Below are 82,445 nucleotides of genomic sequence, written 5' to 3'. Positions count from 1 at the left end.
GTGGTGCCCGGAGGCGGAATCGAACCACCGACACGAGGATTTTCAATCCTCTGCTCTACCGACTGAGCTATCCGGGCAACGGAGCGCTATTAAACGGATTTTCCCGCGTTGCGTCAACCACTTTTTTTAAATAATTTCAAAAAAGTGGTTGTTCGAACGCTTTTTATTCAACTATCACTACAAAGTTTGCTTCGAGTTAAATTCCTTTTTGAAATTTGTAACTTTTTCTAGGTAGCGACGCGCTTCTGCGTTCGGGTGTTTCTTGGTTAACGCCCAATAAACTTGGTTGGGTTGCAATGAATTAAGATCTTGCATTGCGCGTTTGCGATCACTGCGATGAAATGTGTTTAAAACTCCTCCAGTACCGCCATTGTAAGCTGAAATCATGCTGTACTCGAGAGAGGTAGGGTGGCGGACTTCTCTTAAATAACGATTTTTTAAGATATAGAAATACGCAGTACCAGTATCTATGTTGTTTTCTGGATTAAACAAATATTCAGGGCTTGGTTGGCCTGAGCGCTTTTTCACGAGTTTGAACACATCTCGTCCCGCGGTTTTAGGTACAACTTGCATTAGGCCATATGCATTTGCCCAACTTACCGCGTATGGGTTGAAACTGCTCTCGGTTTTAATAATGGCGTATATCAAGTCTTCTGGAATGTCGTATTTCTTGGAAGCTCGACGCACGATATCGGCGTATTGGTAGCTGCGTGTTGAAAAGTGGTCTTCAACCATGGGAATTTCGACATAATACGCTTTCTTGAAATCTACATTTTTGGTTTTTATTTTATTTGCGATTAGGTATTCCGCAAATCGGTTTGCCCGCCAAGACCATTGAATTGGCTTATTGTCTTGGTCGACAACTTGTTTATACAGGAATGGTTGCCCCTCTAACGTGATACCTTTAGAGGAGAATAAGTCGACATGAGCGGGATCGTCTGGTGTTAATAAGGTGGTGACAATCGCGTCTTTTAGGTGTTTTTGGGGCTCGGTCGGTGATACGGTCTCTATCGTGATCACGCCTTTGCGAAAGTCGACCTCGGCGCGGCTAAGGTAGTTATCGATGTACTTAACGTAATTACTCTTGCCAGCGTACTTGATTTCTTTTTTACCCCAGCGCTTTTGAATATTGCCTGAAAAGCTATTGATTAAGGCATCTAGCGCCGCAGTATCTTTTTCAAATTGTCCTGGTAGCTCAGCTAAGTTATTGGCAAAACGGTTTGTTGGCTCGTAGTTGACGTCATAAATCTTTTCGACGAATTCACGGCTACAGCCTGCCATTAAAAGTGCGGCAGCAATAAAGACAATTTTTTTCATAAGTATCAGAGTTATTGAAGGTAATAGAAAAATGACACCACAAATGGTTGTGATGCCATTGTTTAACTCAAGCGACTTTATTCGCTCGGCGGTGTGTAACCTTCGATATGAACGTCTTTTCCTTCAAAGAGGAAATTTACCATTTCTGTTTCGATCAGTTTGCGGTGTTCTGGATCCATCATGTTGAGTTTCTTCTCGTTGATCAACATGGTTTGTTTGTGTTGCCACTGAGCCCACGCTTCTTTCGAGATGTTGTCGAAAATGCGTTTACCTAGTTCACCAGGGTAAAGTTGAAAGTCTAGACCTTCGCCTTCTTTCTTTAGTCGAGCACAAAATACAGTGCGGCTCATAATGACTCCTTGTATTCAATTAACGAAGTTCGTGGGGTAGCGTTTCCAGCAATAGTTTTACTGGCGCGGCTAAACCGACTTCTTCAGGTTTAGATAAGTTATACCAAAGACCTTTGTTGCCTTCCATTATCACGTCCGGTTGCTTTGATAAATCAATCAAAATTGGCGTGATATCTAGGTGGTAATGGCTGAATGTATGACGAAAGGTAATCAGTGTTTGCTTCTGTTTGATATTGCTGGCTTGAATGCCCCGTTGATCCAGTAGCAATTCAATGTCGCTTTCTGCATCCACATGTTCGGTTTGTGGGAAGCAGAATAAGCCACCCCAAATGCCTGTTTGTGGTCTTTGCTCCAACCACACCTCATGACCATTTTCGGTGTTGTGGTGAAGCATCACGAAACGAGTTTGCTTGATTGGCTTATCTTTCTTCGGTTTTTTGCCCGGGTAGTCGAGCACATTACCTTGTTGCTTTGCCACACACAGATCAGCAACAGGGCAGAGGCTACATTTGGGTTTGCTGCGTGTGCAGACCATTGCGCCCATGTCCATCATTGCCTGGTTATACTTATCTACATCCGTTTGTGGGGTGTGCGTTTCGGCAATTTCCCACAGCTGGTTTTCAACCTTTTTTTGTCCTGGCCATCCTGCAACTGCGAAACAGCGGGATAGGGTGCGCTTCACGTTACCATCAAGAATCGCGTGTGGTTGTTTATACACAGACGATAAAATGGCGGCAGCGGTAGAGCGACCAATCCCCGGTAGGGCGTTCATTTTCTCTATATCAAGAGGAAACTCACCATTGTATGTAGAGGCGACCTCTTGTGCTGCTTTGTGAAGGTTACGGGCTCGGGCGTAATACCCTAAGCCAGTCCAAAGGTGTAGGACTTCATCTTGCTCAGCATTGGCAAGATCGATCACGGTTGGAAAGCGCTCCAAGAAACGTTGGTAATACGGAATAACCGTAGTGACCTGAGTTTGCTGAAGCATAATTTCAGACAACCAGACACTGTATGCGGTCTTATTTTGTTGCCACGGAAGATCTTTTCTTCCATATGCGTCATACCATTCTAGGATGGCACTGGCGAAAGGTGTCACGACTTGCTCTGTATTCTATTATTGGTTAGGTGCAAAATTGCACCACATAATGGGCAAGAAGTACAACGGATAAACAGTAGGGATATAAAGAGGTGTGTCGTTGCTTTTGGGTTGCCATAGACCAAGAGCTCAACAAATACTTGCACCTAAGTAAATTCTTTGGATAATCCCCGCTTTGATTAATCAATGTGCAGGCAAAATCAATGAGTGAAGTAACCACTAACGAATACAACGAAGACGGAAAGCTGATCCGCAAAATCCGCAGCTTTGTACGCCGTGAAGGGCGTTTGACTAAAGGTCAAGAGAGCGCGATGAATGAATGCTGGCCTACGATGGGTATTGACTTCAAAGCTGAACTTCTCGATTGGAAAGAGGTGTTTGGCAACGATAACCCAGTAGTGCTTGAGATCGGTTTTGGTATGGGTGCTTCATTGGTTGAAATGGCAAAGAACGCGCCAGAGAAAAACTTCATCGGTATCGAAGTTCATAGCCCAGGCGTTGGTGCTTGTCTTGCCGATGCTCGCGAGGCGGGAATTACTAACCTGCGTGTAATGTGTCACGATGCGGTAGAAGTATTCGAACACATGATCCCAAATGGCAGCTTATCGACACTGCAATTGTTCTTCCCAGACCCTTGGCATAAGAAGCGTCACCACAAGCGTCGTATTGTTCAATTAGGTTTTGCGGAAATGGTGCGTGAGAAGCTTATCCCTAATGAAGGTATCTTCCACATGGCGACCGACTGGGAAAACTACGCAGAGCACATGATTGAAGTGATGAACCAAGCGCCAGGTTTCGAAAACATTGCTAAAGATGGTGATTTCGTTCCTCGTCCAGACGATCGCCCGCTAACGAAGTTTGAAGCTCGTGGTCACCGTCTTGGTCACGGTGTTTGGGATATCAAATATAAGCGTATTGCGTAACCAGAGGAGTTCATGGGATGTACCATTACGCGATATTAGCGAATCCGGGTCATAACCGAATTTACTTTGATAGCGCAATGACCATTGCCTGTTCTGAACTAAAAGCAATTTTAGCTTCACAAGGCGTGGATGTGACAGAAATTGGTAGTAAAAACGTTGGCTTACCTGCTGCGTTGGTGTTTTCTTGTCAGGAAGCGCTAACCGATGAGCAGGCGCGAAGAATCGCAGCCTCTTCGATTTACTATGCGCTATTTGAAGTGCGCGAAGATGGTTTACTTCGACCAGTTCAAGCGCCCGTATTTAACACTTTCCCGGAAAGTATGAGCCAGATTTTGCGCTACACCGGGAAAACAAACGAGCAGTTTACCCGTTTGATGGTGAATATCGGCATTAGTGCGTCCAATACGGGAAGTGAACAACTGACCTTAATGGATCCAATGTGTGGTAAAGGTACAACCTTATTTGAAGGCTTGATCCACGGTTTGAACGTGGTAGGGGTTGAGATCAACGCCAAGTGGGTGCAAGAGATCCAGACCTTTATTGTTAAGTTCATGAAGAATGGCCGCTTTAAGCACAAAGTGAGCAAAGAAAAGCGCACTGCGGGTGGCAAGAAAGTGGCGGATGGTTTCGTGGTTGAAGCTGCAGCAAATAAAGAAGATTACAACCAAGGCCATCTTCAGTTTATGAAGCTGTATTCGGCTGATACTCGTATCGCTGATCAAGTCGTGAAAAAGAACTCAGTTGATGTGATGGTGTCTGACTTGCCTTATGGCGTGCAGCACGGCAGCAAAAATGCCAAGGACAGCAAACTGAACCGCAGCCCACTAGAGCTTTTAAAAGAGGCTCTGCCTGCATGGAAAGTGGTATTGAAAAAACAAGGTTCAGTGGTGTTGTCTTTCAATGAATTTACATTGAAATGGAAAGATGTCGCGGCATTATTTGAAGAGCAAGGTTGGAAGGTACTTTCAGAAGAGCCTTACATCGGTTATCTTCACCGTGTTGATCAATCTATCAACCGCAATATTATTGTGGCAGTAAAACCATAATCGACTTGAGTCGAACGAACCCTATGGAAAAGCCAACGACACGTTGGCTTTTTTTACCTCTGAGCTCAACGAGCTCTCTTGTAAATAGAAGGTAGAGAATGAAACCGACAGTGGAAATTTTGACAGATATTTTGGCGGAAGTACGCCCTTTAATCGGCCAAGGTAAAGTGGCTGATTACATTCCTGCTCTGGCAAAAGTACCCAGCAACAAGTTAGGTATTGCGGTATACACCAACGAAGGTGAGGTTATTAAGGCGGGTGATGCCGATGAACCTTTCTCTATCCAATCTATTTCAAAAGCATTGAGCTTGACGTTAGCGATGTGCTTGTACAAGCAAGAAGAAATTTGGTCTCGAGTGGGAAAAGAGCCTTCGGGGCAGGCATTTAATTCGCTAATCCAGCTAGAAATGGAGCAAGGTATTCCTCGTAATCCATTTATAAATGCTGGAGCGATAGTAGTGGCAGATTTGTTACAAACTCGCTTATCTGCACCTCGTCAGCGCCTGTTGGAATTTGTGCGTCAGCTTTCTGGTGATACCCATATTGTGTATGACAAAGTCGTTGCGGCATCCGAAATGATGCATGGTGATCGTAATGCGGCGATTGCATATCTCATGCGTTCGTTTGGCAACTTCGAAAATGAAGTGATTCCAGTACTACAAAACTACTTCCACGCTTGTGCGCTGAAGATGAGTTGCGTCGATTTGGCTAAAACGTTTAGCTATTTAGCAAACAAGGGCACATCGGTACAAACGGGTAAGCCTGTAGTTTCTCCTGTGCAAACCAAACAACTTAATGCACTGTTAGCAACGTGTGGCTTGTATGATGGCGCGGGCGAGTTTGCTTATCGCGTTGGAATGCCTGGTAAGTCTGGTGTTGGTGGTGGCATTATCGCGGTAGTACCTGGTGAAATGACCATTTCAGTATGGTCTCCAGAGCTTGATCCTTCAGGTAACTCGCTTGCTGGTACTAAGGCGCTTGAGCTGCTCTCAGAGCGAATTGGCCGTTCAATTTTCTAATATTGGAAATGTGTCAACCTTATTTAGGGTGGTACTGTTTCTAAATAAAAAGCCTCTCAATTGAGAGGCTTTTTTTGTTTTGGGGTTGCGTTACTCTTCGCTTTCTTCGGCCATAAAGGCTTCGAGCAAATCATTAAGGAAGAGCTTCCCTTTTTCAGTAATTTGCCAGTGGGTAGGCGTTTCACTCAGGTAGCCCATTTCTATCGCCCAGTTGATGGTTTCTTGAATCGTACTAATCGGTAAGCCCGTGGTGTCCACGTAATCTTGCTTCGGACAGGCTTCAATTAAGCGGAATCGGTTCATAAAGAACTCGAATGGACGATCTTCATCCGCGACGACATGTTCCGTATGCAGATAAGGTTTGACCATATTTTGATAAGCCGCTAAATAGCCTCGCGGGTGTTTTACCTTTGTCGTTCGAATAATACGTCCGTCGGTAAAACTGAGTTTGCCATGAGAGCCACAACCGATACCAAGGTAATCACCAAAGCGCCAGTAGTTGAGGTTGTGCTGACACTGATAGCCCGGCTTGCTGTAACCGGAGATTTCATATTGCACATAACCCGCGGCTGCAAGTTTTTGGTGTCCGAGCTCGAAAATATCCCACAAGTCATCATCGTCAGGTAGCGTTGGTGGCTTGTAGTAGAACATGGTGTTTGGTTCGATGGTCAGCTGATACCAAGACAAGTGCGGCGGTGCCAACTCAATCGCTTTGTCCAAATCTGCCAAGGCTTGTTCGATGCTTTGATCAGGTAAGCCGTGCATGAGATCGAGGTTAAAACTGTTCAAACCGATTTGGTGCGCCAGCTTAGCAGCATTGACGGCTTCGTCTTGGCCGTGAATGCGCCCCAAACGCTCAAGCTTTTGTTGCTCAAAGCTTTGCACGCCGATAGAGATACGCGTTACACCAGCTTTGCGGTAGCCAACAAAACGCTCTGCTTCGATGGTGCCTGGATTCGCTTCCATGGTGATTTCGATTTCAGGCTTGAACGGAATACGCGCTTCAATGCCCTTAAGTAGACGCTCGATGCCTTCTGCCGAAATCAAACTCGGCGTACCACCACCAATGAAGATTGAATGCAGTGGACGTGGCGCTTCGTTAAGTCGATATTTCTCAATGTCGGTATCCAAATCTTCTAAAAGGGCACTGATGTACTCTTCTTCTGGAATCTCGGTTTTGAGCGCGTGAGAGTTAAAGTCGCAATACGGGCACTTTTGCACACACCAAGGGATGTGTACATACAAGCTGAGTGCTGGGGGCGTTAACATGGTCTAATTCGCTCGTGATTACTGAGACACTTGCTCAGACAGTTGAGCAAACAACGACTTGAGCGCTTTACCGCGGTGAGACAGTTGTTTCTTACGTGCAGGTTCAAGTTCGGCTGACGCACAGTTGTCTTCAGGAACAAAGAAGATAGGGTCGTAGCCAAAGCCATTTTCACCGTGTGCTTCAGTTAGAATTCGGCCTTCCCATTTACCGTGACAGACGATAGGCGTTGGGTCGTTCTCGTGACGCATGAGGACTAATACGCAGTGGAAACGTGCTGTACGCTCTGCTTCTGGTACGCCTTCCATTGCCGCTAGCAATTTTTCTAGATTCTCTTGATCAGATGCGCTCTCGCCTGCGTAACGTGCAGAGTAAATGCCCGGAGCGCCTTTTAAGAAATCGACTTCTAATCCAGAGTCGTCTGCAATGGCAGGAAGCCCTGTTTCTTGTGCGGCATGGCGAGCTTTAATGATTGCGTTTTCAATGAAAGTTGTACCCGTTTCAGCTACTTCCGATACATTGAATTCACTTTGCGCTAATACTTCAAAGCCGAAGTCAGACAATAAATCTGCCATTTCACGAACTTTGCCTTGGTTACCAGTTGCTAGCACAATTTTTTTCATGGGAATCTCTTTTAATAGTGATAGAGGAGAACAAATCGTTCTCCTCTAGATATTCTTTAACTAATAAGTGGTTTTTAGCCTGCTTAGATCCAAAAGCTTTTGGAACATCACAACCCAATTACTCTTCAACATAAAACTTCTGGGTGAATTTAAGCTTACCTGAGCCTTTGTTTCCAGCTTTTACGTCAATATCGAAAGTAAAAGTTTCTTCGTGGGTAATTGGTAGTTCGGCTAAATAGTATATCGCATTGCCTTCTTTGACTTCACGAAAGGTCAAGGTCTGAGTTTGGCCGATAAGGTTCTTCGCGCGTCCAGCAATTTTTGCTTCTAATGCTGGTTTACCCAATGAAGCTCTATCTAACACGCTAATATTAACCACAGCGAGGTATCCATTACGTTTGATATCGTAGCTACGTGCGACTTTGGGTGTTAGGAATGTTGAGTTAAACGCGACATAGTGTACTTCGATATCTTTCATATTTTTAAACTGATCGGCGAAGCTTGGTAACGACAACAGGCTAATCAGTAATGCGGTAATCCATTTGCTCATTGTTACTTCCTCAAAGCACTTGTTATAAAACAACCATAGCTGCAATTTTACCTTGGTCAGGGGGTAAAAAATGCGTACTCAGTCGTTGGTATTAGTAAGTGTGGTACAAAATCGTAAATAAAAAGCCATCATATGATGGCTTTAATTTCTGTCGGTATCTGGGTAGGCGATTCTATCCGAATTTGTTTGTGCCGTCCTAATTCACCTTTTTCTATGTGAACCAAACCCTTAGCGATTTTAAACTGCTTGGCTAAGAACTTAGTTAGGTGTGCATTAGCTTTGCCATCGACAGGTGGAGCAGTAATGGCGATTTTTAACTCTTCACCATGCAAGCCAACGATTTTATCGCGGCTAGCTTTAGGTTGAATATAGAGCTTCAGGATGATGTCCTCACCATCTTGCCAAACTGCAGCTGACATTATAGCTGGAACCAAATTGGACCAATGATATCGCCCATTAAGAAGTTCGCGAACTGCAAGCCGATAAATAACACCAGTACGCTTAAATCAAGACCACCAATAGCCGGAAGAATACGACGGATTGGAGCGCACATTGGCTCGGTCAGTTGATGGAATACGTACTCGATAGGGCTGCGGCCTTGGCTTACCCAGCTCAAAATTGCACGGATCAATAGTACCCAGAACAATAGGCCACCTGCGGCTTTGATTAATGATAGTAAGCCCAAGAATAAGAAGTCAGCGCTGAAAGAGACGGAACCGTTCGAAGCTATTAGGATAAGCACGACAAATTTAAGCACACACAACACGTAGGCAAACAACACGGTTGCTAGGTCAATATTCCCCACGGAAGGGATAACGCGGCGCAATGGACCAATGACCGGCTGAGTCGCTTTTACTATAAATTGCGAGAATGGGTTGTAGAAGTCTGCGCGTGCAGCTTGCAACCAAATTCGCAAAATTACGACCATGATGTACAGGTCAAATAGGGTTGAGATGAGAAAACTCATTGAATTCATAAGGTACCCTTAACAAGTGATGGATGATACTAAACGGAGTTCATCCAAATAATTAAAACAGTTTTTCCATTTCTTCCGCGCGAGCCACAGCAGCTTGCATGGCTTTAGCGACAATATCTGAAAGTTGATGTTCGTTGAATGTACGTAGTGCTTCTGCCGTTGTCCCACCTTTCGATGTCACGTTCTCACGCAGGGTCGATAGCTCAGCTTCTGGGTTGCTAACCACCATACTGGCCGCGCCCAGTGCAGCTTGCTGAACCAATAGTCGAGCGGTCTCTTTATCAAAGCCTTGCTCAATCGCTTCTGCTTGCATCGCTTCCATAAACAGGAAGAAGTATGCTGGAGCACTGCCCGCTGCGGCAATCACATTATTGATGCCAGACTCTTGCTCAACCCAGCATACTTTACCGACCGATTCCATTAACTCTGCGGCAAAAGCTTTGTCGTGCTCGGTTACATGAGTTGGTGCGAATAAACCACTCATACCCAACCCAAGTTGTGATGGCGTATTTGGCATAACACGAACCAAGTTCAATTTGGTGGCTAGCATATCATCCAATCGTGAACAGTTGATGCCTGCGGCAATAGAAATCACCAGTTTATTAGTGAAATCGATCGATTGCAGTGGTTTACAGACATCCGCCATCATTTGCGGTTTTACAGACAATACCACCACATCCGCCTCGGTCGCAGCTTGGATGTTATCGCTGGTGGTTCGGATGCCAAAATCTTGTTCTAGCAGAAGGCGGCGAGCCTCTGAAGGAGCCGTCGCGGTAATGTTTTGCGCTGGGTATCCGTTAGCAACCAAGCCGGAAACAATGGCTCTCACCATGTTGCCAGCACCAATGAAGGCGATTTTTTTATGTTCCATTTGTCTGATTTCCATCATGATATTTAGAATTTGTTGTGCGCTCAGGTGTATAATGGCGCCGCTGTTACTTACTGCTCCTATTGGCGAGTAAGATGATTGCGCATTTACGCTCTAACGATTGGCGACATAACTTATGTCGCGAGTGAGCGTTTTGTTGATTTAGCTGTAGTCTCGTGCGCCGAAAATAGCGGTTCCAATACGAACCATTGTACTACCAGCTTCGATTGCTGCGGTCATATCACCACTCATTCCCATTGATAATGTATCGATTTCTGGGAACTGTGCTTCGAGTGTTTGCTTCAACGTAGCCAACTTCTGAAATTCATGGAGTTGTGATTCGTAGTCAGACACGTTGGCAGGAATCGACATCAACCCTCTTAAAGTGAGGTTGGGTAGGCGAGAAATCAACTCCGCCAGCTCGAATACTTCCGCTTCAGTGACACCAGACTTAGATGCCTCACCACTGGTGTTAACCTGAATCAGAACTTGTAGCGGTTTAAGTTCGCTTGGACGCTGATCATTCAGGCGTTGAGCAATCTTGGTTCGATCGATGGTGTGAACCCAATCGAAATGTTCGGCAACAAGTCGCGATTTATTCGACTGAATCGGGCCAATGAAGTGCCATTCGATTCGATTATCTGGATAATGCTCGGCAAAGTGCTGAACTTTACTGACGCCCTCTTGGACGTAGTTTTCACCAAAGGCGGTTTGTCCCGCTCGGTAGGCTTCGAGAATTGCCTCGACAGGTTTAGTTTTGCTTACCGCTAGAAGTTGCACTGACTCTGGCGTTCGACCACATTTTTGCTCGTCATATCGAATTTGAGAGGTGATATGTTCAATATTTTGTTGAATACTACTCATAGCTGTACTTTAGACTTAAGGATTTTAAATGGATATCACTGAGTTACTGGATTTTAGTGTAAAACATAATGCCTCGGATCTACATCTTTCTGCAGGTGTCCCACCAATGGTTCGTATTGATGGGGATGTGAGAAAACTAGGTATTCCAGCGTTTACACACCAAGAAGTGCATCGTTTGGTTTTCGAAATCATGAACGATGCCCAACGCAGTGAGTTCGAAGAAAAACTCGAAGTCGATTTCTCTTTTGAGTTGCATAACGTTGGCCGTTTCCGTGTCAACGCCTTCAACCAATCTCGCGGTTGTGCGGCAGTATTCCGTACCATTCCAAGTAGCATTCCAACTCTGGAAGAGCTAGAAGCGCCAGAGATCTTCAAAAAAATTGCGAACGCTGAAAAAGGCTTAGTTCTGGTCACTGGCCCAACAGGTTCAGGTAAATCGACGACCTTAGCAGCCATTGTTGACTACATTAACCGTAATCACAACAAGCACGTACTCACAATTGAAGATCCGATTGAATTTGTTCACAACAACAATAAATGTTTGATCAACCAGCGTGAAGTTCACCGTGACACCCATAGTTTCCAAAATGCTTTGCGTAGTGCATTGCGCGAAGACCCGGATGTGATTCTAGTCGGTGAGATGCGTGATAAAGAAACCATCAGCCTTGCCTTAACGGCGGCAGAAACGGGTCACTTAGTTTTCGGGACGTTGCATACCAGCTCGGCGGCAAAAACTATTGACCGTATTATCGATGTTTTTCCTGGTAGTGATAAAGATATGGTCCGCTCGATGCTATCTGAGTCTCTTCGTTCGGTTATCGCGCAAAAGCTTCTGAAGCGTAATGGTGGTGGCCGTATTGCATGCCATGAAATTATGATGGCAACGCCTGCGATTCGTAATTTGATCCGCGAAGACAAAGTCGCGCAGATGTATTCGATCATTCAAACAGGTGCGGCTCACGGCATGCAAACCATGGAGCAAAATGCTCGTCAGTTAATGGCGCAAGGCATGGTTGCTCGTGAAGAGGTCGATAGTAAGATCGGATTAGAAGTGCAGCAATTCTCGTAACGTTCATACAGATAATGGTGAATACGGAAGATGGATCTAGATAAATTTCTCGAAGGCATGTTGGCGCTGAAAGCGTCGGATCTTTACATCACGGTTGGAGCGCCAATTCTATTTCGTGTGGATGGCGAATTGCGTCCGCAAGGGGAAAAACTTACCGAGAGCGATGTGGCTGCATTACTCGACAGCGCTATGGAACCAGATCGGCGTCAGGAATTTCGTAAAAGTCGCGAGTCAAATTTTGCCATTGTGAGAGATTGTGGCCGCTTCCGTGTGAGTGCCTTTTTTCAACGCGAGTTACCAGGCGCAGTGATTCGTCGTATTGAAACCAATATTCCTACTTTTGAGCAGTTAAAGTTACCGTTAGTGTTGCAAGATTTGGCAATAGCTAAGCGTGGTTTGGTGCTGGTGGTCGGTGCTACTGGATCGGGTAAATCGACCACCATGGCGGCGATGACAGGCTATCGAAACAGCAATAAAACCGGGCATATTTTGACGGTCGAAGATCCGATCGAATTCGTGCATGAACACAAGCGCTGTATCGTGACTCAACGCGAAGTTGGGTTAGATACGGAAAGCTATGAAGTTGCGCTTAAAAACTCGCTGCGCCAAGCACCAGATATGATTTTGATTGGTGAGATCCGTAGCCATGAAACAATGGAATACGCGATGACCTTCGCCGAAACGGGTCACCTGTGTATGGCAACGTTGCACGCCAACAATGCAAACCAAGCTTTAGAGCGCATTCTTCACTTGGTACCGAAAGATCAAAAAGAACAATTCTTGTTCGATTTGTCGATGAACCTAAAAGGCGTGGTTGGTCAGCAGTTGATCCGAGATAAAAATGGGCAGGGACGTCATGGTGTATTTGAGATCTTGCTAAATAGCCCACGTGTGTCGGATTTGATTCGTCGCGGAGATTTACATGAGTTGAAGTCAACCATGGCTCGCTCAAATGAGTTTGGTATGCTGACGTTCGATCAATCTCTCTATAAGTTAGTGATGCAAGGTAAGATCAGCGAAGAGGATGCACTACATAGTGCCGACTCGGCAAATGATCTGCGCTTGATGTTGAAAACGCAGCGTGGTGAAGCATTCTCTACGGGCAGTTTGGCGAACGTTAAGATCGATATGGATTAATCCAATCCAGAAACAAAAAAGGTTGGCAGGAGCCAACCTTTTTTCATTGTGCTTGAAGTGTTTACTCACCCCAAAGGGCTTCAAACCAGCTTTCTAGAATCACCACTGCTGACTGGCAGTCAACATTACCTTTCGATAGGGCTTTGTAGCCGCCCATGCTGAACAACTCCGCACGAGCTTCTGCAGTAGATAAACGCTCATCATGCAGTTCAACAGGCAATCCGTATCGGCCTTGCAGACGCTTCGCAAATTTTCGTGCACGAGGGGTTATGGTCTCAAGGTCTTTACCATGCAGATCGGTCGGTAAACCGACCACTAGCAAATCTGGTTGCCACTCTTTGATTTGCTTTTCGATATCGTCCCAGTTTGGAATACCGTCATTGGCTTTAAAGGCTTTTAATGGGGAAGCTGTACCAGTAATTTCTTGGCCAATAGCGCTACCAATGCTTTTGGTTCCAAAGTCAAAAGCCATAATTGTGCGTGACATAAGGTGTCTCTATCTAATGTAACTGTATATTTGGACTAAGCATGTCCAGAGTCTGCTGAAAGGTGACTTGGGTCGATGCCCAGCTTTTCGACCGCTTTCTTCCAACGCTCGTTGATTGGTGTATTAAAGATAATTTCAGGCGTCGCTTCAATGGTGAGCCAAGAGTTTTCGACCAGCTCACTTTCTAATTGGCCTGCACTCCAACCGGAGTAGCCAAGTGCCACTAGGTAATCACTTGGTTCTGCTTCTGTTCCTAACACCGAAAGAATATCTCGCGAAGTGGTTACCGCGAGGTCGTCGGTCATTTGGACGCTGGACTCGTAGTAATCTTTGGGTTTATGCAAAATAAAACCACGATCTTCCGAGATTGGGCCGCCATTGTAGACTGGTCTATCTAGACTGGCTTCAAATAGGCGCGGGTGTACTGGCTGAACTTCCACCTGCTTGAGCATGTTGCCGACGGTGATATCAACAGGAGCATTGATCATCAGCCCCATAGCGCCGTCTTCGTTGTGCTCACAAACGTAGATCACGCTGTTTTGAAAGTACGGATCTTTCATCCCAGGCATGGCAACCAAAAAGTGATTTGTGAGATTCATACTCATACTGACCCTTAACTCTCGTAAATGCCCTTAAGCAAACATCATACAATTTACCATCTAGGTATGTGCATGAGTTTGCTTAAGTTAATGTACTACGCTCTCTATTAACTGTAATACAGTTTGAGTTATTCGCCTTTTACTCGACGTTCAATCGCATCCATCAGCTTGCCTGTGATTGAGATATCAAAAGCTGCTTCAATTTCGCGAATACAGGTTGGACTGGTGACGTTGATCTCTGTTAGCTTGTCGCCAATTACGTCAAGGCCAACAAAGATAAGGCCTTTTTCTTTCAGTGTCGGAGCAACGGTTTGCGCAATTTTGAGGTCGGTTTCGCTTAGCGGACGAGCTTCACCAGTACCACCAGCGGCTAGGTTGCCGCGCGTTTCGCCTTTAGCAGGAATGCGTGCTAGACAGTAAGGCATAGGTTCGCCATCTACCACTAGGATACGTTTGTCACCGTTGCTGATGTCTGGCACGAAGGTTTGTGCCATTGCGTAGTTTTGACCGTGGTTAGTCAATGTCTCGATGATCACAGAGACGTTTGGATCGTTTTCTTTTACACGGAAGATGGACGCGCCACCCATACCATCAAGCGGTTTCAGGATGACATCACCATGTTTTTCACGAAATTCTTTAATTTTCTCTGCTTTTCGCGTCACGATCGTTGTAGGTGTCAGCTCTGGGAACCATGCTGTAAACAGCTTTTCGTTACAATCACGTAAGCTTTGAGGCTTGTTAACGATCAGTGCACCTTGTTCTTCTGCACGCTCAAGGATGTAAGTCGCGTAGATGTATTCAGTATCAAACGGAGGGTCTTTACGCATTAGCACCGCGTCTAGCTCAGACAGTTCGATAGTTTGCTCTGATTTGAACTCGTACCAACCATTTGGATCTTCTTTTAGTTCCACCACTTTAGTATCTGCAATGGCAACGCCTTGATCGAGATGTAGATCATTCATTTCCATGTAGTGGATTTCATAGCCGCGTCGTTGCGCTTCAAGCATCATGGCAAAGCTAGAGTCTTTTTTGATGTTAATGGACGAGATTGGGTCCATTACGATACCGAGTTTGATCATTATTTTTCTCCGTTTAACCAAGATCGCCGAAACGAACTTGTAAGGCTGTAATTGCTGTCAGAGCCGCTGTTTCGGTACGCAGAACGCGAGGGCCGAGTAGCGTTTCTTCAAATTGGTATTCTCGAGTCATCTCGATTTCTTCAGACGATAAACCGCCTTCAGGACCGATCAGTAGGCGCACTTTTTCAACCGGGGTTGGCAAAGTGTTGATTGAGTATTTAGCACGAGGGTGAAGGTTAAGCTTTAAACCATCGTACTCTTCTTTACACCACTCTTCCAAGCTCATAATTGGACGAATTTCGGGCACGACATTACGCCCACATTGCTCACAGGCACTGATGGCGATTTTCTGCCATTGCGCGAGTTTTTTCTCAAAACGCTTTTGGTCAAGCTTGACGCCACAACGTTCAGAAATCAGAGGAGTGATGGTATTGACGCCAAGTTCAACAGACTTTTGGATGGTGAACTCCATCTTATCGCCACGTGAAATGACTTGACCAAGGTGCAGATCTAAAGGGGATTCAATACTGTTTTCTACGCGCTCGGTGATGTTAACCAAAACTGATTTCTTGCTGACTTCACTGATAACCGCTGGGAACTCTGCGCCACTGCCGTCAAAAAGGAGAACGTCTTGGCCTTCTTTCATGCGCAAAACACGACCGATATGGCCTGCTGCGTCGTCACTTAAAGCAAGTGAGCCAAGTTGATGAATGGTTTCTGGATGATAAATTCGAGGGGTACGCATGAGATTTCCAGCAAGAGAATAAACTTAAACCCTAACATGGATGCTTTGCACCGAAAAAACAAGGGGCAAGAAGCGTTTCAATATCAGTAATTGAAACGCTTCGAGGTCGGAGGTTACAGTGCGCGGCAGGCTTCTTGAACAAATGGGTTGTGATTGCCCTGTACTTTTGCAATGCGCTCGTCACGCTCACATTCCCATTTATCGACAGGATAGGTTTTGTTCCAAGCACTCATTAATTGCGTTTGCTGCTTCGACAGTTTGAAACCGTACTCTTTGCTCATGTATAGATAGGTACGAGCAATTGAGCCACGCGCACGGTCTGGTGGCATGACTTTACGCTGCTTAAAGTTCACTTGCATCTCACAGCGACCATAACTCACGCCATCCATACCGTTCCATTGACTGAAGTTGTAGTTCGAACGGTCACCGTTTACTTCACCAATAGCAGGAGTTAGGTTGTGCAAGTCTGCTTCCATCAAACGAAAAGTTTTGTCTTTTTTCTTACAGTTTTTACGTCCGCCATCTTGCCAGCATTGACGCTGGTGGCCAAATTGCCACGCAGGAACAATGTGCTCCCATTCGATTCGTGCAGCCCGTTTTTCTTGTTTACGGACTTGGTAACCGCAAGAGGCTAAATCGGGTAAGCCTTTCTTGCCTTGCCATTGAATGTTACAGCCACAGTAGAAGCTTGTTGGGTGGTCTTGATAAATTTTGACCGCCTCACGTTTGGCTGCAGAGAATGAGCTCGGTGGCGCGGCAATCGCAGTGCTAGAAAGCGCGATAAGCAACAGAGAGAGTAAGTATTTCATGATAAAAGTCTTTATAAAGTATGACTTTATTCATGATAACACGCATAAAATAGCTTTAGTGATGAGTAAGTTAACAATAAGTGGCGAAGGGAAGGTTTTGATCAACTCGATCTTTATTTTGGGAACGCAAGTAACACTATGAGGTAAGGGCTACGATAATTGAATGCCGGTGAAGTTAAGTGGTTGGCGGCATTTTTGACAAGAGTATGTCGCCTCTTTGCGCAGCACTTTATTATGACGGCGAATCGATAGAGGGTAGGTCATACAACCACAACGATACTCAAAGGTTTTACCTTGAACGGATTTTACTTCAAAGCTGTGAGTGGTTTTGGCTGGTACGTTAAATACGGCTTCCATGACGCCTTTCCATTCTTTACCGTGAGGCCTAACTCGCCCGTAAACCTGATAAGTAATCAGGTGTGCTACTTCATGAGGAATGACTTCATCTAAGAATGCTTGGGTGTTTTCGCGAAATAAAACAGGGTTTAGGCGTACTTGATTTAATTGAAGGTAGGCTTTTCCTGCCGCTTTCCCACGGACGTCGAAGGTGATTGTTGGAATCGGGAAAGAACGTTTGAAAGCTTGTTCCGCCATCGCGATACATCCCGCCATCACTTGCTTGGCTTTATAGCTGAGTTCTATATCCACAATTCACCTCGATAAATCAAATAAAAAAGCCCCCGCATTTGCGAGGGCCAGATCATAGCATCAGTTAATTATGGTGTGTGTTTTTTCTTGATGGTGGCATGGTAAGCGTGCCATGTACCGTAGCCTAGAATTGGCATGGTAAACAACATTCCGATCCCGTAGGTCGCAAAGCCGATAAGAATACCGCCACAGATGATCGCTGCCCAAACAATCATTGCTGGAATGTTGGATTTCACGGCATTAAAGCTGGTAAATACAGCGGTCATCATGTCTACGCGACGCTCCATCATGAGCGGAATAGAAAAGGCTGAAATACTAAACACCACACAAGCCAAAACAAAGCCAACTAAAGAGCCGATGACAAGGAAGGGTAGAAACTCCCTTAAAGGTGCCCCTTGAACAGAAGGGTAGAGCGCATGAAGTAGAGCGGCAATGCGCATCCAAAATATCATACACACTGCGAGTAACACGGCGAACGCCCATTGAGATGTTGAGTTACGACCGATCGCTTTCATTGAATGGAACAAGCTTGCTTTGTGTCCGCGCTCTCTCTCCCAACTGGCATCATACAAGCCGAGCGCGAGAAACGGACCGATTAACATGTAAACAATCAAACTGGGCATGACGACCAAGTGTGTGCCTTGCCACTGTACGAGCAAAACAATGCCTATCGCAGCTGCCATAAAACAGATGCCATAGAAAGCACTAATAAGTGGCATTCGCACGAAATCATGCAGACCTAATGCGAGCCAATGAAAAGGTGCAGAAAGATTGACCGTATTGCACGGTATGGTTCTGGCGTATTCGTTGTCTGGCACTTCCTTTCGCTTGTTGTGGAAGTCCGATGGATTAACAGTTCGAGGCATAACTCCTCCTTGATTTATTCCCACATTATCCGCTTATACCAACTGACAGCGGTTTTTGTTCAGTCAAACTTGAAGCGACTTTTTCAAGTTTACATCTGAGCATTGGCTTAGTTTGGTATCGGCCATAAAGATGCTTAACTCATGTCTTTACTTAAGTGTTGCTTCCACAGTCGCCAGCATCCGACGTCTCTATTTAAATTGGAATTAACAATATTTTAACTATTGGCGGAGATGGGATAATTTACAAATAATTGCTTAAAATTTATTCGGTATAAAAATGAGGGAGAAACAGGACTGCTTTGTGGGGCAGGGCGGTATGAGCCGAAATGACTAGATAAAAGTTGCTGAAAATAAAAAGCCCCCACCATAGGCGAGGGCTTGATTGATTCTTGCTTGGCTTGATTATTTGATGCCAGCGAAATCGCGTAGAAGTGCAGCTTTGTCTGTCGCTTCCCACGGGAATTCTTCACGACCGAAGTGACCGTAAGCCGCTGTCTTCTTGTAGATAGGTTGAAGAAGGTTAAGCATTTCTTGTAGACCGTATGGACGTAGGTCGAAGAATTGACGAACCGCTTCAATGATGATGTCGTGAGATACTTTCTCAGTACCGAACGTTTCCACCATGATAGACGTTGGATCAGCAACACCGATTGCGTAAGAAAGTTGGATCTCACAACGGTCAGCCATGCCTGCCGCTACGATGTTTTTCGCTACGTAGCGTGCTGCGTATGCTGCACTACGGTCAACTTTTGATGGATCTTTACCAGAAAACGCACCGCCACCGTGACGAGCTGCGCCGCCGTAGGTATCTACGATGATCTTACGACCAGTTAGGCCACAGTCACCCATAGGCCCACCGATTACGAAGCGACCGGTTGGGTTAATGAAGAAGTTTGTTTCTTTGTTGATCCACTCAGAAGGTAGCACTGGCTTAATGATCTCTTCCATTACCGCTTCACGCAGGTCTGAAGTTGAGATTGAGTCACAGTGTTGAGTTGAAAGAACAACCGCGTCGATACCAACGATGTTACCTTGATCGTATTGGAATGTTACCTGAGATTTTGCATCAGGACGCAACCAAGGTAGTGTGCCGTTTTTACGAACTTCTGCTTGCTTTTGAACAAGACGGTGAGAGTAAGTAATTGGCGCTGGCATTAGTACTTCAGTTTCGTTACAAGCGTAACCAAACATGATGCCTTGGTCGCCTGCACCTTGTTCTTTAGGGTCAGCTTTATCAACACCTTGGTTGATATCTGGCGACTGTTTACCGATTGTGTTTAGTACCGCACAAGAATCTGCGTCAAAGCCCATATCTGAATGTACGTAGCCGATTTCACGAACGGTTTCACGAGTTAACTCTTCGATGTCTACCCATGCTGAAGTCGTGATTTCACCACCCACCATTACCATACCGGTTTTAACGTAAGTCTCACATGCAACACGAGCCTTTGGATCTTGCTCTAGAATCGCGTCAAGAACCGCATCAGAAATCTGGTCTGCAATTTTATCTGGATGACCTTCTGATACTGACTCAGAAGTAAACAGGTGCTTAGCCATGTTAGCTCCACTATATCTGGTTTAAAACTGGGGAATGATAAACTCTCCAGCGCAAATTAATACTAATTTTTGTAGGTGTATCTACATCTAGACGTCTATTCTAAATTTGATTGCTCGAATTACAAGCTCTTTTTTGGTTTTTGTTATAACCAAACGTTTGCCTGATTTATTGATAATTTTAAGAACTTCGAACGATTTGGCGCGAAAGGTGCAATATTTGTGAGGTTTTGGACTGGAAAACGTTTGCACACCCAACAGGGCTTTGAGAGAATTATGACCTACTTTTCGTTTCGCTTAATGTACTCAGGAGCAGACATGTCGTCTCGTAAACATCTTGCCAATGCAATTCGTGCTCTAAGCATGGATGGTGTTCAACAAGCTAACTCAGGCCACCCAGGCGCACCAATGGGTATGGCTGATATCGCTGAAGTTCTTTGGCGCTCTCACCTAAACCATAACCCTTCAAACCCAGAGTGGGCCGACCGCGATCGCTTTGTGCTGTCAAACGGTCATGGGTCAATGCTTATTTACTCTCTACTGCACTTAAGCGGTTACGAGCTATCTATTGACGATCTGAAAAACTTCCGTCAATTGCACTCAAAAACCCCAGGTCACCCAGAGTACGGCTACGCGCCTGGTATCGAGACAACAACGGGTCCTCTAGGTCAAGGCATCACTAACGCTGTTGGTATGGCGATCGCAGAGAAAGCACTAGCGGCACAGTTCAACAAAGAAGGTCACGATATCGTTGACCACTTTACGTATGTGTTCATGGGTGACGGCTGTCTAATGGAAGGCATCTCGCATGAAGCATGCTCTCTTGCAGGTACTCTTGGTCTAGGCAAGCTGATTGCATTCTGGGATGACAACGGCATCTCTATCGACGGTCACGTTGATGGTTGGTTCTCTGACGATACACCTAAGCGTTTTGAAGCGTACGGCTGGCATGTAATCCCAGCAGTCGATGGTCACGACTCAGACGCGATCAACGCAGCAATTGAAGCAGCAAAAGCGGACCCACGTCCTACGCTTATCTGTACCAAAACAATTATCGGTTTCGGTTCTCCTAACAAGTCTGGTTCGCACGACTGTCACGGTGCACCACTAGGTCACGATGAAATCCAAGCGGCTCGTGAATACCTAGGTTGGGAGTACGGCCCATTTGAGATCCCGGCAGATGTTTACGCTGAGTGGGATGCAAAAGAAGCGGGCGCCGCGAAAGAAGCAGCTTGGAATGAAAAATTCGAAGCATACGCTGCAGCTTACCCTGCTGAAGCGGCAGAGCTTAAACGTCGTCTAAACGGCGAACTTCCTGCACAATGGGAAGAAAAAGCGAACCAAATCATTGCCGATCTTCAAGCAAACCCAGCGAACATTGCATCACGTAAAGCATCGCAAAATGCACTAGAAGCGTTTGGTCAAATGCTTCCTGAGTTTATGGGTGGTTCTGCTGACCTAGCGCCTTCTAACCTGACCATGTGGTCTGGTTCTAAGTCTCTAGAAACGGAGGACTTCTCTGGCAACTACATCCACTACGGTGTACGCGAATTCGGTATGACTGCTATCATCAACGGTATCGCATTGCACGGTGGTTTCGTTCCTTACGGCGCAACATTCCTAATGTTCATGGAATACGCTCGTAACGCAATGCGTATGGCTGCGCTGATGAAAATTCAGAACATCCAAGTTTACACGCATGATTCGATCGGTCTTGGCGAAGATGGCCCAACTCACCAACCTGTTGAGCAAATGGCGTCTCTACGTGTAACTCCAAACATGAGCACATGGCGCCCATGTGACCAAGTTGAGTCTGCAGTTGCATGGAAACTAGCGATTGAACGTAAAGATGCACCAACTGCACTTATCTTCTCTCGTCAAAACCTAGCGCAACAAGAGCGTACTGCTGAACAAGTCGCAGACATCGCGAAAGGTGCTTACATCCTGAAAGATAGCGAAGGTAAGCCTGAGCTAATCCTTATCGCAACAGGTTCTGAGGTTGAGCTTGCAGTGAAAGCCGCTGAGCAACTAACTTCAGAAGGCAAGAAAGTACGCGTTGTTTCAATGCCATCAACAGATGCATTCGATAAACAAGACGCTGCTTACCGTGAATCTGTACTGCCATCAGACGTAACGGCACGTATCGCTATTGAAGCGGGCATTGCTGATTTCTGGTACAAGTACGTTGGCTTCGACGGTCGCATCATCGGTATGACAACATTCGGTGAATCTGCACCTGCTGGTCAGCTATTCGAGATGTTTGGCTTCACGACTGAAAACGTAGTGAACACAGCAAAAGAATTGCTAGCGTAATTGCAGGACCGTCTAAACAGTCGAACGTAAACGACGATTGTTAAACGCTAAAGTTAGAAAGGCCATCATTATGATGGCCTTTTTATTTTTGTCAGGTTTTCCAACCTTGTGGAATGCTTTGGTGAATGCAGTCTAAAAGTACGGATAAGCGCAGTGGTGGTCGTCCTGCTGGTGTATAGCAGTTAATGGAAATAGGCTCAGAAAGCCAACCTTCTAAGCATGGTGTGATTCGCCCTGGGTGATGTTTCTCATAGCCGCATGCTGTCCAAGTCGGCAGCAGTCCAATACCATGACCATTCGCGATACTGTCTATTTGCATTGCTATGTTGTCGCTGTATAAGCGACTAACAAAGGGTTCTAAAAAGAACTCACCGTGTTGAGGGTGTGCTAGCATCAATCCATTTTCTTGCACTGAACCAAAATCGATCCATGGATGTGCTTCAAGTTCTTTGGGGTGCGGTATAGGCCCATGTTGTTTTAGATAATTTGGAGAGGCAAAAGGCGTATAGCGAAATACCCCCAGCACTTCTTTTCGCCAGTCTAGCTCTTTACGTTCACCGAGCCAGATGAACAAATCTGGGTCATGATGCGCCTCAGAAAAGTCACTGGTAAGTTGAACTCTAACATCGGGATTATCAGCAAGAAAACGATTGAGTACGCCGCCGAGCCAGCTTCTAACTAAGGCAGTGTGACAAACAATATGCAGTGGCCCTGAAACTTGGTTCGTTAAACCTTGAAGTGCATCATAACTCTCTTCACTTAACTCAAGAATCTGGCGGCTGTAGTGGGCAAAGATCTCTCCAGCTCTTGTCAGAACTAATCGATTACCTTGTCTGGCGGTTAGAGCCTGACCGAAGTCTTCTTCTAATTGTGCCAAGCGACGACTTAGCGTTGATTTTGGCTGATTAAGGGCTTTAGCAGCGGCTGTCAAACTTTTATGCTGATTGAGCGCATCAAAGGCTCTAATTGATGCTAAGTCGTGCATATTTCTTTTACTCCTTACTGCGTTATGTACGAGTTCCATAAATGGAAAGAACTGTTCCATAACTCTCACTATGCATCTCATTCTATTTGTGAATAATTCACTTTCGAAAATAATAATCATTATCAATTATGGAGATGTAGATGTCTACTCTTAGACTGCCAGTTATTACCGCAACTGGTATTTTAGCCTTCGTCAGTGTCCCTCATGTTTTTGCCAATGATGCAGTTTCTAAAATGGAAACAGTGGTTGTAACTGCATCAAGCTACGAGCAATCTCAAGCGGACGCGCCTGCAAGTATTAGTGTTATTTCACGTGAGGAGTTGGACTCCCGTTATTACCGCGATGTGACTGATGCACTAAAAAGTGTGCCAGGTGTTGTCGTGACAGGTGGTGGTGATACCACCGACATTAGTATCCGTGGTATGGGTTCTAAATACACTTTGATACTGGTCGATGGTAAACGTCAAAGCACGCGTGAAACTCGTCCAAATAGTGACGGTCCTGGTATCGAACAAGGTTGGTTACCTCCTCTTCAAGCGATTGAGCGAATCGAAGTTATTCGCGGCCCAATGTCGACGCTTTACGGTTCTGATGCGATTGGTGGTGTGATTAACGTCATCACACGAAAAGATGCGCTAGAGTGGACGGGTAATGTTCAACTGGGCACGGTACTACAAGAGAATAGTCGCTCAGGGGGAGAGCAGAGCGCGAACTTTTTCGTTAATGGTCCGTTGGCTGAAAATTTATCTCTCCAAGTATATGGTCAGTACACAACCAGAGAAGAAGATGACATCGAATACGGTTATGAAGATAAAGATATGCAGAGTATCTCTTCAAAACTGACTTACCAGATTAATGAGCGCCACTCGGTACAATTAGAAGGTGGCACGTCGGCACAAAGTCGTCGTGGCAATGTGGGCCTTTCAGTGCCGACCACTGGGTGTCGTGGAGGGTGTGAAGATTCACTGAATGAATATCGTCGTAATTACGTAACGGTAAGCCACAACGGTGATTGGGATTCGATTGGCATTTCAGATACTTACTTACAGCGAGAAGAGAGCGAGAACAAATCTCGTGAGATGACGATCACCAACACCACGTTCAAATCGAGCTTGGTGACTGGTATTGGAAACCATACGTTGACGACGGGTGTGGACGCTACTCATGCAGAGCTTGAGGATTTCACCTCCAACAAAGCGTCGTCGAAGACTGAAACATCGAATACGCAGTGGGCTGTTTTCATTGAAGATGAATGGAGAATCGCTGATCCGTTTAGCGTTACGCTTGGTGGTCGTCTAGATCATGACGAAAACTATGGCGCGCACTTTAGTCCACGTGTTTACGGTGTATGGCGAGTTGATCCGTCTTGGACGGTGAAAGGCGGTGTGGCAACAGGTTTCCGTTCTCCACAATTACGTGAAATTACTCCTGGCTGGGCGCAAGTCAGTGGTGGCGGTAATATCTACGGTAACCCAGATCTTGACCCTGAAACGTCGCTAAACAAAGAAATCAGCGTCTTGTATCAAGGTGATTCTGGCTTAGATGTCTCTTTGACAGCGTTCCATAACGAATTCAAAGACAAGATCACACGTGTTGTTTGTCCAGACACTATCTGTACTGATGGTCCAAACCAATGGGGCGCAGATCCAACGTACCGTATTAACGTGGATGAAGCCGTCACACAAGGTATTGAAGCGACCTTAGCATCGCCGTTAACGGAAACCATTTACCTTAGCTCGAGCTACACATTTACCGACTCAGAGCAAAAAACAGGTGAATACAAAGGCATGCCGCTGCAGCAGTTACCAAAGCATCTGTTTAATGTGGATGTGACTTGGCAAACGACAACAGATCTAGAGAGCTGGGCGAAAGTCACGTACCGAGGTAAAGAAATGGATCCGGTTACTGGCCCATCAAGAAACAGTATTGTAGAACCAGCTTATACCTTTGTGAACGCCGGTGTGACATACCAGTTAACCGACAATACTCGTATTAAAGGCGCTATCTATAACTTGCTGGACGAGGAAATCAGTTACGAAGAATACGGATATATTGAAGATGGTCGTCGCTACTGGTTAGGTTTAGACGTCGCATTTTAATTATCTATCGTTGTAATAAGGTCGAGCATAGTCTCGACCTTTTTTAATCCTGCTTTACTTTGATTCAACAGGTGCGTTTGTCAGCTTGATCAGGTAGTATCTGTGACACGAAATTTTTGGTAGGGCGAAGGATAAATGCTAAAGGTTGCGATCAATGGATTTGGACGTATAGGTCGTAATGTTCTGCGAGCGGTGTATGAAAGCGGAAAACACCAGCAGATCAAGGTTGTGGCGGTAAACGAACTAGCACAGCCAGAGGCGATGGCACACCTACTGCAATATGACACCAGTCATGGTCGCTTTGGTAAAAAAATTTCCCATGACCAAGAACATTTGCATGTTCATCATGACAGCGGTGAATATGATTCCATTCGCATTCTCCACCTCTCCGAAATCGAATTACTTCCTTGGCGTGATTTAGAAGTTGATATCGTCTTGGATTGCACTGGCGTATTTGGTTCGCAAGCGGATGGGCAAGCGCATATAGAAGCAGGCGCGAAGAAAGTACTGTTTTCGCACCCGGGCGCAAACGACCTAGATAATACGATTATCTATGGCGTGAACCACGAAACTCTGAAAGACGAGCACCGTGTTGTCTCCAATGGTTCTTGCACCACCAACTGTATCGTTCCCATCATTAAAGTATTAGACGAAGCCTTCGGCATAGAGTCTGGCACCATTACCACAATTCATTCGTCCATGAACGATCAACAAGTAATTGATGCGTATCATAACGACTTACGCCGTACCCGCGCTGCAAGCCAATCTATTATTCCGGTGGACACTAAGTTGCATAAGGGGATTGAAAGAATCTTCCCGAAATTTTCCAACAAATTCGAAGCAATTTCTGTTCGTGTTCCAACGGTTAACGTCACTGCAATGGATTTAAGTGTCACAATTAGTACAAATGTGAAAGTTAATGACGTAAATCAAACCATTGTTAACGCATCTCAGTGTACATTACGTAACATTGTTGACTATACTGAATCGCCACTCGTTTCCATCGACTTTAACCACGACCCCCATAGTGCGATTGTGGATGGAAGCCAGACTAGAGTGAGTAACGGGCAACTCGTAAAAATGCTCGTTTGGTGCGACAACGAATGGGGCTTTGCTAACCGGATGCTGGATACTGCCTTAGCAATGCAAGCTTCTTCGCAAGTGGAACAGTAATGACGAAGAAGTGATGGAGAATTTTTATTTCAATCCTTGAAATAAATCCATAATATCTCCATATCTATAACCAGTTTGAAGAATTAACAGGCTTGGCAGGGTTGCCGAGTTTTCAAAAACTTTAATTATTAAATATTTGAGAGGACACATCATGTCTGTAATCAAGATGACTGACCTGGATCTTACAGGTAAACGTGTATTTATCCGTGCTGACCTAAACGTGCCAGTAAAAGACGGTAAAGTAACTTCGGATGCACGTATCATCGCATCTCTTCCAACTATTAAGCACTGCCTAGAAGCAGGCGCTAAAGTAATGGTTACGTCTCACCTAGGTCGCCCAACTGAAGGTGAATACGCTGAAGAGTTCTCTCTACAACCAGTTGTTAACTACCTAAACGACGCACTAGATTGCGAAGTGAAGCTAGCAAAAGACTACCTAGATGGCCTAGAGCTAAATGCGGGTGAACTTGTTGTTCTTGAAAACGTTCGCTTCAACAAAGGCGAAAAGAAAAACGACGAAGAGCTATCTAAGAAATATGCAGCACTATGTGACGTATTCGTAATGGACGCATTCGGTACGGCTCACCGTGCTCAAGCATCTACTCACGGCGTTGGCATGCACGCAGACGTAGCATGTGCTGGTCCTCTACTAGCAAACGAACTAGAAGCGCTAGGCAAAGCAATGGACAAGCCAGCTCGTCCAATGGTTGCTATCGTAGGTGGTTCAAAAGTTTCTACTAAGCTAACTGTTCTTGAGTCTCTATCTAAAATCGCTGACCAACTCGTTGTTGGTGGTGGTATTGCTAACACATTCATCGCAGCTGCTGGCCACAACGTTGGTAAGTCTCTATACGAAGCAGACCTAGTTGAAACAGCTAAGAAGCTAATGGACGAGTGTGCAATTCCAGTAGCAACTGACGTTGCATGTGCGAAAGCATTTGACGAGAACGCAGAAGCTGAAATCAAGCACGTTTCTGAAGTACAAGACGACGACATGATCTTCGACCTTGGTCCAGATTCAACTGCTGAACTAGCTGAAATCCTTAAAAACGCTAAGACTATCCTATGGAATGGTCCAGTAGGCGTATTCGAATTCAAGAACTTCGAAGCAGGTACTAAAGGTATCTCTGAAGCTATCGCAGCTTCTGAAGGCTTCTCTGTTGCTGGTGGTGGTGACACGCTAGCGGCTATCGACAAGTTCGGTATCAAAGCAGATGTATCTTACATCTCTACTGGCGGCGGCGCTTTCCTTGAGTTCGTAGAAGGTAAAGTTCTTCCAGCAGTAGAAATGCTAGAAGCACGCGCTAAGTAATTAAAGCAAAGCGGGGGAGTGATTCTCCCGCTTTCTTGTTTGCTGCAACGTGTGAGGAACTCTGCTAGAATAGCCTCAGTTGTGAGCAAACGTTTGCAAGATTTTCAACTTAACAAGTTTTGTTTAAAAACGACAGATAAATAGGATTACATCCATGTCTAAGATCTTCGACTTCGTAAAACCAGGTGTTATCTCTGGCGATGACGTTCAGAAAGTATTTGAAGTTGCAAAAGAAAACAGCTTTGCACTTCCAGCAGTAAACTGTGTGGGTACTGACTCTGTAAACGCAGTACTTGAAGCAGCTGCAAAAGTTAAAGCTCCAGTTATCGTTCAGTTCTCTAACGGTGGCGCTGCTTTCTTTGCTGGTAAAGGTCTAAAACTTGAAGGTCAAGAAGCTCAAATCCTAGGTGCTGTTGCTGGTGCGAAATACGTTCACGCTGTAGCTGAAGCTTACGGTGTTCCAGTAATCCTACACACTGACCACGCAGCTAAGAAACTACTTCCTTGGATCGACGGTCTACTAGACGCTGGTGAAGAGTACTTCGCGCAAACTGGTAAGCCACTATTCTCTTCTCACATGATCGACCTTTCTGAAGAGTCTCTAGAAGAGAACATCGAAATTTCTGCTAAGTACCTAGAGCGCATGGCTAAAATGAACATGACTCTAGAAATCGAACTAGGTTGTACTGGTGGTGAAGAAGACGGCGTTGACAACTCTGATATGGATGCGTCTGAGCTATACACTTCTCCAGAAGACGTTGCATACGCATACGAGAAACTAAGCGCAATCAGCCACCGTTTCACTATCGCAGCATCTTTCGGTAACGTACACGGCGTATACAAGCCAGGTAACGTTGTACTAACTCCAACTATCCTACGTGATTCTCAAGCGCACGTTTCTGAGAAATTCGGTCTTCCAGCGAACTCTCTAAACTTCGTATTCCACGGCGGTTCAGGTTCTTCTCTAGAAGAAATCCGTGAATCTATCGGCTACGGTGTGATCAAAATGAACATCGATACTGATACACAGTGGGCTACTTGGGATGGTATCCGTAAGTTCGAAGCTGAAAACCACGATTACCTACAAGGTCAGATCGGTAACCCAACTGGTGAAGATGCACCAAACAAGAAGTACTACGATCCACGCGTATGGCTACGTGCAGGCCAAGCTTCAATGGTTACTCGTCTAGAGCAAGCATTTGCTGACCTTAACGCAGTTGACGTACTATAATCGTTACTGATTAAGTTACTTAAAAACCCGCTCTTTGAGCGGGTTTTTTTATATCTATCATTTTCTTCCCCTCTGCTTTCTCCCGATATTTTTATGCGTTAGGTTGTATTTGCTAGTGAGATATCTCACCTTTAACGTTTTTTTTAAAGAAAACATGGGAATATCAGTCTTAAGAGTGGCGAAATCAGAGTGCATTGCGTAACCTGTAACAAGTCAGTGTCAGAAAGCTCTGATAAAGTCTTGTTTTGCATATCTTTGCGAAACTCTGACTTTGAAAAAAGTCAGAGTTGGGATATTGTGCCAAAAATCTGACACTGTTCAGTGGAGCAATAGGGATGTTGTTTTAGAAAAGAGCCTTTAAAAAACAAGGTTCATAAATTAACGGCAATTGGATTTATATCTCTTTATTTTGAGGATAAGAATTATGGCAGGTGAATCGGTGGGTATCGATACCACTTTAACGGATGGTCTAACTCAGGCTGAAACTTGGCTGACAAACAATTCAGATCTACTGGTTCAGTACGGTGTGAACATTATCTCTGCGGTGCTTATTCTGTTTATCGGTAATCTTATCGTTAAGGCAGTCGCTGGTAGTGTTTCTAAAGTACTAGAAAAGAAAAACATGGATAAGGCCGTCGTTGAATTTATTCACGGTCTTGTTCGTTACTTGCTATTTGTAATCGTGCTAATCGCGGCTCTTGGTCGATTAGGAGTTCAAACCGCTTCTGTTGTTGCTGTGATTGGTGCGGCAGGTCTTGCTGTTGGTCTTGCACTACAAGGTTCACTATCAAACTTTGCAGCAGGCGTACTTATTGTTGCGTTCCGTCCATTCAAATCAGGCGACTACGTAGAAATCGGTGGTGTAGCGGGTAGTGTTGAAGCAATTCAAATCTTCCAAACAGTTCTAAAAACACCAGACAACAAAATGGTTGTTGTGCCTAACTCTTCAGTTATCGGCGGTGCCATTACTAACTACTCTCGCCATGCGACACGACGTGTCGACCTAGTGATTGGTGTTTCATACAAAGCAGACCTTAAACTAACGAAGAAAGTGATTCGTGAGACGCTAGAGAAAGATCCACGTATCTTGAAAGACCCAGATATCACAATTGGTGTACTTACGTTAGCAGACTCTTCAGTTAACTTTGTGGTTCGTCCATGGGTGAAAACTGCAGATTACTGGGGCGTATACTTTGATGCAATGCAAGGTATTAAAGAAGCATTGGATGAAAATGGTATCGAGATTCCATTCCCACAAATGGATGTTCACCTGAACAAAGTCGACGCTTAATCAAAAGCAGTCGATATTCGAAAGCGAGGCCAATAGGCCTCGCTTTTTTATATTTCGTAAAGGGTGTGATGACCAGCAAGTAAGAGGCGTTTTAGATGTTTACCTGCAAATCCAAATGTGAACTCAGGTAAGCCAGGCGTATAGAGCAACTCTTGATGTTGATAGAGATTGGTATCAACAATGATAGTGATGTATTCCGGTAAGCCTATTGGGCAAACCGCGCCGGGTACGCAACCTAACACTTCGACCATTTCATCGTCATTACAAATAGAGGGACGTTTACCTGTAATCGCTTTAATCTGCTTGGCATCGAGGCGCGAGTCCTTATCTGTCAGATAAACCGCGTAACCTTGTCCTTTGAGTGTTAAAAAGAGGCTTTTGGTATGCGTACCCGTCCAACCAAGCTCTCTCGCAATGCGTATATCTGTCTCAAAGTCTAAGATGGCTTCGTGCTGCCATTCCCGAAAAGGAATAGAGAGCGCGTTGAATCGCTCTCTATTGTTGTTATAAATACGTTTTAGTGACTCCATGTCTTTGCTGCCTTACTACCTGGTGATTACCAATACTTATCAATAAGCTCACTCGCTAAGATATACGCTATTGTGAACATCATCATTGCGATTGCAATGTCGATGGTTTTTTTCACTTTTGGTTGAGAGAGTGTTGGACCTAGTTTGGCTGCTCCTATCGATAAAGTGTAGAACCAAACAAAGGAAGCCATAATCGTACCTAGTGCAAAAGCAATGCGATCATGGCCTTCAAATTGTCCACCGATCGAACCTAGAATAACGACTGTATCTAAATATAAGTGCGGATTAAGCACAGTGACAGCTAACGCACCTAGAATAACCGTTCGACGACCTCGAGCTACGATCTCCCCTTTTGATTCCGATTCACTCTCTGGCTTAAAAGCACTTTTTAGCGAGAGCAGTCCATAGAAGCTCAAGAAAGCAATACCACCAAGTGTCACCGACGTCAGTAAGATTTCATTTTGAGACAGAATTGCACCACCACCAAAGATACCTAGAGAGATGAAAATCATATCTAGCACGCTACAAATAGTGGCGGTTGTTAGGTGGTGGTTACGCTTTATGCCTTGATTCAAAACATACGCATTTTGCGCGCCGATCGGAATGATCATTGATGCTCCTAAACCAAAACCTTGCAATAGAACCCACAAGCTCACACTTCACCTCACTTCAAAATAACAAATACATTTACAGAAAAGGGAAAGATAAAGCGTTTATCTAAATAAGTATAATTAATGATTTTAATCTTACATTAGATAGACTAATTTAACGGGAGGCGTTTGATCAAGAGTGAGAGGAAAGGTATGCGAGGGTTAGATTACAAATGGATTGAGGCATTAGACGCTATAGTTTATCAGGGTAGCTTTGAGCGTGCTGCCGAGCATTTATTTGTTTCTCAATCCGCCATTTCTCAACGTATCAAGCAGTTAGAGAAGTTTCTCGCGCAGCCTGTTTTAATTCGAAGCCAGCCACCTAAGCCAACGCCAATTGGTAAAAAATTGTTGGGTCTTTATCGGCGAGTACGCTTGCTAGAGCATGAAATTCTCCCCGAACTAAAAAATGATACCAGTACGCGACCTGTGCAACTCTCTTTAGCGACTAATGCAGATAGCCTTGCAACATGGCTACTGCCAGCGCTGCAAAATGTTATGAAGCAGCGTCAAGTTGAACTAAAACTGACTATCTATGGTGAATACCGCTCTATTGAAAAACTCAAAAGTGGCGAAGTGACAGGAGCGATCAGCTTGGAGTCCCAGCCAATCCCCGGATGCAGAGCAGACTATTTAGGTCGCATCGATTATGTTTGTGTCGCGAGCCCAGAGTTCTATCAGCGTTATTTTTCTAAAGGCGTAAATAATCAGACATTGGCAAAAGCACCGGCCGTTTCATATGACCAATATGATGATCTACATAAAACATTTCTTACCGAGCATTTTAACGTCAATCCTGACAGCGTTATTCATCACAACATCAGTAGTTCTGAAGCGTTTCTAAAAGTGGCGTTAGCTGGTGTTGCTTATTGCTTGATCCCCCGCTTGCAAATTACCGACGAATTAGACAGAGGTGTGTTGGTTGATGTGACTCCAGGTTTTTTAATGTCCCATCGGATTTATTGGCACCACTGGCAGTTAGAAACTGGGGTATTACAAGAAATCTCACACGCGATAGTGGGGTATGCGCAGCAGCATCTACCTCAATAAGTTTGTCAGAGCTGCATATCGTTAACTTAAGTGTGTTTTGTTTAAAAATTACGCCAATGTTACATAGTCAAAGTTGTGTTAGAAGTCACTATGGGTGCTTGGATAATCGGCGGAAGTTTCTATTATGAAACCACACGCTTTCTCAGCCATGATAGTGATGTTGGAATCTGAGATTAAGTACTTAATTTTGTATGGATGGATTTATTGAATGAAATTGTATTCATTTTTGCTGGCTTCAGCACTCAGCCTTACCAGTGCTTCAGTTTTGGCGAATACGCCAGAGTTTGCTCATGTTACGACAACGGGGTATGGCGAAGTGACGGCCACACCTGATATGGCTACGTTTTCTGTAAAAGTAGTCGATACGACAATGACGGCCGAACAAGCGAAATTGTCCGTAGATAAAACCGTTGAAGAGTTTCTAAAAAGCTTATCGGATGCCGGCTTGTCAAAAGACAATATTACTAGCTCGAATTTATACCTTGCTCCTCAGTACCATTACCCTAAATCAGGAAAAGCAGAACTTGTTGGGTATCGAGCATCTCGCAGTATTGATGTCACGGTGACGGATCTGAAAAACCTTAACCAATACCTAGATATGGCGTTAGAAGCGGGAATTAATCAGGTTGATAATATTCAACTTAAGGTAAGCAACCAAGCCGAGTATCAGCAAAAGGCACGAATGGCTGCGATTAAGGACGCAAGAGAAAAAGCAGGGTCATTAGCGACTGGTTTTGAGAAAAAGTTGGGCGATGTATGGCAGATCAATTACAGACAGATGCACGTTCAGCCTGTGTTAATGCGTTCAATGGCGATGGATAGTAAAGAAGGAGCGAATAGCTACCAAGATTCAACCATGATCATTCGCGATCAAGTCGATGTCATTTATAAGCTAAAGTAAGGCTTAGCAAACAGTAAAAAGCAAAAGGCAGGGAGTTACAACCCCTGCCTTTGTCATTTCTATTTCACAGTTTAATGCAGGATACGAGCACGGATTGTGCCTTCAATGTTTTTGAGCTTTGTTAGAGCTTCTTCTGAGCGTTCAGTTTCAACGTCGATCACTACGTAGCCTATTTCAGCGGCTGTTTGTAGGTACTGCGCGGCAATGTTAATGCCTTCTTCAGCAAAGATGGTGTTGATCTGAGTTAGAATACCAGGACGGTTCTTGTGGATATGAAGCAGACGAGAGCACTCTCCACTGTGTTCTGGCAATGACACTTCAGGGAAGTTTACGCTTGAAAGTGTCGAGCCGTTATCAGAGTACTTAGCCAGTTTGCCCGCCACTTCTAAGCCGATATTCTCTTGTGCTTCTTGCGTTGAACCACCAACGTGTGGAGTAAGGATGACGTTATCGAATTTTTGTAAAGGAGACTCGAACGGGTCAGCATTCGTTTTTGGTTCAGTTGGGAATACATCAATTGCAGCGCCAGCAAGGTGACCAGCTTCTAAGCTATGGCAAAGTGCAGGAATATCCACAACGGTGCCACGTGCCGCGTTGATAAAGATGGAACCTGGTTTCATTCGAGCAAATTCAGCTTCACCCATCATGTTTTTCGTTTCCGGTGTTTCGGGAACGTGCAAAGAAATCACATCACATTTGTTCAATAGTTCACTCATGGTATGTACTTGCGTCGCATTACCAAGGGACAGTTTGTTCTCAATATCGTAGTAGTAAACGCGCATACCTAAGTTTTCGGCAATAATACCAAGCTGCGTACCAATGTGACCGTATCCGATAATGCCAAGGCACTTACCACGAGCTTCGTAAGAGTTGTCTGCACTTTTCTTCCAAATACCGCGATGTGCAAGTGCATTCTTTTCAGGAATACCACGCACTAGTAAAAGGATTTGCCCAAGTACAAGCTCTGCCACGCTTCGAGTGTTAGAGAATGGTGCATTAAAGACAGGAATACCGCGTTTTGCTGCTGCATCTAGGTTTACTTGGTTAGTACCAATACAAAAACAGCCAATTGCAACCAGCTTGTTCGCCGCATTGATTACCTCTTCGGATAGGTTCGTACGGGAGCGGATACCAATGAAGTGCACGTCTTTTACCGCTTCAATTAGTTCTTCTTCCGGAAGGGAACCTTTATGGTATTCAATGTTGGTATAACCAGCTGCTTGAAGAACTTCAACTGAAGAAGGGTGGAGTCCCTCTAACAAGAGGATCTTAATCTTTTCTTTTTCCAGTGAAACTTTGGCCATTTTTTCTCGTCCTTAAAATGGAAAGGTGGGCTAATGTGGCGCACATTGGGCAAAACTATTAAAAAGGGGATAATTAACAGTTTTGTAGGAAGACAAACGTTTCCCTGTGCGTCTTCTGTTCAATAAAGTAACAAAAAAAAATTGCTTTGGGTAAGAAAATTACGGAATAAGAGATAATTTTCTTATAGAAAGGAATAAAAAACGGTGCCTTGCAGCACCGTATGTAATGAAATAACAGAAAAGTGAACCAGATAGGTTCATTTTGGGCTGTTATTTATTCTTCAATTTTTGCACCTTCTGGTGTGCCAGTGATCACTACGTCTGCACCACGATGAGCGAAAAGACCCACAGTCACCACACCAGCGATGCCGTTTATTTTGTCTTCCATTTCTTTCGGGTTGGTAATTTGCATATTGTGCACATCCAGAATCACGTTGCCGTTGTCAGTCACAACGCCTTCACGGTAAGCTGGATCACCACCTAGTTTTACCAATTCACGAGCCACGTAAGAGCGTGCCATTGGGATTACTTCAACAGGCAATGGGAACTGGCCAAGTACGTCAACTGCTTTAGTGCCGTCAACGATACATACGAACTTATCAGAGATTGCTGCGACAATTTTCTCACGAGTCAGAGCCGCGCCGCCGCCTTTGATCATTTCACGTGCTGGGTTGATCTCATCTGCGCCATCAACATACACATCCAGCTTCATTACATCGTTACACTCGTATACTTCAATACCAAGCTCTTTAAGGCGCTCAGTTGAAGCGACAGAGCTAGACACTGCACCTTTAATATCATCTTTGATAGTGCCTAGTGCATCGATGAAGTGATTCACGGTAGAGCCAGTACCAACACCGACAATGCTGCCTTTCTCAACATATTTTAGTGCTGCCCAACCAGCCGCTTTTTTCATTTCATCTTGAGTCATGCCAATCTCCTGAATAGATGTTCGTTAACGTTTGCGGGCGTGATTATAGCGGCTTACTTGTCACTTTCCCATTGCCATATTTGGCTTGGGGTCACGATCTTAGGTAATGGAATATCCCAGCTTTCAATTGGTAAGCGTTCTACATGTTGGCAGTCATGAGCGATACCGACAGGTTTAGCACCCTCTCCAGTTATAAACCAACGTGACAGAGTACGATCGTAGTACCCTCCGCCCATGCCTAAGCGGTGTCCGATACTGTCGAACCCAACTAAAGGCGTGCAGATTAAATCAAGCTGGCGAACGGGTTTGAGGTGTCTGATATCGAGCTTGGGCTCTAAGATGCCGTACTTGTTGTAGACGAGCTGTTCATCACTTATATACTGAAGAAACAGTAACTGACCTTTAGAAAAGGGATGGATGACGGGCAGATAAACCGATTTTCCCTGTTGCCATAACCATTCAATGAGCGGTTTAGTATCAAGCTCACCGTCTGCAGAAAGGTAGATGGCAATATGTTGCGCCTGATCGATTTCAGGAAGTTGGGAAAATTGAGTAATAAGGTCGATTCCCGCTTGGTATTGTGTATCACTGCACAGAGCGTTGCGCTTTTCACGAATCAGTTTGCGGAAGTCTTGTCGAGAGAGGTCTGACATAGAGAGAATACCCCAGGGTGCCGTTGAGGATTGTGGCCCTTGAACCAGCTGGTTCAAGGCGGATCAGCAATGACAACCGTAGGCTTCTCGGTGCATGCCGAGCTTGCTCAATAGTTACCAAATACTAACCCTTAGGTATTGCTTATCGGCTCAGGGACTTAAATCCTGCTGACGTACACCCCAGGGTAAATTTTGTATTTACTGCTGTCCTTGCGTAACTTTGCTTAGTGCGTTCTCTAAAGACGCGGTGAGCTTTTCCATTCGCTCAGTAATTTCTTGCTGTTGACCATTGGATTCGTATGACTTGGTGTGCAACTCATAGCAAATATTCAATGCAGCAAAGGTCAGCAGTTGGATTTCATTGGTTACCTTAGTACGTTCGCTCATTTCTTTCAATCGGCGATCCAGATCTTTTGCCGCTGCAACAAGAGACTCTTCTTGTCCTGTCGGACAATTCACTCGTGTAAGTTTGCCTAATATTTCAACGTCGATCGCTTGATTGCTCATGATGAATAAACTCTATATTCGCGCTATCTAAGGTGTTGCTTCATACAACTACCGAGGAGCAAACTATAGGAAAACCGCTATTAAGATTCAAGCATTTCCCATCACAGAAAGAGAAATGATGACGAGATCACACAGGAATTGGGCAAATTGAACAAATGCTGTCCAAAATTGAATTTGATAGCCGTTTCAGACCACTAACCTTGATGGTAGGATATACCAATACATTATTACGCAAGAATGAGCCAAGTTATGAGTGAAATCACCCTTCCTGAATACCAATCTATTGCTGCTGAACTGCAATCTGCAAGCCTAGCAGTAACACCTGCGGAATTACATGGCTTATTTGTCGGCATGTTAAGTGGTGGATTGGCGATTAATGATCAAACTTGGCAGCCTATTCTGTTTGACTACACCAATGATGGTATGGGTTGGCCTTCTACCGCGCTAGCTTTTGCTCAAAGCGTATTCACTGTTACTGTCAATGAACTAACTGGCACGTCGATGGAGCTGTCTTTATTATTGCCAGATGAGCCGGGCGAAGAAGGCTTATTCGCATTAGCCGACAGTGTGTCCGACTTTGTAAACCACTTTATTTCTGGGCTAGGTCTAGCAGGCGTTGCGCTTAATAAAGCATCTGATGACGCTAAAGAAGCACTGGCTGACTTAGAAGAGATTGCCAAATTAGGCATTGATGAAGATGACGATCTTGGTGAACAAGCGCAATTGCTAGAGCAAGTGATTGAGCACATCAAAGCTTGCGTACTAACGATTCATGCTGAATTTGGTGTTCGTCCTGAAAGCAGCGACAAAAAACCTACTATTCACTAATCGTAGACCGTCCAGAGGTTAGTATGAAGCAATATGATGTAGTCATTGCTGGTGGTGCCATGGCTGGTGCAACGTTAGCATTGGCGATTGACCATTTGTCTCAGGGAAAGCTCCGCATTGCCGTCGTTGAGCCTTTTAAAGCACAATCAGATATGCACCCTGGTTTTGACTCTCGCTCAATCGCATTGTCTTACGGTACTGTCAATCTGTTGCGTCAACTACAGCTCTGGACGTCAGTAGAACCGTTTGTCACACCCATTGAACATATCCACGTTTCTGACCGTTCTCATGCTGGGATGACGGAGATTACCAAGCAAGAGGTTGGGGTGGGAGCTCTAGGGTATGTTGTAGAATTAGCCGATGTTGGGCGTGTATATCAAGAATTATTAGACAGCAGCGAATCAATTACGCTGTTTTGTCCTGACTCCGTTACCGATATCGAGCGCGAGCAAAACTGTACCCATGTGACGTTGAAAAGTGGTGAGCAACTTGAAGCAAAACTGCTGGTGGCTGCAGATGGTGCTGTTTCGACCTGTTGTCAGAAAATTGGTCTAGAACTTTCTGAGCAAGATTTTGAACAAGTGGCTGTCATTGCCAATATTGTGACTCAAGAATCTCATCAAGGTAGAGCCTTTGAACGTTTTACTGAAAATGGCCCTGTTGCTTTATTGCCAATGAGTGACAATCGAATGTCCTTAGTTTGGTGTTTACACCCTGAAGAAGCCCAAGCCGTTCTTGAGTTATCTGATCAAGCATTTCTCCAGCGTTTACAGAACGATTTTGGTTGGCGTTTAGGCGCGATGAAAAAAGTGGGGCGCCGTGCAAGTTACCCATTGCTTCTTCGCCATCGAAAGCAAAATATTTCACATCGCTTTGCGATTGTTGGAAATGCGGCGCAAACGCTGCACCCGATAGCTGGACAAGGCTTTAATCTCGGTATTCGCGATGTAGTCTCACTAGCAGAAGAAATTGTGCAGCAAAGTGAGGATGTGGGTCTTTATCAAGGCCTGATGCGCTTTAGTCAACGTAGAGAAACAGATCGAAGCGAAACTATTTGGCTAACCAGTGCCTTGGTGCATGTTTTTTCAAATGATTTACCCGCGATGCGAATTGGCCGAAATACTGCCTTAGCAGCGATGGATAACCTTTCTATTTTTAAGCAGCCGCTACTACGCCATACACTTGGCTTGGTAAAACGATGAACGGCCGCACTGAATTAGGTAATAAAAAGCAATGATGCAAAGTGTAGATATCGCCATCATCGGCGGAGGGATGGTTGGGTTGGCACTTGCTGCCGCGTTCAAAGACAGTGATCTGCGTGTCGCCGTTATTGAAGGTAAAGTGCCAGATGATTCGTTGAAAGAATTGCCCGATGTTCGTGTGTCTGCGCTGAGCCGCTCTAGTGAGACGATTTTGCGTAAACTTGGTGCTTGGCAGGGCATAGAACAGCGCCGAGCTTCGCCTTACCATGGCATGGAAGTATGGGAACAAGATAGCTTTGCCAGCATTGAATTTAATGCACAAAGTATGGCACAACCTGATTTAGGGCATATTGTTGAGAATCGTGTGATTCAACTTGCACTGCTTGAACAAGTCCAAAAGCTCGATAACGTCACTATGTTTATGCCTGCACGTTGCGCGACTCTCGCGGTCGGTGAGCAAGAAAGCTGGCTGACGCTCGATAATGGCCAAGCCATGACCGCTAAATTAGTGGTCGGAGCCGATGGGGCGAATTCGTGGCTTCGCTATCAAATGGATATTCCATTAACGCATTGGGACTATGGTCATCATGCTTTGGTCGCGAATGTCAAAACTGCTATGCCACACAACAGCATTGCGCGCCAGATATTTACTCCTCACGGACCATTGGCATTTTTGCCAATGTCGCAACCAGATATGTGCTCTATTGTTTGGTCCACGGAGCCAAATCGAGCAGAGCAGTTAGTGGCGATGAGTGAACATGATTTCAATAAAGCGTTGACGAGTGAGTTTGATGCTCGACTTGGTCTATGTGAAGTAGTGGGAGAGCGTGCTGCGTTTCCTTTGAAAATGCGCTATGCGCGAGATTTTGTCGTCGAGCGAGTCGCGCTGGTTGGTGATGCGGCCCATACCATTCACCCATTAGCGGGGCAGGGTGTGAATTTAGGTTTATTAGATGCGGCCAGTCTTGCTCAAGAGGTGTTAGCACTTTGGAAGCAGGGGCAAGATATCGGCAGTAAACGCAACCTAAGAAGCTACGAGCGTTGGCGAAAAGCGGAAGCGGCAAAGATGATCGCTACTATGCAAGGGTTTCGAGATTTGTTCTCTGGCGAGAACCCTGCTAAAAAGCTTGTTCGTGGCATTGGCTTGAGTTTAGCGGGGCAACTGCCGGGAGCGAAAGATGAGATCATGAAGCGCGCGCTTGGTTTAAAGGGACACTTGCCGGATCTGGCGCGTCAGTAAGTGCAAAGCAAACTTCAAATACACAAAAGGCTGGTTAATCCAGCCTTTGTTTTATCAACATTTTGCTAAGCATATGCGCATCGGAGTTTCATTACTTCTTGATTGATCTCTTTGACCGCTCGGAAATGGCGTTGCTCTGCTTTCTCCGGCAGTATTAACTTACCGTTATCAAACTCGAATCTACCGACCCCGTAAATATAAATTCTTCCTTTAAAAAGACGACTTATATGTTTAGCAATCATACTTGGTGTATAGCGCTTAAACAGTCTCATATTTACTTTCCTTTTATCTAACCTAGCCTAGGTATTCTACGTTCTGGACGCGAAAATTATTGTGACAGCAATAGTATTAAATACAGATGTAGGGTGTTGCGTCAGAGAATTGTGTTGTCTTAGACAATTTGACAGTGTCATCTCTTAAATAGCGTGAGGATTACCCCAAAAATAACCTCTCTAAAGGAACCCTTACGCCAATACACTCCTTTTTACGTGACGCATTAAGCAATAGTTTTGTTACAGAATTAAGAATAGAACGAAAACGGTTGTTTGCTAGTTGTTTCTATTAAGGTCGTGCCTCGCGCAACACACTTTGCGTTCTAACGATTAGAGGAAATGAAAGAGAAAAAGTTCCACGTAAAAAAAAGCCCGCTTCAGCGGGCGAATAGTCACAGATGCATTACACAAAAGTGGATAACTAACTGCATGAATGCTGTCACTCAGCTAGCTGACTCACTTTATATCGGTTAAGTGCTTGTTTGAAACTTAACCAACAAATTCAGCATATACGAGTTTTATCTTCGTGACTATTTATGTTTTATATGTGATTAAAAATTCTCATATCTATTTTTGTAGATATGATCGAGATCACGCAGTGATAGAAACACTACGTGTCATTGCATTGTTTTTAGACGATTAACGACAGATCTCAGCCACGGTCGGCTGGCACAATTGGATAAGATCTTGAATAGAAAGTGCCAGCCCAGCCATTCGATCGCCACTGCTGATTGTGACTTCCTGTTCTTCTAGTAAGCTAGGGTCGAACACGATTGGCATATGACGTTTGAGTAACAGAGGAGTGACAGTACCAATTTTGTAACCAGTGATGGACTCAACATCGGCTTGATCAACACAAGTCATCCGGCGACATTTCAGTAACGAGCGCACTTTTTTGGGATCAACGCTACGATCACCTGGTGCACAGGCGAGTGCATATTGATTACCCATGTCTCGTAGCAAGATTGCTTTCACCATTTGAGAAGGGCGAATGCCGCGTTGGTGCGCGGCATCCTCAATGGTGGTTGCTGGTCTTTGATGCGGTAACAGACGAAACGGAATGTGTTGGTCTGTGAGAAATTGCATCAAAGGAGTATTGATTGTATTACTCATCATCAAGACTGTAAGGCAGTGATTCGATTGTCCATTCACACTCTGGTTGCGCAACCAAACGAAGACGAGTGTCCTCATCGAGATTATTAGGCAGCACGATCAGGCCAATCGCGTGATTGTCACTGAACTGGTAGTGATTTAATAAAGCACCTACTGAACGCCAGTTTTCACCTACGCTGCGTTCGAGCTCAATTGGTTCGTCACTGAATGGAGCAGAAGTTGCACCTTTTACGATATACATCGCACGTTTATTGGTACCGCGATACTTCGCTCGTGCTACCGTTTCTTGTCCCGTGTAGCAGCCCTTTGTGAAGCTTATGCCTCCTAAAGCTTGCACGTTGAGTGCTTGTGGAATGTGAGCATTCTGCGCGGATGCAGAGACAAATGGTAAACCTGCCTCAATATCGAAACGATTCCAAAGCTCATTTGTCGTAAAGACAGCGTCGGTAGTTTCAACGATTTGCTGTGCTTCTGGCGCACTTAATATCAGTAACCAGCGATCTTGTGCAACTTGCACTGCTGTGCCACCGTCAACTGCGCGAACGCTGCCAGTTGTCTTGCTCATTGTTGAAATGAATTCGTCGGCTTTGACGCCAGCAACACCTAAGATAACGTCATCAGAAGCTTCAATCGTTACTTTAGAGAAAATGGCGTATTTCTTTATTTCATTAAGTTCTACGTCAATCGCCGATTTTGGTTGGATCATGCCGTAGCCATCATGATGATGGAAAAGGCGGAACACGCTCCACACTTTGCCTTTTGCATCACAATGTGCGCCCAGTGTTGATTGGTCTTGTTCTAAAGAAACAACATCGCAGGTAACCTGACCTTGTAAGTATGATTTTTTATCATCACCGATCATGGTGATCATGCCGAAGTTATCCAGCAGTGAGATAGATAACTCTGGAAGCGCGTCTTGAGTTGAGAGAGGTAATGCTGAAAAACGAGTTTGCCATTCCATAATTACAATGCCTTTTGAAGATATTTTTCCGCTATGTTATACCCAAATAACCTTGAGATACTAGGGGAGCGATTTACGAATCAACATTTGTCTGCTTTCACTATCGTATTGTGACCCGCACACTAGTGACGTAGCACATCCCTTGTTACACTCCGCACTAACAACAAGACATCTATGAAGGAATAGTGAATGTACACTCCGGAAGAAAAAGCGCGTATTAAATGGGCTTGTCGTCGAGGCATGCTTGAGCTTGACGTAGTAATTATGCCGTTTTTTGAAGAGTGCTTTGATACTCTGAGTGAACAAGAGCAGCGTGACTTTGTTTCTTTACTTGAATGCGATGATCCTGATCTGTTTACTTGGGTAATGGGGCATGGCCGTAGCGAAAATTTAGGTCATGCAGCAATGGTTGATAAAATTGTCGCCCATAACCTCAGCAAAGTTCGTTAATTTTACTGCTTCTCCCTCTCTGACTGCCCGAGTCCTCAATGTTGTACTTTTCTTATTGATGACTTGGGCTGTTATCTTCTCTAGCATTCCGCTCGTATTATCGACTTATTTGTTATTACTGATTGTTAAGGCTCTCTCAAGCCAAGGCCTTGTTCAACCTACAAGTCATGGGCATTGGTATGTGCACTGCGATGGCTTGGTTAGGTTTGATGCCCTTGAGTGTGGCGAATGCTCGGAAGATATTGAGTCCGAAAAGGGTCATTTACAGCGAGTCGATACATCGGCATCACCATTCAAGATAACATTCCAATTGCAATCTGGCCGTGTTGTTACGATTTGGCGTGATAGCTGTGACGATGAGCAGTATCGTCAACTATCTTTGGTATTACGCCAATGGGAAATGAAACAGGGAGCTAATGCTCCCTGCTGATGTAATAGTTTACTTGGTAAAGTTAAAGCTGTTTAGCTGGAACCAAAATCGTTGGGCCGCTGTTTTCCAGTTGGTTCGGATAGTCAAGCGTGTAGTGCAAACCTCGACTCTCTTTACGCTGCATCGCACAACGAACCATCAACTCTGCTACTTGTAAAAGGTTACGCAGTTCTAATAAGTTGTTCGACACTCGGAAATTGCTGTAGTACTCGTGTGTTTCTTGTTGCAACAGTTGGATACGGCGTAAGGCGCGCTCTAAACGCTTGTCAGTTCGCACAATGCCCATGTAGTCCCACATAAACAGACGAAGCTCGTACCAGTTGTGCTGAATGATCACTTCTTCATCACTATTGGTTACTTTGCTTTCATCCCAACATGGCACCTGTGAAGGTAGCTCAACGTTAGTGTGATGTTTTAGAATATCTTTTGCCGCAGACCAAGCATAAACCACGCATTCGAGAAGTGAGTTTGATGCCATGCGGTTAGCACCATGCAGCCCGGTGTAGCTAACTTCACCAATCGCATACAAATTTTTCAGATCGGTGCAGCCATTTCTATCCACCATGACACCGCCACAAGTGTAGTGTGCAGCAGGTACGATTGGGATTGGCTCTTTAGTCATGTCAATGCCCAAGTCCATCAAACGTGAATAAATGGTTGGGAAGTGTTTCGTAATAAAGTCAGCAGGCTTATGGCTGATGTCGAGATACATACAGTCGGCACCTAAACGCTTCATTTCGAAGTCGATAGCACGAGCCACGACGTCACGCGGAGCAAGCTCTTTACGTTCATCGAAATCCGGCATAAAGCGAGAGCCATCTGGACGACGCAGGTAAGCACCTTCGCCACGCAACGCTTCAGTCAGCAAGAAGTTACGTGCTTCTGGGTGATATAAACACGTAGGGTGGAACTGGTTAAATTCCATATTCGCCACACGACACCCTGCACGCCAAGCAATCGCAATACCATCACCAGACGACACATCTGGGTTAGAGGTGTATTGATAAACCTTTGAAGCACCACCTGTAGCGAGAACCACAAATTTGGCTCGCACGGTTTCGACATGCTCTTCGTTGCGGTTCCAAATATAAGCACCGATAACTTTGTTTTTATCACCGCCAATTTTGTCTTCGGTGATTAAGTCCAGAGCATTGTGACGTTCGAGAACATGAATGTTTGGATGGTTATGAGCGTTATCTTGCAGGGAGGTTTGCATCGCCATACCTGTCGCATCTGCCGCGTGAAGAATACGACGACGGCTATGACCACCTTCACGAGTTAAGTGGTAGCGAGGTTCATCGTCAGAGTCATCTTCTTCACGATCAAATGGGACACCACCGTCAATCAACCACTGTACACACTCTTTTGAATGCTCAGCAATGAACCTTACGGTCTCCTCATCGCAAATACCATCCCCGGCGATTTGCGTGTCTTCAACGTGTGAATCAATGGTGTCTGACTCATCAAATACGGCAGCGATACCGCCTTGAGCATAGTAGGTCGCCCCTTCGCTGCGTGGTCCTTTACTCAGCACCATCACCTTACAGTGGTTAGCAACGCGCAAAGCCAACGACAAACCTGCCGCGCCACTCCCTACCACTAATACATCACACTCATGTTCACGATTTGTGTTCATATAACTTTTATAATCCCAAGCTAAGGCAACAAAGTTACCTTGTGTATTATTTGCACACCATGTGCATTCCATTATCGCGACATCTGTCGCTAAGGGCTAAGTTGGGAGACCTATCGACGTCCGTGTTACTGCGGTGACTGAGCCACTCTTCTTTTTCATGCAGAGCATGAGCATGCTTCCTAAGTTATAATTTGTAACGCGGTGTTCAGATAGCCATTAGCCATGCAAATGAAAAGTAATAGTTTGTCAATGCCATTGCTTTTCCATGCTCGACCCAGCACAATCTGGGACAGAGATCATTCATTATACCCATTTCCCTCCAAGATGCTCGCTTGTCAAACTTAGACTAAAGTCAGGCAGCGGTGGTCATTTGGGTACAGACATCACACTGTGAAAAAACAATGACAAAAAACTTGAGAAACCATGGAACTTTCTCATTCACGTTAGGGTCACAATAGTGCTCAAGTAAGCAGTGGTGTCAATACTACGTTTTGCATAATTAGTACCCATATCTGAGAAGAGTAGGGGCATAACAAATAGGAGTATCCGCTCGAATGAACGAGCAGCTGACCGATCAAGTATTGATTGAGCGAGTTCAGAATGGCGATAAGCAAGCATTCAACCTGTTGGTAACAAAGTACCAGAATAAGGTATGTAATCTTATTTCCAGATACGTTAGTAATCCTGGCGATGTACCAGATGTAGCACAAGAAGCGTTTATTAAAGCTTACCGAGCTATCCCTAGCTTTCGTGGGGAAAGTGCGTTTTATACGTGGCTGTATCGCATTGCAGTGAATACTGCGAAAAATCACATTGTTGCTCAAGGGCGTAGACCTCCAGCGACAGATGTCGATGCTGAAGATGCTGAATTTTACGAAACAGGTAGTGCACTTAAAGAAATATCGAACCCTGAGAACTTAACGTTGTCCAAAGAATTGCAACGGGTGGTGTTCAGTGCAATCGAAGCTTTACCTGAAGATTTAAAAACCGCAATGACATTACGAGAGCTCGATGGCTTGAGTTATGAAGAAATTGCAGAAGTGATGGATTGCCCGGTAGGAACGGTACGATCGCGTATCTTCCGTGCTCGTGAGGCGGTGGAAAAGAAAATCAGACCTCTTTTGCAACGCTAGTACAAGTAATAACTATGGTGAAAATAATGGCTGACAAAGAAAAACTTTCAGCTCTCATGGATGGAGAATTGGTCGATAAGGCTTTAATTCAAGAGTTAGAGCAAGACCAAGAGAGCCGTGATGCTTGGCAGAACTATCACCTGATTGGTGATGTGATGCGAGGCGAAGCGCCAGCAAAACCTGAGTGGAATATTGCTGAAAGCGTGGCGTTAGCGTTAGAAGATGAACCTGCACACCGTGCGTTTGATTCGCACAGTGCAAATGTTATCTCAATTGCGGATACGCCAAAAGAGTCGCAACCAGAACCGCAAAAAGCAAAACGTCAGTTGCCAGGTTGGTTGACGCAGTTTGGTCAAGTTGCTGTTGCTGCATGTGTATCGCTTGTTGTTATTTTAGGTGTACAGCAGTACGGTGGTAGCGATTCAATGTCGCCGCAAACAGATCAATTACCTGTATTGCAGACGGTTCCGTTTGCTGGCAGCGCAGAACCAGTGAGTTTGACTCGTGAGTCTGTAGAACGTTCTGTAGGCGAGGCAAATATGCAAGAGCAGCGCAAGCGTGTTCATGCTATGCTGCGAGACTACGAATTGCAGTTACGAATTAACAGTGATGCATCTCAACAAGATGCAAATCTGAATCCGGATATTGAATGAAAAAATTTCTGATCAGCGCTTGCGCTCTGTTCAGTATGATGTCTTCTCAAGCCTTTGCTGGTGATAAGCCAGCGGAGGCTTTATTGCATCAAATGAGCGAGGCGAGTAAGAATTTAAGTTACGAACTCTCTTATATCCTTATCAAAAAGAACAGCATTGAGCCGTTGCTGTATCGTCATGCCACGCATGGTGACGATCAATATGCTCACCTTGTCTACTTAAGTGGCCCCGTGCGTGAAGTGATTCGTCGCGGAACTGAAGTAAGTTACATCGAAACGGGTTTAGAACCGTTCACCATCGAGTCAGGTAAAATGGTCGCTCCGACTATGCCTATGCTCAACACCAATATCGATGAGCTAAACTTGTATTACGACTATGTAAAAGTGGGTAGAGCTCGTGAAGCTGGTGTGGCAACACAAGTGCTGCGTATTGTTCCTAAAGACGGTCTGCGCTATTCATACGTACTATGGATCGATGAGAAGAGTAAATTGCCGTTACGTGCCGACCTTGTGGACCGCGATGGTGAGATGCTTGAACAATATCGCACTATTTCTTACACGGTAAATCCAAAAATCGCAGAGTTAATGAGTGGCCTGCAAGATGTTCAATTACCTGCTGTTCTCACCATGCCAAAAGGCGATATTGGGACCAGTAATTGGCAGGTTGGTTGGATCCCTGAGGGTTTCGAGCCGAACGAGCTCAACCGCTATCGAATGGCCGTTACTAATCAAATGGTGGAGAGCCAGCTGTATTCTGATGGTCTGTTTAGCTTCTCTGTTTACGTAGCAAACAAAGATGAGCATTCGTTAAAAGGGCAGTTGGTTCGCCAAGGCAGAAGAACGCTACACAGTTTTGTGAGCGGTCAACATGAAATCTCTGTTGTAGGAGACATTCCACCGACCACAGCACAGCGTATAGCCCAATCTGTCACATTTAATGTAACAAAGAGTAAATAACAATGATGACCGCGTTGGCTACCGTGACAGACGTGCATCGTCGCGGCAAGCAATACGAAATTGATTTAAGTTGCGAACAGCAGACCAGTTGCAGTAGTTGCTCTTCACAGAAAAGCTGTGGAACGGGCGTTGTTACTAAAGCCATTGGTAACAAGAGTTTATCTTGGCACCTGCGCACGGATAAATCGGTGAAAATAGGTCAAGTCGTCGAGATTGGTTTTCCTGAGTCGAGCCTAATAAAATCAGCAATGGCGGTTTATTTACTGCCATTGTTTGGTTTGATTATCGGTGCGATGTTTGGTCACTTCCTATTAGCGCCGCTGACAGCCGGCGGGGAAGGCATCATCATATTGGCATCGGTATTGTTTGCCGCTGGTGGAATGTGGATCGCAAAACGTGTTTCTCGTCCGTTAGAAGATGAATCCAAGCGCCAAGTTACCCTCGTTCGGGTACTTGGAGAGCCAATCCAGTAAGTGCTGTCCCCCTCCACTAAAGGTTATTTGGGTATGTACTTTAAATTACGTGCGCCCGTTAACGAAATTCGGTAGAATCTGCCAACTTGATTGAAATGCCGTCAGTAGATGGCGTTTCTTACTGTCCCTATTTGTAAAGAGTTAGTCACCCTAAATCTATGAAGCACATTCGTAACTTTTCGATTATCGCCCACATCGACCATGGTAAGTCGACCCTATCAGACCGTCTAATCCAAGTTTGTGGCGGGTTAACCGATCGTGAAATGGCCGCACAGGTTCTGGATTCTATGGATCTTGAACGTGAGCGTGGCATCACCATCAAATCTCAGAGTGTGACGCTAAACTACACCGCTAAAGACGGTGAGACGTATCAGCTGAACTTCATCGATACTCCGGGGCACGTTGACTTTGCATATGAAGTATCACGTTCTCTAGCGGCTTGTGAAGGTGCGCTATTGGTTGTGGATGCGGGTCAAGGTGTTGAAGCTCAAACACTGGCTAACTGTTACACCGCGATCGAAATGGATCTAGAGGTTGTGCCAATCTTGAACAAGATTGACCTACCAGCAGCCGATCCTGAGCGTGTAGCGGAAGAAATTGAAGAAATCGTTGGTATCGATGCAATGGAAGCAACCCGCTGTTCTGCGAAGACAGGCATCGGTGTTGATGACGTTCTAGAGAACATTGTGTCAGCGATCCCTGCTCCGGAAGGTGATCCAGATGCGCCACTACAAGCGCTGATCATTGACTCATGGTTTGATAACTACCTTGGCGTTGTTTCTCTAGTGCGTATTAAAAACGGCGAACTGAAGAAGAACGATAAGATCAAAGTGATGAGTACGGGCCAAGTTTGGGGTGTAGACCGCCTTGGTATCTTTACGCCAAAACAAGTAGATACCGATACCCTTCGTACTGGTGAAGTAGGTTGGGTTGTTTGTGGTATCAAAGACATTCTTGGTGCCCCTGTTGGTGATACGCTGACTCTAGCGAAGAATGGTTGTGATAAACCGCTACCTGGCTTTAAGAAAGTTAAACCTCAGGTTTACGCAGGTCTGTTCCCTGTATCTTCCGACGATTACGAAAACTTCCGTGACGCACTAGGCAAACTAAGCCTTAACGACGCATCGCTATTCTACGAGCCAGAAAACTCTGCGGCACTTGGCTTTGGTTTCCGTTGTGGTTTCCTTGGCATGTTGCACATGGAAATCATCCAAGAGCGTCTAGAGCGTGAATACGACTTGGATCTTATTACCACAGCACCAACGGTAGTTTACGAAGTTGAGAAGACGGATGGCGATCTGCTGTATGTTGATAGCCCAGCAAAACTACCAGCGATCAATGACATTGAAGAAATTCGTGAACCGATTGCGCGTTGTAACATCCTTGTGCCTTCAGAGTACCTAGGTAACGTAATCACACTGTGTGTTGAAAAGCGAGGCAGTCAAGTTGATATGGTTTACCACGGTAACCAAGTCGCTGTGACTTACGATATTCCAATGGCTGAAGTGGTACTGGATTTCTTCGATCGTCTGAAATCAACATCACGCGGTTACGCATCTTTGGATTACAACTTCCAGCGTTTTGAAGCTTCGAACATGGTACGTGTAGACGTTCTTCTTAACGGTGACACTGTTGATGCATTGGCGATGATCACACACAAAGATCAGTCTCAGACTCGCGGTCGTCAGTTGGTAGAGAAGATGAAAGAATTCATCCCTCGCCAAATGTTTGATATCGCAATCCAAGCGGCAATTGGTAACCACATTATCGCTCGTTCAACGGTAAAACAGTTGCGTAAAAACGTTATTGCGAAATGTTACGGCGGTGACGTAAGTCGTAAGAAGAAACTTCTGAAGAAACAGAAAGAAGGTAAGAAACGCATGAAGCAGATCGGTAACGTTGAGCTGCCTCAAGAAGCGTTCCTAGCCATCCTTCACGTAGGTAAAGACTAAAGTTGAACTTTGTCTCACACTTGTCGGTCTTAAGACGTTAGATATTAAAATAAGTGAAAGGGTTTCGGCTCTTTCACTTTCGTATTTTTAGATAAGGGAATTTAATGGCGAATACATTCTCACTGATGTTGGTTATTGCGACTTTGGTAACTGGCGTGGTTTGGCTATTGGAAAAGCTGGTTTTCGCGAAAAAGCGTCAGGAAAAACTGGCTGAGATTCAAGCTCAGACGTCTAATGGTTTGGATGCAGTGACCTTGCAAAAAGTTGAGCGTCAGCCTTGGTGGGTTGAAAATAGCGTCTCTATTTTCCCTGTGATCGCGTTCGTTTTAGTATTACGTTCTTTTATCTACGAACCATTTCAAATCCCATCAGGCTCAATGATGCCTACCTTGCTGGTTGGCGATTTCATTTTAGTTGAGAAGTACGCGTACGGTCTAAAAGACCCAGTATGGCGTACTCAGCTAGTGGAAACTGGTAAGCCTGAGCGTGGTGATATCGTGGTATTCAAATACCCACCACAACCAAGTGTGGACTACATTAAGCGTGTAGTTGGTTTACCTGGTGATATCGTGCGTTATTCAAGTGATAAGCAGCTTTGCGTGCAAAGCCAAGGCGAATCGGCATGTAAGCCAGTTAAACTGAGTAATGTTGAAGAAAGTCAGTTTAGCTCGAACGGTATTCCAATGATCCAACTGGATGAAAAATTGGGTAACGTTGAGCACAATATTTTGGTTAACCCTCTTGTGCGTAACCGCGTGGAGCAATATTTCCCACGCAGCGGAACGACAGAGTGGGTTGTACCACAAGGTCAGTATTTTGTGATGGGTGATAACCGTGACAACAGTGCTGACAGCCGTTACTGGGGCTTTGTTCCAGAAGCAAACTTAGTCGGTAAAGCTGTCGCGATCTGGATCAGCTTCGAGTTTGATCGTGGCGCAGATAGTGTTCTACCTTCATGGATTCCAACTGGTGTGCGTTTTAACCGCATCGGTGGTATTCACTAACCATTCAAATATCGAGAGAGTATGAATTCTCCAATTGATAAACTAGAGAGAAAGCTCGGCTACCAGTTTCAAGATGCCGGGCTTATCAATTTGGCGCTGACGCACCGCAGCGCCAACAGTAAGCACAATGAACGTCTTGAGTTTCTGGGCGATTCAATTTTAAGTTTTGTCATCGCTGATGATCTGTACCATCGTTTCCCAAAAGTGAACGAAGGTGACATGAGCCGCATGCGTGCTACTTTGGTTCGCGGACATACATTGGCGGAACTGGGTCGTGAATTCGATCTAGGAGATTATTTAAAATTAGGTCCAGGTGAATTGAAGAGTGGCGGTTTTCGCCGAGACTCTATTTTAGCCGATGCGGTTGAAGCCATTATTGGCGCAATTTACCTAGACAGTGATCTTGAAGTTGTGCGAGGCATTGTACTGAGTTGGTATCAGTCACGCCTTGAAGCCATTAAACCAGGCGTTTCACAGAAAGATCCGAAAACTCGCCTACAAGAGTTCCTACAAGGCAGAAGAAAACCGCTGCCTGTCTACACAGTGACTAATATTAAAGGTGAAGCGCACAACCAAGAGTTCACGGTTGAGTGCGAAGTAGCAGGTGTGGATAAGCCTGTAATCGGTAAAGGCACCAGCCGCCGCAAGGCAGAACAAGCGGCTGCTGAAACAGCACTTGAGCAATTAACAAATGGCTGATAACGAATTCGATATCGATGCGTTTTTCGCATCACAAGGTGAGCCAAGCTCGCCAGAAAACCAACACTGTGGCTTTATTGCTATTGTTGGTCGTCCAAACGTAGGTAAGTCGACACTTTTGAACAAGATTTTGGGTCAGAAGATTTCGATCACCTCTCGTAAGCCGCAAACGACACGCCACCGTATTATGGGTGTGGATACGGACGGCGATTACCAAGCGATTTACGTCGACACGCCTGGACTTCACATTGAAGAAAAGCGTGCGATCAACCGTTTGATGAACCGTGCTGCTAACTCGTCATTGAGTGATGTAAACCTTGTGTTCTTCTTAGTCGATGGTACGCATTGGACTAAAGACGATGAGATGGTACTGACCAAACTTCAAAAATCGAACTTCCCAGTTGTGCTTTGTGTAAACAAAGTCGACAACGTACAAGATCGTAACGACGTGATGCTACACATGGCGGAGATGTCTAAGAAGATGGACTTCGTGGATGTTGTGCCAATCTCTGCCAAGCAAGGTAAGAACATTGACGTACTGCGTAAGCACGTGCGTAATCACCTACCTAAAGCAACGCATCACTTCCCAGAAGAATACGTGACTGACCGTTCTCAGCGTTTTATGGCGTCTGAGATTGTGCGTGAAAAGCTGATGCGCTTTACTGGTGAAGAGCTGCCATACTCAGTGACGGTTGAGATTGAACGTTTTGATTACAACCCCGAAACCGACGGTTTCCACATCAATGCCTTGATTCTTGTTGAGCGTAATGGTCAGAAGAAAATGGTGATTGGTAAAGGCGGCGAGAAGATTAAAACCATTGGTCGCGAAGCGCGTTTAGATATGGAAGAATTGTTCGGTCGTAAGGTTTACCTAGAAACCTGGGTAAAAGTGAAATCTGGCTGGGCAGACGACGAACGAGCGTTGCGATCGTTGGGTTATATAGACGATTTATAATCTTGGCTGCGAAGGTGCTTCGCTCCAACATCGATGAAAAATCAGTATCGATTAAAATAAGGAGCCGCTCGGCTCCTTATTTTTTATTTCACACTTTTTAGGCACAATGACTTAGATGAGTAATCTGTCTTCTGAAGGTTTACAGCGCTGTTTTGTATTGCACCGACGCCCTTACAGTGAATCGAGCTTAATCCTTGATGTATTTAGTGAGGAATATGGCCGAATGACTTTAATGGCCAAAGGCGCGCGCAGTAAGCGTTCGAACTTAAAAGGCGCATTGCAACCTTTTACCCCGCTATTACTTAAATGGTCGGGGAAAGGCTCAATGAAAACTTTGCGTCAAGCCGAGCCGATAAGTCTAGGTTTGCCGTTAACGGGCATTAATCTCTACTCAGCCATGTACGTCAATGAACTGATTGGCCGTATTTTGATGGCTGAAGTGCCGATGCCAGCACTATTTCATGATTATTTGCATGCGTTAACCGAGTTGGCGCACAACGAGAACCCTGAGCCTGCACTGCGTCGTTTTGAGTTAGCCTTGCTGTCTGCGATGGGGTATGGCGTGGATTTTTTGCATTGTGCAGGTACCGGCGAGCCCGTCGACCCAGAAATGACCTATCGTTACCGGGAACAGAAAGGGTTTATTGCTTCTGTTAGGCGCGATAACCTCACGTTTTTAGGGAATGAACTGATTGCTATCAGTGAGCGGCGGTTTGTCACTAAAGAGCAGCTAAAAGCGGCAAAACGCTTTACACGTATAGCCTTAAAGCCGTATCTTGGCGGCAAACCTTTAAAAAGTCGTGAATTTTTCATTCAGACCCCCAGAGCACGGAGTAACGGAAAATGAGCTCAATTTATTTAGGCGTCAATATCGACCATATTGCCACTCTACGTAATGCACGTGGTACAAAATACCCAGATCCTGTTCACGCTGCTGAAATTGCTGAGCGTGCAGGCGCGGACGGTATCACTATCCACTTACGTGAAGACCGTCGCCATATTTTGGATCGTGATGTACGTATTCTGCGTGAAACCATTCAAACGCGTATGAATCTAGAGATGGCAGTGACTGACGAAATGGTTGATATTGCGCTGCAAACTAAACCAGAGTTTGTGTGTTTAGTGCCTGAAAAGCGTGAAGAACTGACGACGGAAGGTGGCTTAGATGTAGTAGGGCAGCTAGAAAAAATTAAAGCTGCGACGAAAAAGCTGACAGATGCAGGCATTAAAGTTTCGCTATTTATTGATGCTGACCGTCAACAGATTGAAGCTGCGAAAAAGTGTGGCGCTCCGTTTATTGAGCTACATACTGGCCACTATGCAGATGCGACGACAGAAGACGAACAGCAAGCTGAACTGAAGAAGATTGCCGCTGGTGCGAGTTATGCACATGATCTAGGTATTATTGTTAATGCCGGGCATGGCCTGACTTATCACAATGTCGCACCAATTGCTGCATTACCAGAAATTTACGAACTCAACATTGGTCACTCAATCATTGGTCGCGCAGTATTTGATGGTTTAAATAAAGCGGTTGCTGACATGAAAGCACTGATGATTGAGGCTCGCCAGTCATAGGGCTATCTAGATGGCGATTATAGGGTTAGGGACCGACATTGCAGAAATTGAGCGTATTGAAAAAGCGTTAGCTCGTAGTGGTGAACCTTTTGCTCAGCGGATTCTTTCAGAAGAAGAAATGGCCAAATTCTCACAGCTTAAGCTGCAAGGTCGTTATCTTGCTAAGCGCTTTGCAGTCAAAGAAGCGGCCTCAAAAGCATTGGGAACAGGGATAGCAAAAGGGGTCACGTTTCACGATTTTTCCATCTCGAACGATGCGCTTGGAAAACCAGTGCTCGCATTGACGGGCACAGCCAAGCAAATAGCGGATGCGATGGGCGTTAACCACATTCACCTGTCCATTTCCGATGAGCGTCATTACGCTGTGGCGACGGTTATTTTTGAATCCTAGCTTGTAAGTCTTAAACAAAATACTAAAAAGCCAGAGCATTTGCTCTGGCTTTTGTTTCTCTTCAATAGATCACTGTTCAAGGTATAACTTTGCGGTTGTTGTTACTTTAATCATTTCATCTTGCAGCTCGAACATTTCAGGCTCAACTTCCTCAAGACTGACCCCTGAGCGCAGTGCTTGCTCAAGCGTCGCACAGAGTGACTTCAGTCTTGGAACGCCACAATATGAACTACTGCCGTGCAGCTTATGGATGACATGAATTAGGTCATCACGGGAGATATCTTCTTGCTCCAGAGCTTGGTCAACGACTGCTTCTACTTCAGGGATGAACTCAATCAACATGCGCAGCATGTCTTTAGCGAGATCCTCTTTATTCGCGCTCTGTTTTAAGGCTGCTTGCCAATCAATAATCACATCCTGCTGAGGCGAAGAAACGGGTTGTGGTGCGCTTCCTTCAGGTTCATCAACGTATGAAGGGGCGACTTTGCCAATGCTCTCTGTACAAGCATTTGGGTTCCAGTGAACCAAAACCTGTTGCAGCACATGCTCTTCAATAGGTTTGGTCAAGTAGTCATCCATTCCTGCTGAGAGCAAGCGGTCTCGTTCCCCTGCCATGGCATGCGCCGTTACAGCAATCACTGGCGTGTCTTTATTTAACTCCAACTCTTTAATGTGCTTACAAGCGGTCACCCCATCCATTTGTGGCATTTGGATATCCATAAAGATTAAATCGTACTTTTTCTCTGTCGCCAGGTTCACCGCTTGCTGGCCATTGCTACAGGCGGTGACGGTTTCTACTCGTTCGCGGAGCAGTGCAGAGATCAGCTTCAAGTTTGCAGGGTTGTCATCCACTGCTAGTACAGTCAGAGGTAAACGGTCCCCTTCGCTTGGCGTAATTGGAGCGCTTAATACAGGTGGCGATTCTACATGTTCGCTAATCAGGCTTTGTAGCAACTTACGGCGAGACAATGGCTTCGTCAGGCACTGGACGTGATGCTCTGTCATTATTTGGTCCGCAAGCGCCAATTCGGTACTCGGTGTCCCTAGAAGAACACTCGGAGCCATACGTTTCGCTTGTTCTATCCAAGGTGTAATAACTTCCGCATCGTGAGTCTGGTTGGCCGCTAAATTCAACAATACATAATCATATTGTTCTTCGTTGTTTGGTAGCGAAGAGCGGTATGTTACTAAAATACCCTCCTGACTCAGAATCTGTTGGGTTACGGATGCGGCTTGCATGTTTGGTTCAATCAGCAGTAACTGCTTCCCAGTCAGAAGTTCCACTTCAATCAGTTCGCTCATTGGCATCTCGGTTGAGTGCAAGCGCACCGTAAACCAGAAGGTTGAACCTTGGTGTAGACGGCTGGTTAAACTGATTTCGCCGCCCATCTGGCTCACCAGTTTCTGAGTGATGACCAGACCAAGGCCAGTACCGCCGTAACGACGTGAAATACTTGCATCTGCTTGGCTAAAGGCTTGGAACAACTGCGCTTGCTGACGCTCAGAGATACCAATACCGGTATCACGCACCATGAATTGCAGTTCGACGGAGTCTCCTGATTGAGAGCGCATTTCTACGCTAACATCAATGTTGCCTCGCTCGGTAAACTTGATTGAGTTACCGACTAAGTTCGTCAAAATTTGCTGAATACGTAGTGGATCCCCAACTAAACCCGGTGGAATTTTAGGGTCCACTTTTAGGGTGATTTCTAACCCTTTCTCATGTGCACTTGTGGCTTGTAGGTTAATTACCTCTTCTAAACTTTCTCGGAAATCAAAAGGAATGTTTTCCAGCGCCAGCTTACCCGCTTCAAGTTTCGAGAAGTCGAGAATGTCATTGATGATATTCAGCAGGTTGTTCGCCGATTTCTCAATCGTCTGTAGGTAATCCGTTTGGCTGTTAGAAAGCTGCGTTTTAAGCATTTGACGAGTAAAGCCAATCACCCCATTGAGCGGAGTACGCAGCTCGTGCGACATGTTTGCCAAGAACTCTGACTTAACCCTGGCCGCTTCTTGCGCGCGTTTCTTCGCGATATCCAACTCAACGTTCTGAATTTCTAGCTGCTCAAGCGTTTCACGTAAGTCGGACGTGGCTTGGTCTATACTGTGCTGCATCTCCACGTGATATTCTGATAACGATACCGCCATGGCGTTGATGCCATTTTTTAGCTGGTCTAACTCCCCGTGCATTTTGCCTTCGATACGCACATCCAGATGACCGCGGCGAATGCGGTCAACGACATTCTTCATGTGGGTGATAGGTTGGGTCACATCGTGCATTAGACGTGAAGCAAACACACTTGCTAAGCCAAGACCGAGAACCAGAACTAAAAACGCAGAGAAGACTTCTTGATACTGTTGCAGCCTCAAGGAGGAGAGATCTAACTCGACGGCGATGTAACCAATCGCTTTTGTGCCTTGGCTTTCGTTCGACAACTCCGCTAAGTAGTGACCTTCTGACAAAATGGGGACACGCAATATCAGTGAGTTTTCGTAGATTTCCGAATTACCCAGTTGCGGGATCGGTTTATCTTTGGGAAACATCAAGGCTTCAAAATTAGGATGAAAGTTAGAGGTTACAAAGAGCTCATGATGTTCATCAAATACCGCGATACTACGAACCAGTTTGGAGTTTTTACGGTGCGCGTAGCTTATCAAGCGACGTACCGCCTCTCGGCTTTCTGATAGTAGATGAGTTTCACTGGCAATCGCCAGCGGCTCAATAATGCTGTTACCAGTGGTGATAACTTGTTTCTCAAGGTCTTGGTAGCGGTTAAATGAGAAAAAGCCGCTCAGTAATAAACCAATAATGAGAGTGGGAGCGAGAGTTAGTGTAATTACACGTGCTCGTAAGCCATATCTGGTCATGTTATCTAATTACATCGGAGTCTGGATATGGGAAAATAACGCATTATTTCTCAAGCGCACGATAAAGCCTTGAGCAAAGAAGTGACGTCACCGAATAAACGGTAAGCATAATCAAGTCACTCGAATCACACAACGGCTGCAATCAAGAATAGTGAAGCCGAAGAGCAATTACACATAAATCAGGCATAGAGCATGGCACGCATCTTTCAACCGAAAAAGAAAACCCAACTCAATACTCGGCACCAAGCAGTGCAAGTAGAGCGTTTAGATCACCACGGCGCAGGCATTGCTTACCTCAAAAAGAAGCCATTGTTTATTGATGGAGCACTGCCAGGTGAGGAGGTGGTCACTCAATTGGTGGAAGAAAAGAGCAAATACGCTCGCGGTAAGTTGATTAAAATCCTTAAGCCGAGTGAAGCTCGTGTGGAGCCATTTTGCCCACATTATAATGAGTGCGGTGGCTGTGATTTGCAGCATCTAGATTATGACCAACAATTGACGTACAAACAGCAAACGTTGCGTCAGCTAGTGCGAAAATTTTCAGGCAGTGACATTGAACTAGATGCCCCGTTATTGGGATATTCGCAGGCCTACCGTCGCCGTGCGAGAGTGAGCTTGTTTGTTGATAAAAGAACACGTCAGCTACATTTTGGTTTCCGTAAAAAGCAGAGTAAGCAAATTGCGCAAGTGACCGATTGCCCAGTGCTGGCACCGGAACTGAATGTTTTGCTGCCAGAGATTTACTCAGCCCTAAAAGCGTTCAAAAAGCCGGAACAATTGGGTCATGTAGAGCTGGTACTTGGTGATAATGGTCCGTGTATTACGCTGCGCCACTTGAGCGCTCTGACAACGAGTGAAACTCAATCTCTAACGGAGTTGGCAAAACGTCATGGCGCATCGTTGTACTTAATGCCATCGACAGAACAATTAGACCTTATCGAAGGCGATATGCCTTTTTATCAAGAAGTTGGAGTGAAAATCCCTTTTGCACCAAATAACTTTATTCAAGTAAACCAAGGTGTAAACCAACAAATGGTCAAACAAGCGGTTGAGTGGTTAGACCCACAAAAGAGTGACCGAGTGTTAGATTTGTTCTGTGGTTTAGGCAACTTTAGTTTACCAGTTGCGAAATTAGCTAAGTACGTGGTTGGAGTAGAGGGTGTTGCAGAGATGGTAGAAAAAGCCACAAACAATGCATCTTTGAACCAAATCAATAACGCGCAATTTTATCACGCTAACCTTGAGCAAGACTTTGAAGGCCAAGCCTGGGTCGCAGAGCGGTTTGATAAAGTATTATTAGACCCGGCACGCGCGGGAGCGAGTGGGATCATCGATCAAGTTTCTGAGCTTGGCGCACAGCGTGTAGTTTATGTTTCTTGTAATCCTGCTACCCTTGCTAGGGATAGTCAAAGCTTGATAGAGCAAGGCTATAAATTAACTAAATTAGGTATGCTGGATATGTTCCCTCATACCAGTCATCTAGAATCGATGGCATTGTTTGAAAAGTCCTAACTTTAGGACTTTGACCCCTTATTTGTGGTGGGTGGTCATAAAGCCAGCGTGTACGCGCGGTAAAAAGAACTAACCTGGACGGTGTTAGTCAAACCACACGAATATAATAATTAGGATGATGAGATGGTTGCGGTAAGAAGCGCGCATTTAAACCAAGATGAACAGTTTGAACTCGAAAACTGGGTGGCTAGCCTAGGACAAGAGAAAAACACAGCCTCACGCTTAATCGAAGTATATCGAGATTGCCAGACAGTATTAGCTGATAACGAGCAAGCGGAACTGTTGTTGTGGCGTGGACGAGAAATGATCGAAATTTTGATCACCTTGTCTATGGATCAAGCCACTTTAGTGGCTGCTCAACTGTTTCCTTTGGTTTCAAGTGGTGCTTTCAACAGAGAAATTCTGGAAGAGAAATACAGCAAAGAAATCATAAAATTAATCGACGGCGTTGAAGAAATGGCTGCTATTGGCCAACTCAACGTCAACATGGAAGGCAGTGCAGCGTCATCTCAGGTAGATAACGTACGCCGCATGCTGCTTGCCATGGTGGATGACTTCCGCTGCGTAGTTATCAAGCTCGCGGAACGAATTTGTAACCTTATTGAAGTTAAAAAAGCGCCAGATGAAGTTCGACGTGCGGCGGCAAAAGAGTGTGCCAACATCTATGCGCCGCTAGCAAACCGATTAGGCATCGGTCAGCTGAAATGGGAAATTGAAGATTACGCTTTCCGCTACCAACAACCGGAAACTTACAAACAAATTGCCAAACAGCTTTCTGAGCGACGCATCGTTCGTGAACAGTACATCAAAGACTTTGTTGAAGACCTCACGCACGAAATGGAAGTATCGGGCATCAATGCCGAAGTGAGTGGTCGACCTAAGCACATCTACAGCATTTGGCGAAAAATGCAGAAAAAGAGTTTGGCCTTTGATGAGCTGTTTGATGTGCGAGCAGTGCGTATCATCGCAGACAAACTGCAAGATTGTTACGCGGCTTTAGGCGTAGTTCACACCAAATACAAGCACCTACCGAGCGAGTTTGATGACTACGTTGCTAACCCTAAACCAAACGGTTATCAATCGATCCATACAGTAATTCTAGGGCCAGAAGGCAAAACCATCGAGATCCAGATTCGTACCAAGCAAATGCATGAAGAGTCGGAACTGGGGGTTGCAGCGCACTGGAAATATAAAGAAGGGGCAAGCAGCCGAAGCGGTTATGATGAGAAGATCACGTGGCTGCGTAAGCTACTGGATTGGCAAGAAGAAATGTCTGACTCTGGCGAAATGCTCGATGAGCTGCGTAGCCAAGTCTTTGATGACCGTGTTTATGCCTTTACACCACGTGGTGATGTTGTCGATTTGCCAATGGGGGCAACGCCGCTAGATTTTGCCTATCACATTCACTCCGAAGTGGGACACCGTTGTATCGGTGCCAAAGTCGGAGGTCGTATTGTGCCGTTCACGCATAAATTACATATGGGTGACCAAGTCGAGATTATCACTCAGAAAGAACCTAACCCATCACGTGACTGGTTAAACCCATCATTAGGCTTCGTTCATTCTGGTCGTGCGCGTGCCAAAATTAACGCCTGGTTCCGAAAACAAAGCCGTGAGAAGAACCTTGAAGCAGGTCGTGAAATCCTTGAGCATGAGTTAGCCAAAATTGGCGCAACGTTAAAAGATGCAGAGCATTACGCCCTCAAGCGGTTTAACGTCAAAACACCAGATGAATTGTATGTTGGGGTAGGTAGCGGTGATTTGCGCATCAACCAAATCATTAACCATATCAACGCGTTAGTTAACAAGCCAACGGCAGAGGAAGAAGACCAGCAAGCACTGGAAAAACTGCAAGAAGCAGAGCACAAATCACCAGCGCAAAGCCGACCGAAAAAAGACGCCGTCGTTGTAGAAGGTGTCGATAATCTAATGACGCACCTAGCGCGTTGCTGTCAGCCGATTCCAGGTGATGATATCTGTGGTTACATCACGCAAGGTCGCGGCATTTCAGTACACCGTAGTGACTGTGAACAGTTAGAAGAACTGCGCCATCATGCGCCAGAGCGTATCATTGATACTGTCTGGGGCAGCGGCTTTGTGGGGTCATACATCCTCACCGTGCGTGTTGAAGCGATGGAGCGAGGTGGTCTACTCAAAGACATTACGACACTGTTCGCCAACGAAAAGATCAAAGTGACCAGTATGAAGAACCGAGTCGACTACAGACGTCAACTTGCCATCATGGACTTTGACCTAGAAGTCACCAATATTGAGGTGCTTTCGCGGGTTTCGAAGCGTGTGGAACAGATCAAGGATGTCATGACGGTGAAACGCCTCGGCTAAAACTCTCGTCATAGTTATCGTTGTAGCGTTGTTGACTGCACGCACTCGCTCCATCACATGGTGAACCATGCTCAGGAGTCTCGTTTGTTTGTCGCCTAGCTACAACTTCGACTATTTACAGAGTTACACTTGCGTCATATTTGGCTTTTTATCTGCGTTAGCTGCACTTATTCCGACGTGCCGGCTCAGGGGCATCACATAGGCGAGCTATGCTCAGGAGTCGCGAAAACTTGTTGCCTTGTCAAAGTAACAATTACTTAGTGAAAGCTGCTGAGAAAATATAATGTAGAAGGTGAGTGGTTTTGGCTGCTCACCTTTTTCTTTAATAGAAAGGTTTAAAGGAACAAAAAATGAGTCATCCAATTGAACAGTTAGAACAAATCATGGCGAAGCTGCGTGACCCAGAAAACGGTTGCCCTTGGGACTTAAAACAAACCTTTGACACCATCGTTCCGCATACTATAGAAGAAACCTACGAAGTGGTGGACGCGATTCAAAATCGAGATTGGCCCAATCTAAAAGAAGAGCTAGGGGATTTGTTGTTTCAGGTGATTTTTTACAGTCGGCTAGCGAAAGAGCAAGAGCTGTTCGACTTTTCGGATGTCGTCGAAACCGTGAACGAAAAACTGACTCGTCGCCACCCGCATGTTTTTTCAGATGTTGAGTTTGAATCTGACGAGGAAATTAACGCGAACTGGGAAGCGGAAAAAGCAAAAGAAAAAGCCCTAGTAGGCAAAGCGGAAGAAAGTATCCTAGACTCAATACCAAACTCTTTACCGGCACTTTCTCGTGCTACAAAAATTCAGAAAAAATGTGCAAAATTTGGGTTTGATTGGGATTCACTTGGCCCGGTTGTCGATAAAGTACGAGAAGAAATTGACGAAGTCATGGAAGAGGCACTGCAAGTTCAGCCCGATGAAGAGAAAGTTGAGTTGGAGCTCGGTGATTTGCTATTTGCGACTGTCAATTTGGCTCGCCACCTTGATAAAAACCCAGAAGTCGCGCTAGGAAAAGCAAACGTAAAGTTTGCGCGACGTTTTAAACAAGTTGAAGGCAAGGTCCAGCAGTCAGGCAAAGTACTTACAGATTGTTCTTTATCAGAACTTGACCATTTTTGGGATGAAGTAAAACAAGAAGAATCGAGGCAGAGGTAAACTGGCAGAATACATAATATAAGGTCAGCTTGTTTGGTTACACGAAAACGGACTTTGGTTTGTCTTTGCTCACTTTGATTTGAAGCAAAAAATAAAAAATTACGGTGTGATAGATTTCACGTTGTGGCGGTAAGGAGCTTCTGGTATATTTATCTCCCGTCCAGAAGCACTCCATTTCCCTCATTCAACCAATTTCAGGTTAAACATGACGACAAATTACATTTTTGTTACTGGCGGGGTTGTATCCTCTCTAGGTAAAGGTATTGCAGCAGCATCTCTTGCGGCTATTCTAGAAGCTCGTGGTCTTAAAGTGACTATGATGAAGCTTGACCCTTACATCAACGTTGACCCGGGCACAATGAGCCCTACTCAGCACGGTGAAGTGTTCGTTACAGAAGATGGCGCAGAGACTGACCTTGACCTTGGTCACTACGAGCGTTTCATCCGTACCAAGATGACCAAGCGTAACAACTTCACTGCAGGTCGTGTTTATGCCGACGTACTTCGTAAAGAACGTCGTGGTGACTACCTAGGCGCAACTATTCAAGTTATCCCTCATATCACTAACGCAATCAAAGATCGCGTTATTGCAGGTTCTGAAGGCCATGATGTGGCTATCGTTGAAGTTGGCGGTACTGTTGGTGATATCGAATCGCTACCATTTATGGAAGCGATTCGTCAGCTAGCTGTTGAGCTAGGCCGTGAGCGCGCAATGTTCATGCACCTAACACTTGTTCCTTACCTAGCGGCAGCGGGCGAAGTGAAAACTAAGCCGACGCAACACTCTGTAAAAGAACTTCTATCTATCGGTATTCAGCCAGATATCCTAGTTTGCCGTAGCGATCGCGTTATTCCTGCGAATGAGCGTAAAAAAATCGCACTGTTCTGTAATGTTCCAGAAAAAGCAGTAATTTCAATGAAGGATGTAGACTCTATCTACAAGATCCCTCAGTTGATTAAATCTCAAGGTCTAGATGACCTTGTGTGTGCTCGCTTTGGTATTACTGCTCCGGAAGCAGACCTTTCTGAATGGGAACAGGTTATCTACGAAGAAGCAAATCCTACTGGTGAAGTAACCATCGGTATGGTTGGTAAATACATTGAATTACCAGATGCATACAAATCTGTGAACGAAGCGCTTAAACACGCTGGCTTGAAAAACCGTCTAAGCGTCACAATTAAGTATGTAGACTCACAAGATATCGAAACAAAAGGCGTTGAACTTCTAGAAGGTTTGGACGCGATCCTAGTACCAGGTGGCTTCGGCGATCGTGGTATTGAAGGTAAGATCCGTGCGGCTCAATATGCACGTGAAAATAACGTGCCTTACCTAGGTATTTGTTTGGGTATGCAAGTTGCACTAATCGAATACGCGCGTAACGTTGCGGGTATGGAAGGTGCACATTCAACAGAATTTAACAAAGAGACGAAGTACCCTGTGGTAGGTTTGATCACAGAGTGGGTAGACGAATCAGGTAGCGTAGAAGAGCGTACTGAAAAGTCTGACCTAGGCGGTACGATGCGTCTTGGTTCACAGCTGTGTCACCTAGAGAAAGGGACTAAAGCTCGTGAACTGTACGGTAGCGCGACGATCCATGAACGTCACCGTCACCGTTACGAAGTGAATAACGTGCTTCGTCCGCAAATCGAAAAAGCAGGCCTAAAAGTATCAGGTCTATCTGCGGACAAGAAGTTAGTGGAAATGATTGAGAACCCAGCTCACCCATGGTTTGTAGCGGCTCAGTTCCACCCAGAATTCACCTCGACTCCTCGCGATGGACATCCATTGTTTGCAGGTTTTGTTAAGGCTGCGGGCCAAAACGCACGCGGCGAATTCGAGAAGTAAAAGGATACGGGCGGCGGCGAAGGTTGTGCTGCTGCCCTTTAAGATTGACATTTATATTTGAAACGAGAGGAAACATTAATGTCTAAGATCGTTAAAGTTCTAGGTCGTGAAATCATCGACTCACGTGGTAACCCAACTGTTGAAGCTGAAGTACACCTAGAAGGCGGTTTCGTAGGTATGGCAGCAGCTCCATCTGGCGCATCTACTGGTTCTCGCGAAGCTCTTGAGCTACGTGACGGTGACAAAGCACGTTTCCTAGGTAAAGGTGTTCTTAAAGCTGTTGAAGCTGTAAACGGCGCAATCGCTGAAGCTCTAGTTGGCAAAGACGCTAAAGACCAAGCTGCAATCGACGCAGTAATGATCGAACTAGACGGCACTGAAAACAAATCTAAGTTCGGTGCGAACGCTATCCTAGCTGTTTCTCTAGCAAACGCTAAAGCTGCAGCAGCAGCTAAAGGCATGCCTCTATACGAGCACATCGCTGAGCTAAACGGCACAGCTGGTCAGTTCTCTATGCCTCTACCAATGATGAACATCATCAACGGTGGTGAGCACGCAGACAACAACGTTGACATCCAAGAGTTCATGATCCAACCAGTTGGTGCTAAGACTCTTAAAGAAGGTCTACGTATCGGTGCTGAAGTATTCCACAACCTAGCTAAAGTTCTTAAGTCTAAAGGCTACAGCACTGCAGTTGGTGATGAAGGTGGTTTCGCTCCTAACCTTAAGTCTAACGCTGAAGCTCTAGAAGTTATCGCAGAAGCTGTTGCAGCTGCTGGTTACGAACTAGGTAAAGACGTTACTCTAGCTATGGACTGTGCTGCATCTGAGTTCTTCGACAAAGAAGCTGGCATCTACAACATGAAAGGCGAAGGTAAAACTTTCACTTCTGAAGAGTTCAACCACTACCTAGCTGAGCTAGCTAACCAATTCCCAATCGTTTCTATCGAAGACGGTCTAGACGAGTCTGATTGGGCTGGCTTCAAGCACCAAACTGAACTACTAGGTGACAAGCTTCAACTAGTAGGTGACGACCTATTCGTTACTAACACTAAGATCCTTGCTGAAGGTATCGAGAAAGGCGTAGCTAACTCTATCCTTATCAAGTTCAACCAAATCGGTTCTCTAACTGAGACTCTAGCTGCAATCAAGATGGCTAAAGACGCAGGTTACACAGCAGTAATCTCTCACCGTTCTGGCGAAACTGAAGATGCAACTATCGCTGACCTAGCGGTAGGTACAGCTGCAGGTCAAATCAAAACTGGTTCTATGAGCCGTTCTGACCGTGTTGCTAAGTACAACCAACTAATCCGTATCGAGGAAGCTCTAGGTGAGCGCGCTCCTTTCAACGGTCTTAAAGAAGTTAAAGGTCAAGCTTAATTCTTAATTGAATTAACCGCTTAACTTAAAGCTTTTGAAAACGCCTCGCACTTGCGGGGTGTTTTTGTATCTGACATATGAGAACGGGCTTCGCCCTTCGAGAACGCCTCGCTTAGATAGATGGGAGCTAACTTTGCTTTTTGATGTCTTTTGCTCACGTTCATTTGTCATTCGATAGACCGAGGATGGAGAGGGTAGGGAAGTCTCTTTGTTTCATTTTGCTGCTTTTTTCCTGTAAGGAGCGTGTGAGTCTCTTTTTCTACCCTAGAGCCAACCACGCATTTATGCTATATATGTCACCTTATCTAATCCCTTCCGGTACAGAATGTTAGCAACGATATGCGAATCTTTGTTATAGCCCTTACGTTACTGTTTGGCTGGCTTCAATATACCCTCTGGTTTGGCAAAAACGGGGTGTCTGACTACTACACAGTAGAAGATGAAATTGAAGTGCAGCAGCAAGTAAACAGCAAGCTGCAAGCTCGTAATAACGAGATGTTCGCTGAGATTGATGACTTACGACAAGGCCTTGATGCGATCGAAGAACGTGCGCGTCACGAACTTGGTTTGGTCAAAGATGGCGAAACCTTCTACCGAATCGTAGGTGAGGATGAACAATAAGATGTTGGATACTTCACCATCTCATATTGCTATCGTGCCAGCTGCTGGTGTTGGTAGTCGAATGAAGGCAGACCGTCCAAAGCAGTACCTGTTGATCGACGGCAAAGCGGTATTGGAACATACCGTGGAAAAACTGCTTTCTCACCCAAAAATTTCTAAGGTTGTCGTGGCTATTACCGACGGTGACCCATACTACCCTGAACTGTCCATTGCCCAGCACCCAGACGTGATTCGTGTGGCTGGTGGTAAAGAAAGGGCAGACTCTGTGCTTTCAGGGCTAAACTATGTAAGTACACATCTTGAGAGCGAGTGGGTTTTAGTTCACGACGCAGCAAGACCATGTGTTCTCACATCCGATATTGACCATTTGATCGACGTTTGTAGCGCACACCCAACAGGTGGCATCCTTGCCTCTCCAGTGAGAGACACAATGAAGCGAGCAAACGCAGCACAAGATATTGATCATACGGTAGATAGAGAAGCATTGTGGCATGCACTAACCCCACAAATGTTTAAAACTCAGCAGCTTACTCAAGCACTGGCTGACGCATTAGAACAAGGTGCAACCATCACTGATGAAGCCTCGGCTTTGGAATGGTTAGGCGAAAAGCCGGCACTTGTTCAAGGGAATGCGAATAATATAAAAATTACTCAGCCAGAAGATCTTGCGTTAGCCGAGTTTTATCTAAGCCGTGAGCGCGGCGAATAAAGAAAGGATAGAAAATGATTCGAATTGGTCATGGTTTCGACGTACATAAATTCGGCGGTGAAGGTCCGGTAATCATCGGTGGTGTAGCGATTCCTTACGAACAAGGTTTGATTGCTCATTCTGATGGTGATGTCGCACTGCATGCGTTGAGTGATGCTTTGTTAGGAGCGATCGCAGCGGGTGACATTGGTCGCCACTTCCCTGATACCGACGATAAATGGAAAGGCGCGGATAGCCGTGAATTATTGAAAGACGTATACCGTCGAGTCAAAGAACAAGGCTACCGACTTGGTAATGCTGACATCACTATCATTGCACAAGCGCCTAAGATGGCTCCGTACATTGAAGCTATGTGCGCAGCGATTGCCGAAGACTTGGAAACCGACATTAACAACATTAACGTAAAAGCGACGACGACAGAACGTCTTGGTTTTACTGGACGCAAAGAAGGCATTGCAACGGAAGCAGTTGTACTTCTGTTTAAGCAATAACTAGCAATTTGCTCCTCTAAGCTGTGATATCAGCGGAAACACATCATGTCAGACATTTTATCTTCATTGGCTTACCTAACAGGTAAGCCAGTTGCATCTGCAAAAATCAAAGCGCAACCAGATCACTTTCAGGTTCGCGAAGATTTAGGTTTTGCCTTTACGGGTGAAGGCGAGCACTTAATGGTTCGTATCCGTAAAACCGGTGAGAACACCAGCTTTGTTGCTAACGAGTTAGCTAAAGCCTGTGGTGTTAAGTCGAAAGACGTCAGCTGGGCAGGTCTTAAAGACCGTCATGCTGTGACTGAACAGTGGCTAAGCGTGCATTTACCAAAAGGTGAAACACCAGACTTTTCAGCGTTTTTGGCTCAATACCCAAGTATCGAAATCCTTGCAACAGATCGTCACAATAAAAAACTGCGTCCTGGTGACCTAGTAGGGAACGAGTTCGTGGTTACTTTGTCTGAAGTGACAGATATAGCGGATGTAGAGCAACGTCTTGAAAAAGTGAAACAAGTTGGCGTGCCAAACTACTTTGGTAGTCAGCGTTTTGGTAACGATGGCAACAACCTTGAAGAAGCACGTCGATGGGGACGCGAAAACGTTCGTACCCGCAATCAAAACAAGCGAAGCATGTATTTATCAGCGGCTCGTTCGTGGATTTTCAACCGCATCGTTTCAGCTCGTCTAGAGAATTGTGTGTTTGATAAGTTCATTGATGGTGACATTGCACAGACGAATTCTGGCACTCAGTTGATTGATGCAAACAACATCACTGATTTGCAAGTGCAATTTGCACAAGGTGAAGCGGCAATTACCGCTGCGCTTGCTGGCGATAATGCACTGCCTACTCAAGCCGAGGCTCTGGCATTAGAGCAACCGTTTTTAGACGAAGAGCCTGACCTCATGGCGCTGATTCGTGGTAATCGCATGCGCCACGATCGTCGCGATATTGCGCTGAAGCCAAAAGATTTAGCTTGGACGGTTGAAGGTAACAACATTACGCTGACTTTCTCACTGGATGCGGGATCTTTTGCGACCTCTATTGTTCGTGAGTTAGTTAATGAGGTTGAAGTAGAAAGAGAATACTAATGGAACAGGATTCACGAAACCCGAAGCCCTTAAGAGTCTTAATCAGCAATGATGATGGTGTTCATGCTCAAGGGATTCATGCCCTCGCTGATGAGTTGAGAGATATCGCTGAAGTGACCATTGTCGCACCTGATCGAAATCGTTCAGGTGCTTCGAATTCACTCACATTAGAACAACCATTACGCGTGACTGAAATTGCCCCAAATATCTACTCAGTGCAAGGCACGCCCACGGATTGTGTGCATTTCGCGCTGAATGAGCTAATGAAAGATGATTTGCCTGATCTTGTTCTGTCAGGAATCAACCATGGCGCTAATTTGGGTGATGATGTTCTTTATTCTGGAACAGTAGCAGCAGCCATGGAAGGTCATTTCCTTGGCGTTCAGTCGGTGGCTTTTTCTCTAGTGGGTAAGCGACATTTCGAATCCGCCGCTAAAATTGCACGTCAAATTGTACAACAGCATTTAGCGTCGCCGATTCCAACGAATCGTCTACTGAACGTAAACGTGCCTGACTTACCATCAGAGAATTTAGGTGAAATTGAAGTTACGCGTTTAGGTGCACGTCATCACGCAGAGAATATGATCAAGCAGAAAGATCCGAGAGGCCATGACATTTATTGGTTAGGGCCACCAGGAAAGGAGCAAGATGCAGGAGAGGGCACGGACTTTTATGCAATTGAGCATGGCCGAGTTTCAATGACGCCTCTGCAAGTTGATCTCACCGCTCACGAGTCGCTGCGTGCTATGGATAGTTGGTTAAAGGAAGAGAAGTAATGAGTAACCCACATGCTGACAGGTTGATAGCGTTTCTTATCTCCAGTGGCATCAAAGACCAAAGAGTTCTGGATGCTATCCAACGCTTGCCACGAGAAAGCTTTGTTTCTCAAGCGATGATGCACCAAGCCTATGATAACAATGCGTTACCAATTGGTCAGGGACAAACTATTTCTCAGCCTTATATCGTTGCGCGTATGACCGAGTTGCTTGAGCTAGAGCCGGCGAGTCGTGTTCTGGAAATCGGAACGGGATCGGGTTATCAAACCGCGGTACTGGCGCAAATTGTTGATCATGTATACTCCGTTGAGCGAATTAAATCGTTGCAATGGGAAGCAAAGCGTCGCCTGAAGCAATTGGATATTTACAATGTTTCAACTAAGCATGCTGATGGGTGGCAGGGCTGGGAAGCGCGAGGTCCTTTCGATGCTATCATTGTTACCGCTGCCGCTGAAGTGATTCCCCAAGCTCTTCTCTCACAATTAAGAGATGGCGGCAAAATGGTCATTCCTGTTGGAGATACGGAGCAACAGTTATTAAAAATAGAGCGTAAGGGAGACGAATATCTCTCTACCGTTGTAGAAATGGTTCGGTTCGTACCTCTGGTTGCGGGTGATTTAGCTTAAGGGTTAGGGATAGGTGAATAAGTTACTACGTCATATTGGTATTAGCTTTGTGTTTGCTGCAGGACTAGTTGGTTGTGCAGCGCATTCCCCTGCACCTGTCTCTAGCCTAAAAAAAGACTATTCAAGCCTTGAAAGAGGGAGTTACAGAGGGAGTTATTATGAGGTAAAAAAAGGCGATACGCTTTACTTCATAGCTTATGTCACAGATAAAGATGTAAATGATCTTGTTCGTTACAATGAGTTAACTCAGCCTTACACTATCTACCCAGGACAGAGGCTAAAACTTTGGGCTCCGAAATATGTCGCCCCTAAATATGGTCAAAAAGTTGAACCCGTTGTAGCTCCTGTTGTTACGACACCCCCAGCTCCAGTGACGAAAACATCAACAGCCTCTAAACCTAAACCTTCGAGTAAAAACTCTAGTCAAAAACCTACAGAGACTAAGCCTAAAGTCGTACAAAAACAGCCTCCAAAGAAGGTTGAACAATCGAAAACAAAGGAGTATGTTGGTTCAAAAGATAACCAAAAAGTGAAGCAAAAAGCGCCAACTACCACAGAAAAGAGTGATAAAGTCTCAAAGTGGTTGTGGCCAACAAAAGGGAGAGTAATCAAGAACTTTTCGGCGGGAGAACAGGGAAATAAAGGTATCGACATCGCAGGACAGCGTGGTCAACCTATCGTTTCAACCGCAGCCGGCACAGTCGTTTATTCAGGCAATGCGCTACGAGGTTATGGCAACTTAATTATAGTAAAGCATAACGACAATTATTTAAGCGCATACGCACATAATGACAAACTGCTGGTCACAGAAGGACAAAGCGTAAAAAGCGGACAAAAAATCGCCACCATGGGTAGTTCAGGTGCAAAGTCGGTCAAACTACACTTTGAAATTCGCTATCAAGGTAAATCAGTGAATCCAAAACGCTATTTGCCTTAAAACTTTGAAAAACAACTTGCGACATCATTTAGCGACATATTGAGTTGTCATGTCTTGCTAACTCGCCAGGGGGAGGCGTTATGAGTATCAGCAACACAGTAACCAAAGTTGAAGAGTTTGCATTTGATAATGCGTCAGTGAAGACCATTGATAACGAACTCGAAAGATCATCATCCACAGAAAGCAAAGCGACTGCGCGTGAAGAATTTGACGCGAGCAGTAAAAGCTTAGATGCAACTCAGTTGTATTTGGGCGAAATTGGCTTCTCACCTTTACTTACTGCCGAAGAAGAAGTGCTTTACGCAAGACGCGCCCTACGTGGCGACGAAGCGGCACGCAAACGTATGATCGAAAGTAACCTACGTTTGGTTGTTAAGATTTCTCGTCGATACAGTAACCGTGGTCTAGCACTACTTGATCTGATTGAAGAAGGTAACCTCGGCTTGATCCGAGCGGTCGAAAAATTCGACCCAGAACGTGGTTTCCGTTTCTCTACTTACGCAACGTGGTGGATCCGACAAACGATAGAGCGAGCGTTGATGAACCAAACTCGCACGATCCGTCTACCTATCCATGTAGTGAAAGAGCTGAACATTTATCTGCGTACTGCGCGTGAACTTTCTCAAAAGCTCGATCACGAACCGACCGCAGAAGAAATTGCTGCTCAATTAGATATTCCAGTCGAAGACGTAAGCAAAATGTTACGCCTTAATGAGCGTATTAGCTCTGTCGACACGCCAATCGGTGGTGACGGTGAGAAAGCGCTGCTGGATATTATTCCTGATGCAAACAACTCTGATCCAGAAGTTTCGACTCAAGATGACGACATCAAATCATCGTTGATTCATTGGTTAGAAGAGTTGAATCCGAAACAGAAAGAAGTGCTTGCACGTCGCTTCGGCCTACTAGGCTACGAGCCTTCGACGCTGGAAGAAGTTGGTCGAGAGATTGGTCTGACACGTGAGCGAGTACGTCAAATACAAGTGGAAGGTTTACGTCGTCTTCGTGAAGTCCTAATCAAACAAGGTTTGAATATGGAAAACTTGTTTAACGTAGAAGACGATTAAATAATCCGTATTTCACTAGATACACAAAAGGCTATGGTTCCCCATAGCCTTCTTTCTTTTTTTCTCGTTGGTGTGAGTCTGTTTACAGCATCTTCTTCAAGCGATACAGCTCTTCAAGAGCTTGGCGTGGCGTTAAGTCGTCAGGATCAATACCTGACAGAGCTTGTTCGACCTCGCTAGGCTCTGGAATCAGGCTCAACTGGTTAGCCACATCTACTGCACTTGGACGTGGTGTGTCACTGTTTTGCCCCAGTTGCTCTAGCTGAGATAGCTTGTTACGCGCATTTTTGATGACCATTTTTGGTACGCCTGCTAAGCCCGCAACAGCCAGGCCGTAAGACTTACTTGCCGCACCTTCTTGAACTGCGTGCATAAAGGCAATGCTGTCTCCATGTTCTACGGCATCCAAGTGAACGTTCGCTAAGTTTGGCAGTTGGCTTGGTAACTCTGTTAATTCGAAGTAGTGGGTTGCAAATAGGGTCATCGCACCAATTTGTGTTGCGAGCCATTCCGCACTTGCCCAAGCTAAAGACAGACCGTCGTAAGTACTAGTACCACGTCCGATTTCATCCATTAGCACCAAACTATTCTTAGTTGCGTTGTGAAGAATATTGGCTGTTTCGGTCATTTCTACCATGAAGGTCGAGCGGCCAGATGCAAGATCATCTGACGCACCAATACGAGTAAATATACGATCTAAAGAACCAATCTGTGCGGATTCTGCCGGTACATAAGAGCCGATATGTGCCATCAATGCAATCAGCGCAGTTTGACGCATGTAGGTTGATTTACCACCCATGTTTGGACCGGTGATGATCAACATCTTACGGGCTGGGTTAAGCTCAATTGGGTTCGCGATGAACGGCTCTGTTGTTACTTGTTCTACGACTGGATGACGACCAGCTTGAATGTGAATTCCTGCGTCTTTCACAAGCGTTGGACGGCAGTAATCTAACGAATCTGCACGCTCTGATAGGTTTTGTAATACATCCAGTTGAGACAGGGCAGAAGCTAGGTTTTGCAGCTTCTCAAGGTTTGGCATCAATAGATCAAACAGTTCTTCCCACAACTGTTTCTCAAGTGCTAACGCTTTAGATTTCGAGTTAAGTACTTTGTCTTCGTGTTCCTTAAGCTCTGGGATGATGTAGCGTTCAGCGTTTTTGAGTGTTTGGCGACGTACATAATGCGGTGGAACCAAATGGCTCTGGCCACGGCTTACTTGGATAAAGAAGCCATGAACGTTGTTGTAGCCTACTTTAAGCGTATCGATACCGTGTCGTTCACGCTCATCTCGCTCAAGCTGCTCAAGATATTCTGTTGCACCATCTGCCAATTTTCGCCATTCATCGAGCTCCGCATTGTAGCCTTCAGCGATGACGCCACCATCACGAATAACAACCGGCGGATTTTCTTTAATCGCGCGCTCTAACAGGTCACATACTTCGTCAATCGGAGCTGCATACTTCGCCAATTTCGTTAGGTACGGATGGGTCAAAGAAGCGGTGACAGATTCTAGCTCTGGTAGCTGTTGCATGGCATTGCGAAGTCTAGCCATATCGCGAGGGCGAGCAGAGCGTAATGCAAGGCGCGCTAAGATACGTTCAATATCACCAATTTGCTTTAACGTTGGTTGAAGATCGGCAAACAGAGCTTGTTCTTTAATCTCACCAATCGCATCAAGACGATTGTTTAACGTTTCAATGCAACGCATAGGCTGATGCAACCAACGCTTCAGCATTCGGCTGCCCATCGGAGTAGCACAATGGTCGAGTACTGCAGCGAGCGTGTTATCGGTTCCGCCTGCTAGATTTTGAGTAATTTCCAGATTACGTCGGGTAGCAGCATCAAGGATGACGGATTGATCCTGATGATCAAACGTTAAAGAGCGAATATGAGGTAAAGCCGTACGTTGAGTATCTTTTACGTACTGGATCAAACAACCAGCAGCACATAACCCTAAGGACGCATGTTCTACACCAAAACCAACCAGATCTTTTGTGCCAAATTGTTGATTGAGTTGTTGCTTAGCCGTATCAAGCTCAAACTCCCAGACTGGGCGACGACGGTTACCATTGCGGCTCGCCATTAAATGTACAGGTTCAAAATCTTCTGGGAACAGTAGCTCACGTGGTGCAGTGCGTTGAAGCTCGGCTGTCATCGCTTCTTCAGTTTCTGGTTCTGTCAGTTGGAAGCGACCAGAGGTGACATCCAGCGTCGCATAACCGAACTTACCGTTGTGATGGTAAATTGCTGCGATTAAGTTATCGACACGCTCAGAAAGCAGCGCTTCATCCGTCACAGTACCTGGTGTCACGATACGCACAACTTTACGTTCTACCGGTCCCTTGCTGGTGGCCGGATCGCCAATCTGTTCACAGATCGCCACAGACTCACCAAGCTGAACAAGTTTTGCCAGGTAGCCCTCTACGGCGTGAAATGGCACACCCGCCATTGGGATAGGTTCACCTGCAGACGCACCACGTTTGGTCAATGAAATATCAAGAAGCTGAGAAGCTCGCTTGGCATCATCGTAAAAGAGTTCGTAGAAATCGCCCATGCGGTAGAACAGCAAAATCTCTGGGTTCTCAGCCTTTAGCTTGAGGTATTGCTGCATCATCGGAGTGTGTTTTTGTTCAGCTTTCACAGGTAAGTTCTTTTGTTTATTTCCGTAGCGGCTTAGGATACGTGAATCCCTATCAAGTAAAAAGAGACAAAGGGCATTTTGGCTATGGAAAAAACAACAAAATTGAGTGCCGATTTAGGCGCATTATTGGCTAAACACGGGCATCTTTTAACGACCGCAGAATCATGCACAGGTGGTGGTGTTGCAACCGCCATTACTGACATTGCTGGTAGTTCAGCGTGGCTTGACCGTGCGTTTGTCACCTACAGTAATGAAGCGAAAATGGAGATGCTTGGTGTGCAAGCTTCAACGTTAGAAGCGCATGGTGCAGTGAGTGAGCCAGTTGTGATTGAAATGGTACAGGGTGCAATTAAAAACTCCAATGCGACCATCGGTGTGTCCATCAGTGGTATTGCAGGGCCGGGTGGTGGCAGTGAAGAGAAACCAGTCGGCATGGTCTGCTTTGCTTTTGCTGATAATCAAAGTTGGCAGCAAGTCGAAACCATGCATTTTACTGGTGACCGTGCAGAAGTTCGCAAAAAAGCGGTCGAGCATGCGCTGACTCAATTGTATCAACATCTACTCTAGAATTTCTTAAATTGTTTTAGCCCAGCATTGATAAGGGCTAGAGCAAATCACGACTTTAGGTCAGCCAAATTTTTTTCATACAGGTATGGACACTGTATGAATCAACAGTATAATAACTTTCATTGCTGAGCAGTTCTTCTGCTTAAGAAAAATGAATTACTATTCGTCGCCCAAAGAAGATGAATAAATCGGAGAAAGTAATGGACGAGAACAAACAGAAAGCGCTCGCCGCTGCGCTAGGTCAAATTGAAAAGCAATTCGGTAAAGGCTCTATCATGCGCCTTGGTGATAACCGCGCAATGGACGTAGAAACCATCTCAACGGGTTCTCTTTCTCTTGATATCGCTTTGGGTGCTGGTGGTCTACCAATGGGTCGTATCGTAGAAATCTACGGCCCAGAATCTTCAGGTAAAACAACATTAACGCTTGAGCTTATTGCTGCTGCGCAACGTGAAGGCAAAACTTGTGCGTTTATCGATGCAGAGCACGCTCTAGATCCTGTATACGCGAAGAAACTTGGCGTAGATATCGATGCATTGCTAGTTTCTCAGCCAGACACAGGTGAGCAAGCGCTAGAGATCTGTGACGCACTTGCACGTTCTGGTGCTATCGATGTTATGGTTGTCGACTCTGTTGCAGCGCTAACACCGAAAGCAGAAATCGAAGGCGAAATGGGCGATAGCCACATGGGTCTGCAAGCACGTATGCTTTCTCAAGCAATGCGTAAGCTAACGGGTAACCTAAAGCAGTCTAACTGTATGTGTATCTTCATCAACCAAATCCGTATGAAGATTGGTGTGATGTTTGGTAACCCAGAAACAACAACAGGTGGTAACGCACTTAAGTTCTACGCTTCTGTTCGTCTAGATATCCGTCGTACTGGCGCAATCAAAGAAGGTGACGAAGTCGTAGGTAACGAAACGCGCATCAAAGTTGTTAAGAATAAGATTGCAGCACCATTTAAAGAAGCAAACACACAAATCATGTACGGCCAAGGCTTTAACCGCGAAGGTGAACTTGTCGATCTAGGTGTGAAGCACAAGTTAGTTGAAAAAGCCGGTGCTTGGTATAGCTACAATGGCGATAAGATTGGTCAAGGTAAAGCGAATGCGTGTAACTACCTGCGTGAGCATCCTGAAGTGGCTAAAACTATCGATACAAAACTGCGTGAAATGTTGCTAGCGCCAGCACTTGCGGAAGCGCCTGAAGCTGGTGAAGCGCCAGAGCAAGCTGAAGAGTTTTAATCTCTCATAGATTAATAAATGACAAAGCCCTGCAATGCGGGGCTTTGTTGTATCTATTGAAATCAAAAATCGAATTATCACAAAGGCCATTGAGAGCCTGTACAGCAAAAATACTTTTAGGATCATCATGTACCAAAAACGCCAGGCGCCAACATTATCGAGCAAAGAGGCTGCTATCCAATTGCTTAGCCGTCGCGATCATGGTCAGTATGAGCTTTACCAAAAATTATCGATGAAGGGCTATGAAGAATCAGACATCGACATCGCAATTAATTTTTGCCTAGACCATAACTATTTAGATGATTTACGTTACGCGAAGAGTCAAATTAGACAGCATGTATACAAAGGACATGGAGAGCGTCGAATTCGTCAAGAGTTAAACCAGAAGCGTGTTGCGGAGTCGGTGATTGAGCAAGCTATGGCTGAAGAGCCGCAAGATTGGTTTGAACTGGCTAAACAGGCGGCAGAAAAGAAATTCAAAGGTATTAAAGCCAAAGACCAAAAAGAGTACGCAAAACAAGTTCGTTTTCTGCAATATCGTGGCTACAGTTTTGACCAAATCAGCTACGCGCTGAGCTTTGAGGACGAAGATTAACGGTCAGTCGTCCGCACTGATTTTTGTTTTGCTTCAAATTTTTTCTCCTACTCCCTCTTTTCCTCAAGAAAACTAGTCTCAGCTGTTTGCATGATCTACAATACGGCAAAATTCTAACTCGACTATTTTCAGGAAGAGCTGCATGTACATGAGCACTGATGAGGTTCGTAACGCGTTCCTCAAGTTCTTTGAGAGCAAAGGACACCAAATCGTAGAAAGTTCATCGTTAGTTCCACATAACGACCCAACCCTGCTGTTCACAAACGCAGGTATGAACCAATTTAAAGATTGTTTCTTAGGCTTAGAAAAACGAGCCTACACTCGAGCGACTACGGCTCAGCGTTGCGTACGTGCTGGTGGCAAACATAACGACCTAGAAAATGTTGGCTTTACTGCTCGTCACCACACATTCTTTGAAATGTTAGGCAACTTCAGCTTTGGCGATTACTTCAAAGAAGATGCGATCTCCTTTGCTTGGGAATTCCTAACCGAAGTTCTTAAACTGCCAGCGGATCGTTTATTGGTAACTGTTTACGAAACCGATGACGAAGCGTTTGACATCTGGAACAAGAAAGTTGGCGTACCCGCTGATCGTATTGTTCGCATTGGTGATAAAGAAGGCGGCAAGCCGTACGAGTCTGATAACTTCTGGCAAATGGGCGACACTGGCCCTTGTGGTCCATGTACTGAAATCTTCTACGATCACGGTGAGCACATCTGGGGTGGACGTCCTGGCACGCCTGAAGAAGATGGTGACCGTTTCATCGAGATCTGGAACAACGTATTCATGCAGTTCAACCGTCACGCAGACGGGACTATGGAACCGCTACCAAAACCATCGGTAGATACTGGTATGGGTATCGAGCGTATCTCTGCAATCATGCAGGGCGTTCACTCAAACTACGAAATCGATGTATTCCAAGCTCTTATCAAAGCAGCAGCAGAAGTGATCGGTTACGAAGACCTATCAAACCAATCACTACGCGTTATCGCTGACCACATACGTTCATGTTCATTCCTGATCGTGGATGGCGTTATGCCTTCAAACGAAGGTCGAGGTTACGTATTACGCCGTATCATCCGTCGTGCAGTTCGTCACGGTAACAAGCTGGGCGCACAAGGTGCATTCTTCCACAAGTTGGTTGGCGTTCTAGCTGACATCATGGGTACGGCTGGTGAAGAGCTGAAGCGTCAACAAGCTGTGGTTGAAAAAGTACTGCGTATCGAAGAAGAAAACTTTGGTCGTACACTTGAGCGCGGTATGGCGATTCTAAACGAAGCATTAGATAACCTAGACGGTAAAGTACTGGACGGCGAAACCGTATTTAAACTTTACGACACTTACGGCTTCCCAGCTGACTTAACTAACGACGTAGCACGTGAGCGTGAGTTCGCAATCGACGAAGAAGGTTTTGAGAAAGCGATGGAAGAGCAGCGTCAACGTGCGCGTGAAGCGGGTAACTTTGGTACTGACTACAACGCAGCAATCAAAGTTGATACGCAAACAGAATTCTGTGGTTACACAGGTACTAAAGGCTCTAGTTCTGTAGCAGCGATGTTCGTTGAAGGCAACGAAGTAGATTCTCTATCTGCGGGCGACAAAGCAATCATCGTACTTGGTGAAACACCATTCTACGCAGAGTCAGGCGGTCAGTGTGGTGACGCTGGTGAAATCCGTACTGAGTCTGGTGTATTCCGCGTTGAGGACACTCAAAAACTAGGTAACGCAATCGCGCACCACGGTGTAATGGCAGAAGGCGTTCTAGCGAAAGGTGATGAAGTAGCAACTATCGTTGACGCAGAGCGTCGCGCAGCTATCTCTCTAAACCATTCAGCAACGCACTTGCTACACGCAGCACTACGCCAAGTTTTAGGTGAGCACGTAACGCAGAAAGGCTCATTAGTGAAGGCAGACAACCTACGTTTCGACTTCTCACACCTAGAAGCCGTAACTGCAGCAGAACTGAAAGAAGTTGAGCGCCTAGTTAACGCGCAAATTCGTCGCAACCACACGATTGAAACCAACGTGATGGACATTGAGTCTGCTAAGAAGAAAGGCGCAATGGCACTGTTTGGTGAGAAGTACGATGACGAAGTACGCGTACTGTCTATGGGTGATTTCTCGACAGAGCTTTGCGGTGGTATTCACGCATCAAGCACAGGTGATATTGGCCTATTCAAAATCACTTCAGAAAGCGGCATTGCTGCAGGTATTCGACGTATTGAGGCGGTAACAGGCGAGGCTGCATTAGACGCGATTGAAGCTCAAAACGCGAAGTATGAAGAGAAACTGGCAGAATCTGCACAGAAAGCAAAAGCGCTAGAGAAAGAAGTGCAGAAGCTAAAAGATAAGATGGCGGCAGCAGAAAGCGCTAACATCATGGGCAAAGCGGTTGAAGTCAATGGTACAAAAGTTCTAGTCGCAGCTCTTGAAGGCGCTGACAGCAAGAACCTACGTACTATGGTTGATGACATCAAGAACCAAATGGGGTCTGGTGTCGTACTGCTTGCTAACGTAACAGGTGACAAGGTTGGCCTGATTGCTGGTGTGACTAAAGATCTAACTGGTAAAGTAAAAGCTGGTGATCTAGTTAAGATGATTGCTGAGCAAGTCGGTGGTAAGGGCGGTGGTCGTCCTGACATGGCTCAAGCTGGTGGTACTGATGTAGCCGCACTACCAGAGGCAATTAAAACAGTTCAGCCTTGGTTAGAAGAGCGCTTATAAGCTTTTAACTACTAAAATTACGCTCAATCAAGTTTCTTTGATTGAGCGTAATTTTTTTTAGCAGCCAAGTGGTTTAATTGACCAAAAGTTAACCGAGTCATTTAGGCTATTTGGTTTTTGTTGTAACTACTGCTTATATAATTTTTCTAAAAGGAAATACTGACGATGTAAGCAGTTCTAAAGAGACTTCGGTCTTGGGAAGGTGAAGACTGGTGAAAAAGCCCCTTATCGTGCAAAAGTTTGGCGGAACCTCAGTGGGTTCAATTGAAAGAATCCACCAAGTTGCTGAACACATCATTAAGGCGAAAAATGATGGCAATCAAGTTGTTGTTGTCGTGTCTGCAATGTCAGGCGAAACAAACAGACTGATGGACCTCGCTAAACAGATAGATAGCGTGCCTACAGCTCGAGAACTTGATGTTTTGCTCTCTGCTGGTGAGCAAGTGTCAATGGCACTGTTAGCAATGACACTCAATAAATTGGGTCATGCTGCACGCTCGCTTACCGGAGCACAGGCGAATATTGTGACGGATAATCAACACAATGACGCAACGATTAAACACATTGATACTAAGACAATTCTGGGATTGCTTGAGCAAGACCAAATCGTGATTGTTGCAGGCTTTCAAGGTGTGAATGAGAACGGGGATATCACCACATTAGGTCGAGGTGGCTCAGATACGAGCGCTGTGGCACTGGCAGGCGCATTGCGCGCTGATGAGTGTCAAATCTTTACCGACGTTGATGGTATTTATACTTGTGACCCACGTGTAGTGAAAAACGCGCGAAAATTGGCGGTTATCGATTTTCCTTCCATGGAAGCGATGGCAAGCCGAGGCGCGAAAGTATTACATTTACCTTCAGTGCAATTTGCATGGAAGAATAATGTGCCACTGCGCGTGCTTTCGACATTTGATGTTAATGAAGGCAGTCTGGTAAAGGGGGAGTTAGGCAATCAAGCCGTCTCTGGTATAGCCATTCAACGTGACCTTGCCATAATCGAAGTCGATAAAGAACATTTATCTAGTGCTACAAAACAATGTCAGATGTTGGGTATCGACATTTGGAATGTGATCGAGGAAACAGAACGGGCAGGCATCATGATAAAACAAGATGCATGTGCCAAGTTCGATCTGGTGTTCAGCGACAAAATCCGTAATAGTGAAGTGGTAAGCCTGTTGACCGCAGTGGGGCTTGAGGCCAATGGAATGGTAGAGCACGCATGCGATTTGTTGGCAAAGCGAGATATTGAGATCAATTTCAGCGCAACGAATGCACTCACTATGATGCTAGTTTTAGCACCCGAATGTGTGGATACAGCAGCAAACATTCTGCATGATGCTTACATTACGTCTAGTGAAGCATTAAACATTCAACAAAAACATGCCTTTTTAGGCTGATTTTCGCTAACAAGGTAGTTTACGAAAATATAACTTTTGTTGGATAATAGCTTTGTAGCAAGAAAATTTAGAGATTACTCAAGGAGCAAAGAATGCTAATTTTGACTCGCCGCGTAGGCGAAACACTGATGATTGGTGATGAAGTGACTGTAACTGTACTAGGTGTTAAAGGTAACCAAGTGCGTATCGGCGTTAACGCTCCGAAAGAGGTTTCAGTTCACCGTGAAGAAATCTACATGCGCATTCAAGCTGAAAAAGGCAATGGCAACGTTGCTTCAGGTAACTACTAAGTCGCTCCTGTTTACAGAGCTTAGTTTGAATGAAAAAGGCTAACCGAAGGGTTGGCCTTTTTAGTTTTTACTGTTTTTGAAAATTTGCAGAAACTATTGTGTTGAGTATGGCTGTGAATTCATCAATAATGTTGATTCGAACTTCAGAAAGTTATTTGAAAATAAATGTCTTTTTTTCAGAGAAGACTCTCTTTTTTTCATCATAATAGAGTGATAACGTTCGTTTAATAGTCACTTTGATTAAATCAGCAACGGTTAAGCCAGTTTCGTAGATTTTTTCAAAGAAAGTGTTTGACATATTTTCGGTAAAACGTAATATGTGCCTCCGCAAGACGGTGAGGTGGCCGAGAGGCTGAAGGCGCTCCCCTGCTAAGGGAGTATACGGTTTATCCCGTATCGAGGGTTCGAATCCCTCCTTCACCGCCATTCTTGCAACGTTGATTTATCAACAAAAAGTGCGTCCTTAGCTCAGCTGGATAGAGTACCTGGCTACGAACCAGGCGGTCGGAGGTTCGAATCCTCCAGGACGCGCCATATCTCTTTTGAGATATAACAATGAAAACGGTGAGGTGGCCGAGAGGCTGAAGGCGCTCCCCTGCTAAGGGAGTATACGGTTTATCCCGTATCGAGGGTTCGAATCCCTCCTTCACCGCCATTCATTGACTGGCCCGATGGCCTTTTTTTTGTTTCGTAAGAAATGAATGTGATTTACTTCACAACTTCTTAGCAAGAAGATCTGCGCGTCCTTAGCTCAGCTGGATAGAGTACCTGGCTACGAACCAGGCGGTCGGAGGTTCGAATCCTCCAGGACGC

79 protein-coding genes, 5 tRNA genes and 1 other RNA gene are annotated in these 82,445 nt (G+C 45.3%); 52 read left to right on the top strand and 33 right to left on the bottom strand.

The window, feature by feature from the left end:
- Window position 1: 1 nt before the first annotated feature.
- From R8O10_RS07925 to mutY, 4 genes are all read right to left on the bottom strand, one after another.
- A tRNA-Phe gene (locus R8O10_RS07925) sits at window positions 2-77 on the bottom strand.
- A 100-nt stretch (window positions 78-177) separates the two neighbouring features.
- On the bottom strand, window positions 178-1,317 hold the full coding sequence (mltC, locus tag R8O10_RS07920; RefSeq protein ID WP_005381001.1) for a membrane-bound lytic murein transglycosylase MltC: 1,140 nt from the start codon (window positions 1,315-1,317) through the stop codon (window positions 178-180).
- 77 nt (window positions 1,318-1,394) lie between these two features.
- Window positions 1,395-1,667 carry an oxidative damage protection protein gene (locus R8O10_RS07915; protein WP_005381002.1) on the bottom strand — a complete coding sequence of 91 codons (273 nt, stop codon included), beginning with the start codon at window positions 1,665-1,667 and terminating at the stop codon, window positions 1,395-1,397.
- Between the two features lie 19 nt (window positions 1,668-1,686).
- The gene (mutY, locus tag R8O10_RS07910) at window positions 1,687-2,763 is read right to left on the bottom strand and encodes an A/G-specific adenine glycosylase (RefSeq protein WP_017635575.1); all 1,077 of its coding nucleotides are present in this window, start codon (window positions 2,761-2,763) and stop codon (window positions 1,687-1,689) included.
- 203 nt (window positions 2,764-2,966) lie between these two features.
- On the opposite strand from mutY, the gene trmB reads away from it, so the two are divergent.
- From trmB to glsB, 3 genes are all read left to right on the top strand, one after another.
- Window positions 2,967-3,686: a tRNA (guanosine(46)-N7)-methyltransferase TrmB gene (trmB, locus tag R8O10_RS07905; RefSeq protein WP_005384506.1), complete on the top strand. Its 720-nt coding sequence runs from the start codon at window positions 2,967-2,969 to the stop codon at window positions 3,684-3,686.
- Between the two features lie 17 nt (window positions 3,687-3,703).
- Entirely contained in the window at window positions 3,704-4,732 is a 1,029-nt protein-coding gene (locus tag R8O10_RS07900; RefSeq protein WP_205461125.1) for a TRM11 family SAM-dependent methyltransferase, read from the top strand.
- Between the two features lie 98 nt (window positions 4,733-4,830).
- Complete coding sequence (glsB, locus tag R8O10_RS07895; RefSeq protein ID WP_005381007.1) at window positions 4,831-5,751, top strand: glutaminase B; 921 nt, start codon at window positions 4,831-4,833, stop codon at window positions 5,749-5,751.
- Between the two features lie 90 nt (window positions 5,752-5,841).
- On the opposite strand, the gene hemW is transcribed toward glsB, so the two are convergent.
- The 7 genes from hemW to R8O10_RS07860 form a co-directional block, all read right to left on the bottom strand.
- Complete coding sequence (hemW, locus tag R8O10_RS07890) at window positions 5,842-7,020, bottom strand: radical SAM family heme chaperone HemW (RefSeq protein ID WP_205461126.1); 1,179 nt, start codon at window positions 7,018-7,020, stop codon at window positions 5,842-5,844.
- A gap of 18 nt (window positions 7,021-7,038) precedes the next feature.
- Complete coding sequence (locus tag R8O10_RS07885) at window positions 7,039-7,641, bottom strand: XTP/dITP diphosphatase (RefSeq protein ID WP_005381009.1); 603 nt, start codon at window positions 7,639-7,641, stop codon at window positions 7,039-7,041.
- A 118-nt stretch (window positions 7,642-7,759) separates the two neighbouring features.
- Window positions 7,760-8,191, bottom strand: coding sequence for a DUF4426 domain-containing protein (locus R8O10_RS07880; RefSeq protein ID WP_005381010.1), 432 nt, complete (start codon window positions 8,189-8,191; stop codon window positions 7,760-7,762).
- A gap of 128 nt (window positions 8,192-8,319) precedes the next feature.
- Window positions 8,320-8,610 (bottom strand): DUF167 family protein YggU, encoded by a 291-nt coding sequence (yggU, locus tag R8O10_RS07875; RefSeq protein WP_005381011.1) that lies wholly within the window; start codon window positions 8,608-8,610, stop codon window positions 8,320-8,322.
- Window positions 8,610-9,167, bottom strand: a complete 558-nt coding sequence (locus tag R8O10_RS07870; protein ID WP_005381012.1) for a YggT family protein — start codon at window positions 9,165-9,167, stop codon at window positions 8,610-8,612. The genes yggU and R8O10_RS07870 overlap by 1 nt, the downstream gene beginning before the upstream one ends.
- A gap of 52 nt (window positions 9,168-9,219) precedes the next feature.
- Window positions 9,220-10,038 (bottom strand): pyrroline-5-carboxylate reductase, encoded by an 819-nt coding sequence (proC, locus tag R8O10_RS07865; RefSeq protein WP_064368777.1) that lies wholly within the window; start codon window positions 10,036-10,038, stop codon window positions 9,220-9,222.
- Between the two features lie 159 nt (window positions 10,039-10,197).
- On the bottom strand, window positions 10,198-10,899 hold the full coding sequence (locus R8O10_RS07860; protein ID WP_064354309.1) for a YggS family pyridoxal phosphate-dependent enzyme: 702 nt from the start codon (window positions 10,897-10,899) through the stop codon (window positions 10,198-10,200).
- A 28-nt stretch (window positions 10,900-10,927) separates the two neighbouring features.
- Between R8O10_RS07860 and R8O10_RS07855 the strand changes: the two genes are divergently transcribed.
- Together R8O10_RS07855 and R8O10_RS07850 are read left to right on the top strand one after the other, a co-directional pair.
- Window positions 10,928-11,968, top strand: coding sequence for a type IV pilus twitching motility protein PilT (locus R8O10_RS07855; protein ID WP_005381015.1), 1,041 nt, complete (start codon window positions 10,928-10,930; stop codon window positions 11,966-11,968).
- 30 nt (window positions 11,969-11,998) lie between these two features.
- A complete protein-coding gene (locus R8O10_RS07850; protein WP_318191269.1) occupies window positions 11,999-13,105 on the top strand; it encodes a PilT/PilU family type 4a pilus ATPase in 1,107 nt (368 codons plus the stop codon).
- A 61-nt stretch (window positions 13,106-13,166) separates the two neighbouring features.
- On the opposite strand, the gene ruvX is transcribed toward R8O10_RS07850, so the two are convergent.
- From ruvX to metK, 8 genes are all read right to left on the bottom strand, one after another.
- Entirely contained in the window at window positions 13,167-13,592 is a 426-nt protein-coding gene (gene ruvX, locus R8O10_RS07845) for a Holliday junction resolvase RuvX (RefSeq protein WP_005381017.1), read from the bottom strand.
- Window positions 13,593-13,627: 35 nt separating this feature from the next.
- Window positions 13,628-14,191, bottom strand: coding sequence for a YqgE/AlgH family protein (locus R8O10_RS07840; protein WP_005381020.1), 564 nt, complete (start codon window positions 14,189-14,191; stop codon window positions 13,628-13,630).
- Window positions 14,192-14,319: 128 nt separating this feature from the next.
- On the bottom strand, window positions 14,320-15,270 hold the full coding sequence (gshB, locus tag R8O10_RS07835) for a glutathione synthase (RefSeq protein WP_005381021.1): 951 nt from the start codon (window positions 15,268-15,270) through the stop codon (window positions 14,320-14,322).
- Between the two features lie 13 nt (window positions 15,271-15,283).
- On the bottom strand, window positions 15,284-16,015 hold the full coding sequence (gene rsmE / locus R8O10_RS07830; RefSeq protein ID WP_025768830.1) for a 16S rRNA (uracil(1498)-N(3))-methyltransferase: 732 nt from the start codon (window positions 16,013-16,015) through the stop codon (window positions 15,284-15,286).
- 113 nt (window positions 16,016-16,128) lie between these two features.
- Window positions 16,129-16,824, bottom strand: coding sequence for a deoxyribonuclease I (endA, locus tag R8O10_RS07825; RefSeq protein WP_017821889.1), 696 nt, complete (start codon window positions 16,822-16,824; stop codon window positions 16,129-16,131).
- A 150-nt stretch (window positions 16,825-16,974) separates the two neighbouring features.
- Window positions 16,975-17,472 (bottom strand): SprT family zinc-dependent metalloprotease, encoded by a 498-nt coding sequence (locus R8O10_RS07820; RefSeq protein ID WP_005381025.1) that lies wholly within the window; start codon window positions 17,470-17,472, stop codon window positions 16,975-16,977.
- Between the two features lie 68 nt (window positions 17,473-17,540).
- The gene (locus R8O10_RS07815; RefSeq protein WP_213908004.1) at window positions 17,541-18,338 is read right to left on the bottom strand and encodes a DUF2189 domain-containing protein; all 798 of its coding nucleotides are present in this window, start codon (window positions 18,336-18,338) and stop codon (window positions 17,541-17,543) included.
- A 402-nt stretch (window positions 18,339-18,740) separates the two neighbouring features.
- Window positions 18,741-19,895, bottom strand: a complete 1,155-nt coding sequence (gene metK, locus R8O10_RS07810) for a methionine adenosyltransferase (protein ID WP_005381027.1) — start codon at window positions 19,893-19,895, stop codon at window positions 18,741-18,743.
- 315 nt (window positions 19,896-20,210) lie between these two features.
- On the opposite strand from metK, the gene tkt reads away from it, so the two are divergent.
- Window positions 20,211-22,205 (top strand): transketolase, encoded by a 1,995-nt coding sequence (tkt, locus tag R8O10_RS07805; protein ID WP_171346186.1) that lies wholly within the window; start codon window positions 20,211-20,213, stop codon window positions 22,203-22,205.
- A gap of 91 nt (window positions 22,206-22,296) precedes the next feature.
- Here the strand turns inward: tkt and R8O10_RS07800 are convergent, their stop codons facing one another.
- A complete protein-coding gene (locus R8O10_RS07800; RefSeq protein WP_017633561.1) occupies window positions 22,297-23,190 on the bottom strand; it encodes a LysR family transcriptional regulator in 894 nt (297 codons plus the stop codon).
- Between the two features lie 140 nt (window positions 23,191-23,330).
- Here R8O10_RS07800 and R8O10_RS07795 point away from each other — a divergent pair, with 140 nt between their 5' ends.
- The 5 genes from R8O10_RS07795 to mscS all read left to right on the top strand — a co-directional run bounded on the left by R8O10_RS07795 (window position 23,331) and on the right by mscS (window position 30,296).
- The gene (locus R8O10_RS07795) at window positions 23,331-25,289 is read left to right on the top strand and encodes a ligand-gated channel protein (RefSeq protein ID WP_318191268.1); all 1,959 of its coding nucleotides are present in this window, start codon (window positions 23,331-23,333) and stop codon (window positions 25,287-25,289) included.
- Window positions 25,290-25,424: 135 nt separating this feature from the next.
- Window positions 25,425-26,462 (top strand): erythrose-4-phosphate dehydrogenase, encoded by a 1,038-nt coding sequence (gene epd, locus R8O10_RS07790; RefSeq protein ID WP_005384545.1) that lies wholly within the window; start codon window positions 25,425-25,427, stop codon window positions 26,460-26,462.
- A 151-nt stretch (window positions 26,463-26,613) separates the two neighbouring features.
- Window positions 26,614-27,774: a phosphoglycerate kinase gene (locus tag R8O10_RS07785; RefSeq protein WP_086047044.1), complete on the top strand. Its 1,161-nt coding sequence runs from the start codon at window positions 26,614-26,616 to the stop codon at window positions 27,772-27,774.
- A gap of 154 nt (window positions 27,775-27,928) precedes the next feature.
- Window positions 27,929-29,005 (top strand): class II fructose-bisphosphate aldolase, encoded by a 1,077-nt coding sequence (fbaA, locus tag R8O10_RS07780; protein WP_005380996.1) that lies wholly within the window; start codon window positions 27,929-27,931, stop codon window positions 29,003-29,005.
- 424 nt (window positions 29,006-29,429) lie between these two features.
- Window positions 29,430-30,296, top strand: a complete 867-nt coding sequence (mscS, locus tag R8O10_RS07775) for a small-conductance mechanosensitive channel MscS (protein WP_005384548.1) — start codon at window positions 29,430-29,432, stop codon at window positions 30,294-30,296.
- Window positions 30,297-30,343: 47 nt separating this feature from the next.
- On the opposite strand, the gene R8O10_RS07770 is transcribed toward mscS, so the two are convergent.
- Window positions 30,344-30,826, bottom strand: a complete 483-nt coding sequence (locus tag R8O10_RS07770; RefSeq protein WP_005380994.1) for a YbaK/EbsC family protein — start codon at window positions 30,824-30,826, stop codon at window positions 30,344-30,346.
- Between the two features lie 26 nt (window positions 30,827-30,852).
- Entirely contained in the window at window positions 30,853-31,482 is a 630-nt protein-coding gene (locus R8O10_RS07765; RefSeq protein WP_031780897.1) for a LysE/ArgO family amino acid transporter, read from the bottom strand.
- 147 nt (window positions 31,483-31,629) lie between these two features.
- On the opposite strand from R8O10_RS07765, the gene R8O10_RS07760 reads away from it, so the two are divergent.
- Together R8O10_RS07760 and R8O10_RS07755 are read left to right on the top strand one after the other, a co-directional pair.
- Complete coding sequence (locus R8O10_RS07760) at window positions 31,630-32,526, top strand: LysR family transcriptional regulator ArgP (protein WP_005380990.1); 897 nt, start codon at window positions 31,630-31,632, stop codon at window positions 32,524-32,526.
- Between the two features lie 208 nt (window positions 32,527-32,734).
- Window positions 32,735-33,427 (top strand): oxidative stress defense protein, encoded by a 693-nt coding sequence (locus tag R8O10_RS07755; RefSeq protein WP_005384550.1) that lies wholly within the window; start codon window positions 32,735-32,737, stop codon window positions 33,425-33,427.
- 71 nt (window positions 33,428-33,498) lie between these two features.
- Here R8O10_RS07755 and serA read toward each other — a convergent pair whose 3' ends face one another.
- From serA to R8O10_RS07730, 5 genes are all read right to left on the bottom strand, one after another.
- A complete protein-coding gene (serA, locus tag R8O10_RS07750; RefSeq protein ID WP_005384551.1) occupies window positions 33,499-34,731 on the bottom strand; it encodes a phosphoglycerate dehydrogenase in 1,233 nt (410 codons plus the stop codon).
- 274 nt (window positions 34,732-35,005) lie between these two features.
- Window positions 35,006-35,662, bottom strand: coding sequence for a ribose-5-phosphate isomerase RpiA (gene rpiA / locus R8O10_RS07745; protein WP_005380982.1), 657 nt, complete (start codon window positions 35,660-35,662; stop codon window positions 35,006-35,008).
- A 53-nt stretch (window positions 35,663-35,715) separates the two neighbouring features.
- A complete protein-coding gene (locus R8O10_RS07740; RefSeq protein WP_005384552.1) occupies window positions 35,716-36,315 on the bottom strand; it encodes a 5-formyltetrahydrofolate cyclo-ligase in 600 nt (199 codons plus the stop codon).
- Window positions 36,316-36,320: 5 nt separating this feature from the next.
- Window positions 36,321-36,505: non-coding RNA, 6S RNA (gene ssrS, locus R8O10_RS07735), on the bottom strand.
- An 8-nt stretch (window positions 36,506-36,513) separates the two neighbouring features.
- Window positions 36,514-36,822, bottom strand: coding sequence for a cell division protein ZapA (locus R8O10_RS07730; RefSeq protein ID WP_005384553.1), 309 nt, complete (start codon window positions 36,820-36,822; stop codon window positions 36,514-36,516).
- A 249-nt stretch (window positions 36,823-37,071) separates the two neighbouring features.
- Here R8O10_RS07730 and R8O10_RS07725 point away from each other — a divergent pair, with 249 nt between their 5' ends.
- From R8O10_RS07725 to R8O10_RS07715, 3 genes are read left to right on the top strand one after another with little or no spacing between them, the layout of a single operon-like run.
- Window positions 37,072-37,650, top strand: coding sequence for a YecA family protein (locus R8O10_RS07725; protein WP_033907447.1), 579 nt, complete (start codon window positions 37,072-37,074; stop codon window positions 37,648-37,650).
- A gap of 23 nt (window positions 37,651-37,673) precedes the next feature.
- Window positions 37,674-38,852: a 2-octaprenyl-6-methoxyphenyl hydroxylase gene (ubiH, locus tag R8O10_RS07720; RefSeq protein WP_054575404.1), complete on the top strand. Its 1,179-nt coding sequence runs from the start codon at window positions 37,674-37,676 to the stop codon at window positions 38,850-38,852.
- A 31-nt stretch (window positions 38,853-38,883) separates the two neighbouring features.
- The gene (locus R8O10_RS07715) at window positions 38,884-40,092 is read left to right on the top strand and encodes an FAD-dependent 2-octaprenylphenol hydroxylase (RefSeq protein WP_318191267.1); all 1,209 of its coding nucleotides are present in this window, start codon (window positions 38,884-38,886) and stop codon (window positions 40,090-40,092) included.
- 65 nt (window positions 40,093-40,157) lie between these two features.
- Here R8O10_RS07715 and R8O10_RS07710 read toward each other — a convergent pair whose 3' ends face one another.
- The 3 genes from R8O10_RS07710 to ygfZ all read right to left on the bottom strand — a co-directional run bounded on the left by R8O10_RS07710 (window position 40,158) and on the right by ygfZ (window position 42,438).
- Window positions 40,158-40,364, bottom strand: a complete 207-nt coding sequence (locus tag R8O10_RS07710) for a DUF1107 domain-containing protein (RefSeq protein ID WP_042762078.1) — start codon at window positions 40,362-40,364, stop codon at window positions 40,158-40,160.
- A gap of 639 nt (window positions 40,365-41,003) precedes the next feature.
- Window positions 41,004-41,477 carry an aminoacyl-tRNA deacylase gene (locus R8O10_RS07705; protein ID WP_005384562.1) on the bottom strand — a complete coding sequence of 158 codons (474 nt, stop codon included), beginning with the start codon at window positions 41,475-41,477 and terminating at the stop codon, window positions 41,004-41,006.
- A complete protein-coding gene (gene ygfZ, locus R8O10_RS07700) occupies window positions 41,470-42,438 on the bottom strand; it encodes a tRNA-modifying protein YgfZ (protein ID WP_005380959.1) in 969 nt (322 codons plus the stop codon). Before ygfZ ends, R8O10_RS07705 begins: the two co-directional genes overlap by 8 nt.
- Window positions 42,439-42,627: 189 nt before the next feature.
- Here ygfZ and R8O10_RS07695 point away from each other — a divergent pair, with 189 nt between their 5' ends.
- Both R8O10_RS07695 and R8O10_RS07690 read left to right on the top strand, forming a co-directional pair.
- Window positions 42,628-42,888 (top strand): succinate dehydrogenase assembly factor 2, encoded by a 261-nt coding sequence (locus tag R8O10_RS07695; RefSeq protein ID WP_005380951.1) that lies wholly within the window; start codon window positions 42,628-42,630, stop codon window positions 42,886-42,888.
- Complete coding sequence (locus tag R8O10_RS07690) at window positions 42,857-43,318, top strand: protein YgfX (protein WP_262593133.1); 462 nt, start codon at window positions 42,857-42,859, stop codon at window positions 43,316-43,318. Before R8O10_RS07695 ends, R8O10_RS07690 begins: the two co-directional genes overlap by 32 nt.
- 22 nt (window positions 43,319-43,340) lie before the next feature.
- On the opposite strand, the gene nadB is transcribed toward R8O10_RS07690, so the two are convergent.
- Entirely contained in the window at window positions 43,341-44,954 is a 1,614-nt protein-coding gene (nadB, locus tag R8O10_RS07685) for an L-aspartate oxidase (protein WP_318191266.1), read from the bottom strand.
- A 554-nt stretch (window positions 44,955-45,508) separates the two neighbouring features.
- Here nadB and rpoE point away from each other — a divergent pair.
- The 11 genes from rpoE (at window position 45,509) to acpS (ending at window position 54,748) form a co-directional block, all read left to right on the top strand.
- Window positions 45,509-46,087: an RNA polymerase sigma factor RpoE gene (rpoE, locus tag R8O10_RS07680; RefSeq protein ID WP_005380946.1), complete on the top strand. Its 579-nt coding sequence runs from the start codon at window positions 45,509-45,511 to the stop codon at window positions 46,085-46,087.
- Between the two features lie 26 nt (window positions 46,088-46,113).
- Window positions 46,114-46,740: a sigma-E factor negative regulatory protein gene (locus tag R8O10_RS07675; protein WP_005380944.1), complete on the top strand. Its 627-nt coding sequence runs from the start codon at window positions 46,114-46,116 to the stop codon at window positions 46,738-46,740.
- Window positions 46,737-47,696 (top strand): sigma-E factor regulatory protein RseB, encoded by a 960-nt coding sequence (gene rseB, locus R8O10_RS07670; RefSeq protein ID WP_005380941.1) that lies wholly within the window; start codon window positions 46,737-46,739, stop codon window positions 47,694-47,696. Before R8O10_RS07675 ends, rseB begins: the two co-directional genes overlap by 4 nt.
- A 2-nt stretch (window positions 47,697-47,698) precedes the next feature.
- Complete coding sequence (locus tag R8O10_RS07665) at window positions 47,699-48,169, top strand: SoxR reducing system RseC family protein (protein WP_005384575.1); 471 nt, start codon at window positions 47,699-47,701, stop codon at window positions 48,167-48,169.
- A 158-nt stretch (window positions 48,170-48,327) separates the two neighbouring features.
- Window positions 48,328-50,121 (top strand): translation elongation factor 4, encoded by a 1,794-nt coding sequence (gene lepA, locus R8O10_RS07660; RefSeq protein WP_005380934.1) that lies wholly within the window; start codon window positions 48,328-48,330, stop codon window positions 50,119-50,121.
- A 104-nt stretch (window positions 50,122-50,225) separates the two neighbouring features.
- Window positions 50,226-51,125 (top strand): signal peptidase I, encoded by a 900-nt coding sequence (lepB, locus tag R8O10_RS07655; protein ID WP_005380933.1) that lies wholly within the window; start codon window positions 50,226-50,228, stop codon window positions 51,123-51,125.
- Window positions 51,126-51,146: 21 nt separating this feature from the next.
- Entirely contained in the window at window positions 51,147-51,824 is a 678-nt protein-coding gene (gene rnc / locus R8O10_RS07650) for a ribonuclease III (RefSeq protein ID WP_005380932.1), read from the top strand.
- The gene (era, locus tag R8O10_RS07645) at window positions 51,817-52,779 is read left to right on the top strand and encodes a GTPase Era (protein WP_005380931.1); all 963 of its coding nucleotides are present in this window, start codon (window positions 51,817-51,819) and stop codon (window positions 52,777-52,779) included. Before rnc ends, era begins: the two co-directional genes overlap by 8 nt.
- A gap of 115 nt (window positions 52,780-52,894) precedes the next feature.
- Window positions 52,895-53,626, top strand: a complete 732-nt coding sequence (gene recO, locus R8O10_RS07640) for a DNA repair protein RecO (protein ID WP_005384578.1) — start codon at window positions 52,895-52,897, stop codon at window positions 53,624-53,626.
- Window positions 53,623-54,357 (top strand): pyridoxine 5'-phosphate synthase, encoded by a 735-nt coding sequence (gene pdxJ / locus R8O10_RS07635; RefSeq protein WP_053304135.1) that lies wholly within the window; start codon window positions 53,623-53,625, stop codon window positions 54,355-54,357. The genes recO and pdxJ overlap by 4 nt, the downstream gene beginning before the upstream one ends.
- Window positions 54,358-54,367: 10 nt before the next feature.
- A complete protein-coding gene (gene acpS / locus R8O10_RS07630) occupies window positions 54,368-54,748 on the top strand; it encodes a holo-ACP synthase (RefSeq protein WP_012841407.1) in 381 nt (126 codons plus the stop codon).
- A gap of 69 nt (window positions 54,749-54,817) precedes the next feature.
- Here the strand turns inward: acpS and barA are convergent, their stop codons facing one another.
- The gene (gene barA / locus R8O10_RS07625; protein WP_005383774.1) at window positions 54,818-57,616 is read right to left on the bottom strand and encodes a two-component sensor histidine kinase BarA; all 2,799 of its coding nucleotides are present in this window, start codon (window positions 57,614-57,616) and stop codon (window positions 54,818-54,820) included.
- A gap of 192 nt (window positions 57,617-57,808) precedes the next feature.
- Between barA and rlmD the strand changes: the two genes are divergently transcribed.
- The 13 genes from rlmD (at window position 57,809) to rpoS (ending at window position 72,167) form a co-directional block, all read left to right on the top strand.
- A complete protein-coding gene (gene rlmD / locus R8O10_RS07620; protein ID WP_318191265.1) occupies window positions 57,809-59,128 on the top strand; it encodes a 23S rRNA (uracil(1939)-C(5))-methyltransferase RlmD in 1,320 nt (439 codons plus the stop codon).
- Between the two features lie 123 nt (window positions 59,129-59,251).
- A complete protein-coding gene (relA, locus tag R8O10_RS07615) occupies window positions 59,252-61,471 on the top strand; it encodes a GTP diphosphokinase (RefSeq protein ID WP_005393896.1) in 2,220 nt (739 codons plus the stop codon).
- 350 nt (window positions 61,472-61,821) lie between these two features.
- Window positions 61,822-62,625: a nucleoside triphosphate pyrophosphohydrolase gene (mazG, locus tag R8O10_RS07610; protein WP_318191264.1), complete on the top strand. Its 804-nt coding sequence runs from the start codon at window positions 61,822-61,824 to the stop codon at window positions 62,623-62,625.
- A gap of 205 nt (window positions 62,626-62,830) precedes the next feature.
- Complete coding sequence (locus R8O10_RS07605) at window positions 62,831-64,471, top strand: CTP synthase (protein ID WP_021034029.1); 1,641 nt, start codon at window positions 62,831-62,833, stop codon at window positions 64,469-64,471.
- Between the two features lie 78 nt (window positions 64,472-64,549).
- Window positions 64,550-65,851, top strand: a complete 1,302-nt coding sequence (gene eno, locus R8O10_RS07600; protein WP_005425372.1) for a phosphopyruvate hydratase — start codon at window positions 64,550-64,552, stop codon at window positions 65,849-65,851.
- Window positions 65,852-66,190: 339 nt separating this feature from the next.
- Window positions 66,191-66,472, top strand: coding sequence for a cell division protein FtsB (gene ftsB, locus R8O10_RS07595; RefSeq protein WP_005436434.1), 282 nt, complete (start codon window positions 66,191-66,193; stop codon window positions 66,470-66,472).
- A gap of 1 nt (window position 66,473) precedes the next feature.
- On the top strand, window positions 66,474-67,181 hold the full coding sequence (gene ispD / locus R8O10_RS07590; RefSeq protein ID WP_318191270.1) for a 2-C-methyl-D-erythritol 4-phosphate cytidylyltransferase: 708 nt from the start codon (window positions 66,474-66,476) through the stop codon (window positions 67,179-67,181).
- 14 nt (window positions 67,182-67,195) lie between these two features.
- A complete protein-coding gene (ispF, locus tag R8O10_RS07585) occupies window positions 67,196-67,672 on the top strand; it encodes a 2-C-methyl-D-erythritol 2,4-cyclodiphosphate synthase (RefSeq protein WP_009707591.1) in 477 nt (158 codons plus the stop codon).
- Between the two features lie 45 nt (window positions 67,673-67,717).
- Window positions 67,718-68,761: a tRNA pseudouridine(13) synthase TruD gene (gene truD / locus R8O10_RS07580; RefSeq protein ID WP_318191263.1), complete on the top strand. Its 1,044-nt coding sequence runs from the start codon at window positions 67,718-67,720 to the stop codon at window positions 68,759-68,761.
- Window positions 68,761-69,537, top strand: coding sequence for a 5'/3'-nucleotidase SurE (gene surE, locus R8O10_RS07575; RefSeq protein ID WP_005380894.1), 777 nt, complete (start codon window positions 68,761-68,763; stop codon window positions 69,535-69,537). Before truD ends, surE begins: the two co-directional genes overlap by 1 nt.
- A complete protein-coding gene (locus R8O10_RS07570) occupies window positions 69,537-70,163 on the top strand; it encodes a protein-L-isoaspartate(D-aspartate) O-methyltransferase (RefSeq protein ID WP_005380892.1) in 627 nt (208 codons plus the stop codon). Before surE ends, R8O10_RS07570 begins: the two co-directional genes overlap by 1 nt.
- Window positions 70,164-70,176: 13 nt before the next feature.
- The gene (locus R8O10_RS07565; protein WP_054577173.1) at window positions 70,177-71,100 is read left to right on the top strand and encodes a peptidoglycan DD-metalloendopeptidase family protein; all 924 of its coding nucleotides are present in this window, start codon (window positions 70,177-70,179) and stop codon (window positions 71,098-71,100) included.
- Window positions 71,101-71,180: 80 nt separating this feature from the next.
- Window positions 71,181-72,167 carry an RNA polymerase sigma factor RpoS gene (gene rpoS / locus R8O10_RS07560; RefSeq protein WP_005380887.1) on the top strand — a complete coding sequence of 329 codons (987 nt, stop codon included), beginning with the start codon at window positions 71,181-71,183 and terminating at the stop codon, window positions 72,165-72,167.
- An 82-nt stretch (window positions 72,168-72,249) separates the two neighbouring features.
- Here rpoS and mutS read toward each other — a convergent pair whose 3' ends face one another.
- Entirely contained in the window at window positions 72,250-74,811 is a 2,562-nt protein-coding gene (gene mutS / locus R8O10_RS07555; protein WP_182016911.1) for a DNA mismatch repair protein MutS, read from the bottom strand.
- 84 nt (window positions 74,812-74,895) lie between these two features.
- On the opposite strand from mutS, the gene pncC reads away from it, so the two are divergent.
- The 10 genes from pncC to R8O10_RS07505 all read left to right on the top strand — a co-directional run bounded on the left by pncC (window position 74,896) and on the right by R8O10_RS07505 (window position 82,445).
- Window positions 74,896-75,378, top strand: a complete 483-nt coding sequence (gene pncC, locus R8O10_RS07550) for a nicotinamide-nucleotide amidase (RefSeq protein WP_017633544.1) — start codon at window positions 74,896-74,898, stop codon at window positions 75,376-75,378.
- A 200-nt stretch (window positions 75,379-75,578) separates the two neighbouring features.
- Window positions 75,579-76,622, top strand: a complete 1,044-nt coding sequence (recA, locus tag R8O10_RS07545; RefSeq protein WP_005380874.1) for a recombinase RecA — start codon at window positions 75,579-75,581, stop codon at window positions 76,620-76,622.
- 127 nt (window positions 76,623-76,749) lie between these two features.
- A complete protein-coding gene (recX, locus tag R8O10_RS07540; protein ID WP_017633543.1) occupies window positions 76,750-77,217 on the top strand; it encodes a recombination regulator RecX in 468 nt (155 codons plus the stop codon).
- A 142-nt stretch (window positions 77,218-77,359) separates the two neighbouring features.
- On the top strand, window positions 77,360-79,942 hold the full coding sequence (gene alaS / locus R8O10_RS07535; protein WP_005380872.1) for an alanine--tRNA ligase: 2,583 nt from the start codon (window positions 77,360-77,362) through the stop codon (window positions 79,940-79,942).
- A 212-nt stretch (window positions 79,943-80,154) separates the two neighbouring features.
- On the top strand, window positions 80,155-81,342 hold the full coding sequence (locus R8O10_RS07530; RefSeq protein ID WP_005383803.1) for an aspartate kinase: 1,188 nt from the start codon (window positions 80,155-80,157) through the stop codon (window positions 81,340-81,342).
- Window positions 81,343-81,434: 92 nt separating this feature from the next.
- Entirely contained in the window at window positions 81,435-81,632 is a 198-nt protein-coding gene (csrA, locus tag R8O10_RS07525; protein WP_004415691.1) for a carbon storage regulator CsrA, read from the top strand.
- 334 nt (window positions 81,633-81,966) lie between these two features.
- Window positions 81,967-82,058, top strand: a tRNA-Ser gene (locus R8O10_RS07520).
- 31 nt (window positions 82,059-82,089) lie between these two features.
- Window positions 82,090-82,166: transfer RNA gene (locus R8O10_RS07515), tRNA-Arg, on the top strand.
- A 29-nt stretch (window positions 82,167-82,195) separates the two neighbouring features.
- Window positions 82,196-82,287 (top strand) — tRNA-Ser (locus R8O10_RS07510).
- Window positions 82,288-82,372: 85 nt separating this feature from the next.
- Window positions 82,373-82,445, top strand: a tRNA-Arg gene (locus tag R8O10_RS07505).

Source organism: Vibrio sp. 1727 (genome assembly GCF_033344415.1).
GTDB classification, from domain to species: domain Bacteria; phylum Pseudomonadota; class Gammaproteobacteria; order Enterobacterales; family Vibrionaceae; genus Vibrio; species Vibrio alginolyticus.
Note: the sequence above shows the minus strand (reverse complement) of the source record. Positions and strands in the feature narration are given on the sequence as shown.

Bases quoted from the DNA above. Each gene is read 5' to 3' on its own strand.
- mltC (WP_005381001.1), bottom strand. From the start codon at position 1,317: ATGAAAAAAATTGTCTTTATTGCTGCCGCACTTTTAATGGCAGGCTGT.
- R8O10_RS07915 (WP_005381002.1), bottom strand. From the start codon at position 1,667: ATGAGCCGCACTGTATTTTGTGCTCGACTAAAGAAAGAAGGCGAAGGT.
- trmB (WP_005384506.1), top strand. From the start codon at position 2,967: ATGAGTGAAGTAACCACTAACGAATACAACGAAGACGGAAAGCTGATC.
- R8O10_RS07900 (WP_205461125.1), top strand. From the start codon at position 3,704: ATGTACCATTACGCGATATTAGCGAATCCGGGTCATAACCGAATTTAC.
- glsB (WP_005381007.1), top strand. From the start codon at position 4,831: ATGAAACCGACAGTGGAAATTTTGACAGATATTTTGGCGGAAGTACGC.
- hemW (WP_205461126.1), bottom strand. From the start codon at position 7,020: ATGTTAACGCCCCCAGCACTCAGCTTGTATGTACACATCCCTTGGTGT.
- R8O10_RS07885 (WP_005381009.1), bottom strand. From the start codon at position 7,641: ATGAAAAAAATTGTGCTAGCAACTGGTAACCAAGGCAAAGTTCGTGAA.
- R8O10_RS07880 (WP_005381010.1), bottom strand. From the start codon at position 8,191: ATGAGCAAATGGATTACCGCATTACTGATTAGCCTGTTGTCGTTACCA.
- yggU (WP_005381011.1), bottom strand. From the start codon at position 8,610: ATGTCAGCTGCAGTTTGGCAAGATGGTGAGGACATCATCCTGAAGCTC.
- R8O10_RS07870 (WP_005381012.1), bottom strand. From the start codon at position 9,167: ATGAATTCAATGAGTTTTCTCATCTCAACCCTATTTGACCTGTACATC.
- proC (WP_064368777.1), bottom strand. From the start codon at position 10,038: ATGGAACATAAAAAAATCGCCTTCATTGGTGCTGGCAACATGGTGAGA.
- R8O10_RS07860 (WP_064354309.1), bottom strand. From the start codon at position 10,899: ATGAGTAGTATTCAACAAAATATTGAACATATCACCTCTCAAATTCGA.
- R8O10_RS07855 (WP_005381015.1), top strand. From the start codon at position 10,928: ATGGATATCACTGAGTTACTGGATTTTAGTGTAAAACATAATGCCTCG.
- R8O10_RS07850 (WP_318191269.1), top strand. From the start codon at position 11,999: ATGGATCTAGATAAATTTCTCGAAGGCATGTTGGCGCTGAAAGCGTCG.
- ruvX (WP_005381017.1), bottom strand. From the start codon at position 13,592: ATGTCACGCACAATTATGGCTTTTGACTTTGGAACCAAAAGCATTGGT.
- R8O10_RS07840 (WP_005381020.1), bottom strand. From the start codon at position 14,191: ATGAATCTCACAAATCACTTTTTGGTTGCCATGCCTGGGATGAAAGAT.
- gshB (WP_005381021.1), bottom strand. From the start codon at position 15,270: ATGATCAAACTCGGTATCGTAATGGACCCAATCTCGTCCATTAACATC.
- rsmE (WP_025768830.1), bottom strand. From the start codon at position 16,015: ATGCGTACCCCTCGAATTTATCATCCAGAAACCATTCATCAACTTGGC.
- endA (WP_017821889.1), bottom strand. From the start codon at position 16,824: ATGAAATACTTACTCTCTCTGTTGCTTATCGCGCTTTCTAGCACTGCG.
- R8O10_RS07815 (WP_213908004.1), bottom strand. From the start codon at position 18,338: ATGCCTCGAACTGTTAATCCATCGGACTTCCACAACAAGCGAAAGGAA.
- metK (WP_005381027.1), bottom strand. From the start codon at position 19,895: ATGGCTAAGCACCTGTTTACTTCTGAGTCAGTATCAGAAGGTCATCCA.
- tkt (WP_171346186.1), top strand. From the start codon at position 20,211: ATGTCGTCTCGTAAACATCTTGCCAATGCAATTCGTGCTCTAAGCATG.
- R8O10_RS07800 (WP_017633561.1), bottom strand. From the start codon at position 23,190: ATGCACGACTTAGCATCAATTAGAGCCTTTGATGCGCTCAATCAGCAT.
- R8O10_RS07795 (WP_318191268.1), top strand. From the start codon at position 23,331: ATGTCTACTCTTAGACTGCCAGTTATTACCGCAACTGGTATTTTAGCC.
- epd (WP_005384545.1), top strand. From the start codon at position 25,425: ATGCTAAAGGTTGCGATCAATGGATTTGGACGTATAGGTCGTAATGTT.
- R8O10_RS07785 (WP_086047044.1), top strand. From the start codon at position 26,614: ATGTCTGTAATCAAGATGACTGACCTGGATCTTACAGGTAAACGTGTA.
- fbaA (WP_005380996.1), top strand. From the start codon at position 27,929: ATGTCTAAGATCTTCGACTTCGTAAAACCAGGTGTTATCTCTGGCGAT.
- mscS (WP_005384548.1), top strand. From the start codon at position 29,430: ATGGCAGGTGAATCGGTGGGTATCGATACCACTTTAACGGATGGTCTA.
- R8O10_RS07770 (WP_005380994.1), bottom strand. From the start codon at position 30,826: ATGGAGTCACTAAAACGTATTTATAACAACAATAGAGAGCGATTCAAC.
- R8O10_RS07760 (WP_005380990.1), top strand. From the start codon at position 31,630: ATGCGAGGGTTAGATTACAAATGGATTGAGGCATTAGACGCTATAGTT.
- R8O10_RS07755 (WP_005384550.1), top strand. From the start codon at position 32,735: ATGAAATTGTATTCATTTTTGCTGGCTTCAGCACTCAGCCTTACCAGT.
- serA (WP_005384551.1), bottom strand. From the start codon at position 34,731: ATGGCCAAAGTTTCACTGGAAAAAGAAAAGATTAAGATCCTCTTGTTA.
- rpiA (WP_005380982.1), bottom strand. From the start codon at position 35,662: ATGACTCAAGATGAAATGAAAAAAGCGGCTGGTTGGGCAGCACTAAAA.
- R8O10_RS07740 (WP_005384552.1), bottom strand. From the start codon at position 36,315: ATGTCAGACCTCTCTCGACAAGACTTCCGCAAACTGATTCGTGAAAAG.
- R8O10_RS07730 (WP_005384553.1), bottom strand. From the start codon at position 36,822: ATGAGCAATCAAGCGATCGACGTTGAAATATTAGGCAAACTTACACGA.
- R8O10_RS07725 (WP_033907447.1), top strand. From the start codon at position 37,072: ATGAGTGAAATCACCCTTCCTGAATACCAATCTATTGCTGCTGAACTG.
- ubiH (WP_054575404.1), top strand. From the start codon at position 37,674: ATGAAGCAATATGATGTAGTCATTGCTGGTGGTGCCATGGCTGGTGCA.
- R8O10_RS07715 (WP_318191267.1), top strand. From the start codon at position 38,884: ATGATGCAAAGTGTAGATATCGCCATCATCGGCGGAGGGATGGTTGGG.
- R8O10_RS07710 (WP_042762078.1), bottom strand. From the start codon at position 40,364: ATGAGACTGTTTAAGCGCTATACACCAAGTATGATTGCTAAACATATA.
- R8O10_RS07705 (WP_005384562.1), bottom strand. From the start codon at position 41,477: ATGAGTAATACAATCAATACTCCTTTGATGCAATTTCTCACAGACCAA.
- ygfZ (WP_005380959.1), bottom strand. From the start codon at position 42,438: ATGGAATGGCAAACTCGTTTTTCAGCATTACCTCTCTCAACTCAAGAC.
- R8O10_RS07695 (WP_005380951.1), top strand. From the start codon at position 42,628: ATGTACACTCCGGAAGAAAAAGCGCGTATTAAATGGGCTTGTCGTCGA.
- nadB (WP_318191266.1), bottom strand. From the start codon at position 44,954: ATGAACACAAATCGTGAACATGAGTGTGATGTATTAGTGGTAGGGAGT.
- rpoE (WP_005380946.1), top strand. From the start codon at position 45,509: ATGAACGAGCAGCTGACCGATCAAGTATTGATTGAGCGAGTTCAGAAT.
- R8O10_RS07675 (WP_005380944.1), top strand. From the start codon at position 46,114: ATGGCTGACAAAGAAAAACTTTCAGCTCTCATGGATGGAGAATTGGTC.
- rseB (WP_005380941.1), top strand. From the start codon at position 46,737: ATGAAAAAATTTCTGATCAGCGCTTGCGCTCTGTTCAGTATGATGTCT.
- R8O10_RS07665 (WP_005384575.1), top strand. From the start codon at position 47,699: ATGATGACCGCGTTGGCTACCGTGACAGACGTGCATCGTCGCGGCAAG.
- lepA (WP_005380934.1), top strand. From the start codon at position 48,328: ATGAAGCACATTCGTAACTTTTCGATTATCGCCCACATCGACCATGGT.
- lepB (WP_005380933.1), top strand. From the start codon at position 50,226: ATGGCGAATACATTCTCACTGATGTTGGTTATTGCGACTTTGGTAACT.
- rnc (WP_005380932.1), top strand. From the start codon at position 51,147: ATGAATTCTCCAATTGATAAACTAGAGAGAAAGCTCGGCTACCAGTTT.
- era (WP_005380931.1), top strand. From the start codon at position 51,817: ATGGCTGATAACGAATTCGATATCGATGCGTTTTTCGCATCACAAGGT.
- recO (WP_005384578.1), top strand. From the start codon at position 52,895: ATGAGTAATCTGTCTTCTGAAGGTTTACAGCGCTGTTTTGTATTGCAC.
- pdxJ (WP_053304135.1), top strand. From the start codon at position 53,623: ATGAGCTCAATTTATTTAGGCGTCAATATCGACCATATTGCCACTCTA.
- acpS (WP_012841407.1), top strand. From the start codon at position 54,368: ATGGCGATTATAGGGTTAGGGACCGACATTGCAGAAATTGAGCGTATT.
- barA (WP_005383774.1), bottom strand. From the start codon at position 57,616: ATGACCAGATATGGCTTACGAGCACGTGTAATTACACTAACTCTCGCT.
- rlmD (WP_318191265.1), top strand. From the start codon at position 57,809: ATGGCACGCATCTTTCAACCGAAAAAGAAAACCCAACTCAATACTCGG.
- relA (WP_005393896.1), top strand. From the start codon at position 59,252: ATGGTTGCGGTAAGAAGCGCGCATTTAAACCAAGATGAACAGTTTGAA.
- mazG (WP_318191264.1), top strand. From the start codon at position 61,822: ATGAGTCATCCAATTGAACAGTTAGAACAAATCATGGCGAAGCTGCGT.
- R8O10_RS07605 (WP_021034029.1), top strand. From the start codon at position 62,831: ATGACGACAAATTACATTTTTGTTACTGGCGGGGTTGTATCCTCTCTA.
- eno (WP_005425372.1), top strand. From the start codon at position 64,550: ATGTCTAAGATCGTTAAAGTTCTAGGTCGTGAAATCATCGACTCACGT.
- ftsB (WP_005436434.1), top strand. From the start codon at position 66,191: ATGCGAATCTTTGTTATAGCCCTTACGTTACTGTTTGGCTGGCTTCAA.
- ispD (WP_318191270.1), top strand. From the start codon at position 66,474: ATGTTGGATACTTCACCATCTCATATTGCTATCGTGCCAGCTGCTGGT.
- ispF (WP_009707591.1), top strand. From the start codon at position 67,196: ATGATTCGAATTGGTCATGGTTTCGACGTACATAAATTCGGCGGTGAA.
- truD (WP_318191263.1), top strand. From the start codon at position 67,718: ATGTCAGACATTTTATCTTCATTGGCTTACCTAACAGGTAAGCCAGTT.
- surE (WP_005380894.1), top strand. From the start codon at position 68,761: ATGGAACAGGATTCACGAAACCCGAAGCCCTTAAGAGTCTTAATCAGC.
- R8O10_RS07570 (WP_005380892.1), top strand. From the start codon at position 69,537: ATGAGTAACCCACATGCTGACAGGTTGATAGCGTTTCTTATCTCCAGT.
- rpoS (WP_005380887.1), top strand. From the start codon at position 71,181: ATGAGTATCAGCAACACAGTAACCAAAGTTGAAGAGTTTGCATTTGAT.
- pncC (WP_017633544.1), top strand. From the start codon at position 74,896: ATGGAAAAAACAACAAAATTGAGTGCCGATTTAGGCGCATTATTGGCT.
- recA (WP_005380874.1), top strand. From the start codon at position 75,579: ATGGACGAGAACAAACAGAAAGCGCTCGCCGCTGCGCTAGGTCAAATT.
- recX (WP_017633543.1), top strand. From the start codon at position 76,750: ATGTACCAAAAACGCCAGGCGCCAACATTATCGAGCAAAGAGGCTGCT.
- alaS (WP_005380872.1), top strand. From the start codon at position 77,360: ATGTACATGAGCACTGATGAGGTTCGTAACGCGTTCCTCAAGTTCTTT.
- csrA (WP_004415691.1), top strand. From the start codon at position 81,435: ATGCTAATTTTGACTCGCCGCGTAGGCGAAACACTGATGATTGGTGAT.